Source organism: Streptomyces tirandamycinicus (genome assembly GCF_003097515.1).
Lineage (GTDB): Bacteria > Actinomycetota > Actinomycetes > Streptomycetales > Streptomycetaceae > Streptomyces > Streptomyces tirandamycinicus.
In genome coordinates this window covers 1718946-1832896 of the sequence record NZ_CP029188.1, presented here as the reverse complement: position 1 = coordinate 1832896, position 113951 = coordinate 1718946, and the positions used below count along the sequence as shown (strand labels likewise).

At 73.4% G+C, this 113951-nt stretch carries 101 protein-coding genes, 2 tRNA genes, 2 pseudogenes and 1 riboswitch (2 of these 106 cut by a window edge); of the genes and pseudogenes, 69 read left to right on the top strand and 36 right to left on the bottom strand.

Annotated features, from left to right (window positions below):
- The 3 genes from DDW44_RS08185 to DDW44_RS08175 form a co-directional block, all read left to right on the top strand.
- Positions 1 to 489: the 3' portion of a histidine phosphatase family protein gene (locus DDW44_RS08185; RefSeq protein ID WP_026164825.1), read on the top strand. The gene continues 171 nt to the left of window position 1, outside the view; only the last 489 of its 660 coding nucleotides appear in the window; its start codon lies off the left edge, out of view; its stop codon occupies positions 487 to 489.
- 337 nt (positions 490 to 826) lie between these two features.
- A tRNA-Ala gene (locus DDW44_RS08180) sits at positions 827 to 899 on the top strand.
- A 395-nt stretch (positions 900 to 1294) separates the two neighbouring features.
- Positions 1295 to 1528: a hypothetical protein gene (locus DDW44_RS08175; protein ID WP_017944939.1), complete on the top strand. Its 234-nt coding sequence runs from the start codon at positions 1295 to 1297 to the stop codon at positions 1526 to 1528.
- Here DDW44_RS08175 and DDW44_RS31610 read toward each other — a convergent pair.
- Entirely contained in the window at positions 1507 to 1761 is a 255-nt protein-coding gene (locus DDW44_RS31610; RefSeq protein WP_146207000.1) for a hypothetical protein, read from the bottom strand. The two genes, DDW44_RS08175 and DDW44_RS31610, sit on opposite strands and share 22 nt — an antisense overlap.
- 302 nt (positions 1762 to 2063) lie before the next feature.
- Here DDW44_RS31610 and DDW44_RS08165 point away from each other — a divergent pair.
- A tRNA-Ala gene (locus tag DDW44_RS08165) sits at positions 2064 to 2136 on the top strand.
- Positions 2137 to 2194: 58 nt separating this feature from the next.
- Here the strand turns inward: DDW44_RS08165 and DDW44_RS08160 are convergent.
- On the bottom strand, positions 2195 to 3781 hold the full coding sequence (locus DDW44_RS08160) for an NADH-quinone oxidoreductase subunit NuoF family protein (RefSeq protein WP_017944940.1): 1587 nt from the start codon (positions 3779 to 3781) through the stop codon (positions 2195 to 2197).
- Positions 3778 to 5382, bottom strand: coding sequence for a ferric reductase-like transmembrane domain-containing protein (locus tag DDW44_RS08155; RefSeq protein WP_108906009.1), 1605 nt, complete (start codon positions 5380 to 5382; stop codon positions 3778 to 3780). The genes DDW44_RS08160 and DDW44_RS08155 overlap by 4 nt, the downstream gene beginning before the upstream one ends.
- A gap of 600 nt (positions 5383 to 5982) precedes the next feature.
- Between DDW44_RS08155 and leuS the strand changes: the two genes are divergently transcribed.
- From leuS to DDW44_RS08130, 5 genes are all read left to right on the top strand, one after another.
- The gene (gene leuS / locus DDW44_RS08150) at positions 5983 to 8874 is read left to right on the top strand and encodes a leucine--tRNA ligase (RefSeq protein WP_108906008.1); all 2892 of its coding nucleotides are present in this window, start codon (positions 5983 to 5985) and stop codon (positions 8872 to 8874) included.
- A gap of 154 nt (positions 8875 to 9028) precedes the next feature.
- Positions 9029 to 9814: a hypothetical protein gene (locus tag DDW44_RS08145; RefSeq protein ID WP_017944943.1), complete on the top strand. Its 786-nt coding sequence runs from the start codon at positions 9029 to 9031 to the stop codon at positions 9812 to 9814.
- A 233-nt stretch (positions 9815 to 10047) separates the two neighbouring features.
- Positions 10048 to 10893: a DegV family protein gene (locus DDW44_RS08140; RefSeq protein WP_108906007.1), complete on the top strand. Its 846-nt coding sequence runs from the start codon at positions 10048 to 10050 to the stop codon at positions 10891 to 10893.
- An 843-nt stretch (positions 10894 to 11736) separates the two neighbouring features.
- Positions 11737 to 12393 carry a ComEA family DNA-binding protein gene (locus DDW44_RS33325; protein ID WP_108906006.1) on the top strand — a complete coding sequence of 219 codons (657 nt, stop codon included), beginning with the start codon at positions 11737 to 11739 and terminating at the stop codon, positions 12391 to 12393.
- Positions 12390 to 14897 carry a ComEC/Rec2 family competence protein gene (locus tag DDW44_RS08130; protein ID WP_108906005.1) on the top strand — a complete coding sequence of 836 codons (2508 nt, stop codon included), beginning with the start codon at positions 12390 to 12392 and terminating at the stop codon, positions 14895 to 14897. Before DDW44_RS33325 ends, DDW44_RS08130 begins: the two co-directional genes overlap by 4 nt.
- 214 nt (positions 14898 to 15111) lie before the next feature.
- Here DDW44_RS08130 and DDW44_RS08125 read toward each other — a convergent pair whose 3' ends face one another.
- Positions 15112 to 15567: a pyridoxamine 5'-phosphate oxidase family protein gene (locus DDW44_RS08125; RefSeq protein ID WP_108906004.1), complete on the bottom strand. Its 456-nt coding sequence runs from the start codon at positions 15565 to 15567 to the stop codon at positions 15112 to 15114.
- Between the two features lie 125 nt (positions 15568 to 15692).
- On the opposite strand from DDW44_RS08125, the gene DDW44_RS08120 reads away from it, so the two are divergent.
- The 3 genes from DDW44_RS08120 to holA all read left to right on the top strand — a co-directional run bounded on the left by DDW44_RS08120 (position 15693) and on the right by holA (position 17915).
- Complete coding sequence (locus DDW44_RS08120) at positions 15693 to 16529, top strand: arylamine N-acetyltransferase family protein (RefSeq protein ID WP_108906003.1); 837 nt, start codon at positions 15693 to 15695, stop codon at positions 16527 to 16529.
- On the top strand, positions 16522 to 16767 hold the full coding sequence (locus DDW44_RS08115) for a hypothetical protein (protein WP_108908761.1): 246 nt from the start codon (positions 16522 to 16524) through the stop codon (positions 16765 to 16767). Before DDW44_RS08120 ends, DDW44_RS08115 begins: the two co-directional genes overlap by 8 nt.
- Before the next feature lie 161 nt (positions 16768 to 16928).
- Positions 16929 to 17915 (top strand): DNA polymerase III subunit delta, encoded by a 987-nt coding sequence (holA, locus tag DDW44_RS08110; protein ID WP_108906002.1) that lies wholly within the window; start codon positions 16929 to 16931, stop codon positions 17913 to 17915.
- A 546-nt stretch (positions 17916 to 18461) separates the two neighbouring features.
- Here holA and rpsT read toward each other — a convergent pair.
- Positions 18462 to 18728 carry a 30S ribosomal protein S20 gene (rpsT, locus tag DDW44_RS08105; RefSeq protein ID WP_017944951.1) on the bottom strand — a complete coding sequence of 89 codons (267 nt, stop codon included), beginning with the start codon at positions 18726 to 18728 and terminating at the stop codon, positions 18462 to 18464.
- Positions 18729 to 19008: 280 nt separating this feature from the next.
- Between rpsT and lepA the strand changes: the two genes are divergently transcribed.
- The 5 genes from lepA (at position 19009) to DDW44_RS08080 (ending at position 27564) form a co-directional block, all read left to right on the top strand.
- A complete protein-coding gene (gene lepA / locus DDW44_RS08100; protein WP_026164827.1) occupies positions 19009 to 20880 on the top strand; it encodes a translation elongation factor 4 in 1872 nt (623 codons plus the stop codon).
- A gap of 237 nt (positions 20881 to 21117) precedes the next feature.
- Complete coding sequence (locus DDW44_RS08095) at positions 21118 to 23007, top strand: AMP-dependent synthetase/ligase (RefSeq protein ID WP_166802723.1); 1890 nt, start codon at positions 21118 to 21120, stop codon at positions 23005 to 23007.
- A gap of 446 nt (positions 23008 to 23453) precedes the next feature.
- Positions 23454 to 25385 carry a SpoIIE family protein phosphatase gene (locus DDW44_RS08090; RefSeq protein WP_108906000.1) on the top strand — a complete coding sequence of 644 codons (1932 nt, stop codon included), beginning with the start codon at positions 23454 to 23456 and terminating at the stop codon, positions 25383 to 25385.
- A gap of 120 nt (positions 25386 to 25505) precedes the next feature.
- On the top strand, positions 25506 to 26738 hold the full coding sequence (gene hemW / locus DDW44_RS08085) for a radical SAM family heme chaperone HemW (protein ID WP_108905999.1): 1233 nt from the start codon (positions 25506 to 25508) through the stop codon (positions 26736 to 26738).
- A 319-nt stretch (positions 26739 to 27057) separates the two neighbouring features.
- A complete protein-coding gene (locus DDW44_RS08080) occupies positions 27058 to 27564 on the top strand; it encodes a DinB family protein (RefSeq protein WP_108905998.1) in 507 nt (168 codons plus the stop codon).
- A gap of 283 nt (positions 27565 to 27847) precedes the next feature.
- Here the strand turns inward: DDW44_RS08080 and DDW44_RS08075 are convergent, their stop codons facing one another.
- Both DDW44_RS08075 and DDW44_RS08070 read right to left on the bottom strand, forming a co-directional pair.
- Positions 27848 to 28648: a DUF3097 domain-containing protein gene (locus DDW44_RS08075; RefSeq protein ID WP_108905997.1), complete on the bottom strand. Its 801-nt coding sequence runs from the start codon at positions 28646 to 28648 to the stop codon at positions 27848 to 27850.
- Positions 28649 to 28658: 10 nt separating this feature from the next.
- The gene (locus DDW44_RS08070) at positions 28659 to 29381 is read right to left on the bottom strand and encodes an MBL fold metallo-hydrolase (protein WP_108905996.1); all 723 of its coding nucleotides are present in this window, start codon (positions 29379 to 29381) and stop codon (positions 28659 to 28661) included.
- 199 nt (positions 29382 to 29580) lie between these two features.
- On the opposite strand from DDW44_RS08070, the gene hrcA reads away from it, so the two are divergent.
- The 8 genes from hrcA to DDW44_RS08030 all read left to right on the top strand — a co-directional run bounded on the left by hrcA (position 29581) and on the right by DDW44_RS08030 (position 37484).
- Positions 29581 to 30597, top strand: coding sequence for a heat-inducible transcriptional repressor HrcA (gene hrcA / locus DDW44_RS08065; RefSeq protein WP_017944959.1), 1017 nt, complete (start codon positions 29581 to 29583; stop codon positions 30595 to 30597).
- Positions 30598 to 31734, top strand: a complete 1137-nt coding sequence (gene dnaJ / locus DDW44_RS08060) for a molecular chaperone DnaJ (RefSeq protein ID WP_017944960.1) — start codon at positions 30598 to 30600, stop codon at positions 31732 to 31734.
- Positions 31735 to 32121: 387 nt separating this feature from the next.
- Positions 32122 to 33195: a nitronate monooxygenase gene (locus tag DDW44_RS08055; protein ID WP_108905995.1), complete on the top strand. Its 1074-nt coding sequence runs from the start codon at positions 32122 to 32124 to the stop codon at positions 33193 to 33195.
- Positions 33192 to 33923 carry a 16S rRNA (uracil(1498)-N(3))-methyltransferase gene (locus tag DDW44_RS08050; protein WP_108905994.1) on the top strand — a complete coding sequence of 244 codons (732 nt, stop codon included), beginning with the start codon at positions 33192 to 33194 and terminating at the stop codon, positions 33921 to 33923. Before DDW44_RS08055 ends, DDW44_RS08050 begins: the two co-directional genes overlap by 4 nt.
- 563 nt (positions 33924 to 34486) lie before the next feature.
- Positions 34487 to 34981 carry a hypothetical protein gene (locus tag DDW44_RS08045; RefSeq protein ID WP_108905993.1) on the top strand — a complete coding sequence of 165 codons (495 nt, stop codon included), beginning with the start codon at positions 34487 to 34489 and terminating at the stop codon, positions 34979 to 34981.
- Positions 34982 to 35157: 176 nt separating this feature from the next.
- A complete protein-coding gene (locus DDW44_RS08040; protein WP_017944964.1) occupies positions 35158 to 35517 on the top strand; it encodes a histidine triad nucleotide-binding protein in 360 nt (119 codons plus the stop codon).
- Positions 35518 to 35544: 27 nt separating this feature from the next.
- Entirely contained in the window at positions 35545 to 36453 is a 909-nt protein-coding gene (locus DDW44_RS08035) for a ribonuclease Z (protein WP_108905992.1), read from the top strand.
- 29 nt (positions 36454 to 36482) lie between these two features.
- Entirely contained in the window at positions 36483 to 37484 is a 1002-nt protein-coding gene (locus DDW44_RS08030) for an adenosine deaminase (protein WP_108905991.1), read from the top strand.
- Positions 37485 to 37599: 115 nt separating this feature from the next.
- Here the strand turns inward: DDW44_RS08030 and DDW44_RS08025 are convergent, their stop codons facing one another.
- Entirely contained in the window at positions 37600 to 38895 is a 1296-nt protein-coding gene (locus tag DDW44_RS08025; protein WP_108905990.1) for an MFS transporter, read from the bottom strand.
- Between the two features lie 445 nt (positions 38896 to 39340).
- On the opposite strand from DDW44_RS08025, the gene DDW44_RS08020 reads away from it, so the two are divergent.
- The 9 genes from DDW44_RS08020 to era all read left to right on the top strand — a co-directional run bounded on the left by DDW44_RS08020 (position 39341) and on the right by era (position 48820).
- Entirely contained in the window at positions 39341 to 40450 is a 1110-nt protein-coding gene (locus tag DDW44_RS08020; protein ID WP_108905989.1) for a carbohydrate kinase family protein, read from the top strand.
- 338 nt (positions 40451 to 40788) lie between these two features.
- On the top strand, positions 40789 to 41811 hold the full coding sequence (locus tag DDW44_RS08010) for a PhoH family protein (RefSeq protein ID WP_026164830.1): 1023 nt from the start codon (positions 40789 to 40791) through the stop codon (positions 41809 to 41811).
- Positions 41812 to 41824: 13 nt separating this feature from the next.
- Complete coding sequence (gene ybeY, locus DDW44_RS08005; RefSeq protein ID WP_017944970.1) at positions 41825 to 42322, top strand: rRNA maturation RNase YbeY; 498 nt, start codon at positions 41825 to 41827, stop codon at positions 42320 to 42322.
- Positions 42319 to 43587 carry a hemolysin family protein gene (locus DDW44_RS08000; RefSeq protein WP_018889977.1) on the top strand — a complete coding sequence of 423 codons (1269 nt, stop codon included), beginning with the start codon at positions 42319 to 42321 and terminating at the stop codon, positions 43585 to 43587. Before ybeY ends, DDW44_RS08000 begins: the two co-directional genes overlap by 4 nt.
- An 8-nt stretch (positions 43588 to 43595) precedes the next feature.
- Entirely contained in the window at positions 43596 to 43949 is a 354-nt protein-coding gene (locus DDW44_RS07995; RefSeq protein WP_026164831.1) for an MmcQ/YjbR family DNA-binding protein, read from the top strand.
- A 97-nt stretch (positions 43950 to 44046) separates the two neighbouring features.
- Positions 44047 to 44400 (top strand): cytidine/deoxycytidylate deaminase family protein, encoded by a 354-nt coding sequence (locus DDW44_RS07990; protein ID WP_017944973.1) that lies wholly within the window; start codon positions 44047 to 44049, stop codon positions 44398 to 44400.
- A 918-nt stretch (positions 44401 to 45318) separates the two neighbouring features.
- Positions 45319 to 46656, top strand: coding sequence for a WxL domain-containing protein (locus DDW44_RS07985; RefSeq protein WP_208647943.1), 1338 nt, complete (start codon positions 45319 to 45321; stop codon positions 46654 to 46656).
- Between the two features lie 61 nt (positions 46657 to 46717).
- Positions 46718 to 47698, top strand: coding sequence for a COG1470 family protein (locus tag DDW44_RS07980; RefSeq protein ID WP_108905986.1), 981 nt, complete (start codon positions 46718 to 46720; stop codon positions 47696 to 47698).
- A 174-nt stretch (positions 47699 to 47872) separates the two neighbouring features.
- Entirely contained in the window at positions 47873 to 48820 is a 948-nt protein-coding gene (era, locus tag DDW44_RS07975; RefSeq protein ID WP_027731236.1) for a GTPase Era, read from the top strand.
- Positions 48821 to 48987: 167 nt separating this feature from the next.
- Here era and DDW44_RS07970 read toward each other — a convergent pair whose 3' ends face one another.
- Positions 48988 to 49254, bottom strand: coding sequence for a protealysin inhibitor emfourin (locus DDW44_RS07970; RefSeq protein ID WP_017944977.1), 267 nt, complete (start codon positions 49252 to 49254; stop codon positions 48988 to 48990).
- A 25-nt stretch (positions 49255 to 49279) separates the two neighbouring features.
- Positions 49280 to 50332, bottom strand: coding sequence for a M4 family metallopeptidase (locus DDW44_RS07965; protein ID WP_018889972.1), 1053 nt, complete (start codon positions 50330 to 50332; stop codon positions 49280 to 49282).
- Positions 50333 to 50654: 322 nt separating this feature from the next.
- Between DDW44_RS07965 and leuA the strand changes: the two genes are divergently transcribed.
- From leuA to DDW44_RS07930, 7 genes are all read left to right on the top strand, one after another.
- Positions 50655 to 52424, top strand: coding sequence for a 2-isopropylmalate synthase (leuA, locus tag DDW44_RS07960; RefSeq protein WP_108905985.1), 1770 nt, complete (start codon positions 50655 to 50657; stop codon positions 52422 to 52424).
- Positions 52425 to 52583: 159 nt separating this feature from the next.
- Complete coding sequence (locus DDW44_RS07955; RefSeq protein WP_027731232.1) at positions 52584 to 53303, top strand: TerB family tellurite resistance protein; 720 nt, start codon at positions 52584 to 52586, stop codon at positions 53301 to 53303.
- Positions 53304 to 53606: 303 nt separating this feature from the next.
- Entirely contained in the window at positions 53607 to 55895 is a 2289-nt protein-coding gene (locus tag DDW44_RS33165) for a tetratricopeptide repeat protein (protein ID WP_108905984.1), read from the top strand.
- A gap of 181 nt (positions 55896 to 56076) precedes the next feature.
- Positions 56077 to 56451 (top strand): hypothetical protein, encoded by a 375-nt coding sequence (locus DDW44_RS07945; protein WP_017944982.1) that lies wholly within the window; start codon positions 56077 to 56079, stop codon positions 56449 to 56451.
- Positions 56452 to 56598: 147 nt separating this feature from the next.
- Positions 56599 to 56931 (top strand): ArsR/SmtB family transcription factor, encoded by a 333-nt coding sequence (locus tag DDW44_RS07940; protein WP_017944983.1) that lies wholly within the window; start codon positions 56599 to 56601, stop codon positions 56929 to 56931.
- A gap of 72 nt (positions 56932 to 57003) precedes the next feature.
- A complete protein-coding gene (gene recO, locus DDW44_RS07935; RefSeq protein ID WP_108905983.1) occupies positions 57004 to 57789 on the top strand; it encodes a DNA repair protein RecO in 786 nt (261 codons plus the stop codon).
- An 11-nt stretch (positions 57790 to 57800) separates the two neighbouring features.
- Complete coding sequence (locus DDW44_RS07930) at positions 57801 to 58640, top strand: isoprenyl transferase (protein ID WP_018889968.1); 840 nt, start codon at positions 57801 to 57803, stop codon at positions 58638 to 58640.
- Between the two features lie 271 nt (positions 58641 to 58911).
- Here the strand turns inward: DDW44_RS07930 and DDW44_RS07925 are convergent, their stop codons facing one another.
- The 4 genes from DDW44_RS07925 to DDW44_RS07910 form a co-directional block, all read right to left on the bottom strand.
- Complete coding sequence (locus DDW44_RS07925) at positions 58912 to 59322, bottom strand: Fur family transcriptional regulator (protein ID WP_026164835.1); 411 nt, start codon at positions 59320 to 59322, stop codon at positions 58912 to 58914.
- A gap of 64 nt (positions 59323 to 59386) precedes the next feature.
- Complete coding sequence (locus DDW44_RS07920) at positions 59387 to 60295, bottom strand: metal ABC transporter permease (protein WP_026281684.1); 909 nt, start codon at positions 60293 to 60295, stop codon at positions 59387 to 59389.
- Positions 60292 to 61062, bottom strand: coding sequence for a metal ABC transporter ATP-binding protein (locus DDW44_RS07915; RefSeq protein ID WP_017944988.1), 771 nt, complete (start codon positions 61060 to 61062; stop codon positions 60292 to 60294). Before DDW44_RS07915 ends, DDW44_RS07920 begins: the two co-directional genes overlap by 4 nt.
- A 50-nt stretch (positions 61063 to 61112) precedes the next feature.
- Positions 61113 to 62141, bottom strand: a complete 1029-nt coding sequence (locus tag DDW44_RS07910; RefSeq protein WP_108905982.1) for a metal ABC transporter substrate-binding protein — start codon at positions 62139 to 62141, stop codon at positions 61113 to 61115.
- A gap of 418 nt (positions 62142 to 62559) precedes the next feature.
- Here DDW44_RS07910 and DDW44_RS07905 point away from each other — a divergent pair, with 418 nt between their 5' ends.
- Both DDW44_RS07905 and DDW44_RS07900 read left to right on the top strand, forming a co-directional pair.
- Positions 62560 to 63942, top strand: a complete 1383-nt coding sequence (locus DDW44_RS07905) for a glycine--tRNA ligase (RefSeq protein ID WP_017944990.1) — start codon at positions 62560 to 62562, stop codon at positions 63940 to 63942.
- A gap of 105 nt (positions 63943 to 64047) precedes the next feature.
- On the top strand, positions 64048 to 64263 hold the full coding sequence (locus DDW44_RS07900; protein ID WP_017944991.1) for a hypothetical protein: 216 nt from the start codon (positions 64048 to 64050) through the stop codon (positions 64261 to 64263).
- A gap of 222 nt (positions 64264 to 64485) precedes the next feature.
- On the opposite strand, the gene DDW44_RS07895 is transcribed toward DDW44_RS07900, so the two are convergent.
- Complete coding sequence (locus tag DDW44_RS07895) at positions 64486 to 65073, bottom strand: TetR/AcrR family transcriptional regulator (RefSeq protein WP_026281683.1); 588 nt, start codon at positions 65071 to 65073, stop codon at positions 64486 to 64488.
- Positions 65074 to 65317: 244 nt separating this feature from the next.
- Positions 65318 to 66286: an aldo/keto reductase gene (locus DDW44_RS07890; protein WP_279634801.1), complete on the bottom strand. Its 969-nt coding sequence runs from the start codon at positions 66284 to 66286 to the stop codon at positions 65318 to 65320.
- A gap of 501 nt (positions 66287 to 66787) precedes the next feature.
- Here DDW44_RS07890 and DDW44_RS07880 point away from each other — a divergent pair.
- From DDW44_RS07880 to DDW44_RS07860, 5 genes are all read left to right on the top strand, one after another.
- On the top strand, positions 66788 to 67033 hold the full coding sequence (locus DDW44_RS07880; RefSeq protein WP_108905979.1) for a DUF6243 family protein: 246 nt from the start codon (positions 66788 to 66790) through the stop codon (positions 67031 to 67033).
- Positions 67034 to 67148: 115 nt separating this feature from the next.
- The gene (locus DDW44_RS07875; protein WP_017944996.1) at positions 67149 to 67394 is read left to right on the top strand and encodes a DUF6158 family protein; all 246 of its coding nucleotides are present in this window, start codon (positions 67149 to 67151) and stop codon (positions 67392 to 67394) included.
- Between the two features lie 85 nt (positions 67395 to 67479).
- Positions 67480 to 68625 (top strand): tRNA dihydrouridine synthase DusB, encoded by a 1146-nt coding sequence (dusB, locus tag DDW44_RS07870; protein ID WP_018889962.1) that lies wholly within the window; start codon positions 67480 to 67482, stop codon positions 68623 to 68625.
- A gap of 425 nt (positions 68626 to 69050) precedes the next feature.
- On the top strand, positions 69051 to 71759 hold the full coding sequence (ppdK, locus tag DDW44_RS07865; protein ID WP_017944998.1) for a pyruvate, phosphate dikinase: 2709 nt from the start codon (positions 69051 to 69053) through the stop codon (positions 71757 to 71759).
- Positions 71760 to 72297: 538 nt separating this feature from the next.
- Positions 72298 to 73341, top strand: coding sequence for an ArsR/SmtB family transcription factor (locus DDW44_RS07860; RefSeq protein WP_240800412.1), 1044 nt, complete (start codon positions 72298 to 72300; stop codon positions 73339 to 73341).
- Here the strand turns inward: DDW44_RS07860 and DDW44_RS07855 are convergent.
- Positions 73307 to 74467, bottom strand: a complete 1161-nt coding sequence (locus DDW44_RS07855) for a PhoX family protein (RefSeq protein ID WP_108905978.1) — start codon at positions 74465 to 74467, stop codon at positions 73307 to 73309. The two genes, DDW44_RS07860 and DDW44_RS07855, sit on opposite strands and share 35 nt — an antisense overlap.
- Positions 74468 to 75053: 586 nt before the next feature.
- Between DDW44_RS07855 and DDW44_RS07850 the strand changes: the two genes are divergently transcribed.
- Positions 75054 to 75461: a VOC family protein gene (locus DDW44_RS07850; protein ID WP_108905977.1), complete on the top strand. Its 408-nt coding sequence runs from the start codon at positions 75054 to 75056 to the stop codon at positions 75459 to 75461.
- 41 nt (positions 75462 to 75502) lie between these two features.
- Here the strand turns inward: DDW44_RS07850 and DDW44_RS07845 are convergent, their stop codons facing one another.
- The 5 genes from DDW44_RS07845 to DDW44_RS07825 form a co-directional block, all read right to left on the bottom strand.
- Positions 75503 to 76438: an oxidoreductase gene (locus DDW44_RS07845; RefSeq protein ID WP_108905976.1), complete on the bottom strand. Its 936-nt coding sequence runs from the start codon at positions 76436 to 76438 to the stop codon at positions 75503 to 75505.
- A gap of 256 nt (positions 76439 to 76694) precedes the next feature.
- A complete protein-coding gene (locus DDW44_RS07840; protein ID WP_017945003.1) occupies positions 76695 to 77207 on the bottom strand; it encodes a DinB family protein in 513 nt (170 codons plus the stop codon).
- A 211-nt stretch (positions 77208 to 77418) separates the two neighbouring features.
- Complete coding sequence (gene nirD, locus DDW44_RS07835) at positions 77419 to 77766, bottom strand: nitrite reductase small subunit NirD (RefSeq protein WP_017945004.1); 348 nt, start codon at positions 77764 to 77766, stop codon at positions 77419 to 77421.
- Positions 77763 to 80273 carry a nitrite reductase large subunit NirB gene (nirB, locus tag DDW44_RS07830; RefSeq protein ID WP_018889958.1) on the bottom strand — a complete coding sequence of 837 codons (2511 nt, stop codon included), beginning with the start codon at positions 80271 to 80273 and terminating at the stop codon, positions 77763 to 77765. Before nirB ends, nirD begins: the two co-directional genes overlap by 4 nt.
- Before the next feature lies 1 nt (position 80274).
- Positions 80275 to 81501: an NAD(P)/FAD-dependent oxidoreductase gene (locus DDW44_RS07825; protein ID WP_108905975.1), complete on the bottom strand. Its 1227-nt coding sequence runs from the start codon at positions 81499 to 81501 to the stop codon at positions 80275 to 80277.
- 253 nt (positions 81502 to 81754) lie between these two features.
- On the opposite strand from DDW44_RS07825, the gene DDW44_RS07820 reads away from it, so the two are divergent.
- Positions 81755 to 82534, top strand: coding sequence for a sulfite exporter TauE/SafE family protein (locus DDW44_RS07820; RefSeq protein ID WP_108905974.1), 780 nt, complete (start codon positions 81755 to 81757; stop codon positions 82532 to 82534).
- A gap of 208 nt (positions 82535 to 82742) precedes the next feature.
- Here the strand turns inward: DDW44_RS07820 and DDW44_RS07815 are convergent, their stop codons facing one another.
- From DDW44_RS07815 to soxR, 4 genes are all read right to left on the bottom strand, one after another.
- Entirely contained in the window at positions 82743 to 83363 is a 621-nt protein-coding gene (locus DDW44_RS07815) for a class F sortase (protein ID WP_108905973.1), read from the bottom strand.
- Positions 83364 to 83506: 143 nt separating this feature from the next.
- Positions 83507 to 84016: a hypothetical protein gene (locus DDW44_RS07810; RefSeq protein ID WP_108905972.1), complete on the bottom strand. Its 510-nt coding sequence runs from the start codon at positions 84014 to 84016 to the stop codon at positions 83507 to 83509.
- A gap of 265 nt (positions 84017 to 84281) precedes the next feature.
- Positions 84282 to 85067, bottom strand: coding sequence for an aminotransferase class IV (locus tag DDW44_RS07805; protein ID WP_108905971.1), 786 nt, complete (start codon positions 85065 to 85067; stop codon positions 84282 to 84284).
- 193 nt (positions 85068 to 85260) lie between these two features.
- The gene (gene soxR, locus DDW44_RS07800) at positions 85261 to 85716 is read right to left on the bottom strand and encodes a redox-sensitive transcriptional activator SoxR (RefSeq protein ID WP_108905970.1); all 456 of its coding nucleotides are present in this window, start codon (positions 85714 to 85716) and stop codon (positions 85261 to 85263) included.
- Positions 85717 to 85770: 54 nt separating this feature from the next.
- Here soxR and DDW44_RS07795 point away from each other — a divergent pair, with 54 nt between their 5' ends.
- From DDW44_RS07795 to DDW44_RS07785, 3 genes are all read left to right on the top strand, one after another.
- The gene (locus tag DDW44_RS07795) at positions 85771 to 86445 is read left to right on the top strand and encodes an NADPH-dependent FMN reductase (protein WP_244223983.1); all 675 of its coding nucleotides are present in this window, start codon (positions 85771 to 85773) and stop codon (positions 86443 to 86445) included.
- Positions 86446 to 86646: 201 nt separating this feature from the next.
- Positions 86647 to 86979 carry a divalent-cation tolerance protein CutA gene (gene cutA, locus DDW44_RS07790; protein WP_018889949.1) on the top strand — a complete coding sequence of 111 codons (333 nt, stop codon included), beginning with the start codon at positions 86647 to 86649 and terminating at the stop codon, positions 86977 to 86979.
- Positions 86976 to 87404 (top strand): gamma-glutamylcyclotransferase family protein, encoded by a 429-nt coding sequence (locus DDW44_RS07785; RefSeq protein WP_108905968.1) that lies wholly within the window; start codon positions 86976 to 86978, stop codon positions 87402 to 87404. Before cutA ends, DDW44_RS07785 begins: the two co-directional genes overlap by 4 nt.
- A 60-nt stretch (positions 87405 to 87464) precedes the next feature.
- On the opposite strand, the gene DDW44_RS07780 is transcribed toward DDW44_RS07785, so the two are convergent.
- Together DDW44_RS07780 and DDW44_RS07775 are read right to left on the bottom strand one after the other, a co-directional pair.
- Positions 87465 to 89729 carry a molybdopterin oxidoreductase family protein gene (locus DDW44_RS07780; RefSeq protein ID WP_108905967.1) on the bottom strand — a complete coding sequence of 755 codons (2265 nt, stop codon included), beginning with the start codon at positions 89727 to 89729 and terminating at the stop codon, positions 87465 to 87467.
- A 99-nt stretch (positions 89730 to 89828) separates the two neighbouring features.
- Positions 89829 to 90698, bottom strand: coding sequence for a SanA/YdcF family protein (locus tag DDW44_RS07775; RefSeq protein WP_108905966.1), 870 nt, complete (start codon positions 90696 to 90698; stop codon positions 89829 to 89831).
- Between the two features lie 211 nt (positions 90699 to 90909).
- Between DDW44_RS07775 and DDW44_RS07770 the strand changes: the two genes are divergently transcribed.
- The 6 genes from DDW44_RS07770 to DDW44_RS07745 all read left to right on the top strand — a co-directional run bounded on the left by DDW44_RS07770 (position 90910) and on the right by DDW44_RS07745 (position 99352).
- Positions 90910 to 91611 carry a hypothetical protein gene (locus tag DDW44_RS07770; RefSeq protein WP_108905965.1) on the top strand — a complete coding sequence of 234 codons (702 nt, stop codon included), beginning with the start codon at positions 90910 to 90912 and terminating at the stop codon, positions 91609 to 91611.
- Between the two features lie 118 nt (positions 91612 to 91729).
- A complete protein-coding gene (locus DDW44_RS07765) occupies positions 91730 to 92731 on the top strand; it encodes a sirohydrochlorin chelatase (RefSeq protein ID WP_108905964.1) in 1002 nt (333 codons plus the stop codon).
- Between the two features lie 38 nt (positions 92732 to 92769).
- The gene (locus DDW44_RS07760; protein ID WP_108905963.1) at positions 92770 to 94110 is read left to right on the top strand and encodes a deoxyguanosinetriphosphate triphosphohydrolase; all 1341 of its coding nucleotides are present in this window, start codon (positions 92770 to 92772) and stop codon (positions 94108 to 94110) included.
- A 390-nt stretch (positions 94111 to 94500) separates the two neighbouring features.
- Positions 94501 to 95769 carry an NAD(P)/FAD-dependent oxidoreductase gene (locus DDW44_RS07755; RefSeq protein WP_017945021.1) on the top strand — a complete coding sequence of 423 codons (1269 nt, stop codon included), beginning with the start codon at positions 94501 to 94503 and terminating at the stop codon, positions 95767 to 95769.
- A 9-nt stretch (positions 95770 to 95778) separates the two neighbouring features.
- Positions 95779 to 97686, top strand: a complete 1908-nt coding sequence (gene dnaG / locus DDW44_RS07750; protein WP_108905962.1) for a DNA primase — start codon at positions 95779 to 95781, stop codon at positions 97684 to 97686.
- 265 nt (positions 97687 to 97951) lie between these two features.
- A complete protein-coding gene (locus DDW44_RS07745) occupies positions 97952 to 99352 on the top strand; it encodes an RNA polymerase sigma factor (RefSeq protein WP_108905961.1) in 1401 nt (466 codons plus the stop codon).
- Positions 99353 to 99468: 116 nt separating this feature from the next.
- Here DDW44_RS07745 and DDW44_RS07740 read toward each other — a convergent pair whose 3' ends face one another.
- From DDW44_RS07740 to DDW44_RS07720, 5 genes and pseudogenes are all read right to left on the bottom strand, one after another.
- Positions 99469 to 99609 (bottom strand): hypothetical protein, encoded by a 141-nt coding sequence (locus tag DDW44_RS07740; RefSeq protein WP_244223982.1) that lies wholly within the window; start codon positions 99607 to 99609, stop codon positions 99469 to 99471.
- Between the two features lie 4 nt (positions 99610 to 99613).
- Positions 99614 to 99727: pseudogene (locus DDW44_RS07735) on the bottom strand (ABC transporter permease); the annotation flags it as partial.
- Positions 99721 to 99975 (bottom strand): annotated as a pseudogene (locus DDW44_RS07730) (cobalamin biosynthesis protein); the annotation flags it as partial. The pseudogenes DDW44_RS07735 and DDW44_RS07730, both read right to left, overlap by 7 nt.
- 31 nt (positions 99976 to 100006) lie before the next feature.
- Positions 100007 to 100165, bottom strand: a riboswitch (cobalamin riboswitch).
- Between the two features lie 133 nt (positions 100166 to 100298).
- Positions 100299 to 100520: a hypothetical protein gene (locus DDW44_RS07725; RefSeq protein WP_017948852.1), complete on the bottom strand. Its 222-nt coding sequence runs from the start codon at positions 100518 to 100520 to the stop codon at positions 100299 to 100301.
- Positions 100521 to 100532: 12 nt separating this feature from the next.
- Positions 100533 to 101852 (bottom strand): inorganic phosphate transporter, encoded by a 1320-nt coding sequence (locus DDW44_RS07720; RefSeq protein WP_018890209.1) that lies wholly within the window; start codon positions 101850 to 101852, stop codon positions 100533 to 100535.
- Between the two features lie 476 nt (positions 101853 to 102328).
- On the opposite strand from DDW44_RS07720, the gene DDW44_RS07715 reads away from it, so the two are divergent.
- From DDW44_RS07715 to DDW44_RS07705, 3 genes are all read left to right on the top strand, one after another.
- A complete protein-coding gene (locus DDW44_RS07715) occupies positions 102329 to 103000 on the top strand; it encodes a class II aldolase/adducin family protein (RefSeq protein ID WP_108905960.1) in 672 nt (223 codons plus the stop codon).
- A gap of 59 nt (positions 103001 to 103059) precedes the next feature.
- A complete protein-coding gene (locus DDW44_RS07710; protein WP_018890207.1) occupies positions 103060 to 104184 on the top strand; it encodes an alpha/beta hydrolase in 1125 nt (374 codons plus the stop codon).
- Positions 104185 to 104399: 215 nt separating this feature from the next.
- Positions 104400 to 105851 carry a hypothetical protein gene (locus tag DDW44_RS07705; RefSeq protein WP_108905959.1) on the top strand — a complete coding sequence of 484 codons (1452 nt, stop codon included), beginning with the start codon at positions 104400 to 104402 and terminating at the stop codon, positions 105849 to 105851.
- A 115-nt stretch (positions 105852 to 105966) separates the two neighbouring features.
- On the opposite strand, the gene DDW44_RS07700 is transcribed toward DDW44_RS07705, so the two are convergent.
- Complete coding sequence (locus tag DDW44_RS07700) at positions 105967 to 106371, bottom strand: VOC family protein (RefSeq protein WP_026165439.1); 405 nt, start codon at positions 106369 to 106371, stop codon at positions 105967 to 105969.
- Between the two features lie 194 nt (positions 106372 to 106565).
- On the bottom strand, positions 106566 to 107456 hold the full coding sequence (gene ypfJ, locus DDW44_RS07695; protein WP_017948858.1) for a KPN_02809 family neutral zinc metallopeptidase: 891 nt from the start codon (positions 107454 to 107456) through the stop codon (positions 106566 to 106568).
- A gap of 389 nt (positions 107457 to 107845) precedes the next feature.
- Here ypfJ and DDW44_RS07690 point away from each other — a divergent pair, with 389 nt between their 5' ends.
- From DDW44_RS07690 to DDW44_RS07680, 3 genes are all read left to right on the top strand, one after another.
- Positions 107846 to 109444: an ABC-F family ATP-binding cassette domain-containing protein gene (locus DDW44_RS07690; protein ID WP_017948859.1), complete on the top strand. Its 1599-nt coding sequence runs from the start codon at positions 107846 to 107848 to the stop codon at positions 109442 to 109444.
- Positions 109445 to 110011: 567 nt separating this feature from the next.
- Positions 110012 to 110233, top strand: coding sequence for a helix-turn-helix domain-containing protein (locus DDW44_RS07685; RefSeq protein ID WP_017948860.1), 222 nt, complete (start codon positions 110012 to 110014; stop codon positions 110231 to 110233).
- Between the two features lie 139 nt (positions 110234 to 110372).
- Positions 110373 to 111164, top strand: coding sequence for an enoyl-CoA hydratase/isomerase family protein (locus tag DDW44_RS07680; protein ID WP_108905958.1), 792 nt, complete (start codon positions 110373 to 110375; stop codon positions 111162 to 111164).
- A gap of 185 nt (positions 111165 to 111349) precedes the next feature.
- Here the strand turns inward: DDW44_RS07680 and DDW44_RS07675 are convergent, their stop codons facing one another.
- Positions 111350 to 112267 carry a hypothetical protein gene (locus DDW44_RS07675; protein ID WP_108905957.1) on the bottom strand — a complete coding sequence of 306 codons (918 nt, stop codon included), beginning with the start codon at positions 112265 to 112267 and terminating at the stop codon, positions 111350 to 111352.
- A gap of 107 nt (positions 112268 to 112374) precedes the next feature.
- On the opposite strand from DDW44_RS07675, the gene DDW44_RS07670 reads away from it, so the two are divergent.
- The 4 genes in view from DDW44_RS07670 to DDW44_RS07655 are tightly spaced (at most 24 nt apart) and all read left to right on the top strand, a layout consistent with a single transcriptional unit that may run on beyond the window.
- Complete coding sequence (locus DDW44_RS07670) at positions 112375 to 112833, top strand: Asp23/Gls24 family envelope stress response protein (protein ID WP_017948863.1); 459 nt, start codon at positions 112375 to 112377, stop codon at positions 112831 to 112833.
- Positions 112834 to 112857: 24 nt separating this feature from the next.
- Complete coding sequence (locus DDW44_RS07665) at positions 112858 to 113049, top strand: hypothetical protein (protein ID WP_017948864.1); 192 nt, start codon at positions 112858 to 112860, stop codon at positions 113047 to 113049.
- Between the two features lie 6 nt (positions 113050 to 113055).
- Complete coding sequence (locus tag DDW44_RS07660) at positions 113056 to 113475, top strand: Asp23/Gls24 family envelope stress response protein (RefSeq protein WP_018890202.1); 420 nt, start codon at positions 113056 to 113058, stop codon at positions 113473 to 113475.
- Positions 113472 to 113951, top strand: partial view of a DUF6286 domain-containing protein gene (locus tag DDW44_RS07655; RefSeq protein ID WP_108905956.1) — the 5' portion only. The gene runs 237 nt beyond the window's last position; the window shows 480 of its 717 coding nt (coding positions 1-480); the start codon lies at positions 113472 to 113474; its stop codon lies off the right edge, out of view. Before DDW44_RS07660 ends, DDW44_RS07655 begins: the two co-directional genes overlap by 4 nt.

The following is a 113951-nucleotide window of genomic DNA, read 5'->3' as shown; positions in this document are numbered from 1 at the left end:
CCGGACGCGATCATCAGCTCGGACCTCAGGCGGGCGGCGAAGACGGCCGACGAGCTCGCCTCGATCACCGGCCATCCGGTGACCCGTGACTCCGCACTGCGCGAGACGTACGCGGGCGTGTGGCAGGGGCTGACCCATGAGGAGATCGTCGAGCGGCACGGCGACGAGTACGCCGCCTGGAAGCGCGGTGAGCCCGTGCGCCGCGGCGGCGGTGAGCTGGAGACCGAGGTCGCCGACCGGGCCGCACCCGTCGTGCTGCGCCACGCCGACAAGCTGCCCGACGGCGGCACGCTGGTCGTGGTGAGCCACGGCGGCACCATCCGCACGACGATCGGCAGGCTGCTGGGTCTCGAGGCCCGGCACTGGGAGAGCCTGGGCGGCCTCGCCAACTGCTCCTGGTCCGTCCTGGGAGAGGGTGCCAGGGGCTGGCGCCTGCTGGAGCACAACGCGGGCACGCTCCCGGAGCCGGTGCTCGGCGACGACGACTGACCGTGCCGCGGGGCGGGGCCCGGGGCACCGCGCTCCCGCAGGGGTGCCCGGAGCCCTTCGGGCCGGGGCCGGGCTCCACCGTCCGCGGACGCACCGGGGCCGTCCGCAGGTGCACGGGGGGCCTCCGCGCCGGCGCGCCGGGACCTTCCGCAGACGCACGCGGGACCTCTGCCGCGGCGTACCGCCGGCCCCCGGTCCCGGAGCGGCCCGGCAGGCGCGGGTGGCGGCCCGGATCCGCCGGGGGCGGGCGGACGGCCCGGGACCGGCCGATTTCACTTTCCGGCTGGTCACAGGCTAAGGTTCTTCTTGTTCGCAGCGCGGAGCGCGAAGAACGCAAGGGGCTATAGCTCAGTTGGTAGAGCGCTTGCATGGCATGCAAGAGGTCAGGAGTTCAATTCTCCTTAGCTCCACAAGCATCATCATCGGCTTCACAGGCATCATCGCCGTCATGAAAATCCCGTCCCCACAGGGGGGCGGGATTTCGTGTTTCCGGGCCTCGCCGGGTGCCCTCGCCCGACGGCCGCGGCGATCTCCGGAACGACGGCGGCACGGGTTCGCCGACGCCGATGACCCCCTCGCCCCGCCATGGCAGAATCGGGACGGCTGAAGGGGGATGAAGCCTGGACGGGAGGGAGAGGCGATGCCCGGAGGCGGCGACGAGGACGACGACCGGCTCCTCGCTGCCGAAGCCCGTGCTCACCTCAGCTGCCCCTCCTGTGGTTCGTCCCACGTTGCCCAAGTCCTCGGCGACAATGGAGGTATCTCGTACGTGTGCACCGCCTGCGGCCACAGCTGGAGCTGAATGATGGGTGCACACCGGAGGAAGTGCGACTGGTGCGGCAGCGGCACGCCGATCGTCCGGGACATGGACCCGGTCAACCCCGAGTACCAGTACTGGTGCGAGGAGTGCGCGCGTGCGCTGATCATAAAAGGCGACCCCATCGAGACCTACCGTGAGCTCGAGGGGGAGCCGATCTACGGACGGCTGCTCGACGAGCACTGCACGCTGAAACGCTTCTACTCCTTCGCGAGGGCCTGACGCTCCCGCTGCTCCGTCACGAGGGCCCGGCGCTCCCGCGCACGGGGCCCGCCTGCCGCGGTCCCGGCCGGTACGCCGACGGCGAGCAGCGCGTGCGGGGCGTGCGGGGCGTGCGGCGTCATCTCGCCCGGGAGCGGGGCGGGTTCGGGCCGTCCCGGCCGTGGGCTCCACCGCAGCGCGTACCAGTGGAAGACCGGCCCGGCACCGCGGGCCGCGACCGGTCCCCGGCGCACGGCGACCGTTCCCCGGCGGACCGTGACCGTGCGGGCCGCCGCCGGCAGGTCCGGATACCGGCGCGAGCGGGGTGGGCAGCGCGGGTGTGGGTGTGATCGCGGCGGCGAGACCGAGGCCGGCACGGGCACGGCCGCCATCACGATCACGGCCGCCGGCACCGTCACAGCCACAGTCACCACGTCGGACGTCGCCGCCTGTACCGAGGTGGACCGGAAAGGATTTGGTGGACCACCGGGGGGACCGTGTAATGTTCTCCGTGTCGCCGCGGGGGAGACCCCGGGAACGAAGCGGCGGACAGCAAGGGGCTATAGCTCAGTTGGTAGAGCGCTTGCATGGCATGCAAGAGGTCAGGAGTTCAATTCTCCTTAGCTCCACAGCAGCTCGTCAGAGCACACCTGAGGGCCATCCGATCGGATGGCCCTCCTTCGTGTGTCAACCCCGGCCGCTGCCCAGCGCCTTGCGGTCACCGCCCGGCGGCAGGGCCGGCTTCCCGCCGCGTGCGGCCGGTGCCTGCTCGATGCGCAGCGCCAGCGCGGGACAACGGCGCACGGCCCGCTGCGCGCGACCCTGCAGGTGGATCGGAACCGCCGCCTCCGCCACGGAGGGGTAGCCGTCGGCGCCCATGCGGATCAGCTCCGGCACGATCTCCGCGCAGATCCCGTGGCCCTGGCACAGGGTCCAGTCCACCGCGAGCTTCTCACCGCTCGGGATGGACTCCTGCGCCTCCTGGCCGACGGGACCGGGCAGCGGCAGCACACCGACCGTCTCCCGGCCGCAGCCGCCGTGCAGGACGTGCGCGGCCAGGTCGTCCGTGAACGCCGACAGGGTCGAGGAGAAGAACCGGGCGGAGCCGTCGGGGTGCTTGCACGCCCCGCGGCCCTTGACCGCCTGCGTCACCTCGCGCAGCGCTTCCAGGGCGGCCGGCCCGCCGCCGTTGATCACGTCCGACAGGCCGCCGGCCGCCGCGGGCAGACCGAGCTTGCACGGACCGCACTGGCCCGCGGTCTCGGCCGCGAGCCAGTTGGCCACGCGCTGCGCCTCACCCAGCGGGCAGGTCTCCTGACCGATCGGGAGGATCGCGCCGGCGCCGAGCGCCCCGCCCACATTGGCCAGCGACTCCCGGGAGATCACGGCCTCGTGGGTGGCGGCGGCGTCGATCCAGTTGCCGTGGTAGCCGCCGGTCAGCACGCCCTGGGGAACCGGCGGGGCCCCGGCGAGCTGCAGCACGTACCGCATCGGCACTCCGGTCGGCACCTCGATCACCATGGGACGCGCCACCGCCCCGGAGACCGTCAGCATCACCGTGCCCGGCTCGTTCTCCAGGCCCGTGTGGCCGTACCGGCGGGCCCCGATCCTGGCGGCCACGGCGAGCTGCGCGAAGGTCTCCGCGTTGGACAGCAGCGTCGGCGCCCCCGCCACACCGGACTCGGCGGCACGCTCACGGCGCCCGGGAGGCAGCGCGGGGCCGCCGTTGATGGCCCTGATGATCGCCGACGCCTCGCCGGAAACCATGCGCTCGGGGTTGCGCTGCACCCGCGCGCGCAGCTGCTGCCCCCGCCGGTCGGACAGGCCGCGCTCGGCCAGCGCCGCCCGGATGGAGACCTCCGTGGAGTTGCGGGTCACCGCGACGATCAGGGTCCGCGCGCCCAGCGCCTCGGCGGCGAGCAGCGCGCCGTCCAGGATCAGGTGGGGCGCCCGGTTGACCATCACCGTGTCCTTGCGGCAGGCGGGCTCGTCCTCACTGGCGTTGATCACCACCACGGGCCGCACGCCGCGCCGGATGGCGGCCTTCGCCACGGCCCGCAGCTTCTGGGCGAACGGGAAGCCCGCGCCGCCGCGGCCGCGCAGCGAGATGTTCTCGGCCAGCTGGGCCAGCCGCTCGCCGCTCATGGGCTCGAGCGGGCCGTGCACCTTCAGGTGCATGGCCAGGTCGAGGCGCTCGACCAGGTCGAATCCCTGCGTGAGCTGGGGCAGGCCGACGACGCGGACCTCGGGGACATCGGGTAGCGGGGCGTTCACGGTCGTTCTCCTGCGGGTGCGTTCCAGGGTTCCCCTGCCGTCGGCGGATACAGCGGTCCGGGCGGCGGCAGGGTGTCGCCGAACGAGTCCTGGAAGGGCTCGGCGGGCGGGGGGCCGTCGTAGTGGTCCGGGGCGCCGGAGGCACCGAACGGGGACGCGGGGTCGTAGCCGGTGCCGGACGGCGCCGCGTAGGGCTCGCCGTACGCGGGGGCCGCTGTGGTGCCGTAGGGCGCGTAGGGGCCGAAGGGGTCGTTGGAGCCGTTGAGGCCGTTGAGGCTGTTGAGGCCGTGGGGGGTGTCGGGGTCGCTGAGGCCGTGGGTGGTGTCGGGGCCGTTGGGAGAGGCCGCGGGCGGCTGCGGGAAGGCCTGGGCCGGCGGTGGCGGCGAGGGCGTCGGCCAGCTCGCCGGTCGGGGTGCGGGGTCGTCGGGGACGACCGGCAGCTCCTCGGTCATCGGGATGCGCTCGGCGTACGGCACGTCGTCCCGGGATCGGCCGTGCGGCGCGGTGGGCGCTCCGGAACGCGGGCCGGCGTCGCCCGCCCGGGAGACCGCGCGGTAGGCGGCGGAGATCCCCGTACCGGGCCCGTCGCCGGACAGCGGCCCGCCCGCCGCCGGGACGGCGCCGGGGAACGCCCCCGCGGCCGGCTCGGACAGCAGGTCCGATGCCGTGCTGCCGAGCTGCTGGGTGGCCTCGTACAGCTGGGGGGACGGCGCCGCGAGCCTGCGCGGCTCGCCGCGCTGCTGACCCAGCGGTGCGCCGAGCGGCGAGCCCAGCGGGGTTCCCAGGGGCGGGCCCGTCGGCCGCCCCGGCGGGTCGCCGAGGTCGGCGCCGCCGCGCGGGAACTCGCGCTCGAAGCGGCCCTGGGGCTGCGGGGGGATGCCGGACGCGCCGGGGAGGGGCGACGACGTCATGTCGCGCACGTTCTGCTCGGAGGCTCCGGGGACGTCGCGGGCCGCTCCGGTCAGGTTCATGATCCGCTCGACGATCTGCCGCTTCACCGGGCGCGGCAGCAGCCGCAGCGACACGGCGGCGGCGACCCCGGTCAGCGCCAGGCTGTACATGACGATCACCCAGCCGGCGGCGGGGCGACCCGCGTAGAGCCCGTGCACGAGAGCGAAGCACCAGGCCGGGTACGCGAGCATGTGCAGCGCCCGCCAGCGTCCCGCGAAGCGGCCGTTGCCCGCGAGTGCGCTGCGCGCGGCGCCGGTCGAGCCGGCCACCACCATCAGCAGGCCGGCGAGCGAGCCGAAGCCGATGAGCCCGGACGTGCCGGTGATGCCGAGGCCGAACGGCACCAGGGCGCCGAGCAGTTCGACGTGGCCGAGCGACACCTTGACCGTGGCGTGCAGCAGCAGGAAACCGAGTGAGGCGACGGCGGTGCTTCTGTGGACGGCCTGGGCCAGCAGGCGGTGGCGCGTGGAGAGGAACACGCGGTCGGTGGCGATGAGGCCCCAGGCGACCGATGCGGTCAGGGAGACCAGGGACAGCACGCCGGTGGTGAAGTCCAGTGCGGTTCGGAAGGCATCGTTGCCGGCGATGGCGAGCAGCGGTATGAGCACGAGTGCGGCGGCGATCAGTCCGCCCTGCGCCTGGCGGCTCATGCCCGGTTCACCGGGTGACGAACGGATCTTGCGACGAGGGTTCATGGGGGCTCCGAATGGTGCGGGAAAGCGGTCCCGTCGTCGCACTCTAAGTGGCGTCATACCAATGGGTACGAGTTTTCGAGGTTTAGTGGTCAGCCTGGCCGACAACTGACTCTGGGGTTGCCCCGGATAGGGGTGATACGCCGAGTAACTCGGGCTGTCCGAAACGGTTCTGCATGCCCGTGGGCGACGTTCTCCGCGCACCGGGCGGTCCTCCGGGGCCTTCCGGAGGCCGTTCCGCGGGAGCGGCGGACGCCTGGCGAACCGCACATCCGGGGCCTCGGGGTCCGGTTCCGCACCCGGTCGCCGGGCGGCGTTTCCGCCGGTCCTCCGCCGTCCCCCGGCCGTGCCCGGAAGGCGGACACTCTGTGCGGCGGCGAGGTGGCCTGCGGTACCCTGGCGCCATGCGTGCCGTACGCCTTCTGCTTAGCGAGCCGCGCTGATCAGTCCCGACCGGTGATCACCCGGTCGGAATCGGCGCGGCGTCCCCTCCTGTGCGAGGGGATTTTTCGTTTCAGGCAATCGCAGGCAGAGACGATCGATGGAGCTTTAAGGATCATGAGCGAGAAGAATTCCTCCCCCGTGGCCTCCGGCACGGATGGAGCCCCCTCCGCCGAGGCGGCCGCATCCCACCGCTACACGGCGGCCATGGCCGCCGACATCGAGGCACGCTGGCAGGACTTCTGGGAGGCCGACGGCACGTACGAGGCGCCCAATCCGAGCGGTGATCTGGCCGGCGACGCCGACGTCGTGGCGCGGCCCAAGAAGTTCATCATGGACATGTTCCCGTACCCCTCGGGCGCGGGCCTGCACGTCGGCCACCCCCTGGGCTACATCGCCACCGACGTCTACGCCCGGTACCAGCGGATGACCGGCCACAACGTGCTGCACACCCTGGGCTTCGACGCCTTCGGCCTGCCCGCCGAGCAGTACGCGGTGCAGACGGGCACGCACCCGCGCGTGTCCACCGAGGCCAACATCGAGAACATGAAGACCCAGCTGCGCCGGCTGGGGCTCGGCCACGACAGGCGCCGGTCGTTCGCGACGATCGACCCGGACTACTACAAGTGGACCCAGTGGATCTTCCTGCAGATCTTCAACTCCTGGTACGACGAGGACGCGGGCAGGGCCCGGCCGATCGAGGACCTGGTCGCCCGGTTCGAGAGCGGCGAGCGCGCCACCCCCTCCGGGCGCCCCTGGAGTGAGCTGAGCGCCGTCGAGCGCGCCGACGTCCTGGGCGGCCACCGCCTGGCGTACGCCTCGGACGCGCCGGTCAACTGGTGTCCCGGACTGGGCACCGTGCTGGCCAACGAGGAGGTCACCGCCGAGGGCCGTTCCGAGCGCGGCAACTTCCCCGTCTTCAAGGCCAACCTGCGCCAGTGGAACATGCGGATCACCGCCTACGCCGACCGGCTGCTGGACGACCTGGACGCGCTGGACTGGCCCGAGGCCATCAAGCTGCAGCAGCGCAACTGGATCGGCCGCAGCGAGGGCGCACGCATCGACTTCACCGTCGACGGCCACGACGGCGCCCGCGTCACCGTCTTCACCACCCGTCCGGACACCGTGTTCGGCGCCACCTACATGGTGCTGGCGCCCGAGCACGACCTGATCGACTCGGTCCTGCCCGCCGAATGGCCGGAGGAGGCCCGGGGCAAGGACGCCTGGACCGGCGGCGCGGCCACCCCCGCCGAGGCCGTCGCCGAGTACCGCAAGCAGGCCCAGACCAAGAGCGACGTCGAGCGCCAGACCGAGCACAAGGACAAGACCGGCGTCTTCACCGGCGCCTACGCCGTGAACCCGGTCACCGGGGCCCGTATCCCGGTCTTCGTGGCCGACTACGTGCTGATGGGCTACGGCACCGGCGCGATCATGGCCGTCCCCGGCCAGGACGAGCGCGACTGGGAGTTCGCCGAGGCGTTCGGCCTCCCGATCGTCCGCACCGTGCGGCCCCCGGAGGGCTGGGAGGGCGAGGCGTTCACCGGCCAGGGCCCGGCGATCAACTCCTCCAACGACGAGATCTCCCTGGACGGCCTGGAGGTGGCCGAGGCCAAGGCGAAGATCACCGAGTGGCTGGTGGCCAAGGGCATCGGCGAGGCGACCGTCAACTTCCGGCTGCGTGACTGGCTGTTCAGCCGGCAGCGCTACTGGGGCGAGCCGTTCCCGATCGTCTACGACGAGGACGGCGTGGCCCACGCGCTACCCGAGTCGATGCTGCCGCTGGAACTGCCGGAGGTCGACGACTACTCGCCGCGCACCTTCGACCCGGACGACGCCGACACCCGGCCCGAGACCCCGCTGTCGCGCAACGCGGAGTGGGTCGACGTCGAGCTGGACCTGGGCGACGGGGTCAAGCGGTACCGCCGCGAGACCAACACCATGCCGAACTGGGCCGGTTCCTGCTGGTACGAGCTGCGCTACCTGGACCCGCACAACGCAGACCGGCTGGTCGACCCGGCCATCGAGCGGTACTGGATGGGCCCCCGCGAGGGGCAGCCGCACGGCGGCGTGGACCTGTACGTGGGCGGCGCCGAGCACGCCGTGCTGCACCTGCTGTACGCCCGCTTCTGGTCCAAGGTGCTGTACGACCTGGGGCACGTCTCGTCCGCCGAGCCGTTCCACAAGCTCTACAACCAGGGCATGATCCAGGCGCATGTCTACCGGGACGCCCGCGGCTTCCCGGTGCCCGCCGCCGAGGTCGAGGAGCGCGACGGCGGGTACGTGTACGCCGGCGAGCCCGTCAAGCGCGAGCTGGGCAAGATGGGCAAGTCCCTGAAGAACGCGGTCACCCCGGACGAGATCGCCGCCGAGTACGGTGCCGACACCCTGCGCCTCTACGAGATGGCGATGGGCCCCCTGGACGTCTCCCGCCCCTGGGACACGCGCGCCGTCGTCGGCCAGTACCGGCTGCTGCAGCGACTGTGGCGCAACATCGTCGACGAGACGACCGGCGAGGTCACCGTCGTGGACGCGGAGCCGGACGAGGCGACCCTGCGCGCCCTGCACAAGACCATCGACGGCGTCGCCCAGGACATGGAGGCGATGCGCTTCAACACCGCCATCGCCAAGATCACCGAACTGAACAACCACCTGACCAAGACCGGCGGCCCGGTCGCCCGCTCGGTGGCGGAGCGCCTGGTGCTGCTGGTCGCCCCGCTGGCGCCGCACATCGGCGAGGAACTGTGGCGCCGGCTGGGCCACTCCGGCTCGGTCGTGCACCAGGGCTTCCCGGTGGCGGACCCCGCCTACGTCGTGGACGAGACCGTGACGTGCGTCGTGCAGGTCAAGGGCAAGGTCAAGGCCCGTCTGGAGGTCTCCCCGTCGATCGGTGACGCGGAACTGGAGGCGCTGGCCGTGGGCGACCCCGCCGTCGTCGCCGCGCTGGGCGGCGCCGGCGTGCGCAAGGTGATCGTGCGGGCGCCGAAGCTGGTGAACATCGTCCCGGCGTAGCAGCCGGCCCCGCTCACGGGCCGGGGCCCGGCAGCAGCCGGCCCCCGGCCCTGATCTTTCCCCTACGGGCAGGTTGGGGGTTCCTCCGGAACCCCCAACCTGCCCGCTCCGTTTACGGTGGGAGGACACACCGACACCATCCGGAGGGGCGCCCATGGAAGCCGTCATCCTCATCCTGGCGCTGCTCTTCGCCGCCTTCGTGGCGCTCGGGGTGTATGCGGGCGTCAAGGCGGTCGGCGCGGCCAAGCGCGGGGTGGACCGCACGATCAGCCAGGCGCGGCGCACCGTCGAGGACACGACCCTGCGGGCGAAGAGCTTCGGGCAGGTCGGCGTGGCCGGCGAGCTCGCCCAGCTGAGACTCCGTCTGCGCACGTCGATGAAGGCCACGCAGGACGCCCTGCACGCCGGCGCGGCCGAGGACGCGTCGCTGCGGGAGTCGATCGGCCTCTTCGAGCGGCTCAGCGTGCACGGGCGGGAGCTGGACGAGGAGCTCCGGCGGCTGGAGCGGGAGCCGGACCGCGACAGGACCACGGAGCGGCTGCCGCAGCTGCGCGAGCGCGTCGAGCGGATCACCCACTCCGCGGAGTCCCTGCGCTGGGCGGCCCGGGACCGGGCACGCACGTTCGCCGAGGACGACCTGGAGTCCCTGACCACCCAGATCGACGTGGAGGCGGGAGCGCTGCGCGACTGGTCGCGCAGCCGGCCGGTGTGGCCCGAGCCTGCGGCGGAGCCCACTCGGCCGACCGCGGCACCGGGGTCCTGGACGCCCTCGTCCCCGGCACCGCGGCCTTCGGCGGCCGCGGGGGGCCCGGAGCGGGCACCGGATGATGCGGCGCCGGGGACGGGTGACCCGCAGCCGCGGGCCATCCCGCCGCGGGACCCGCGCCGTTCGATGACGTACTCGTGGGACAAGACCGCCCGCCCGGAGACCACGAACTAGCGCCGCGTCAGGCCCCCGGCCAGGCCTCGCCGGCTTCCGTCGGGCCCGGCCGGCTTCCGTCGGGCACCGTCGGGCACCGTCGGCTCCCCTCGGCTCCCCTCGGGGCCCGTCGGAGACGCCCGGCGGGCGGTTGTCCGGGACCGGAACCGCTGTTCGAGTTCCGCGGTACGGAAGTGAATGGTGGGGCGGGGTCGGGCTCCCGTGCGGCGACCGCTGCGGGTAACCTCCCGCTCATGTCCCGCCATGTCGCGATCGTCACCGATTCCACGGCCTACCTGCCGCCGCAGACGATGGAGTCGCATGGAATCACCGCGGTACCCCTGACCGTTGTGCTCGGGAACCAGGCGCTCGAGGAGGGTACCGAGATCTCGGCCCGGTCCCTCGCCCAGGCGCTGCAGAAGCGCCGCGCCGTGACCACGTCCCGGCCGAGCCCGGAGACCTTCGCCGCCGCCTACCGGGCCGTAGCGGAGGCCGGAGCGACCGGAATCGTCTCGCTGCATCTGTCCTCGGAGTTCTCCGGCACCTACGACGCGGCGGTGCTGGCCTCCCGCGGGGCACCCGTTCCGGTCCGTGTGGTGGACACCGGCATGGTGGCGATGGCGCTGGGGTTCTGCGCCCTCGCCGCGGCGGAGGCGGTGGACGTCGGCGGCTCCGTCGACGAGGCGGTGGCGGCGGCCGAGAAGCGGGCCGCGGGCACGTCCGCCTTCTTCTACGTCGACACCCTCGACTACCTGCGCCGGGGCGGCCGTATCGGCGCCGCCCAGGCGTTGTTCGGGTCCGCGCTCGCGGTGAAGCCGCTGCTGCAGCTGGAAGGCGGCCGGATCGAGCTCAAGGAGAAGGTGCGCACGGCCTCCAGGGCGATCGCCCGGCTCGAGGAGCTCGCCCTGGAGCGCGCCGGCACGGGCCGGGTGGACATCGCGGTGCACCATCTCGCCGCGCCGGACGGTGCGTCCGCGCTGGCTGAGCGGCTGCGGCTACGGGTGCCGAACCTGGGTGAGCTGCACGTCAGCGAGGTGGGTGCGGTGATCGGCGCGCACACGGGCCCCGGGCTGCTGGGGACCGTGGTCTCGGCGAGGTGAGCACGCGGTCGCGGCGTGGCGGGGACCGGGGCCGGGGCCCTGGTGGAGGAGGACCGGCGCGCGGTGGCCCGGGCCGCGGCGGCATCGCGGGCCGCATCCCGGCCGGTGGCCGTACGGCTCCTGCCGCCGCGGGGCTCCTGGTGTGAGTCTCCTGCTGTGAGTTCCCTGCTGTGAGTTTCCTGCGGGGTCCCTGCCGTGCGGCGGTGGGAGGCTCCCTGCGCCGCACGAGGACGGGACCCGGTGCCCGCTCGTGTGCGGGCTGGTCCCGCCGAGCCGTGGTTTCGATCCGATGAGCACCCCGATCACTCCGAAGGGTGACGAAGTTTTCCCCAACGGTCGCGTTGTCCACCGGAATCAAGGCTGCTCAGCGAGGTTGTGCGGCGTTGCCTACCGTCTGGTGTCATGACTCAGCGATCACACTCTGCGACGAGCGGCCCCGGTCGCGCTCCCGCCTCGGACGGCCGGGCTCGTCACCGCAGGCAGCGGCTGCGGACGGGGAACCGTCCGGTATCGGCAGCGTCCGCGGCCGCTCCGGCTCCGGACACGGCACCGTCCACGGCGTTGCGGTTACGCGCCCACGCCCTCTTCCCGGCGCCGGGCGCACCCCGGACGGGGACGGGCCCGCCACCCGCGCGCTCAGAGGAACCGGCAGCCGGTCAGGCACCGGCGCAGGGCCGGACGGCCCCCGGGTCGGGCGAGCCGGCGGAGTCCGCCGCTCCTCCGGAACGGGGGCGTCGCCGGGCCGGGCCGCCGCCCGGCTCGAGTGACCGGTCACGATCAGGGCGACCGACCGGCGCCGGGCTGTCGCTCCGTGAGCGGACACGGCTGGCCCTGGGGGAGCGGATGCCGTCCTGGGTCCGGCTGCGCTGCGGGCTGGCGCCGAGGACGCTGGCCGCCCTGGCCGTGGTCCTGGCCCTCGGGGTGGTCTTGGCCGTGCAGCACTTCTGGACCGGGCGGCCGGAGCCGGTGCGCGCGCCGCAACTGGTCGGGAGCGCACCTCTCATTCCGGAGGCGACCCCGCCCGGGCCTTCGCCCGGCCCGCCGCCCGCACAGGAGGCCACCGGGCGCATCGTCGTCGATGTGAGCGGCAAGGTGCTGCGGCCGGGCGTCCTCCGGCTCCCGGCAGGGGCCCGGGTCGCCGACGCGCTCCGGGCCGCGGGCGGGGTCGAGGCCGGCACCGATCTCACAGGCCTCAACCGGGCGCGGGTGCTCATGGACGGCGAGCAGGTCGTGGTGGGCCTCCCGCAGCCTCCCGGCGGGCAGCCTCCGGGCACGCAGGGCCCGACGGGCGGGGGAGCTCCGGGCGGAGGGCCGCTCAGTCTCAGCACCGCCACGGTCGAGCAGCTCGACACCCTGCCGGGTGTGGGCCCGGTGCTCGCCCAGCACATCGTGGACTATCGGTCAGAGCACGGCGGCTTCCGCTCGGTCGACGAACTCCGCGAGGTGAAGGGGATCGGTGACCGCCGGTACGAGGACCTGCAACCGCTGGTGCGGCCATGACCGGGACGGCGGCGGGCTCCCCTGAGGCGGAGTCCCGGCCGGAGGCGGCCGACGCCCCCGAGGAGCACCCGGCCGATCTGCGTCTGGTACTGCCCGCGCTCGCCGCCTGGGGCGCGGCGGCGGTCGGTCTGACGGCCCGGCCGCCCTGGCCGGGCCTGACGGTGCTGGGCTGCCTCGCGGCGGCGGGGACCCTTCTGCTGTCCCTGACCGTCCGGGTGGCGCGCCGGCGTTCCTGGCACGGCGCCGGAAACAGGGTCGCCGCCGCCGCCGTTCTGCTGTGCACGGCCGCAGGGACGGCCGCCGGCGCACTGCGCGGCGCGGACCTGTACCGAGGGCCGGTGCCCGAGGCGGCGGGCAAGTACGGCCCGATCACGGCCGAGTTGACCGTCGTCACGGATCCGCGCACGACGCGGCCGCGGATATGGGGTGAGCGTGCGGCGCAGCCGGCCGTTCTGCTCGAGGCGCAGGTCGTCCGCGTCACCGACGCCCACGGGGAGCCGGTGGCCACCAGGGCGCCGGTGCTGGTGATCGTCCGGCCGGGGGCGGCGGCCGGGGCCTGGCTGAGGCTGCTGCCGTCGACACGGCTCACGCTCACCGCCCGCGCGGAGCCACCGGCGGACGACGAAGGCAGGTTCGCGGCCGTACTGCGGGCCCGAGGCACAGGGCCACCCCGGATCACCGGGCCGCCGACCACGGTGCAGCGCGTGGCGGGGGACCTGCGTGCGGGGCTGCGGCGGGCGACCGACGGACTGCCTGCGGACGCACGAGCCCTGCTTCCGGGGCTCGTCGTCGGCGACACCTCCCGCATCGGCACCGAACTGCACGAGGCGTTCAAGGCGACGGACCTCACGCACCTGCTCGCTGTCTCCGGAAGCAATCTCGCCGTCGTCCTCTTCCTGCTCATCGGCCCACCGGGACGGGCACTGAGGGCGGAACGGGGCGGCCTGGCCCCCCGGTTGGGCATCTCGCTACGTGCGACCGCGCTGTTCGGCGGCGCGCTCACCCTGGGGTTCGTGGTGGTGTGCCGGCCGGAACCGAGCGTGCTGCGCGCCGCGGCATGCGGGGCGATCACCCTGCTGGCCATCGGCACCGGCCGGAGCAGATCGCTGCTCCCGGCCCTGGCGGCGGCCGTGCTGCTGCTGGTTCTCTGGGACCCCTGGTCGGCCCGCACCTACGGGTTCCTGCTCTCCGTACTGGCCACGGGCTCGCTCCTCACCCTGGCCCCGCGCTGGAGCGCAGCGCTGCGGCAGCGCGGGGTGCCGGCGCGATGCGCGGGGGCCCTTGCCGCCGCCGCGGCGGCGCAGGCGGTGTGCGCGCCCGTCGTGGTCGTGTTCGCCGAGCGGGTCAGTCTCGTGGCGATCCCCTGCAGTCTCCTCGCCGAGCCGGCCGTGGCGCCCGCCACGGTCCTGGGGTTCACGGCACTCGCCGCCGCACCCCTCTCGATGCCGGTCGCCGAACTGCTGGCACGCTGCGCCGGCTGGCCGGTCGAGTGGATCGCCGGAGTCGCCCGCACCGGTGCCGGTCTCCCCGGTGCACAGGCCGAGTGGCCCGGTGGCTGGCGGGGCGCCCTGCTGCTGTCGGCGGTCACCGCCGCGGCGATGCTGGTGGCGCGCAGGCTGGTCCGGAGTCCCTGGCCCGTCGTGGGATGCGTGCTGCTGCTCGTCCTCGTCGTGCTGCGACCGCCTCAGCTGACCAGGATCGTCTCCGGATGGCCGCCGCCCGGCTGGTCGTTCGCCGTGTGCGACGTCGGCCAGGGCGACGCCACGGTACTGGCCGCCGGTGAAGGGACGGCCGTGGTGGTGGACGCCGGGCCTGACCCGGCACTCACCGACCGGTGCCTGCACGAACTGGGTGTCAGGAGCGTGCCCCTGCTCTTGCTCACCCACTTCCACGCGGATCATGTGGCCGGGCTGCCCGGCGCCCTGCGGGGCAGAACCGTCGGCGCGATCCAGACGACCACCCTCGAAGAGCCACGCGACCAGGCCGAGTTCGTGCGCCGGACCGCCATGGCCGCCGGTGTGCCGCTGATCCGTCCCGGACCGGGCGAGCGACGGCGTACCGGAGGTCTCACCTGGCAGGTGCTCTGGCCCGCGCAGGGGTCCGGCACAAAGCCGGGAGAGCCGAACGACGCGAGCGTCACGCTGCTCGCGCGGACCGGCACGGGTGTGTCGCTGCTGCTACTCGGGGATCTTGAACCCCCCGCGCAGCAGGGCCTGATGCGGGCCCACCCGGCCCTCCCACAGGTCGACGTCCTCAAGGTCGCGCACCACGGGTCCGCGTTCCAGCATTCCGCCCTGCTCGCGGCGGCCCGGCCGAGGCTGGCGCTCATCTCCTGTGGCCTTGGGAACCCCTACGGGCATCCGTCGCCCCGGACCGTCGCCGCTCTGCGATCCCAGGGCGCGCTGGTGATGCGTACCGACACGGACGGAGCGATCGCGGTCATGGGCTCCGGAGGAGGCCTGCGTGCCGTAGCCCGCGGTCCCCGGCACCCGAGGGCCCCCTGAGCGCCTCGCCGCGGACGGCACGGCCTTGACGGGGCGTACCGGGCGGGCCGCGGGGATCCCGGTCGCGGGGACGCCCGGTGCGGCGGTCTGCCCGGTGTCGTGAGGTCCCGGTTCGGCGGTCTGCCCGGTGCCCTGAGGTCCCGGTTCGGCGGTCTGCCCGGTGCCCTGAGTTCCGCCGTCCCGGTCTCCCCGTCTCGGTCTCCGGTCCGTCCGATCAGTCCAGCCATCGGCCGTCGCGCATCAGCAGACGGCCCGGCTGCTCGTTCTCCTCCCGCCAGGCCTTGACCGTGTGCGGGGTGATCCGGAGGAAGACCCGCTGGGTTCCGCCGCGCGGGTCCCAACCGAGCTTCGCGGAGAACGCGTCGGCGGAGTCGGGTGCCAAGGCGTCGCACTCCACGGTCTCGGCCGTGCCGGACAGATGAACCACGTCCGTGGCCGGGCCGACGGTGACGACGGCTTCGCCGCGCGGGGTGGGATTGCGGGCGGTCACGGTGCCGCGCCCGGTGCACATCAGCAGTGTGCCCCGGTCCCACAGGAACCACAGGGGTACGAGTGCGGGTGTGCCGTGCGCTGATGCCGTGGCCACCCAGGCGTCGCGGTCCCGCGCCAGCCGGCCGAGGACATCCTTCCTGCGTTGCGCCCGGCTCCGGGGCGGCTCGGGGTTCGCCATGGTCCGGAACGGTACGCCGCGGGCGCGCCGTGACGCGTCGGGCAGCGGACCGATGTGCCTCCGCCCGGCGTCCTAGGCCTCCTGGCGCATGGCGGGCCGTCCGGCTTTGGGCACAGACTGCACTCATGGACACCGCATCGCAGCCCCTCCGGGAAGAGACCGTCGACGCGTATCTCCGCCGCATCGGGGCTGATCGCCCCCTCCGGGCCGACTCGGAGTCGCTGCGCGGGCTTCAGCAGCGGCATCTGCGGTCCGTGCCGTTCGAGAACCTCTCGATCCACCTGGGCGAGCCCCTCGTCCTGGAGGACAAGCCGCTGCTCGACAAGATCGTCGGGGCGCGCAGGGGCGGGTTCTGCTACGAACTCAACGGTGCGTTCGCGGCGTTGCTGCGCAGCCTCGGTTTCGGAGTCGCCCTGCTCCAGGCCAGGGTCTTCACGGGGGACGGACAGCTCGGCATCCCGTACGACCATCTCGCCCTGCGGGTGGAGACCGACGACGGCATCGGGCCGTGGCTCGCCGACGTGGGATTCGGTGATCACTGCCACCACCCGCTTCTCCTGCGGGAGCGGGGTGATCAGAGCGACCCTGCCGGTGTGTTCCGCATCGTCGAGGCACCGGACGGCGACCTTGATGTGCTGAGGGACGGGAAGCCTCAGTTCCGGCTCGATCCGAGGCCGCGGACGCTGGGGGACTTCGAGGCCGGTGCCTGGTACCACCGCACATCCCCCGCCTCCCACTTCACCCGGAACCTGGTCTGCTCGCGGCTCACGGACGAAGGAAGGATCACCCTGTCCGGACGCCGACTCGTCACCACGGTGCACGGCGAGCGCGCCGAGCGGGAGCTCCGCGACGACGCCGAGGTCCTCACCGCATACCGGGAGCGGTTCGGGCTGGAACTGGACCGGGTGCCGGAGGTCCGGAAGGGTCTCTCCGGGAGCACGGCACAATATGGCGGTGAGTGATGTGAGACATGTGCTCGTCCTGCCGGACCGCGACGCCGCGGAAGAGGTCATCGAGGCGATCGGGGACCACTTCGCTGTGGACGACGAACCCCGCCTGGTGCGGGACGCCCTGGCGGGGGAGGACGACGCCGAGGACGCACAGTGGCTCGTCGTCGTCGAGGACCCGGAAGGCAGGCTGAGCCCCGTCGAGCTGGACGATTTCGTGGCCGACTGGGACGGCTGGCGGGAGGAACCCTAGGCCCGCAGAGCACTCCCCGGCGACTGCCCCCGAACCGGATTCCCGGGCGAGAGGATCAGACCCCGCGCCGAGCTCCCCAGTCCGCGAACCCGCGAACCCGTGAACCCGCGAGCCCGTGAGCCCGCAGTCGATGTCGGTGGCCCGTGGGATGCTGGACCGCGATGGCCACCAGGAAGAACACGAACGACGACCCCCTCACCCCCGTCACGATCGCGGTGGGCCAGGAGGATCTGCTGCTGGACCGCGCCGTGCAGCAGGTGGTGGCGGCCGCCCGGGCCGCCGACCCCGATACGGACGTCCGCGATCTCGCCTCCGACCAACTTCAGCCAGGCACGCTCGCCGAGCTGACGAGCCCCTCGCTCTTCGCCGAGCGCAAGGTCGTCGTCGTGCGGAACGCGCAGGACCTCTCCGCCGACACGATCAAGGACATCAAGGCCTACCTCACCGCACCGGTCGAGGAGATCACGCTGGTTCTGCTGCACGCCGGCGGTGCGAAGGGGAAGGGGCTGCTCGACGCGGCACGCAAGGCGGGCGCACGTGAGGTGGCCTGCCCCAAGACGACCAAGCCGGCGGAGCGACTGACGTTCGTGCGCTCGGAGTTCCGCGCACTGGGGCGGTCCGCGACCCCCGAGGCCTGCCAGACCCTCGTCGACGCCATCGGCAGCGACCTCCGGGAGCTGGCGAGCGCGGTCTCGCAGCTGGTCGCCGATGTCGAGGGCACGATCGACGAGGCCGTCGTCGGCCGCTACTACACCGGGCGTGCCGAGGCGTCCAGCTTCACCGTGGCCGACCGAGCGGTCGAGGGACGCGCGGCCGAGGCGCTGGAGGCGCTGCGCTGGTCGCTCTCCACCGGTGTCGCGCCCGTCCTGATCACCAGCGCGCTGGCCCAGGGGGTAAGGGCGATCGGCAAGTTGTCGTCGGCGCGGGGCGGCCGCCCGGCGGATCTCGCACGCGAGCTCGGCATGCCGCCGTGGAAGATCGACCGCGTCCGGCAGCAGATGCGCGGCTGGACGCCGGACGGGGTGGCCCTCGCCCTGCGCGCCGTGGCGGAGGCGGACGCCGGGGTGAAGGGCGGCGGTGACGACCCGGAGTACGCGCTCGAGAAGGCGGTGGTGACGGTCGCCCGCGCCGCGCGCCTGCGCCGCTGACGTCCCCGGGGCCCGGCTTGCTCCCGGTGCCCGCCGTCCTTCCTGCGTCTTCGCCGCTGTCGCATGACCGGTGGCGCTCGGCGGCCCCGGGCTCGGCCCCTGGCCCTCCGCCGCCCCTCTCCTGTTGTCCCGTCACGGCCGTTCCCCGGGAGCAACCGCCCGCCCCGGCCCTCGTGCGCCGGAGCCCGGCGGTCCGCCCGCCCCGGCCTTCCTGCGTCGGAGCCCGGCGGTCCGCCCGCCCCGGCCCTCCTGCGCCGGAGCCCGGCCGCCCGCCCTGCCCGGGACCTGCGGTCGGGCGCCCAAGCGAAAACCCCGCTCTCCCGAACCGGGGAAGAACGGGGAAGCGGGGTCTTCGGTTCCGGCCGGGGCCGGGAAGTCGGTGGATTCGCACCCGCGTGGCGAACGCAGGCCGCGTGCGAACCCGGGGTGCCGGTCCGGGGACGGATGAGAGAGGGCCCGTCTGGTCCGGTCCGGCGATCAAGTCGTCCGGCGGATCACCCCGAGAGGGCGGCTGCCGGAGGTCCCGGGGTCACCCGGGGCGAAAGCTCAGCCCTGGAGGGAGGCAACCTTGGACGCCAGCGCCGACTTCTTGTTGGCGGCGGCGTTCTTGTGGATGACACCCTTGGAGACGGCCTTGTCGAGCTTGCGGGACGCCTCGCGAGCGGCCACGGTGGCCTTCTCGACGTCGCCGGCCGCGACAGCCTCACGGGCCTTGCGGATCGCGGTCTTGAGCGAGGACTTGACGGCCTTGTTGCGCAGGCGCGCCTTCTCGTTCGTCTTGTTCCGCTTGATCTGGGACTTGATGTTCGCCACGAAAGAGCCTTTTCAGGATTGATGATCTTTGAAGGCGTGTCCCTCACCCGCGACCTTCCGGGGCGGCCTTCCGAGGACACGACTCTTCCGAGCGCATGACCCGTCCGGGCGCGGAGGTGCCTCCGGAGAGGACACACGAGACACAGCTGGCCAGACTACCAGCGCGGCTCCGACCGGCCCAAACCGAGCGCAGCCCCGCAGCCATGGGAGCATGGAGGCTGCGTATCGATCCGACATCGACCCGAGACGAGCGCTCGGCGCTCAAGAATCAGGACCCTGCGTGCCCGCGACCCCTCCCCATGTGCCCGAGCCGAGCCGTACGGACCCGGCGCTGATCCGCAACTTCTGCATCATCGCGCACATCGACCACGGCAAGTCGACGCTTGCCGACCGGATGCTCCAGCTGACCGGCGTGGTCGAGCAGCGGCAGATGCGCGCCCAGTACCTGGACCGCATGGACATCGAGCGTGAGCGCGGTATCACGATCAAGTCCCAGGCCGTGCGTCTGCCCTGGGCGCCCACCACGGGCGACGATCAGGGGCGTACCCATATCCTCAACATGATCGACACCCCGGGCCACGTCGACTTCACCTACGAGGTGTCCCGCTCGCTCGCCGCGTGCGAGGGCACGATCCTGCTGGTGGACGCGGCCCAGGGCATCGAGGCGCAGACCCTCGCCAACCTCTACCTGGCGATGGAGAACGACCTCACCATCGTGCCGGTGCTCAACAAGATCGACTTGCCGGCCGCGCAGCCCGAGAAGTTCTCCGAGGAACTCGCCAACCTCATCGGGTGCGACCCCTCGGACGTCCTGAGGGTCTCGGCCAAGACGGGCATGGGCGTGGAGGCGCTGCTGGACCGGGTGGTGCGGGAGGTACCGGCCCCGGTCGGCGTCAAGGACGCCCCCGCCCGCGCGATGATCTTCGACTCGGTCTACGACTCCTACCGGGGCGTCGTGACCTATGTCCGTGTCGTCGACGGCCAGCTCAACAAGCGCGAGCGCATCCGGATGATGTCCACCGGCGCGACCCACGAGCTGCTGGAGATCGGTACCAACTCCCCGGAGATGCTGGCGGCCGACGGCCTCGGCGTCGGCGAGGTCGGCTACCTGATCACCGGTGTGAAGGACGTCCGCCAGTCGAAGGTGGGTGACACCATCACCCAGCAGACCAAGGGTGCCACCGAGGCGCTCGGCGGCTACAAGGACCCCAAGCCGATGGTGTTCTCGGGCCTCTACCCCCTCGACGGATCGGACTACCCCGAGCTGCGCGACGCACTCGACAAGCTGCAGCTCAACGACGCCGCGCTGGTCTACGAGCCGGAGACGAGCGCCGCCCTGGGCTTCGGCTTCCGGGTCGGCTTCCTCGGGCTGCTCCACCTCGACGTCATCCGCGAGCGCCTGGAGCGCGAGTTCGGTCTCGACCTGATCGCGACCGCCCCGAACGTGGTCTACCGGGTGGTCATGGAGGACGGCACCGAGCACACCGTCACCAACCCGAGCGAGTTCCCCGAGGGCAAGATCGCCGACGTTCACGAGCCGGTCGTGCGGGCGACGATCCTGGCGCCGAGCGAGTTCATCGGCTCGATCATGGAGCTCTGCCAGAACCGCCGCGGCGTGCTGCTCGGCATGGACTACCTCTCCGAGGACCGGGTGGAGATCCGCTACACCCTTCCCCTCGCCGAGATCGTCTTCGACTTCTTCGACCAGCTGAAGTCCAAGACCCGCGGGTACGCCTCCCTGGACTACGAGCCCACCGGCGAGCAGGGCGCCCAGCTGGTGAAGGTGGACATCCTGCTGCACGGCGACAAGGTCGACGCCTTCTCGGCCATCACCCACCGGGACCAGGCGTACGCGTACGGAGTGCGGCTCGTCGCCAAGCTCAAGGAGCTCATCCCGCGCCAGGCCTTCGAGGTGCCGGTCCAGGCCGCCATCGGCTCCCGGGTCATCGCCCGCGAGACCATCCGGGCCATCCGCAAGGACGTCCTCGCCAAGTGCTACGGCGGTGACATCTCCCGTAAGCGGAAGCTGCTGGAGAAGCAGAAGGAGGGCAAGAAGCGGATGAAGATGGTCGGCTCGGTGGAGGTGCCCCAGGAGGCCTTCATCGCCGTGCTGTCCAGTGACGACTCCGGGGGCGGCAAGGCGAAGAAGTAGTGCGGGGGTAACGCGAAAGCACCAGTCGCACCCGTTCGTCCGTGTTGTCCCACAGGCCCGTGTACCCCCGGTACACGGGCCTGTTCGTTATCAAGCGGCAGCCCGCGGCCCCTTACGCGGCGCAGCGCGGCGCTCTACCCTGATCAGGCCCGAGGGTTACTCGCGAGTTAAACAACTGTGACCAGTGGGGCAACCAGCCAGTCATGCAGCAACGCCGCAGCAGGCCCGGAGGATGTCGTGAGCGACACACAGAATCTGATCGAGAACCGACCGCCCTCCGTGGCGACGCTCTTCGTCCAGCGCGTGGCGGCCACTCCCGACGCGGAGGCCTATCGCCATCCGGTCCCCGCCGCCTCCGGGCAGGGGCCTGACGAGTGGAAGTCGCTGAGCTGGCAGGAGGCGGCCGATCGGGTCTACGCCATCGCGGCCGGACTGATCGAACTGGGTGTCCGCCCCGAGGAGCGGGTGGCGCTCGCCTCCGCGACCCGGGTCGAGTGGATCCTCGCGGACCTCGGCATCCTCTGTGCGGGCGCGGCCACGACCACGGTGTACCCGCAGACGAACGCGGAGGAGTCCGCGTACATCCTGGCCGACTCCGAGAGCAGGGTGCTGATCGCCGAGGACGCCACCCAGCTGGCCAAGGCCCGCGAGCGGCGCGCCGAGCTGCCGCACCTGAAGCATGTGGTCGTGATCGACGAAGCAGGTGCGCAGCCGGCCGAGGGAGACCCCGAGGGGTGGGTCCTCTCGCTCGCCGAGCTGGAGGCGCGGGGTGCCGCCCACCTCACCGACAACCCCGGTGCGGTCAAGGAGCGGGTCGAGGCGATCACCGCCGGCCAGCTCGCCACCCTCATCTACACCTCGGGCACCACGGGCCGCCCCAAGGGCGTCCGGCTGCCGCACGACAACTGGTCCTACATGGCCAAGGCGATCGCCTCGACCGGCCTGGTCACCAAGGACGACGTCCAGTACCTCTGGCTGCCGCTGGCGCACGTCTTCGGCAAGGTGCTGACCTCCGGCCAGATCGAGGTCGGCCACGTCACCGCCGTCGACGGCCGGGTCGACAAGATCATCGAGAACCTGCCGGTGGTCCAGCCGACGTACATGGCGGCCGTGCCGCGCATCTTCGAGAAGGTCTACAACGGCGTCGCCGCCAAGGCGCGGGCCGGCGGAGCCGCCAAGTACAAGATCTTCCAGTGGGCGGCCGGCGTCGCGCGCGCCTACGCCAAGGAGTCCCAGGACAACTACCGCCGCACCGGCACCGCCTCGGCGTCCCTCGGCCTCACCATGAAGCACAAGGTCGCCGACGCGCTCGTCTACTCCAAGCTCCGCGAGGCCTTCGGCGGCCGCCTGCGCGCCGCCGTCTCCGGCTCCGCCGCCCTCTCGCCCGAGATCGGCTTCTTCTTCGCCGGCGCCGGTATCCACATCCTGGAGGGCTACGGGCTCACCGAGTCGAGTGCCGCCTCCTTCGTCAACCCCGGCGAGGCGTACCGCACCGGCACGGTCGGCAAGCCGCTGCCCGGCTGCGAGGTGCGCATCGCGGACGACGGCGAGATCCTGCTGCGCGGCCCGGGGATCATGGAGGGCTACCACGGGCTGCCGGAGAAGACGGCCGAGGTCCTGGAGTCCGACGGCTGGTTCCACACCGGCGACATCGGCGAGCTCTCCCCCGACGGCTACCTCAAGATCACGGACCGCAAGAAGGACCTGATCAAGACCTCCGGCGGCAAGTACATCGCGCCCGCCGAGGTCGAGGGCCAGTTCAAGGCGGTGTGCCCGTTCGTGTCGAACATCCTGGTGCACGGCGCGGACCGCAACTACTGCACGGCGCTCATCGCGCTCGACGAGGCCGCCATCCTGGGCTGGGCCAAGGAGAACGGCCTGGAGGGCAGGCCGTACGCGGAGGTCGTCGCCGCCCCGCAGACCGAGCGGCTCATCGAGGGCTATGTGCAGCGGCTCAACGGGACGCTCCAGCGCTGGCAGACCATCAAGAAGTTCCGCCTGCTGCCGCGCGACCTCGACGTCGAGCACGGCGAACTGACGCCCAGCCTGAAGCTGAAGCGCCCGGTGGTCGAGCGTGAGTACAAGGACCTCATCGAAGGCATGTACGAGGGCGCCCGCGAGGCGTGACAGCACCGCCCGCGAGGCAAGGCCCGGCGTCCGCGAGGCGTGACGCCACTGCCCGCGAGGCGTGACAGCACCGCTCGGCGGCCCGTCGCCCGGCTCTCGCCGCGACGGGCCGCCGAGCCGTTTCCGGCGTCCGGGCATGCTCCCGGCGTCCTCCCTCCTCCTTCTCCCTGCCTTCTCCCCGCCTGCCCGCGGCGTCCTCCCCGACCTGTCCCCGGCCTGGTCCCTGCCTCTCCCCGGCCCGCTCCCCGCCTCTCCCCGGCCCGCTCGCGGCCGCGCCCGCCTACCCCGTACAGCCTCACTTCGATGACTCCGTGCTTATGGGCGCGCTCGTTCTGTCACTCTGTCCGTGTCGTCATTGCCCCACGGGCAATACGGCAGGGAAGCAGAGCGCACAGACCCGGCCGCCAGACAGACCGGACAGGAGCCGCCGCGTGGGGTCCGTTCCGATGCAGCAGGAGACCACTCATCGTTCGGTGCACCTGCTCCCGCCGTACGGCGACGCACGCCCGGTCGCCCGCACCAGCCTGCCCGCAAGCCCGCACACCGCCTCCGCTGCCCGCCGCTTCGTCCGGGCCGCACTCGCCGACTGGACGCGGCTCGGGCTGGTCACCACACGGGGCACCGACCGGCTCGCCGACGAGGCCGATCTCGTCGTCAGCGAACTCGCCACCAACGCCGTCGTCCACGCGGGCACCGGCGTCGAGGTACTCGCCCGGCTCGACCCGGCCATCGGCGACGACCCGGCCGCCCTGGTGGTCGAGGTCTCCGACCGCCATCCGGCGCGCGCGGTGCGCGGCGACGGCCCCGAGCCGGAGAGCACCGCCCCGGAGGAACCCGAGTACGGACGCGGGCTTCATCTCGTCGCCACGCTCGCCGCGTCCTGGGGGATCACCTACCGGCCGGGCCTCAAGACGGTCTGGGCGCGCCTTCCGCTCGACGGCTTCGCCTGCCTGCCCCCGGCAGCGGACTGCGCGGCGCCCCGGCAGCGCGGGGCACGGACCGCCGACAGCCTCGCCCCCTCACCGCGCGGAGGCGTTCGCGACGAGCGCGGCGCGGAGTGCGCCCGAGGCGAGCGCGGCGACGAGCGCACACGGGACGAGCGCACATGGGTCGGCCGAGGCGCGCTGTCCTTCCTCGCCGAGGCGTCCGACCTGCTCGCCGGTCAGCTCGACGAGGACATGGTCACCGCGCTCGCCGGGCAGCTGCTAGTGCCCAGGCTCGCCGACTGGTGCGCGATCTGGCTGGACGGCGAGGCGGGCCCGGCGCCCCGGCCCGCCCGGGTCTGGCACGCCGACGAGTCCGCCATCGAGGCCCTCCGGGAAGCCCTGGCGGGGGACCCGCCGCGGCTGCCGGACGAGCCGCGCGGGACCGCCGTACCGGTCCGGTCCCCCTGGCCGCCCGCCGGCAGGGGCAGCGCCGTCGCGTTCCGCCTGACCGTCGGAGCCCGGCCGCTGGGGACGCTGCTGCTCGGCCGGGAGGCGCCGCCCGGCGTCCCCGACGAGGCGGCAGCCCTGCTGGAGGACTTCGCCCGCCGTGTCGGCCTCGCGATCGGCGCCGCCCGCCAGTACACCCGGCAGGCCACGATCAGCCGCGTTCTGCAGCGCGGCCTGCTGCCCGCCCAGGTCGCCCGCATCCCCGGAGTCGACAGTTCGCTGGTGTACGAGCCGAGCGACGAGGGCCTCGCGGGGGGCGACTTCTACGACATCTTCCCGGCGGGCAGCGGCGGCCGCTGGTGCTTCATGCTCGGCGACGTCCAGGGCAGCGGTCCCGAGGCCGCCGTGGTCACCGGCCTCGCCCGGCCCTGGCTGAGACTGCTCGCTCGCGAGGGCTACCAGGTCGCCGGGGTGCTCGACCGGCTGAACGGACTCCTCCTCGACGACGCACTGGAGGCCGCCGAGGCGGCGGCACTGATGGCGGTGGGCCACCCCGCCGCCGGTGCCGCGGCCGCCCACGAGGGACCTCAGTCCCGGTTCCTGTCGCTGCTCTACGGCGAACTGGCACCGCTGCCGGAGGGCGGTGTCCGCTGCACCCTCGCCTGCGCCGGACATCCGCTTCCCCTGCTCCTCCGCCCCGACGGCACCGTCCGCCCCGCCGCCGCCTCCCAGCTGCTCCTCGGTGTCGTCGGGGACGTCGCGTACGAGAGCCAGACCTTCGAGCTCACGCCCGGCGACACTCTGCTCTGCGTCACCGACGGGGTCACCGAGCGCCGCTCCGGGCACCGGATGTTCGACGACGAGGACGGGCTCGCCCGGGCACTCGCCGACTGCGCCGGACTCACCGCGGAGGGCGTGGCGGACCGGATACGCCGGGCGGTGCACGCGTTCGCCGAGACCCCGCCGGACGACGACCTGGCGCTGCTGGTGCTGCAGACCCGCTGACCCGCGGCCGCGACCGGCCCGGGCGACAGGGCACCGGCCGTGTCACCCCGGCCGTGTCACCCCGGCGGGGGAGTGGTGGCCCCGGCCGGGTCACCCCGCGCGTACCGGACAATGGGATGCATGCCTTCCGCACTCCCTGACGGTGAGCCCGTGCCCGACGACGGGGCGCTGCCCCCGCACGCCCTCGCGGGCGCGGGCGACCGGCCCCTCGGGTTCTATCTGCACGTCCCCTACTGCGCCACGCGCTGCGGCTACTGCGACTTCAACACGTACACGGCGAGCGAGCTGCGCGGCACCGGCGGCGTCCTGGCCTCCCGGGACAACTACGCGGACACCCTCGTCGAGGAGATCCGGCTCGCGCGCAAGGTCCTCGGAGACGACCCGAGGCAGGTCAGGACGGTCTTCGTGGGCGGCGGCACGCCGACCCTGCTCCCCGCCGCCGACCTGGTGCGGATGCTGGGCGCCGTCCGCGACGAGTTCGGCCTCGCCGACGGGGCGGAGATCACCACGGAGGCGAACCCGGAGTCCGTGGACCCGGCCTACCTGGCCGAGCTGCGGGCCGGGGGCTTCAACCGGGTGTCCTTCGGCATGCAGAGCGCCCGGCAGCACGTGCTGCGGGTGCTCGACCGCACCCACACCCCGGGCCGCCCCGAGGCCTGTGTCGCGGAGGCCCGGGCGGCGGGCTTCGAGCATGTGAACCTCGACCTCATCTACGGCACGCCGGGCGAGAGCGACGACGACTGGCGCGCCTCGCTCGACGCGGCGATCGGCGCGGGCCCGGACCATGTGAGCGCCTACGCCCTGATCGTGGAGGAAGGCACCGGGCTGGCCCGCCGGATCCGCCGCGGCGAGGTGCCGATGACGGACGACGACGTCCACGCCGACCGCTATCTGATCGCGGACGAGGTGCTCGCCGCGGCGGGTTTCGACTGGTACGAGGTCTCCAACTGGGCCGCTTCGGGCGGCGGGCGCTGCCTGCACAACGAGCTGTACTGGCGCGGCGCCGACTGGTGGGGGGCGGGGCCGGGCGCCCACAGCCACGTCGGAGGGGTGCGGTGGTGGAACGTGAAGCACCCCGGCGCCTACGCGGCGGCCCTGGCCGACGGCCGCTCGCCCGGCGCCGGGCGCGAGGTCCTGCCGGAGGAGGACCGGCGGGTGGAGCGGGTGCTGCTCGAACTCCGCCTGCGCGAGGGCTGCCCGCTGGACCTGCTGCGGCCGGCCGGCCTCGCCGCCTCCCGCCGCGCCCTGGAGGACGGCTTGCTGGAGCCCGGGCCGTACGAGGCGGGCCGGGCGGTGCTGACGCTACGCGGCCGGCTCCTGGCGGACGCGGTGGTCCGGGACCTGGTGGACTGACCGGCCGCGCGCCCGGCGACCCACCCGGGCCGTCCCCGCGGACGGCGGGCCGTGGTACGGGCCGCGCCCCGAGGCCTGCCTGTGCCCGAGCCTGTGCCCGTGCCTGTGCCTGTGCCCGGGCCCGGGACGTTCGGCCGGGTCGCTGACGCCCCGGTCAAGCCCGGTCAGGGCAGGATCGTGCCGGGCGGCCCGCCGGGCGCTGAATCGCCGAAGCGGCCGGATCGAACGGGAGCCGGGTCGAGAGGGAGCCGGGCGGAGCAGCGCGGGCCCTTCCAAAACCCGTCGACACCGGTCGCGATGATCGGGGACGCTGAGCGCGATGACAAGAATCAGCGACCTGCCGCCCGCCTGGGACGAACGTACCCAGCTCACCACGTTCCTCGACTACGCACGCGACACCGCCCGCGCCAAGTGTGCGGGCGTCTCCGCGGAGAACGCCCGCAAGGCCCTCCTGCCGGGCTCACCGCTGATGACCATGAGCGGACTGATCAACCATCTCCGCTGGGTCGAGTACTACTGGTTCCAGGTGGTCTTCCTCGGCGAGGAGGACCGGGGCCCCTGGACCGAGGAGGACCCGGACCGCGAGATGCGTGTCGCCGTCGACTTCCCGCTGGAGCAGCTGCTCGACGAGTACGCCGAGCAGAGCGCCCGCTACCGCGACCTGGTCGCCGGGAACGACCTGGACAGCCGGGCCGAGCGCGCCGGTGGCGACGGCCGCCATGTCGACCTGCGCTGGATTCTCCTCCACCTCACCGAGGAGACGGCCCGCCACAACGGCCATCTGGACATCCTGCGCGAGATGCTCGACGGCACGACCGGGGACTAGATCCGGCCGGCTTCATCCGGCCACCCGGTAGTGGATCAGGTGGAGAACACGGCCCGTGGCCCGTCGTGTCGAAGCCCGCGGAGTCGGCCGCCCTCCCGGCCGCCCTCCCGGCCCCCGCGCCGGGGCCGGCCCGCCGGACCTGCGGTCGAGGACGGTGCGCCTGATCCGAGGCCGTCGCAGGTGGCGGAGGATCGCGACGGGGGGAGCGGGCCCGCCGCCGCCGAGGCGGCCGGGTCGCGTCCGCGACGGACCGCCGCCCTGCGGGCCGCGAGCCGGCCCCGGTTCAGGCCGTGACGAAGTCGATCAGTTCCTCGACCCGGCCCAGCAGCGCCGGCTCCAGGTCCTTGTAGCTGTGCACCCGGGACAGGATGTGCCGCCAGGCGGCCCCCGTGTTCGGCGGCCACCCGAGCGCCCGGCAGACGCCCGTCTTCCAGTCCTGTCCGTGCGGGACCGACGGCCAGGCGGAGATGCCCAGGGACGACGGCTTCACGGCCTCCCACACGTCGATATACGGGTGACCGGCCACCAGGACGTGCGGGTCGGTCACCGACTCCGCGATGCGCGCCTCCTTGGAGCCCGGCACCAGATGGTCCACGAGGACGCCCAGCCGCGCGTCGGCGGCCGGCGCGAACTCGGCGACGACGGCGGGCAGGTCGTCGACGCCCTCCAGGTACTCGACCACCACACCCTCGACGCGCAGGTCGTCGCCCCAGACCTTCTCCACCAGCTCCGCGTCGTGGCGGCCCTCCACGTAGATGCGGCCGGCGCGGGCGACCCTGGCGCGCGCTCCGGGCACCGCGACCGATCCGGAGGCCGTGCGGGCGGGCCCGGCGGGCGCGCCGGACGAAGGCCGGACCAGGGTGACGGGCTTCCCCTCCAGCAGGAATCCCCGCGGCTCCAGCGGGAACACCCGGTGCTTGCCGAAGCGGTCCTCCAGCGTCACCGTCCCCGCCTCGCACCGGATCACCGCACCGCAGAAGCCCGTGGAGACCTCCTCGACCACCAGGCCGGGCTCGGCGGGCACCTCCGGCACGGCAGCGGGCCGCTTCCACGGGGGCGTCAGATCGGGGCTGTAGCTGCGCATCGGTCAGACGCTACGGCACCCCGAACCGCCGGGCCAGTTCATCGCGTTGGGCGCGCACGAACGCGGCGTCCACCGCCGCCCCGTGCCCCGGCACGTACACCGCGTCCTCCCCGCCCAGGGCGAGCAGCCGGTCCAGCGCCGCCGGCCAGCGGGACGGGATGGCGTCCGGGCCGGCCTGCGGGTCGCCCGACTCCTCCACCAGGTCCCCGCAGAAGACGACCTCGCGGTCGCCGGGCACCAGCAGCACCAGGTCGTGGCGGCTGTGGCCCGGGCCGACGTTGGCCAGCATCACCCGGCGGCCGCCGAGGTCGAGGGTCCACTCGCCGGAGACGGTGTGCCGCGGGACGACCAGGGCGTCGGCGGCCATCGCCGCGTCCTGCGGCGGCACCCCGTGGCGGATCGCGTCGTCGCGCAGCGCGGCCCGGTCCCGCAGCAGGACGCCGTCGACGCCGACGGCGCCGTACACCTCGGTCTCCGGGAACGCCGCCGTGCCGAGCACATGGTCGAAGTGGGGGTGACTGAGCGCGATGTGCGTCACACTCCGGCCGCCGAGAAGCGCCTCGGCCTGCTCCCGCAGCTCCGCCCCCTCGCGGAGCGTCGAGCCCGTGTCGAACAGGAGCACCGCCGTGTCACCGGCGACCAGCCCCGCCGTGGCGTCCCAGACGGGCAGCCTGCGCCGCCCCACGCCGCCGGCGAGCCGTTCCCAGCCGAAGTCTTCCCAACGGACGTCCATACGGCGACGCTATCCCGGAGCGACCAGCGGCGTCATGGCTCGTCGCGACGGGACGGGGTGTCCGGCCGCCCTTGCTAGGGACGTACCTCCCGGCCGTACACTGGGCCGGGGAAAGCTGGCACTCAGTGAGGCCGAGTGCCAGACCAGGGCCGAAGGGCCGCCTAGGGACCGCCGAGGACCACAGCTGGAGGTGTGCGCCATGCTCAGCGAACGCAGACTCGAGGTGCTGCGCGCCATCGTCCAGGACTATGTGGGCACCGAGGAGCCCGTCGGTTCCAAGGCCCTCACCGAGCGGCACAGCCTCGGCGTGTCGCCGGCGACCGTGCGCAACGACATGGCGGTGCTGGAGGACGAGGGCTACATCGCCCAGCCCCACACCAGCGCCGGCCGCATCCCCACGGACAAGGGCTACCGCCTGTTCGTGGACCGGCTCGCGGGGGTCAAGCCGCTGTCGTCGCCCGAGCGCCGGGCGATCCAGAACTTCCTCGAAAGCGCCGTCGACCTCGACGACGTCGTCGCCCGCACGGTGCGGCTGCTCGCGCAGCTGACCCGGCAGGTCGCCGTCGTCCAGTACCCCTCGCTCACCCGCTCCACCGTGCGGCACGTGGAGCTGCTGGCGCTCGCACCGGCCCGGCTGATGCTGGTGCTGATCACGGACACCGGACGGGTCGAGCAGCGGCACGTCGACTGCCCCGCGCCGTTCTCCGACACCTCGCTCGCCGACCTGCGGGCCCGGCTCAACAGCCGCGTGGTCGGACGGCGGTTCACCGACGTGCCGCAACTGGTCCAGGACCTCCCGGAGTCCTTCGACCTGGAGGACCGCGGCACCGTCTCGACGGTGCTCTCGACCCTCCTGGAGACGCTGGTCGAGGACACCGAGGAACGGTTGATGATCGGCGGCACCGCCAATCTGACGCGCTTCGCCCACGACTTCCCCCTCACCATCCGGCCCGTGCTGGAGGCGCTGGAGGAGCAGGTCGTGCTGCTGAAGCTGCTCGGAGAGGCCAAGGACCCGGGCATGACCGTACGGATCGGGCACGAGAACCTCCACGAGGGGCTCACTTCCACGTCCGTCGTCGCGGTCGGCTACGGTTCGGGCGACGAGGCAGTCGCCAAACTCGGCGTGGTCGGACCGACCCGCATGGACTACCCCGGAACGATGGGAGCGGTACGCGCAGTGGCACGTTACGTCGGACAGATCCTGGCGGAGTCGTAAGTGGCCACGGACTACTACGCCGTACTGGGCGTACGCCGCGACGCATCGCAGGACGAGATCAAGAAGGCCTTCCGGCGGCTCGCGCGGGAGCTCCATCCGGACGTGAATCCGGATCCGAAGACGCAGGAGCGCTTCAAGGAGATCAACGCCGCGTACGAGGTGCTGTCGGACCCGCAGAAGAAGCAGGTCTACGACCTCGGCGGCGACCCGCTGTCCGCGGCCGGCGGCGGCGGCGCGGGCGGCTTCGGCGCCGGTGGCTTCGGCAATTTCTCCGACATCATGGACGCGTTCTTCGGGACCGCGTCCCAGCGCGGGCCGCGGTCGCGGACGCGGCGCGGCCAGGACGCCATGATCCGGCTGGAGGTCGAACTCAACGAGGCCGCGTTCGGCACCACGAAGGACATCCAGGTCGACACCGCCGTCGTGTGCACGACCTGCTCGGGCGAGGGCGCCGCGCCCGGCACCTCGGCCCAGACCTGTGACATGTGCCGCGGCCGCGGCGAGGTGTCGCAGGTCACCCGGTCCTTCCTGGGCCAGGTCATGACCTCGCGGCCGTGCCCCCAGTGCCAGGGCTTCGGGACCGTCGTCCCGACCCCGTGCCCGGAGTGCGCGGGCGACGGCCGGGTCCGGTCGCGCCGCACCCTGACCGTGAAGATCCCGGCCGGCGTCGACAACGGCACCCGCATCCAGCTCGCCGGCGAGGGCGAGGTGGGCCCGGGCGGCGGTCCCGCCGGTGACCTGTACGTCGAGATCCACGAACTGCCGCACGCGGTGTTCCAGCGCCGCGGCGACGATCTGCACTGCACGGTGACCATTCCCATGACGGCGGGCGCCCTGGGCACGAAGGTGCCGCTGGAGACGCTCGACGGCATCGAGGAGATCGACATCCGCCCCGGCACCCAGTCCGGCCAGTCGATCCCGCTGCACGGCCGGGGCGTCACCCACCTGCGCGGCGGGGGACGCGGCGACCTGATCGTGCACGTCGAGGTGCAGACGCCCTCGAAGCTCGATCCGGAGCAGGAACGCCTGCTGCGGGAGCTGGCGAAGCTCCGCGGCGAGGAGCGGCCCATGGGCCAGTTCCAGCCGGGACAGCAGGGACTGTTCTCCCGCCTCAAGGACGCGTTCAACGGCAGGTGACCCCGGCGCCTGCCTGCCCGACCCCCGCCGGGGCCGGGTCCGGCCGCGAGGCCGGGCGGCGTCCGTGGGGTGAGGTGGCGTCCGCGAGGCCCGGGTGACGTGCGTGGGGTGAGGTGGCGTGCGCAGGGCCGGGGGGCGTCCGTGAAGTGGCGTGCGTAGAGCCGGGGGGCGTCCGTGACGTGAAGTGGCCTCCGCAGGGCCGGGGGCGTCCGTGAGGCCGAGGTGGTGTCCGCACCCGGAGGTGGGGCCGCGGTCCCACCCGCCCTTCCCAGTGGCCCTGGGCCCCGGGGCGGCCCCCGTCGCCCTTGGCGGCCGCGCTCCGGGCCGCCCGCGGGGTACCGGAGGCCGGGATTCGGACGTGGGGGCAGGACATGGCACCATGCGGGCATGTCCTCCGCGCTGACCGATCTCTGCCGTTACCCGATCGTGCAGGCCCCCATGGCGGGTGGCGCTTCCTGTCCGGAACTCGCCGCCGCCGTGTCCGAGGCCGGGGGGCTCGGGTTCCTCGCCGCCGGCTACAAGACCGCGGACGGGATGTACCAGGAGATCAAACAGCTCCGCCGTCTCACCGGGCGCCCGTTCGGGGTGAACCTGTTCATGCCGCAGCCCGCCTACGCCGACGCCGCGGCCGTCGACGTCTACCGGCACCAGCTCGCCGGCGAGGCCAGCTGGTACGACACACCGCTCGGGGACCCCGACTCCGGCCGGGACGACGGCTACGAGGCCAAGTTGGCCGTCCTGCGCGACGACCCCGTGCCGCTGGTGTCGTTCACCTTCGGCTGTCCCACCGCCGCGGCCGTCGCCCGGCTGAAGCGCGCCGGGACGCTCACGGTCGTCACCGTCACCACGGCCGACGAGGCGCTGGCCGCCCAGAACACGGGCGCCGACGCGGTCTGCGTGCAGGGCGTCGAGGCCGGCGGCCACCAGGGCACCCACCGCGACGACCCCGCCAACGACGGCGCCGGCGTCGGCCTGCTCGCGCTGATCGCGCAGATCCGCGAGGCCGTACCGCTGCCGATCGTCGCGGCCGGCGGCATCATGCGCGGCGCCCAGATCGCCGCCGTCCTGGCCGCCGGAGCCGAGGCCGCCCAGCTCGGCACCGCCTTCCTGGTGTGCCCGGAGTCCGGCGCCAACGTGCTGCACAAGCAGGCCATGACCAGCCCGCTGTTCGGCAGGACCGAGTTGACCCGGGCGTTCTCCGGCCGCCCCGCCCGCGGACTGGTCAACCGGTTCATGAGCGAGCACGGGCCGTACGCGCCCGCCGCCTACCCCGAGGTGCACCACCTCACCTCCGGCCTGCGCAAGGCCGCGGCCAAGGCCGGTGACCCGCAGGCCATGGCGCTCTGGGCCGGCCAGGGGCACCGCCTGGCCCGCGATCTTCCCGCCGGCCGGCTCGTCGAGGTCCTCGCCGCCGAGACGGCCGCGGCGAGCTCCGCCCTCGCGCTGCGGAACCCGGCGTGACCGCCCCCGTCTTCCTGGTCGGCGACGTCCACACCGGCACCGTCACCCTGGACGGGCCCGAAGGGCGGCACGCCGTCTCCGTGCGCCGGCTGCGCGTGGGCGAGGAGATCGTCCTCACGGACGGCCGGGGCACCGGCGGCTACGGCACCGTCGCCGCCGTCGAGGGCAAGGACCGCCTCGACGTCTCCGTCACGGAACTGCGCGAGGAGCCGGAACCCGCGCCCCGGATCACGGTCGTACAGGCCCTGCCCAAGGGGGACCGCGGCGAGCTCGCCGTCGAGACGATGACCGAGACCGGCGTCGACGTGATCGTGCCGTGGGCGGCCGCCCGCTGCATCACGCAGTGGAAGGGCGACCGCGGCGCCAAGTCCCTCGCCAAGTGGCGCTCCACGGCCCGTGAGGCGGGCAAGCAGTCACGCCGGCTCCGCTTCCCCGAAGTCGCCGAGGCGGCCACGACCGGGCAGGTGGCCCGGCTCCTCGCCGGGGCGGACCTCGCGGTCGTGCTGCACGAGGAGGGCGCGGAACCGCTCGCGACCGCGCACCTCCCGTCCTCCGGGGACATCGTGCTGGTCGTCGGACCCGAAGGGGGCGTCTCCCCGGAGGAGCTGGCCGCGTTCGCCGAGGCGGGTGCCAGGCCCTGCCGCCTGGGCAGCAGCGTGCTGCGGACCTCCACCGCGGGGACGGCGGCGTCCGCCCTGCTGCTCGGCCGCTCCGGCCGCTGGTCCTGAACCGGTACCGGTAGGCCGTACGCCGCGGCCGCAGGCGCCCGTTCCCCCGCACGGCAGCGGCGAGGGCACCGGGACAGGACCGGCACCGGCACCGGTCCCGGCGAGGGCGCCGCTCGGCGAGCTGCCTCCCGCGGGGTGGTGTCCACGCCGCAGCGCCCCCTGGGAGGGTGCCGGGCAGGCCCCTCCCCGGCCCCGGGCACCGCTCCGACTCCCCCCGAGCCCGCTCCGACTCCCCGGATCCCGGCTGCGGCCCCCGACTCCCGGGCGCCGCCCCGCCCGAGCCACCCCGCCCCCGCCCGAGCCCGCCCCCCGGCAGGAGCCGGGCAGCGGCGGTGCCGCGCCGGGTGACGGCGAACCCGCGCGCGTCACCCATGCGGCTCACCGGAAGGGGCCGTTGGCCGCAAACGGTCTACCGCGCCCTTCCCGCCCCTGGCACTCTGCCGCCCATGACGGCCCCTCTCCGCCCTCTCCTTCCGTTCCACTCCCTTCGCCCTCTCCGCCCTCTCCGCCTTCTCCGTTCTCTCCGTCCTCTCCGTCCTCTCCGTTCTCTTCGCCCGCTCCGCGTGCTGGCCGTACCCGTCTGCGCGGCCCTGACCGCTTCCGGTCTCATGGCGTGCGACCCCGGGACGTCCGGCGGTCTGAGCGCCATGGCGGTGTCGTACACGACGGACCGGGCCGGCACCCGGGCCTTCGAGGAGGAGGGCGTCCGCGTCCACTGGCTCAGCTGCGCGGCGCGGCTCGCCACCGGCGCCTCCCCCTCGGTTCGCGCGGCGGCCGGTGTCGACTGCGAGGGCGAGACCGCCGACGGCGCGAGAATCACCATCACCGGCACGGTCACCCAGGAGATCGGCGGCCGGTGCGTGCACGGCGACCTCACGGCGAAGTCCGACGGCCGCCGGGTCTTCCGCGCCTACGTCCTTGGCGACTGCAACGCCCCGCTGCCCACCCCCACCAGGACCCCGGCGCCGCCTCCTCCCGCCCCCGGCGACGGCGGAGCGGCGCGCCCCACGGTCACCGTGACCATCACCGTCACCGAGACCCGCACCTCCGCCGGGTAGACGGTGGGATGCCCTGGCTGCCCGGCCGGGCCGGGCAGCCGCCCGGGACCGGCCGCGAGAGGTCCCGCACCCCGCCGGGCCGCGGGCCCGAGCCGCACGGCACCCGGCGGAGCGGTACCCCGGCACCGATAGCATGCAGTTCCACTGATCGTCGGAGTCGTGAAGGGGCCGGGACCATGGCGGGAGAACCGCAGGCCGACTGCCTGTTCTGCAAGATCGTGTCGGGGGAGGTGCCGGCCACCGTCGTCCGCGAGACGGAGACCACCCTCGCCTTCCGGGACATCAACCCGCAGGCGCCGACACATGTGCTGGTGATCCCCAAGGTCCACTACCCGGACGCCGCCACCCTCGCCGGGGCCGAGCCGGGCATCGCCGCCGACATACTGCGCGAGGCCGCCGAAGTCGCCGCGATGGACAAGGTCGACGCCTCCGGCTTCCGCATCGTCTTCAACACCGGCGCCGGTGCCGGCCAGACCGTGTTCCACACGCATGCCCACGTCCTCGGCGGGCGCGGGCTCGAATGGCCGCCCGGATAGAGCGCGCCGACCGACACGGAGCCCCTGTTGTCCGTACGCGAACTGGTCGTCCTCGGCACGGCCAGCCAGGTCCCCACCCGGCACCGCAACCACAACGGCTACCTGCTGCGCTGGGACGGGGAGGGCATCCTCTTCGACCCCGGTGAGGGCACCCAGCGGCAGATGCTGAGGGCCGGGGTCGCCGCCCACGACATCAACCGGATCTGCGTCACCCACTTCCACGGCGACCACTCCCTCGGTCTCGCGGGGGTGATCCAGCGCATCAACCTCGACCAGGTGCCGCACCCGGTCACCGCCCACTACCCGGCGAGCGGCCGGAGGTTCTTCGAACGGCTCCGGTACGCGACGGCCTACCGCGAGACGGTGCGGCTCACGCAGGCCCCGATCGCGGACGGCGGGGTCCTGGCCGACACGCCCTCCTACACCCTGGAGGCGCGCCGCCTCGACCACCCCGTCGAGTCGTTCGGCTACCGGCTGACCGAGCCCGACGGCCGCCGTATGCTGCCCGCGCGCCTGGCCGCGCACGGCATCAAGGGGCCCGACGTGGGCCGTATCCAGCGGGAGGGCGCCCTCGGCGGGGTCGCCCTGGAGGACGTCAGCGAAGTGCGGCGCGGGCAGCGCTTCGCGTTCGTGATGGACACCCGGCTCTGCGACGGGGCGTACGAGCTGGCCGAGGGCTGCGACATGCTGGTGATCGAGTCGACCTTCCTCGACGAGGACGTCGCGCTGGCCACCGACCACGGTCATCTCACGGCGGGACAGGCGGCCCGGGTGGCGCGCGCTGCGGGCGTACGGCACCTTGTGCTGACACACTTCTCCCAGCGCTACAGCGAACCCGACGAGTTCGCGCGGCAGGCCCGTGCCGCCGGCTTCGAGGGCGAACTGTCCGTGGCCCAGGACCTCGTACGGGTCCCGGTCCCCAGACGCGAAGCCTGATCCACCCGCCGACGCCCGAGCGAGCACCGATGTCACTCATCCCCAAGGCCGAACTGCATCTGCACATCGAGGGCACCCTCGAACCCGAGCTCGCCTTCACCCTGGCCGAACGCAACGGCGTAGAACTGCCGTACGCCGGCACCGAAGACCTGCGCAGGGCCTACCTCTTCAGCGATCTGCAGTCCTTCCTGGACCTCTACTACGGACTGATGGCCGTCCTGCACACCGCGGACGACTTCACGGAACTCGCCGACGCGTATCTGGCGCGTGCCGCGGCCCAGGGGGTGCGGCACGCCGAGATCTTCTTCGACCCGCAGGCCCACACGGAACGCGGCGTCCCGGTCGGCACGGTCGTCGAGGGCCTCGCGCACGCGCTGGACCGCGCCGAGGAGAGGCACGGCGTGTCCACCCGGCTCATCATGTGCTTCCTGCGCGACCGGTCGGCCGAGTCCGCGATGGCGACGCTCGAGGCCGCGAAGCCCTATCTGCACCACATCACCGGGGTCGGCCTCGACTCGGCCGAAGTGGGTCACCCGCCGTCGAAGTTCCGCGAGGTGTACGCGGCGGCCGAGTCCCTCGGCCTGCGGAAGGTCGCCCACGCCGGGGAGGAGGGGCCGCCCGGGTACGTCCGCGAGGCGCTGGACGTCCTCGGCGTCGAACGGATCGACCACGGACTGCGGTCCATGGAGGATCCCGAGCTGGTCGAACGGCTGGTCCGCGAGCAGGTCCCGCTCACCCTCTGCCCGCTCTCGAACGTCCGCCTGCGGGCCGTCGACACCCTGGAGGAGCACCCGCTGCGGGCCATGATGGGCGCCGGCCTGCTGGTCACCGTGAACTCCGACGACCCCGCCTACTTCGGGGGCTACGTCGGCGACACCTTCCACGCGGTGCGCGAGGCGCTCGGGCTGACCCAGGAGCAACTGCGCGAACTGGCCCGCAACTCCTTCCGCGCGGCCTTCCTGGACCAGGACGAGGCACGCCGCGAGCGCTGTCTGGCGGAGGTCGCCGGCTACGACTTCGACCGGGAGTGACCGGACCGGGCTGCCGAGCGCGCCAACCGGCCCGGCCGTACGGAGCGGGCCCGCTCCGGCGTACCCGGGCCGGGGGCGGCGGCGCGTACCCCCGAGGCCGCGCCGCCGCCCGGTCTCAGGAGGCCAGGACCTTCGCCGTACCCGCCGAACCCGCCGGGGCGGTCTCCGCCACCGGGACCGGGATCTCCGCGAGTACCGCGGGGGCCACCGCGGTGCTGCGCCGGATCGGGGCGGGCACCGGCAGGGGCACCGGCACCGGACGCCGGCCCGAGGTGTGCACGGCGACCGCGGTCATCGGCACCGCCACGACCAGCAGGGCCGCGCACAGCACCAGCCCCATGCCCGGGTACCCGGTGTGCGCCGACAGCAGGCTGCCCGCCATCGGCCCGCACGCCACGCCCAGCGACGACGCCGAGCCGACGAGGACGGCCCAGCGCCCGCGGCTGTCGAGCGAGGCGGCGAGACCGATCAGGTAGGAGAGCACCACCGGGTAGAAGGTGTTCCAGAGGACCTCGCCGACGGCGAAGGCAGCCAGGCCGCGCGCGGACGAACTGACCGCGACGCAGAGGGCGATGAGCACCGTGCCCGCACCGATCGGTACCGCCCGTCCGAACCGTGCGCCCACCGTCCCGGCGACCACGACGCCGCAGAGCCCGGCGCCCAGCGCCACCGCGAAGACCGCGCCGACCGTGACCTCGCTCAGCCCGGCCTGGGTGGTGCCTATCCGGCCGCTCACGCCCCAGAGGGCGTTCTGGGCCATCGCCCAGCAGAGCATCGCGGCCGCGAGCACCGCGCCCGAGCGGCGGTGGGGGAGCGGGGGACGTGAGGCGCGCGGACCCGGCAGGCCCTGGACGCCCGGCACGCTGACCCGGGCCCCGGGGGAGTCCAGCCTGCGTGTCGCGGGCCATGCCGCGAGCGCCGCCACCGCGAGCGCGGCGAACGGCAGCGTGTGGCCGCCGCCGAGCCGGGGGATCGTCAGGTACAGGGCCCCGGCGGTCGCCGACACCGAGAGCAGGCCGAGTGCGGACACCCGGTGCGGATCGCGCTGGGCGGCGATGCCCGCCGCGGCGACCGCGGTCGCCGTGCCGGAGCCGAGGCCGCCCACCGTGACGCCCATGACGACCACGGGCACCGCGGACGTGACGGCCGCCGCACCGTAGCCCGCGAAGGCGAGGACCAGGCCCGTCCGGGCGAGCCGGCGCGGCCCGAACCGCTCGACCCGGGACGCCAGCGCGAAGCCGGCGGCCGAGGACGCCAACAGCAGGACGGAGCCGACCAGTCCGGCCTGGGCGGGAGCCAGGCCGAGTCCGGCGGAGAGCCGGCCGACGACGGTGGGGAGAAGGTAGGAGGCGAGGTAGCCGACGGCGAAGACGGCGACGAGCGGCCACGCGGCGCGCAGGCGCGAGGACATGGGCGTTCCCGGGAGCAAGGGGCTGAAGGCATGGGGATCCACCGCGCCGCTCGGGCGAGGAGGAGGGAGGAGCGCCCGGTGTCTGCTGCACGGGAACGCGCGCCAATTTGTATCAAGCACTCCCGGCGCCGGAGAAGCCGGAAAGCTGTGATGCGGGACACATGTGGTTTGCGGTGTGAGTGATCGGGTAGCAGAGTGCGTTTTCCCTGGTCGAAGTCCGCTCCCGGTCGACCCCGACCCCGGCCCTGAACGCTCTCCGCGAGTCCTGCACAAGGGCTGCGCGAGTCCTGCGCACGTGCCGCGTGAAGGCTGCGCGAGTCCTGCGCGCGTGCCGCGTGAGGGCTGCGGGCGTGCTGCGCAGGGGCTGCCCACGGGCGCGGATCAGGCACACTGTCATGATTCGGACCGCTCTTTGCACGCAGCGCACGGCAATCCGGGAGCCACCGTGATCACGACCGACGGAGAGCAGCAGCAACACACCGCGCACATCGACCCGTTGGCCGCCGTGCGCACCGGAGGGGACCCGGCGTACGACGTGTTCCTCACCGGCACCGTCTTCCTCGACATCGTCTTCACCGGGCTCGACACCGCTCCGGTGCGCGGGACCGAGACCTGGGCACGCGGGATGGGCCAGAGCCCGGGCGGCGTCGCCAACATGGCCACCGCACTGGCGCGGCTGGGTCTGCGCACCTCCCTCGCCGCGGCCTTCGGTGACGACTTCTACGGCGACTACTGCTGGGACGCCCTGGAGCAGGGCGAGGGCATCGATCTGTCCCAGTCGCGGACCGTGCCCGGCTGGCACTCCCCGGTGACGGTCTCCATGGCGTACGAGGGCGAGCGCACGATGGTGTCGCACGGCCACGAGGCCCCCCTGCGCGAGACCGCCCCGGCGGCGGCTCCCCGGGCTCGCGCCGCCGTGGCCTCCCTCGCGCCGGGCCGCCTCGAGCCCTGGATCGCGGAGGCGGCCGGCCGGGGCGCCCGGATCTTCGCCGACGTCGGCTGGGACGAGTCCGGCCGCTGGGACCTGCGCGCCCTGCACGACCTGGAGCTGTGCGAGGCGTTCCTGCCCAACGCCGAGGAGGCGATGCGCTACACCCGCACCGACTGCCCGCGCGCCGCCGCCCGGGCGCTGGCCGAGAAGGTGCCGCTCGCGGTCGTCACGCTCGGCGCCGACGGCGCCTACGCCGTGGACGGCGGCTCCGGCGAGGCGGCCGAGGTCCCGGCGATCGGGGTCGAGGTGCTGGATCCCACGGGAGCCGGAGACGTCTTCATGGCGGGCTTCGTCACCGGCACCCTCGCCGGCTGGCCGCTCGCGGACCGGCTCGCCTTCGCCGGACTGACCGCCGCGCTGTCCGTGCAGGAGTTCGGCGGCTCGCTGTCGGCGCCCGGCTGGACCGAGGTGGCGGCGTGGTGGCAGTACGTGCAGGGCTGTGAGGACCAGGACCCCGAGGCGCTCGCCCGCTACTCCTTCCTGGCCGGGCTGGTTCCCGCGCCCGACCGCCCCTGGCCGCTGCGCCGCGCGCTCCCGACGATCGGCTTCCGGCGGCCGGTCTGACGGCGCCGGAGCCCCGGCCCGAACTTCCCGCCGGTCCCGCCCACCTCGCCCGTCTCGTCGGTCCCGCCCGTCCTGCCCGTCCCGGCCGTCTCGCCGGTCCCGTCCGTACCGTCCGTACCGTCCGTCCTGACCGTCCCGTCCCGCACTGCTCCGCTCGCTCCGCTCCCCCTGCTCCCCCTGCCCGCCCCCGGTCCCCTGGGAGAACGGGACGCGGTTCTCCGGCGGTGCGGAAAAGCACTTAGGGACTGTCCGTGCGGGGTCGTACGCTGGTATCCCAGAGGTTGTCGAGCAGCGAGAACCCTGAAACGGGAGGTACGCGCAGGCCAGAGGGCCGGCCCATGACTCAGACACCCACAGACCAGACCCTCGCGCCGGGGCAGGCACGAGCCCACTTCACCGTCCCCGCGAAGCACCCGATGGTGACCGTGCTCGGTTCAGGTGACTCCCTGCTGCGCGTGATCGAGAAGGCGTTCCCGGCCGTGGACATCCATGTCCGCGGCAATGTGATCAGTGCGGTCGGCGACGAGCGGCACGTCGCACTGGTCCAGCGCCTCTTCGACGAGATGATGCTGGTGCTCCGCACCGGGCAGCCGATGACGGAGGACGCCGTGGAACGCTCGATCGCCATGCTTCGCGAGGAAGACGGAGGCACGGCGCCCGAGACCCCTTCCGAGGTCCTCACCCAGAACATCCTGTCCAGCCGGGGCCGCACGATCCGTCCCAAGACGCTCAACCAGAAGCGCTACGTCGACGCCATCGACAAGCACACGGTCGTGTTCGGCATCGGCCCGGCCGGTACCGGCAAGACGTACCTGGCGATGGCCAAGGCCGTGCAGGCGCTGCAGTCCAAGCAGGTCAACCGGATCATCCTCACCCGGCCCGCGGTCGAGGCGGGCGAGCGCCTGGGCTTCCTGCCCGGCACGCTCTACGAGAAGATCGACCCGTATCTGCGGCCGCTGTACGACGCCCTGCACGACATGATCGACCCGGATTCGATCCCGCGTCTGATGGCCGCGGGCACGATCGAGGTGGCGCCGCTGGCGTACATGCGCGGCCGTACGCTCAACGACGCGTTCATCATCCTCGACGAGGCGCAGAACACGAACCCCGAGCAGATGAAGATGTTCCTGACGCGCCTCGGCTTCGACTCGAAGATCGTGATCACCGGTGACGTCACCCAGGTCGACCTGCCCGGCGGGACCAAGAGCGGTCTGCGCCAGGTCCGGGAGATCCTGGACGGCGTCCCGGACGTGCACTTCTCCCTGCTGACATCGCGGGATGTCGTCCGGCACAAGCTCGTGGGCCGTATCGTCGACGCCTACGAGCAGTACGACAGCCGCAACGGCAGCAACGGGAAGTGAACCGGTCAGCACCATGTCGATCGACGTCAACAACGAGTCCGGCATCGAGGTCGACGAGCAGGCGATCCTCGACATCGCCCGCTACGCCCTCGCGCGGATGCGCATCCACCCGCTCTCCGAACTCTCGGTGATCGTTGTGGACGCCGAGGCCATGGAGCAGCTGCACATCCAGTGGATGGACCTGCCGGGCCCCACGGATGTCATGTCCTTTCCCATGGACGAACTGCGTCCGCCCGTCAAGGACGACGAGGAGCCCCCCCAGGGGCTCCTCGGCGACATCGTGCTCTGCCCCGAGGTGGCGAAGAAGCAGGGCGAGGAGGCGCCGACCCGGCACTCCATGGACGAGGAGCTCCGGCTGCTCACCGTCCACGGGGTCCTGCACCTGCTCGGGTACGACCACGAGGAGGCCGACGAGCGCGCCGAGATGTTCGGGCTGCAGGCGGCGATCGTCGACGGCTGGAGGGCGGAGAAGGGCCTGACCGGTCCGTCCCCGGCGCCGACCGTCTCATGAGCGTCCAGCTCGTCGTCGGCGCCGTCGCCCTCGTCGTCGTCGCCTGGCTCGCCGCCTGCGCCGAGGCCGGCATCGCCCGGGTCTCCGGCTTCCGCGCCGCCGAGGCGCTGCGCTCCGGGCGGCGCGGCGCCGCCCGGCTCGTCCAGGTCGCCTCCGACCCGACCCGCTACCTCAACGTCGCCCTGCTCGTGCGCGTCGCCTGCGAGATGGCCGCCGGGGCGCTGGTCACCTACGCCTGCCTGCAGGAGTTCGCCAAGACCTGGCAGGCGCTGACCGTCGCCATCGGTGTGATGGTCCTCGTCTCCTACGTCGCCGTCGGCGTCTCCCCGCGCACCATCGGCCGCCAGCACCCGCTCAACACGGCGACGGCGGCCGCGTACGTCCTGCTCCCGCTGGCCCGGATCATGGGCCCGATCCCGCAGCTGCTCATCCTCATCGGCAACGCGCTGACCCCGGGCAAGGGCTTCCGCAAGGGCCCCTTCGCCAGTGAGGCCGAGCTGCGCGCGATGGTCGACCTCGCCGAGCAGGAGTCGCTGATCGAGGCCGAGGAGCGGAAGATGGTGCACTCCGTCTTCGAGCTCGGCGACACCCTGGTCCGGGAGGTGATGGTCCCGCGGACGGACCTCGTCGCCATCGAGCGGTACAAGACCATCCGCCAGGCGCTCACCCTCGCCCTGCGCTCCGGCTTCTCCCGCATCCCGGTCACCGGGGAGAACGAGGACGACGTCGTCGGGATCGTGTATCTGAAGGACCTGGTCCGCAAGACGCACATCAACCGGGACGCGGAGACCGAGCTGATCTCCACGGCGATGCGCCCGGCGGCCTTCGTACCCGACACCAAGAACGCGGGCGATCTGCTGCGCGAGATGCAGCAGGAGCGCAACCACGTCGCCGTGGTCATCGACGAGTACGGCGGCACGGCCGGGATCGTCACGATCGAGGACATCCTCGAGGAGATCGTCGGCGAGATCACCGACGAGTACGACCGGGAACTGCCGCCCGTGCAGGAGCTCGGCGACTCGCGCTACCGCGTCACCGCCCGGCTCGACATCGGGGACCTCGGCGAGCTGTTCGGCCTCGACGCCTACGACGACGAGGACGTGGAGACCGTCGGCGGACTGCTGGCCAAGTCCCTCGGCCGGGTACCGATCGCCGGTGCCAGCGTCCAGGTCGAGCTCCCGGACGGCCGCGCCCTGCGGCTGACCGCCGAGTCCCCCGCCGGCCGCCGGAACAAGATCGTCACCGTTCTGGTGGAGCCGGCGTGAGCGGCCCGCTGACGCCCCGCCGGCTGAGGGAGTTCTGCCTGGAGCAGAACGCCGCGGTGGAGGACTTCCCCTTCGGCCCCGAGGTCTCGGTCTTCAAGGTCGCCGGGAAGATGTTCGCCCTGTCCGACCTGGCGGCCACCCCGCTGACGGTGTCGCTGAAGTGCGACCCGGACGAAGCCGTCCGGCTGCGTGCGGAGCACCCGGCGGTCGTCCCCGGCTACCACCTCAACAAGCGCCACTGGAACACCGTCACGGTGGGGGAGCTCCCGGCCCGCATGGTCCGGGAGCTCATCGAGGACTCCTACGACCTCGTCGTCGCCGGCCTGCCGAAGGCGCAGCGGCTCCGCCTCGACCGCCCCTGACGGCCGCACGCCCGGCCCGGCACCGCTGTACCCGGCACGATGCGCCCGGGGGCCGGCGCCCGCCGGGCGGGCCCGTGCCGCGAACTATGCTCGTGCCATGACTGACAGCTCCGGACTCGATCCCGAAGACCGCAAGATCATCACGCTGGCGCGCAGCGCCCGAGCGCGCAACGGCGTTCCCGAGGGCGCGGCGGTGCGGGACGAGACGGGCCGTACGTACGTCGCGGGCACGGTGGCGCTGGAGTCGCTGCGGCTGACCGCCCTTCAGACGGCCGTCGCGATGGCCGTGGCCAGCGGCGCCAAGTCCCTGGAGGCCGCGGCGGTCGTCACCGACGCCGACACGGTCGCCGACGCCGACCGCGCCGCAGTCCGGGACCTCGGCGGCCCCGGCACACCGGTGCTGCTCGCCGGCCCCGACGGCCTGCTCCGGGCGACCGAGCCGGCGGGCTGACGCGCCCCCGCGGGCACCTGGGGCCGGAACGTCGCGCAACGGCCGACCGGCCGCATCCCGCTCAACGGGTCAGTGGGCCGGTGTGGCAGCGGCTCCGTGGGGCAGCGAGCCAGTAGTGGGCCAGTGGGCCAGTGGGCCAGTGGGCCAGCGAGCCAGTCGTGGGCCAGTGGGCCAGTGGGTCTACGGGCCAGCGGGTCTACGGGGCAGCGGGTCTACGGGGCAGCGGGCCAGCGGGTCTACGGGGCAGCCGGGCGGTCACCGGCCGGGCGGTCACCGGCCCGGCAGCCCGGTCCGGTGTGTTTCCCGCTCCTCCAGGCCGCCGCAGCCCGTTCGGCCGGGCGGCGGCTCGCACCGCCGCGCGCTGCGCGGGCGCGGCGGCACCCCTGCCGATCGTCTGCCTCGCCGTCGGCGTCCCCATGGCGGCCGGTCCGGCCGCGGGCCGCCCGCGGCCGGATGCGACGCTCGCCCCCTCCGCTTCCCCACCCCGCTCCACGCCGTGACCGGAGCGCGCGCCGGGCAACCGCGAACCCCGGCGGCGCGCGGCCGCCCTGCTCACCCGCCGCCGCGCGAACGGCCCGGGGCCGGCCTGGCGACGGAGCCACCGGCACCTCGCCGCGCACGGATTGCGCGCAGCGGGGCCGCGCGCGCAGGACCCGCCGCGCGCCGCAGGCCCCGCCGCGTACCGCGGCCGCCCGTGCCGGCCGGGCCGGGTGCCGGGCCGCCGGGCTCCCCGCGCGCCGCAGTTCCCGGCCACGAGACGCGCAGACCCGCCGGCTGCCGGTCCCCGGGCCGCGGCGTCCCCGACCCTGACACGAACTGATGGGCCATCAGTCGATGTGTCCTGATTCCCTTGACTTCTCCTCCCCCCACCCCGTCAATGACGGCCACCCAGTTGAGGCAGAGCGAAGGGGGAAGCGCATGGCATCCCTGCCATCCACACCACGAAGACGCCGCTGGGCGGCGCTGCTGGGGGTGAGCGCGCTCGTGGCCGCCGGCGGCGGGCTCCTCACGCCCTCCGCCGCGGCCCAGATGGGAACGGCCCAGGCGGTCGACTTCCCGACGCGCTGCGTCCCTCCGCCCATCTCCGGCATCCCGCCCATCAACGGCACGACCACGGGCGAGATCACCGTCGACAACGCCGCACCCAGGGTGGGCGACACGGTCACCGTCACCTACACGGTCACCAAGCCCGCCGCGGGAAACCCGGTCGACCTCGCGCTGCCCGCCGACATCATGACCCCGACCGGCAAGGTGACCCTCGGCGGCGCCCAGCCCGGCAGCGTCACCGTCGCCGGGCCGAAGAAGAACCCGCCCGTCCCCGGCAAGGCACCCTTCCCGGCGTTCTCCATGACCGGCACCTTCACGGTCACCGCGCCCGGCTCGATCACCCTCTCCCCGGGCGACTACAACATCCACACCAGCTACATCATGGAGCTGGACACCCCCTGCACGGTGACGAACCCGCCCGCGCCCGTCTCGCGGACGATCGTCGCCACCGAGCAGCCCGGCGCCAACGAGCGGTCCATCCAACTCGGCACGGCCTCCGGCGGACCGGGCGACACGGTGGCCGTCACCGGCGCCAAGTTCACCCCGCTCGCCGACATCACCGTCGCCGGCCGCGCCGGCGCGGCCGAGACCGCGGACAGGGTCACCGTCAAGGCGAGCGCGACGGGCACCTTCTCCGCACAGCTGACGGTCGCCGACAAGGCCACCACCGGAGTCGTCGCCTACGAGGGCACCGCCTGGAGCGACGACAAGGGTGCGGGCCCCGCGGCGTACACCGTCGTCGACGACAGCCCCGTCCCCGCGAACAGCCAGAAGCTCACCACCGCGATCGCGGCCGGCACCCTGTCCATGACCCAGGCCGGTGACACCGTCCAGCTGACGTCCGTCGACTTCGGCAAGGGCGGCGCCGCCACCGGCGACCTCCACACGGTGACCGTCAAGGACTTCCGCGGCGGGCCCGCGGGCTGGTCCCTGACCGGCAAGGTCACCGACTTCACCGGCCCCGGCGGGAAGATCGATGCCGGACGGCTGAGCTGGACCCCAGCCTGCACCACCAAGGCAGGCAGCCCCAGCACCTGCGCGGCGGGCTCCGCGGGAGCCGTCGGCACCGCCGGAGCCACCCTGGCGTCCACCCCGAACGCGGCCCTCACCGGCGGCGAGTTCACCGCGGGGGCGAAGGTGTCGCTGGACGTGCCGGCGTTCACCGCCCCCGGCGCCTACTCCGGCGTACTGACCCTCACCCTCACCTGACACGCACGGCGGGCCGGGCGCGCACCCGGTCGGCCCGCCCCGATCCGGGGGAACCGCCTCAGTGCGAAGACTGCCCGCGCACCTCCCGCTGCCCGCGCCCCTCCTCCCGCTGCTCGCGGCTCTCCTCGCGCTGGCCGCGTCCCTGTACGCCGTCCCGGCCGCGTACGCCGCCGACAACGGCGAGTGGTCCGTCGAGCCCACGGCCTCCGGACCCGGCCGCCGCCCGTACTTCTACCTCTCCGCCGACCCCGGCACCACGCTCAACGACAGCGTCACCGTGACCAACAAGACCACCGTGCCGATGACGTTCCTGCTGTACGCGGCGGACGCCCACAACACCCCCAGGGACGGGGGTTTCGCCGTCCGCACCCGCGAGGAGAGGCAGCGCGGTGTCGGCGCCTGGGCGGAGCCGGACCGCACCCGGGTGACCGTGCCCGCCCGCTCCTCGGTCACCGTCCCGTACACCCTGACCGTCCCCGAGGACGCCGAGCCCGGTGACCACCCGGGTGCGCTGGTCGCCCTCGACGAACGCGTCGCCCCCGGGGCCGGGGGAGCCGTGGGCGTCGGCATCCGGCGGGCCGTCGGCGCCCGGGTCCATCTCCGGGTGAACGGCCCGGCCGTACCCGCGCTCGCCGTCGAGGACGTCCGCTACAGCCCGGACACACCCCTGGTGCCCGGTACCGGAGACAGCAGCGCCCTGATCTCCTACACGCTGCACAACCGCGGCAACGTCACCCTCAACCCGAAGGTCGCCCTGCGCGCAGAGGGCCTCTTCGGCCGCACGCTGCTGGCCCGGGACCTGACCGGCGTCCCCGGCGAACTGCTGCCCCGGCAGAAGATCCGGCTCACCGCGAGCTGGGCCGGAGCCCCCCAGCTCGACTGGGGCGAGGTGACCCTCACGGCGAGTGCGGGCGACGCCCGCGGATCCGGCGCGGTGTCCTTCCTCGCCGTGCCCTGGCTGGTCACGGCCGTCCTGGCCGCGGCCGGTGCCGGGGCGCTGCTGTGGCTCCGGGCCCGGCGCCGGGCCGCGCGGGAAGGCTGACGCCCGGCTGCCTCCCCGCCCCGCCTGCCGTCGCCGCCGGCACGGCCGCGGGGCCGGGCCCCCGGGTCGCCCGTCCCACCGGGCCCCGGGGCGCTCCCTGCCGGCGGACGTCCGGGCCCGCCCTGCCGGGCACGTGGTACGTGGCCGCCCCGCGGATCGGGGAGAATGGCCCGCATGAGCGTTCACACCCCCGGATCCGAGGCCCCGCACCGCGCCGGCTTCGCCTGCTTCGTCGGCCGCCCCAACGCGGGCAAGTCCACCCTCACGAACGCTCTGGTGGGCCAGAAGGTGGCCATCACCTCCAACCGGCCCCAGACCACCCGCCACACCGTCCGCGGCATCGTCCACCGGCCCGACCTGAACGCCCAGCTCGTCCTCGTGGACACCCCCGGTCTGCACAAGCCGCGCACCCTGCTCGGCGAGCGGCTGAACGACGTCGTGCGCACCACCTGGGCCGAGGTCGACGTGATCGGCTTCTGCCTGCCCGCCGACCAGAAGATCGGCCCCGGCGACCGCTTCATCGCCAAGGAGCTGGCCGGGATCAAGAAGACCCCCAAGGTCGCGATCGTCACCAAGACCGACCTGGTCGACTCCAAGACCCTGGCCGAGCAGCTCATCGCCGTCGACCGCCTCGGCAGCGAGCTCGGCATCGAGTGGGCGGAGATCGTGCCGGTGTCGGCCGTGGGCGGCAGGCAGGTCGCTCTCCTCGGCGACCTCCTCGTCCCGCTGCTCCCCGAGAGCCCCCCGCTCTACCCGGAGGGCGACCTCACGGACGAGCCGGAGCAGGTCATGGTCGCCGAGCTGATCCGCGAGGCGGCGCTGGAGGGCGTACGGGACGAGCTGCCGCACTCGATCGCGGTCGTGGTCGAGGAGATGCTGCCGCGCGAGGGACGCCCGGCGGACCGGCCGCTCCTCGACATCCACGCCAACGTCTACATCGAGCGCCCCAGCCAGAAGGGCATCGTCATCGGCCCGAAGGGAAGCCGCCTCAAGGAGGTCGGCACCAAGTCCCGCAAGCACATCGAGGCGCTGCTGGGCACGCCGGTCTTCCTCGATCTTCACGTCAAGGTCGCCAAGGACTGGCAGCGGGACCCGAAGCAGCTGCGCAGGCTGGGCTTCTGACCGGAGCGCCGCCGGCGCCCCAGTACGGGGGGCCGCCGGGCCCCCGCCGGTCCGGCCCCGCCCCGGCGCCGGGGCCGCCCCCACCGGTCCGGCCCGCCCCGGCCCCCGTCGGCTCCTGCCCCGGCGCCGGGTCCGCCCCCCGCCGGGCCGCGGTTCCACCTTCGTCCTCAGGCGCCTTCCTTCAGCAGCCGGGTGATCAGCTTCCGCTGCGCCTCGGACAGCCGCGGATCCGCGCAGTACACCGTCGTGCCGTCGACCGTGAGCCGGTACTGGAAGCCGTCCGGCACCCCCACCGGCGGGGTGCCGCTGCCGTCGCGCACCGCCTGCTCGGCCAGGGTGTGCCACTCCCGGGCGTCGGGCAGCCCCGAGGTGTCGACCTCGCGGACCCGCTCGATGCCGGCGAACCCGCCCGTACGTCGTACCTGGATGCGCATGACCCCTGTCTAGTACGGACCGGGGTCAGTTGGCAGCCACACCGACCTGGGACCACGCCTTCAGCACCGCCTCGCGCTCCTCGCCCCTCCCGTAGCGCGCCGTGGCCGCCGCGACCGTCTCCCCGGCGAAGTCGGAGAACGACGCGTCGACCGGCAGCCGCCCCGAGGTCAGCGTGTCGTACCAGATCCGGCCGGCCCGCTCCCACGCCTTCCCGCCCAGCCGGACGGCGAGCAGGTGGAAGGCGTGGTTGGGGATGCCCGAGTTGATGTGGACGCCGCCGTTGTCCCGGCCCGTGCGGACGTAGCCGGCCATCGTCGCGGGCTGGGGGTCCTTGCCGAGGACGTCGTCGTCGTACGCCGTGCCCGGCGCCTTCATCGACCGCAGCGCCACCCCGCCGACCCCGGGGGCCAGCAGCCCGGCCCCGATGAGCCAGTCGGCCCGGTCCGCGCTCTGGCCGAGCGTGTACTGCTTCACCAGGGAGCCGAAGACGTCCGACACCGACTCGTTCAGGGCGCCGGGCTGGCCGAAGTAGCTGAGGTTCGCCGAGTACTGGGTGAAGCCGTGCGCCAGTTCGTGGGCGATCACGTCGACCGGCCCGGTGAAGTCGAGGAAGATCTCGCCGTCACCGTCGCCGAACACCATCTGCTCGCCGTTCCAGAACGCGTTGCCGTAGTCCTCGCCGTAGTGCACGGTCGCGTCGAGCGGCAGCCCCGCGCCGTCGATCGAGTCGTGGCCGTACGCCGTCAACAGCAGCTCGAACGTCGCGCCGAGGCCGGCGTACGCGCGGTTGACGGTGGCGTCCCGGACGGGCTCGTCGCCCTCGGAGCGCACCCGCGTGCCGGGCAGCACGGTCCCGTTCCCGGCGTCGTACAGGGTGCGCTGCGGGCCGGGGACGACTGCCCGGGCCGGGGGAGGGGCGCCGGTGACGGTGGTGAGGCGGCGGCCGGTGCGGTGCGCGGCGTCCGCCACCAGGGTGCGGCGGGCCGCGGCGGCGACGGCCGGGTCGCCGGCCCGGGCGAGCCTGTCGAGCAGGTGGGGCGGCACGATGCCGCAGAAGACCGGTGTGGAGGAGTCCATGTCCGGCAATGTGGCACTGTGCCGCCTGGTTGTCGCTGAATGCAACGATGATGAGTGAATTAGAGTGATCTATCACATATGACCGTTACTCGTCGGTCGTCCCGCATACTGAAACGGGACCGGCGCCCGCGCCGAAGCTCCGCTAGGCTCGTCCGCATCATGCGTTTCGGGCTGCTTCTTCTTAGCTGCCGCGGCGAGGGCCTGTAGTCGTAGGCCGACCCCCTCCCCGCGGAGTCTGGTGCTGCGTTGACAGTCGGCCTCCCCCACCGCCCCCAGGGCGTCGGGGGACCCCAGCCCGCAGGACCCCGAGGAGCCCGACGCCATGTCACAGTCGCAGTGGAACGGCCGTCCCACGCCGATCACCAACGCCACGCACACCCAGAAGCCGTCCGGCATGCCGATCCACAAGTACGGCCCGTACGAGGCCGTGGACATCCCGGACCGCACCTGGCCCGACCGGCGGATCACCAAGGCCCCGCGGTGGCTCTCCACCGACCTGCGGGACGGCAACCAGGCCCTGATCGACCCGATGTCGCCGGCCCGCAAGCGCGAGATGTTCGACCTGCTCGTCCGGCTCGGCTACAAGGAGATCGAGGTCGGCTTCCCCTCCTCCGGCGAGATGGACTTCGCCTTCGTGCGCTCGATCATCGAGGAGGGCGCGATCCCGGACGACGTGACGATCTCCGTGCTGACCCAGGCCCGTGAGGACCTGATCGAGCGCACCGTCGAGTCGATCGTCGGCGCCAAGCGCGCCACCGTCCACCTGTACAACGCGACCGCGCCGACGTTCCGCCGCGTCGTCTTCCGGGGCTCCAAGGACGACATCAAGCGGATCGCCGTCGACGGCACCCGGCTGGTGATGGAGTACGCCGACAAGCTGCTGGGCGACGAGACCGTCTTCGGCTACCAGTACAGCCCGGAGATCTTCACCGACACCGAGCTGGACTTCGCCCTGGAGGTCTGCGAGGCCGTCTGCGACGTATGGCAGCCCGGCCCCGGCCGGGAGATCATCCTGAACCTGCCCGCCACCGTGGAGCGTTCGACTCCCTCCACCCACGCGGACCGCTTCGAGTGGATGTCCCGCGAGCTGACCCGCCGCGAGTACGTCTGCCTCTCCGTGCACCCGCACAACGACCGCGGCACCGCCGTGGCCGCGGCCGAACTGGCGATCATGGCGGGGGCGGACCGTATCGAGGGCTGCCTGTTCGGCCAGGGCGAGCGCACCGGCAACGTCGACCTGGTCACCCTGGGCATGAACCTGTTCTCCCAGGGCGTCGACCCGCAGATCGACTTCTCGCAGATCGACGAGATCCGCCGCACCAGCGAGTACTGCAACCAGATGGAGGTGCACCCGCGCCACCCCTACGCGGGCGACCTCGTCTACACCGCCTTCTCCGGCTCCCACCAGGACGCCATCAAGAAGGGCTTCGACGCCATGGAGGCCGACGCGGCCGCCCAGGGCCCGGGCGTGACGACCGACGACATCCCGTGGGCCGTCCCGTACCTGCCGATCGACCCCAAGGACGTGGGCCGCTCCTACGAGGCGGTCATCCGGGTCAACTCGCAGTCCGGCAAGGGCGGTATCGCCTATGTGCTGAAGAACGACCACAAGCTGGACCTGCCGCGCCGGATGCAGATCGAGTTCTCCCGCATCATTCAAGCCAAGACCGACGCCGAGGGCGGCGAGGTCACCCCGAAGGACATCTGGTCCGTCTTCCAGGACGAGTACCTGCCCAACCCGGTCGACCCGTGGGGCCGTGTCCAGCTGCGTTCCGGCCAGTCCACCTCGCACGGCGACGGCACCGACACCCTCACCGTCGGTGCGGTCGTGGACGGCCGGGACACGGTGCTGACCGGCAGCGGCAACGGCCCCATCTCCGCGTTCGTCGACGCTCTGAGCGGGATCGGAGTGGACGCACGCGTCCTGGACTACCAGGAGCACACGATGAGCGAGGGCGCCTCCGCCCAGGCGGCCTCCTACATCGAATGCGCCATCGACGGAAAGGTCCTGTGGGGTATCGGCATCGACGCCAACACCACCCGCGCCTCGCTGAAGGCGGTCGTCTCGGCCGTCAACCGCGCCTCCCGCTGACGCCCACCGCCACCCGCGGCCGCCGAACCCCGCACCCGGACAGGGGCGGGGTTCGGCCATGTCCGGGTGATGTGGCGCCCGGGTGCTGACGCCACCTCCGCGATGTGGCTAACATCACGTCAGAGCGGCAATGTTGCCGGAGGGTCACGGAGGTGCGACGTGCTGCCAGCCCGCGGACAGAGCGGCCGAAAACCGCGCATCCACGGCCATCGTGGACTTCGTGTCTTCGGGACGCGCACCTCGTGGACCACCGTCGGCGACGGCGAGTTCTTCTGCCCGGAGTGCGGAGGCGACCGCAACTACCGCCGCCGCACCGGCCGCCGCCGCTTCACCGTCCTCGGTGTCCCCGTCCTCCCGCGCGGCCTGGCCGGGCCGGTCGTCGAATGCGCCGCCTGCCACAGCCACTTCGGCACCGACGCCCTGGACCACCCCACCACCGGCCGCTTCTCCGCGATGCTCCGCGACGCCGTGCACACCGTCGCACTCGCCGTCCTGGCCGCCGGGGGGACCTCCGCCCGCCCGGTCCGGCGGACCGCGGTCGCCGCGGTCCGCGCCGCCGGGATCAGCGACTGCACCGAGGACCAGCTGACCGCCCTGGTGGAGGCGCTCGCCGCCGACACCGGCCGCTTCATCACCGACGCGGGACCCTGCGGCGCGGCCCTCGCCATCGAGCTCCACGAGGCGCTGGAACCGCTCACCCCGCATCTGGCCCCGGCCGGACGCGAATCGATCCTGCTGCAGGGCGCCGGCATCGCCCTCGCCGACGGGCCCTACACCCCGGCGGAGCGGGAGGTGCTGACCACGGTCGGCAACGCGCTTCAGCTGTGCGCCGACGACACGGCACGCCTGCTCGCCGCAGCGCGCACACCGTCCCCGTAGACGCACGGGCGCCGGGGCCCCCACCGCCTCACATCGCCGGAACCTGCTCCCGGCGGCCCCGGCTCCCGGGCTCGTCCCCCGCGGCGCGCTCTCCCGCCCGGACCGGCAACGGCTGACCGGTCGCGGACGAGTTCGGCGACCCCCCGCGCGGCCGCCTTCCCGCGAACCGATCCCCGAAATCCCCGTCCCGGTCAGGCGCAGCGGGCGCCGAGGGGGCCAGAATGTGAGGAACGCGTACGGCGCGGGCACGGACCAGGGCGCCGGACGGACGGGACAGGGGACCGGGACCGGGACGGGGGGACCGTGCTGCGCACTCGTGCGACTGCCGGGCTGGTCGCGGCATCGGCGCTGCTGTCGGTTCCGCTCGCCGCGGCACTCCACGCGTCCACCTGCGGCACCCCCACTCCGCTCCTCGCCCCGCTCGTGCCCCTCGCCCCCTTCGTCTGGCCGCTCGTGGCAGCCGCGGCGGCAGGTGCCGCGTACACCGCCGTCCGCCGGGCGCGAACCCGGCGGCGCCCGGCCGGCCCGCCGCCCCGGGCCGCCACCTCCGCCCCGCCGGACCCGGCCGAACTCCCGTCCCCCGTGGACCACTTCACCGGCCGCGCCACCGAGACCGGCGCCGTCCTGGGCCTCGTCCGCGCCGGCCACCGCGCCATCGCCCTGACCGGCCCGCCGGGCACCGGCAAGTCCGCGCTCGCCGTCCGCCTCGCCCATGAACTCGGGCCGCTGTTCCCCGACGGGCGGCTGTACGCCGAGCTCGGCGGCGGACGCGGCGAACCGTCGGCCCCCGCCGCCGTGCTGGCGGGGCTCCTCGCCGCCCTCGGCGCCCCCGCCGAGGAACAGTCGGGCACCAGCGACGCGCTGTCCGCCCGCTTCCGCGGCCGCACCGCTGGCCGGCGGATCCTGCTGCTCCTCGACGACGCCGCGGACGCCTGCCAGGCCCGCGCCCTGCTGCCGGCGGGCGAGCACTGCCTGACTCTCCTCACCAGCCGTGACGCGCTCCGGAACCTGCCCGAGGCCGCGCCCGTTCCGCTCACCCCGCTCACCGAACCCGACGCGCTCGCCCTCCTCGCCGCCGTCGCCGGGCCCGGCCGCCCCGCCGCCGGACCCGACCACGCGCGGACCGCCGTCCACGCCTGCGGACGCCTCCCGCTCGCCGTCCGCGCCGCGGCCGGCGTGTCCCGCTCCATGCCCACCGGGCAGATGCCGGCGCTCGCCGGCCGCCTCGCCGCCGAACGCGACCGCCTCCACCAGCTGCGCATGGACGACCTCGCCGTCCGGGCCGCCTTCGAAACCGCCTACGCCGCACTCGGCGCCCCCGACCGGGCACTGCTGCGCGCCCTCGGCGCCTGCCCGGCGGGCCGCGTCACCGTACGGATCGCCGCGGCCGCGGCGGACCTCGACCCCGCCGCAACCCGCGGCGGCTTCCGGCGCCTCACCGACGCCCAACTCGCCCGGCCCGAGGGCCCCGGCGGGTACCGGCTGCACGACCTGGTCCGCCGGCTCGCCGCGGAACGCCTCGACCACGAAACGGCCCCCGCCGAACGCCGGGCGTCACTCGAACGGATCGTGACCGCCTGCACCGAGGACGCCACCGACCCGGGCAGCCGCGCCTGGGGCGCCACGGAGCAGTACGCCGTCCCCCACCTCGTCCGGGCCGCCGTACGCGAGGGGCTGCTCAACCACGCCCACGCGCTCGCCCTCGCCGCCGACCCCTGGCTGGAGGGGCGCCCCGGTCAGAGCGCGCGCGTCGCCATGTGGGCCGCCGTCCTCGACGCGGCCCGCCGCTCCGGAGAGCAGGGCTGGACGGCGCACGCCATGCGCGGCCTCGGCGCCGCGTACGCGCACGAAGGGCGGCTCGACCGGGCCGTGGACCATCTGCGTATGGCGGTCGCCCTCGGGCGGCACCTCGCCGGCCGCACCGAACAGACCGCCACCCGGCGGCTGTTGGGCGCCGCCCTGCGCGGCGCCGGACGGTACGAGGAGGCCCTGCGGGAGCTGCGCACCGCGTGGGAGGACTGCCGGGAGGCGGGCGACACCGCGGGCGAGGCGGAGGTGCTGCGCGCCCTCGGTGCCCTCCACCTGGACCGCCGCCGCCCCGACGAGGCGATCGACTGCCTGGAGCGGGCACTGCCCCTACTCGCCCGGCACGCCGGTGACGCGGCCGCACTCGCCCGGCACGCCGGTGACGCGGCCGTACTTGCCGACACCCGGCGCCGACTCGGTACGGCCTACGCCCAGACCGGCGGCTTCGTGCCCGCCGAGCGCCATCTGCACGGCGCCCTCGCCCTCTACCGCCGGGGCGGCCTCACGGCGGGGGAGGGCTGGACGCTGACCGAGCTGGGGCACCTGGAGGAGCGGCGCGGCGCGTACGGCGCGGGAGTGGAACTGCACCGCGCCGCGCTGGCCGCCTTCGAACGCGCCGGGCTCGGCGCCGGGATCGCGGCGTCCGCCGAGGCGGTGGGCGACAACCTGCTCGTGCAGGGCGACCCGCTGGGCGCCGACGAGGAGTACCGCAGGGCCGCCGACGCCCACCGGCGGCTGGGCGACCACGCCCGCGAAGCCGAGGTCCGGCGCAAACTCGGCGCCTGAGCACGGTGGTTGCGATCCGGGGGTCCGTTTTCGGCCTGTTGGTGGCATGTTCCGCCAACAACCCTCCACGACCCCTTCACCGTGGGTAGCGTCCTCGTCACCTGCCGGCCGCGCGGTCAGTCCGTCCGCGCCGGAGCGGGCAGCCGACCGTAGTACGCACTGATGAGGAGTGAGCGCAGCGATGGCCAACGTGGAGACTTCCCTGAAAGAGTCCATGACGTCGATCGAGGGGGCGCTGGGGGTGGCGCTCGTGGACTACACCAGCGGGATGGCTCTGGGAACCCTGGGCGGCGGCAAGGATCTCGACCTGTCGGTGGCCGCGGCCGGCAACACGGACGTGATCCGTGCCAAGACCCGCACCATGGAGCACCTCGGGCTCACCGACGACATCGACGACATCCTGATCACCCTCGGCACCCAGTACCACCTCATAAGGCTGCTGAAGGGCCGTGGAGGCAACGGCCTCTTCCTCTACCTCGTCCTCGACAAGGGCAACGCCAACCTGGCCATGGCCCGCCACCAGCTGAAGCGCATCGAGGCGGACCTCGAGCTGTAGCGCCCGGACGGTCTCCTCGTCTCCGGCTGCCCACGAATTGAAGAAATCTGCAATTCGCGAGATCCCGATGGGCTGAACCCCCTGGGAGGGGGACACCCGGAGGCGGGAGGATCGGCCCGTAATCGTCGAGTCACCAGGAGCGATCACATGCAGGTACCGCTGTACCAGGCCAAGGCGGAGTTCTTCCGCATGCTCGGGCACCCCGTCCGCATCCGGGTGCTGGAGCTCCTGCAGAACGGTCCGGTGCCGGTGCGCGACCTGCTCACGGCGATCGAGGTCGAACCGTCCAACCTGTCCCAGCAACTGGCCGTGCTGCGCCGCGCCGGCATCGTGGTGTCGATACGCGACGGCTCCACCGTCAGTTACGCCCTCGCCGGCGGCGACGTCGCGGAACTGCTGCGGGCCGCCCGCCGCATCCTCACCGAACTCCTCGTCGGCCAGAACGAACTCCTGGAGGAGCTCCGCCAGGCCGACGTGTGAGGCGGGCCGGCCCGGTCAGCGGCCCACCGGACCCGCCCCGGTGCCGCCCGGCCGGTACGAGAGAATGACCCCATGACCCTGTTCCGCGACGACGGCATCGTGCTGCGCACCCAGAAGCTGGGCGAGGCGGACCGCATCATCACGATCCTCACCCGCGGACACGGACGGGTCCGCGCCGTCGCCCGCGGAGTACGCCGCACCAAATCGAAGTTCGGCGCCCGCCTCGAACCGTTCTCGCACGTCGACGTGCAGTTCTTCGCCCGCGGCAGCGACCTCGTCGGCCGCGGCCTGCCGCTGTGCACCCAGAGCGAGACGATCGCCCCGTACGGCAGCGGCATCGTCACCGACTACGCCCGCTACACCTCCGGCACCGCCATGCTGGAGACCGCGGAGAGGTTCACCGACCACGAGGGCGAGCCGTCCGTACAGCAGTACCTGCTGCTGGTCGGCGGGCTCCGCACCCTCGCCCGCGGGGAGCACCCGCCGCACCTCGTGCTCGACGCGTTCCTGCTGCGCTCCCTCGCCGTCAACGGCTACGCGCCGTCGTTCTCCGACTGCGCGCGATGCGGCATGCCCGGGCCGAACCGGTTCTTCTCCGCCGCCGCCGGCGGGGTCGTATGCGGCGACTGCCGCGTCCCCGGCTGCGTCGTACCCTCTGCTGAGGCGCTCGGCCTGCTCGGCGCGCTGCTGACCGGCGACTGGGACACGGCGGAGGCGTGCGAGGAACGCCATGTCAGGGAAGGCAGCGGACTGGTCTCCGCCTATCTGTACTGGCACCTGGAGCGCGGCCTGCGCTCGCTGCGGTACGTCGAGAAGCACGCCCAGAAGCACCCAGAGAAGCACCCCGAGAAGAAGTGAGTGTGACCCCCATGGCACGAAGCGGAATCCTGGGACGATCCCGCCGCGAGTACCAGGTCCCCGAGCCGCACCCGTCCGGGGCGCTCCCGCCGAGGATCCCCGCCGACCTCGTGCCGAACCACGTCGCCGTCGTCATGGACGGCAACGGGCGCTGGGCCAAGGAACGCGGCCTGCCGCGCACCGAGGGCCACAAGGTCGGCGAGGGAGTCGTCCTCGACGTGCTCAAGGGCTGCCTGGAGATGGGCGTCAAGAACCTCTCCCTGTACGCCTTCTCCACCGAGAACTGGAAGCGCTCCCCGGAGGAAGTGCGCTTCCTGATGAACTTCAACCGCGACGTCATCCGCCGCCGCCGCGACGAGATGAACGCACTCGGCATCCGCATCCGCTGGGTCGGCCGCATGCCCAAGATGTGGAAGTCCGTCGTCCAGGAACTCCAGGTCGCCCAGGAGCAGACCAGGACCAACGACGCCATGACGCTGTACTTCTGCGTCAACTACGGCGGGCGCGCCGAGATCGCCGACGCCGCGAAGAAGATCGCCGCAGACGTCGCCGCCGGCCGGCTGGACCCCTCCAAGGTCAACGAGAAGACGTTCCAGAAGTACCTGTACTACCCGGACATGCCGGACGTCGATCTTTTCCTCCGCCCCAGCGGCGAGCAGCGTACCTCCAACTACCTCATCTGGCAGAGCAGTTACGCCGAGATGGTCTTCCAGGACGTGCTCTGGCCCGACTTCGACCGGCGCGACCTGTGGCGGGCATGCCTGGAGTACGCCCAGCGCGACCGCCGCTTCGGAGGCGCCATCCCCAACGAGGAACTCGCCCGCATCGAGAAGCAACTCGACAAGGGGTAGCCCCCGCACCCACCCGGCGAGAGGACCGAGCGGACACCGCCGACCGCACGGACCCCGTACCCGGGCACCAGCACACCTCCATCACCGCATGGACACCGGCGCACGGCACGGCACACCCCACGGCACGCCCCAGGGCACGCCTCCGCGGACGGCAGAGGGCCCGCACCGGCCGGCGATTCCTCGGAACCGCCGGCCGGTGCGGGCCCCCGCACACGGCACCCCGGGCACCCGGGGACCCCGGGGCACCGGCTGATGTCTTCAGGTCACGGGCTCACTTCTTCGCGCACTCCGCGCAGGTGCCGAAGATCTCCACCGTGTGTGCCACGTTCACATAGCCGTGCTGCGCCGCAATGGTCTCCGCCCACTGCTCCACCGCCGGGCCCTCGACCTCGACTGCCTTGCCGCACATCCGGCACACCAGATGGTGGTGGTGCTCGCCCGACGCGCAACGCCGGTACACCGACTCGCCGTCGCTGGTGCGCAGCACGTCGACCTCGCCGGCGTCGGCGAGCGACTGCAGCGTCCGGTAGACCGTCGTCAGGCCGACCGAATCGCCGCGGTGCTTGAGCATGTCGTGCAGCTCCTGCGCACTGCGGAACTCGTCCACCTCGTCCAGCGCCGCCGCCACCGCGGCCCGCTGCCGGGTCGACCGGCCGCGCACGGGGGGTCCAGCCGTCGCCACAGGTACCTCCTTACGTTCCGCCGCTCCTCGACGGCCATTCTGCCAGGCCCACCCACGAGCCCGGTCAGACCGCGGCGTCACCCACCGGACGGCGGGTCGCCGCGACGTCCACGTCGCACTCGGCCCCCGCGGCGCCGCCGGCCGCGGCCGCCCTCGACCGCCGCCGCGCCAGCGGCGCCGCCAGCGCGGTGAACAGCACGAACACCGCGATCGCCAGCAGCACGATCGTCGCACCCGGCGGCACGTCGCGGTAGTACGAGGTCACCGTGCCCGTCAGCGTCACCGCCACCCCGGTCGCCACCGCCACCACGAACGTCACCGCGAACGAGCGGGTCACCTGCTGCGCCGCCGCCACCGGCACCACCATCAGCGCGCTCACCAGCAGCAGCCCGACGACCCGCATCGCGACCGTCACCGTCACCGCGGCGGTCACCGCCACCAGCAGATTCAGCGCCCGCACCGGCAGGCCCGTGACCCGGGCGAACTCCTCGTCCTGGCTGATCGCGAACAGCTGGCGCCGCAACCCCACCGTTACCAGCAGCACGAACCCCGCCAGCAGGCAGATCGCGACCACGTCCTCGTCCGAGACGGTGGACAGCGAACCGAACAGGTACGACGTCAGATTGGCGTTGGATCCGGTGGCGCTGAGATTCATCAGCATCACACCGCCCGCCATACCGCCGTAGAACAGCATGGCCAGCGCGATGTCGCCGCGGGTCCGCCCGTACGCCCGGATCAGCTCCATCGCCACCGAACCGGCCACCGCGACCAGCGCCGCCATCCACACCGGGTTCGTGGACAGCAGGAAACCGAGACCGACACCGGTCAGCGCGACATGGCCGATGCCGTCGCCCATCAGCGCCTGCCGGCGCTGCACCAGATGGATGCCCACGGCCGGTGCCGTGACACCGACCAGCAGCGCGGCCAGCAGCGCCCGCTGCATGAAGGGGTCCTGGAGGAATTCCATGATCAGGTCAGCAGTCCCGTGCGGAGCGGCTCGTCGGCCGCGTGCGGATGTACGTGGTCGTGACCGGGCAGCGCATGCTGCCCCACGGCACGCGGCGGCGGTCCGTCATGGACGACGCAGCCGTCCCGCAGCACCACCGCCCGGTCGATCAGCGGCTCCAGCGGACCCAGCTCATGGAGCACCAGCAGCACCGTCGTCCCCGCCGCCACCTGCTCCCGCAGCGTCCCGGCGAGAACCCCCTGACTGGTGAGGTCCACACCCGCCATCGGCTCGTCCATGATGAGCAGTTCGGGCTCCGCGGCCAGCGCACGGGCGATCAGCACCCGCTGGTGCTGCCCTCCGGAGAGCGCGCTCACCGAGTCCTTCGCCCGGTCGGCGAGCCCGACGACCTCGATCGCCCGCCGCACCGCCGCACGGTCTCGCTTCGACGGCAGCCCCAGCCTCGAGTGCGACAGCCGGCCGGACGCCACCACCTCCCGGACCGTCGCAGGCACCCCGCTCGTCGCGGTCGTGCGCTGCGGCACATAGCCCACGCGCGACCACGCACGGAAACGGCGCAGCTCCGTACCGAACAAGGACACCGAACCGCCCGTGAGCGGCACCTGGCCGATCATCGACCGCACGGCCGTCGACTTGCCCGAGCCGTTCGCACCGAGCAGCGCGACCACCTCGCCGCGCTCCACGGTGAGGTCGACACCGCGCAGCACGGGCCGGGACCCCAGTGTCGCCCGGGCCCCGCGGACGGATATGACGGGCTCTGCGGCGGACTCCATGGGTTGTGCCTCCGATGCTGATCGTTCCGGTACGGCCGCGGCCGCTGGTGTCACTGCGCGCCGAGCGCCTTCTGCAGCGCGGCGAGGTTGGACTCCATCACCGCGAGGTAGTCCTCACCCTTGGACCTGTCCGTGATGCCCTCCAGCGGGTCGAGGACGTCCGTCCGCAGGCCCGCGTCCTTGGCGAGCGCCTTCGCCGTGCGGTCGCTGGCCAGGGTCTCGAAGAAGACCGTGGACACCTTCTCCTGCTTGGCGACCGTCTGCAGCTCCTTGATCCGGGCCGGGCTCGGTTCCGACTCCGGACCGATCCCGGCGATGCCGTGCTGGTCCAGACCGTACCGCTCGGCGAGGTAGCCGAACGCGGAGTGGGCGGTGATGAAGGTCCTGGTGGTGCTGTTCCGCAGGCCGTCGGCGAACCTGGCGTCCAGCGCCTTCAGCTTGGCGACCAGCGTCTCGGTGTTCTTCCGGTAGTCCGCGGCACGGGCCGGGTCGGCCTTCGCCAGGGAGTCCCCGACGCCCCGGGCGACCTCGGCGTACTTCACCGGGTCCAGCCATATGTGCGGATCGCCTCCGGCTTCGGCACCGTGCTCCCCGCCCGCGTGCTCCTCGCCCTCGTGGCCGACTTCGTGCTCCCCGCCCTCGTGGCCGCCGTCGTGCTCCACGCCCTCGTGGCCGTGGTCGTGACCGACGTCGGTACCGTGATCCTCCAGTTTCGTCAGGGTCGCGGCATCGACGGTGTGCTCGACCCCGGACTGCGCGATCGCCTCGTCGACGGCGGGCTGTACGCCCTTCAGATAGAGGATGTAGTCGGCCTGGCGGAGCTCCGACGCCTGCCGCGGCTTCAGCTCCAGGTCGTGCGGCTCCACACCCGGCTTCGTCAGCGTGGTGACCTTGACGTGGTCCCCGCCGATCTGCTCGGCCAGATACTGCATCGGGTAGAACGAGGCCACCACGTCGAGCCTGCCGTCGTCCCCGTCGCCGCCCGCCGAGGACGTGCCCGAGCAGGCCGAGAGCGTGACAAGGCCCAACGCGGTCGTTGCGGCGAGAGCGGCGGCGGATATATGGCGACGTACGTTCATGACAGTCATTTTCAACAAATGTGGAAACGATTGTCAATTGAATCATCGGCCGCGATCATACGGTGACCCCCGCACAAGCCTCCCCCGGCGCGGCCCGCCCACGCACCTCACCCGCGGCGGCGACCGAGGGTGCACCCCCTGTCACTGCTCCCCGGCGCCCGCCATCCGCCACCGCCACCCGTCGCCGGGAACAGGGGCCGGGAACAGGGGCCGGGACCGCCACGGCCCCCTCGTCCCCCTTCGTCCCCTCTCGTCCCCTCTCGTCCCCTCTCGTCCCCCCACGTCCCCCACAGGTCCGGCGGCATGCCCCGAGCCGCTCCCCGTCCGCGGACGAGGAGGCGAACCGATTTGATACAGGGGGTACGGGCGCCGGTAATCTGAAGCATTCGCACTTCGTCGTCGTAATGAAGAGAGCACCGTGGCCGCCGACAAGATCGACACGATCGTCAACCTGAGCAAGCGCCGTGGGTTCGTCTACCCCAGCAGCGAGATCTACGGTGGCCAGCGCGCCGCCTGGGACTACGGACCGCTGGGCACCGAACTCAAGGAGAACATCAAGCGCCAGTGGTGGCGCTACATGGTCACCTCGCGCGAGGACGTCGTCGGAATCGACTCGTCGGTGATCCTGGCGACCGAGGTCTGGGAGGCCTCCGGCCACGTCGCCACCTTCACCGACCCGCTCACCGAGTGCACCTCCTGCCACAAGCGCTTCCGCGCCGACCACCTCGAAGAGGCCTACGAGGAGAAGCACGGACGCACCCCCGCGGGCGGCCTGACCGACATCAACTGCCCCCACTGCGGCACCAAGGGCCAGTTCACCGAGCCAAAGCAGTTCTCCGGCCTCCTCTCCACCCACCTCGGCCCCACCCAGGACTCCGGCTCCGTCGCCTACCTGCGCCCCGAGACCGCCCAGGGCATCTTCACCAACTTCGCCCAGGTCCAGCAGACCTCCCGCCGCAAGCCGCCCTTCGGCATCGCCCAGGTCGGCAAGTCCTTCCGCAACGAGATCACCCCGGGCAACTTCATCTTCCGCACCCGCGAGTTCGAGCAGATGGAGATGGAGTTCTTCGTCAAGCCCGGCGAGGACGAGAAGTGGCACGAGTACTGGATGGAGCAGCGCTGGAACTGGTACACCGGCCTCGGACTCCGTGAGGAGAACATGCGCTGGTACGAGCACCCCAAGGAGAAGCTCTCCCACTACTCCAAGCGCACCGCCGACATCGAGTACCGCTTCCAGTTCGGCGGCAGCGAGTGGGGCGAGCTCGAAGGCGTAGCCAACCGCACGGACTACGACCTCGGCGCCCACTCCAAGGCCTCCGGCACCGACCTGTCGTACTTCGACCAGGAAGCCGGCGAGCGCTGGACGCCGTACGTCATCGAGCCCGCCGCCGGCGTCGGCCGCACCATGCTCGCCTTCCTCCTCGACGGCTACAACGAGGACGAAGCCCCCAACGCCAAGGGCGTCATGGAGAAGCGCACCGTGCTGCGCCTCGACCACCGCCTCGCCCCGGTGAAGGTCGCGGTCCTGCCGCTGTCCCGCAACCCCCAGCTCTCCCCGAAGGCCAAGGGCCTCGCCGCCGACCTCCGGCAGAACTGGAACATCGAGTTCGACGACGCCGGCGCCATCGGCCGCCGCTACCGCCGCCAGGACGAGATCGGCACCCCGTACTGCGTCACCGTCGACTTCGACACCCTCGACGACAACGCCGTCACCGTCCGCGAGCGCGACACCATGAAGCAGGAGCGCGTCTCCCTGGACCAGATCCAGGGCTACCTCGCCACCCGCCTCCTCGGCTGCTGACGTTCACCGTCACGACGGCGGCAAGGCCCCCGGTTCCGGGTACGGAACCGGGGGCCTTCGTGCACACTGGGCCCACTCGTCGACCGCCGGCAGAGGAGGCGCACCATGCCGCCCACCACCAGCAGCAAGGTCAGCAGATGGGACCGGCACGGACGGGAACACACCGTCCGCGTACGGAAAGCAGGCGTGCAGAAGGCACTCGTCTGCGACACCTGCGGCTGGCGCAAAGGCGCCCAGTTCCTGCCCTGGCTCAAGGCCGAGGAACACCTTGCCGACGCGCACCAGGCGACCGTCGACCCCGGCCGCCCCAGGAACGGCTGACCGCGGCCCGGGCCCGCCCGCGTGGACACACCGCATCCCCGGGCGCACCGCACGGGCGGACGCACCGCATCCCCGGGCGCACCGTATGTCCGGGCGCACCGCATGCCCGGACCGCCTCGCACCCGGCGTGGAGGGACCACCGGCCGATCGGCGCACGGGCCGATCACCCCACGGGCCGATCACCCCACGGGCCGATCGGCCCCGTCGCGGTCGACCGATCGGTCAGGCCCGCAGGCCCCGCAGCAGCAACTCGCACACCGCGCGGAACTCGTCGTCGATCGCCGGCCTCCGCCACTCCGGCGCGAACACCGGATCGTGGAAGCGGGCCGTCGCGTCGAACACCGCCTGCGCCACCGTCACCGGAGCCGCGGCCTCGAACTCCCCGCCGCGCACACCCTGTTCGATGATCCGCGTCAGCTGGCCGACCAGGACCACCAGATGCTCGTCCACCACATCGCTGGCCTCCGTGATCAGCACCGCGTAGGTGGCGAACAGCTCCGGATCGTCACCCGCCTTGTGGCGCTTCGCCTCGAACAGACACGACAACCACGACCGCAGCTTCTCCTCCGCCGAACCGGCAGGCCCCTCCGTGATCCCCGACAGCAACTCCTCGGTACGGCCCAGCCAGCGAGCCGTCACGGCCTCACGCAGCGCCGCCTTCGTGCGGAAATGCCGGTACACACTGCCGTGACTCACCCCGAGGGCGCGCGCCACATCGACGACCGTCGCCTTGGACGGGCCGAAACGGCGCAGCACCTCCTCGGTCGCCTCGAGGATGCGGTCGGCGGTCAGGGTCTCCGTGGTGGACATGGCACCGACGTTACCCTCCCCCACCGACACGACCGGGGCGGCCGCCGGGAACACCCCGGCCCGCACGGGCAGTGCAGGCGGGCGGCCGGGGGCGGCACGACCGGTGTCCGGTCCGCGGCACGACCGATGTTCGGTCGGCGGCACGACCGATGTGCCGGTACTGCCGGTACTGCCGGGGGTCCGCCGAGGGCGACCCGGCAGGCCGGTCACCGCGGTACCCGGCTACGGAGTTCCGCCCCGCACGTCAGTGCTCGCTGTCGAGATGCGCCATCTGCGCCGCCGGGTAGCGCTCACCCGCGGCCGACCCGGGCGGAACGGCCCGCTCGATCGCCGCGAGTTCGTCCCCGCCGAACGTCACGTCCAGGGCACCCAGCGCCTCCGCCAGCCGGTCCGGGTGCCGTGCACCCACCAGCGGAACGACGTCCTCGCCACGCGACAGCACCCAGGCGATCGCCAACTGGGCGACCGACACCCCCTTCTGCCCGGCGATCTCGCGCAGCCGCTCCACGAGTTCGAGGTTGTGGCGCAGATTGCCGCCCTGGAAGCGAGGGCTCATCCCCCGGAAGTCGTCGGCCGCCAGCTTCCGGTCGCCGCCGAAGTGCCCGGAGAGCAGACCGCGGGACAGCACCCCGTACGCCGTGACGCCGATGCCCAGCTCCCGCGCCGTGGGCAGGATCGCGTCCTCGATACCGCGGGAGATCAGCGAGTACTCGATCTGCAGATCGCTGATGGGGGCGACCGCCGCCGCGCGGCGGAGCGTGCCGGCACCGACCTCGGAGAGGCCGATGTGCCGGACATGGCCCGCCTCGACCAGTTCGGCGATCGCGCCGACGGTCTCCTCGATCGGTACATCGGGGTCGACACGGGCGATCCGGTAGACGTCGATGTGGTCGGTGCCCAGCCGTTGGAGCGAGTACGCCGCGAAGTTCCGCACCGCGGCCGGGCGGCCGTCGTAGCCGGACCAGCCGCCGTCCGGGTCACGTAGGGCCCCGAACTTCACGCTGATCAGCGCCTTCTCGCGGCTGCCCGCCGAAGCGGTGCCAAGTGCCTCGCGGATCAGCATCTCGTTGTGGCCCATGCCGTAGAAGTCGCCCGTGTCGATCAGCGTGACACCGGCGTCGAGGGCGGCGTGGATGGTCGCGATCGACTCCGAGCGATCGGCGTCACCGTAGAGCGCCGACATGCCCATGGCGCCCAGGCCTATCGCGGACACGCGGGGGCCGGTGGCACCGAGGGATCTGGTGGGGAGGGGACGGGGCGCCGGGGAGGTCGATGGGGCCGGAGAGGTCGATGAGGCCGGAGAAGTCGATGAGGGGGGAGTCGGGGCAGCGGAAGTGCTGGCGGAGGAGGGAGTGGAGGCAGCGGAGGTGCTGGCGGAGACGGGGGAGGTGACGGAGGTAGGGGAGGTAGGCGAAGTAGGCGAAGTAGGCGAAGTAGGGGAGGGCATGAGAGGGGCTCCTCGGTGAGGTGAGGTCTCTGGCGATGACAACTATGGCATGACGGATGACAGATTTCAAAATCTGTCAGTCGTCATCTGTCGATGCGAAGCGCAGCGCGCCTGACCAGGCCGGAAAACCGGGTGCTCGACCAGGCCTGGCCCGGTACCGTCGCCGCATGTCCTCCTTCGCCCAGATCTACGAGTGAGAGTGCGGCGGGCACACCCCGCCCCCACCAGTGACATCCACACCACTTCTCACCACGATGGGAGAACCCCGTGGCCAAAGGCCGCAACAACCTCCTCGGCGTAGGCGGGCAGCGCAGAAAGCTGTCCCGCGCCGACCAGCGGGGCGACGGCCCGGCGGGCCAGGCGGACCGCCGGGCGGCCGCCGACCAGAAGCAGGAGCTGCTGCGCAGGATGCGCGAGCGGGCCCATCCTGCAGGCGGCGCCCATGCCGACGACGCCCATGCCGACGACGCCCAGGGCGAGGCGTCCCAGGGCGAGAGCGGTGCGCAGGGCTGACACCCGCTTGTCCCGAAGTGCCCGGACCACCTGGTGGTCCGGGCACTTCCGTCCTCGGATGCGGTCGCCCGATCCGGGGCCATGATGGAAGGGGTGTACCTACCGGAGGTGTGACATGGCGGAGCAGGACCGCGGAGTGCCGCCGGAGCGGCTGGAGGACGGGCAGCTGCTGAAGGAGCTGGAGGCCATCCACCGCACTCGTCACGAGACCCTGCTGTACGGCTCCGACGACGCCCTGGAGACGCACACCTCCCGGATGGGCGCTCTCGAGGGGGAGTACCTCCGCCGCCACCCCCGGCGCGCCACGTCGAGGGGCCGGACCAGGGAGGGCGCGCGGGCCCGGACGTGCCACGACGCCTGAGGCCGGTTCTCCCCTGTTTCCCCGGCTTCCCCTGCCTGGATAGTGCGTCTAACTAATTGACTCGGCAGTGCGCGACAATGGTCGAATGACCACGCTCGCTCAGACCCCGACGCTGTCCATCGGCCCGCATGCCGTGCAGCCCCCGGTGGTGCTCGCGCCCATGGCCGGTATCACCAACGCGCCGTTCCGCACCCTCTGCCGGGAGTTCAGCGGGGGCAAGGGGCTGTTCGTCAGCGAGATGATCACGACCCGGGCGCTGGTCGAGCGCAACGAGAAGACCATGCAGCTCATCCACTTCGACGCGTCGGAGCGGCCGCGTTCGATCCAGTTGTACGGCGTGGACCCGGTCACGGTCGGCAAGGCCGTCCGCATGATCGTGGACGAGGACCTGGCGGATCACATCGATCTGAACTTCGGCTGCCCGGTGCCCAAGGTGACGCGCAAGGGGGGCGGCTCGGCGCTCCCGTACAAGCGGAATCTGCTGCGGGCGATCCTGGGCGAGGCGGTCGGCAACGCCGGGGATCTGCCGGTCACGATGAAGATGCGCAAGGGCATCGACGACGACCACCTCACCTATCTCGACGCGGGGCGGATCGCGGTCGAGGAGGGTGTCACGGCGATCGCCCTGCACGGGCGCACGGCTGCCCAGCACTACGGCGGTACGGCGGACTGGGACGCGATCGCCCGGCTGAAGGACCATGTGCCGGAGATCCCGGTGCTCGGGAACGGGGACATCTGGTCGGCCGGCGACGCGCTGCGGATGATGCGGGAGACGGGCTGCGACGGGGTGGTCGTGGGGCGCGGCTGCCTGGGGCGGCCGTGGCTGTTCGGCGATCTGGTCGGTGCCTTCGAGGGGTCGGGAGCGTGGGCGCGGCCGTCGCTGCGGGAGGTCGCGGAGGTGATGGTGCGCCATGCCCGGCTGCTGGGGGAGTGGATCGGGGACGAGTCCCGTGGCGTGATCGACTTCCGTAAGCATGTGGCGTGGTACCTGAAGGGGTTCGCGGTCGGGTCGGAGATGCGCAAGCGGCTGGCGGTGACGTCGTCGCTGGAGGAGCTGCGCGCTCAGCTGAGCACGCTGGACCTGGAGCAGCCGTGGCCGTCGGGTGCGGACGGCCCGCGCGGGCGTACGTCGGGGAACAACCGGGTGGTGCTGCCGGACGGCTGGCTGAAGGATCCGTACGACTGTGCAGGTGTGAGCGAGGATGCGGAGCTGGACACGTCCGGGGGCTGACCGGGCGGCGGGTCGGGAGGCCGGTCCGGATCCGGGTGCGAGCGGGTCCGGATGGTGGGATCCGGTCGTTCCCGGCGGCGTGATTCTCGCCACCCCTGATAGGGGTTGCGCTCAGATGAGCGCTCTTGGGGTGGCTGTGACTTCGGAAGGGGTGGCACTGCGTGCCACCCCTTCCGTGTTCAAAAAGTGAACTCAGATGCCTGGAAGGATGCTCATCTGAGCGGCGATGTTCCGCTTTGGGTCAAGCGTCCTTCGAGGGGTGAAGAGGTGCGGCGCTACCGCTTTACGTATCGGAAACCTGCGATCTGCTGGCGGACGGGTGGTTACGGCCGAATGACGGACAAGTGGACGTACCCACGTGCCTTCGATCTGGGTATGTTCCTCGCCGTCAGGGCAGCCACCGAGTCCTCGAGGAGTCGAGACCCGTGTCGGAAATCAAAGATCAGAAGTTCGTCTACGACTTCACCGAGGGCAACAAGGACCTCAAGGACCTCCTCGGCGGCAAGGGTGCGAACCTCGCCGAGATGACCAACCTCGGTCTGCCCGTCCCTCCGGGCTTCACCATCACCACCGAGGCCTGCAAGGTCTACCTCGACAGCGGCGAGGAGCCCGCGGCACTGCGTGACGAGGTGAGTGCGCACCTCGACGCGCTGGAGCAGCGGATGGGCAAGAAGCTCGGCCAGTCCGAGGACCCGCTGCTGGTGTCCGTGCGTTCCGGCGCCAAGTTCTCCATGCCGGGGATGATGGACACCGTCCTGAACATCGGCCTGTCCGACACGTCGGTGGAGGGCCTCGCCCGGCAGGCCGGTGACGAGCGCTTCGCGTGGGACTCCTACCGCCGGCTCATCCAGATGTTCGGCAAGACGGTCCTCGGGGTCGAAGGCGAGCTGTTCGAGGACGCCCTGGACGCGGCCAAGGAGGCCAAGAAGGTCACGGTCGACACCGACCTCGACGCCGCCGATCTGAAGAAGCTGGTCAAGCAGTTCAAGAAGATCGTCAAGTCGGAGACCGGCCGCGACTTCCCGCAGGACCCGCGCGAGCAGATGGACCTGGCCATCAAGGCCGTCTTCGACTCCTGGAACGGGGACCGGGCGAAGCTCTACCGCCGCCAGGAGCGCATCCCGCACGACCTCGGCACCGCGGTCAACGTCTGCTCCATGGTCTTCGGCAACCTCGGCCCGGACTCCGGCACCGGTGTCGCCTTCACCCGCGACCCCGCCTCCGGCCACCAGGGCGTCTACGGCGACTACCTGCAGAACGCGCAGGGCGAGGACGTCGTGGCCGGTATCCGCAACACCGTGCCGCTGGCGGACCTGGAGTCGATCGACAAGAAGTCGTACGACCAGCTGATGCAGATCATGGAGACGCTCGAGACGCACTACAAGGACCTGTGCGACATCGAGTTCACCATCGAGCGCGGCCGGCTGTGGATGCTGCAGACCCGGGTCGGCAAGCGCACCGCGGGTGCCGCCTTCCGGATCGCCACCCAGCTCGTGGACCAGGGCCTGATCGACGAGGCCGAGGCGCTGCAGCGCGTCACCGGCGCCCAGCTCGCGCAGCTGATGTTCCCGCGCTTCGACGAGACCGCACGGGTCGAGAAGCTCGGCCGCGGCATCGCCGCCTCCCCCGGTGCGGCGGTCGGCAAGGCCGTCTTCGACTCCTACACGGCGGTCAAGTGGTCGCGCTCCGGCGAGAAGGTCATCCTGATCCGCCGTGAGACCAACCCGGACGACCTCGACGGCATGATCGCGGCCGAGGGCATCCTGACCTCCCGCGGCGGGAAGACCTCGCACGCCGCCGTCGTCGCCCGCGGCATGGGCAAGACCTGTGTCTGCGGCGCCGAGGAGCTGGAGGTCGACACCAAGCGCCGCCGGATGACGGTGAACGGCACGGTGGTGGAGGAGGGCGACGTCGTCTCCATCGACGGCTCCACCGGCAAGGTGTACCTGGGTGAGGTCCCGGTCGTGCCGTCCCCGGTGGTGGAGTACTTCGAGGGCCGGATGCACGCGGGCGCCGACGACGCCGACGAACTGGTCCAGGCCGTGCACCGGATCATGGCCTACGCGGACCGGGTGCGCCGGCTGCGGGTACGGGCCAACGCCGACAACGCCGAGGACGCGCTGCGTGCCCGCCGCTTCGGTGCCCAGGGGATCGGGCTGTGCCGCACCGAGCACATGTTCCTCGGCGAGCGCCGCGAGATGGTCGAGAAGCTGATCCTCGCCGACACCGACGACGAGCGCGAGGACGCGCTGAAGGCGCTGCTGCCGCTGCAGAAGAAGGACTTCGTCGAGCTGTTCGAGGCGATGGACGGGCTGCCGGTGACGGTGCGGCTGCTGGACCCGCCGCTGCACGAGTTCCTGCCGGACATCACCGAGCTGTCGGTGCGCGTCGCGCTCGCCGAGGCCCGCAAGGACGCCAACGAGAACGACCTGCGCCTGCTGCAGGCGGTGCACCGGCTGCACGAGCAGAACCCGATGCTGGGCCTGCGCGGAGTCCGTCTCGGCCTGGTCATCCCGGGGCTGTTCACCATGCAGGTGCGGGCCATCGCGGAGGCCGCGGCGGAGCGCCGCAACGCCAAGGGCGACCCGCGCGCCGAGATCATGATCCCGCTCGTGGGTACCGTGCAGGAGCTGGAGATCGTGCGCGAGGAGGCCGAGCAGGTGATCGCCGAGGTCGAGGCGGCCACGGGCGTGGACCTGCGGCTGGCCCTCGGCACGATGATCGAGCTGCCCCGCGCGGCCCTGACGGCCGGCCAGATCGCCGAGGCCGCGGAGTTCTTCTCCTTCGGTACCAACGACCTCACCCAGACCGTGTGGGGCTTCAGCCGGGACGACGTGGAGGCCTCGTTCTTCACCGCCTACCTGGAGAAGGGCATCTTCGGCGTCAGCCCGTTCGAGACGATCGACAAGGACGGCGTCGGCTCGCTGGTGCGCAACGCGGTGGCGGCCGGCCGGGCCACCCGGCCGGACCTGAAGCTCGGTGTGTGCGGCGAGCACGGCGGTGACCCGGAGTCGGTGCACTTCTTCCACGAGGTGGGCCTGGACTACGTCTCCTGCTCGCCGTTCCGGATCCCCGTGGCGCGTCTGGAGGCGGGCCGCGCGGCGGCGCAGTCCTCCGGCAGCGACAGCCGCTGATCCGCCCGGCCGCACCCGCGGCCGGCCCCCGGCCCCGGGGCCGTCGGTGGTCCCCGACCCTCACCGACCGGCCGGCGGTCCCGGTGCACCACGAGACGAGCGGGACGGGCACCTTGTGCGGAGGTGTCTGTCCCGCTCGTTTCCTATACCGGTGCCGCGGCGGGGTCTGCCGCCCACGCGTGCTGTTGAACAGCGGACCAGTAGTGGGTTTTAACGGTTGCTTGATTTTCGCCATTCGTTGAGCAAAGAACAGGCGGAGCGCGGTCGACGGATCCCCACCCGCCGGCCGCGCTCCATTCCCGATGCCGGACACGGAGCCGCAACCTTCGCCGACCGCCGCCAGGCGCGGAAAGCCCCCCACGGTCTTTGCCTCGCCCCTCGGTACCCGAAGGTTTCGTGCCCGACGTCGTACAGCTTTTCGGTTCGCCGCCCTGTTACGCGATGCGTTTCAACTGTGGCTGAAACACCGTGGTAACGTCCTGTGATTGCGTGCATACTCAGTGACGGGGGCGATTGCGGATGCAACAGTGGGGGTTCCGTGCTGCGAATCCACTTCACCGGTGAAGACCTCGCCAGGGTGCGGATGGCGGCCAGACCGGATGTTTTGTGGGAAACGATTCTGAGTTTCCACCGTTTACGGGACCGGCGCGGAGCCACCGTCTTCGGCGAATGGCGGACGGAAACCCGAGCCCGGCTCAACGGTGAAACACGGCTCCTCGCGGCGCTCGTCCCGCAACGCGGCTATTTCCCGGACTTCCTGACCCCGCCCGAGGCTCTGGAGGGCCTGGACGAGGGCCTGGAGGCGGTGCGGGCCACCCCGGCGCGCAGGCTCGGGGCCGAGCTGGCGCTGCTCGCCGCGGAGCGGCCGCACGCCGTGCTCACGGGCCGCCTCGCCGGGCTCGCCGACGGCGCGGACGGGCCGATGGACCGGCTCGTCGGGGTGCTCCGCAGCTACCACCGGTCGGCGATCGAGCCGTACTGGCCGCACATCCAGGCGGCGGTGGAGGCCGATCGGGCCGTGCGCGGCCGGGCCCTGCTCGACGGGGGCGCGGACGAGCTGCTGGCCTCGCTGCCGCCGATGCTGCGCTGGCGCGCGCCGGTACTGGAGGCCGACTACCCGGTGGACCGCGAGCTGCGGCTGGAGGGGCGCGGGCTGCTGCTGCAGCCGTCGTACTTCTGCCGCGGCACGCCCGTGGTCCGCCGGGACCCGGAGCTGCCGCCGGTACTGGTCTACCCGCTGACGCACAGCGGGTCGCCGATGACCTGGGAGCGGGACGGGATGTCGCTGGGCCGGCTCGTGGGGCACACCCGCTCGGCGGTGCTGCAGTCCATCGGCAGCGGCTGCACCACGAGCGAACTCGCCCGCCGGGCGGGGGTGTCGCTCGCCTCCGCCAGCCAGCACGCCTGCGTGCTGCGGGAGGCCGGGCTCGTGGTCACGCTGCGGAACGGGAACGCGGTGCTGCACACGATGACGCCGCTGGGCACGGCCCTGCTGAGGGGCCGCGCCCAGCGCGATCCGGAGCCGCCGGGGGTGCTCGCGCCCGGACTTACGCCCGGAACGGTCCCGTCACCTCGTAGGTGATGCCGCCGGACGAGCTGCCGCTGGTCCCCCGCTGGCTGGAGAAGTACAGCCGCCGCCCGTCCGGCGAGAAGGCGGGTCCGGTGATCTCCGAGCCGGACTGGCCGTCTATCCGCAGGAACGGAGCGACGACGTCGTCCGGGGTGATCAGGCAGATCTCCATGTTGCCGCCGTCCTCCGCGACGAACAGGTCGCCCGAGGACGAGCCGGTGACGTTGTCCACGCCGGTGAGCGGGGCCAAGCCGCCCGTCACCAGGGAGTCGTCGTAGGCGAGTTCATAGGTGCCGCTGGTGAGGTTGAGCTGCCAGAGGCGGTTGTCGCCCTTGGTGGTGAACCAGACGGTGTCGTTGGCGTAGTGGCAGCCCTCGCCGCCGTTGAACCTCTTCGCGCCGGACACCTGGCTGCGGGTCGCGGTGGGGGAGCCGTCCGGGTCGGGCACGTTCGCCCAGCCGAACGTGCCCGAGGTGGCGGTTCCGGCGACCAGCACCTGCAGCGTTCCGGAGGACAGGTCGCCCCAGGTCGTCGGGATGAAGCGGTAGAGGCAGCCGTTGCTCTCGTCCTCGGTCAGGTACACGACCTTGCGGACCGGGTCGGCCGCCGCCGCCTCGTGCTTGAACCGGCCCATGGCGTCCCGGCGGACGGCGGCGTTCACCCCCCAGGGGTCGGTCTCGTAGACGTAGCCGAGGCTGACCTCCTCGCACGACAGCCAGGTGTTCCACGGGGTCTTGCCGCCCGCGCAGTTGGTGCGGGTGCCCGACAGGATCCGGTAGGCCCCGGTGATCGCGCCCGCCGAGGAGAACCGGACCGCGCTGGCCCCGCCGGACGGGTTGATCTCGGAGTTGGACACATAGATCCAGCCGGAGCCGTCGGCGAAGCAGGCGCCGCCGTCGGGGGCGTTGTGCCAGGTGTACGAGGTGGAGGCGACCTTCTGCCCGGAACGGGCGATCACCCTGCTGGTGAACCCGGCCGGCAGCCGGATGCCGTTGGCGTCGGCCGCGCCGAGCGCCCCGTACGGTCCCGGGCCGGGCTGTGCGGGGGCCGCGGAGGCGGCGCCCTGCCACAGCGTGCCGCCGAAGGCGGCCGCGGACGTGCCGATGACCGCTCCACGCAGGAAGCTGCGTCGTTCCACTGTCACTCCAGGGGGTCGTGACTGCCCTTCCCCCCGCCGGGCGGCGGGGCGGGGTCGCGCGCCAACGGACCCTAGAAGCGTGGAATTGACTTTGCGTCAACGAGGGGTGACGTGAAGACGTCCCCTGCGGGACGGGGCGACCGGCCGTTCCCGGCCAGGCGCGCATCTCCCGCCCGGCTCCGCGGGCCCCGGCTCCGGGCCCCGGCTCCGGGCCCCGGCTGTACGGCCCCGGCTGTACGGGCCCGGCTGTACGGGCCCGTACAGCCGGCCCTCGGCCGTGCGACCTATCGCTCCCGGCCTCCGGCTCCCGGGCGGGCCCGGGAGCGACCCGGTGCCGCTCGCCGGTGCCGCCCGCCGGTGCCGGCACGCCCGCTCGGCTCTCCGGCCGTGCCCGAGGTCCGCCGCGGCTCCGTCGAGAGCGCCCCGGTGGGCGGCCGGCCTCACCCGCTCCGGGAGGCCGCCGCGCTCGTTCCGGAAAATGCCCCCGCCGCGAGCGATGAGTCCGGCCCGCCCCGGGGGTCTCTACCCACGACAAGCGACGCCACAAGGCGCGACGACGAGCAAGACCACCAGAGAGGCACCCGCCATGTCCCAGATGATCTTCGTGAACCTGCCGGTGAAGGACCTCGACGCGTCGAAGGCGTTCTGGGAGGCCGTCGGCTACACCTTCAACCCCCGGTTCACCGACGAGACCGCCGCCTGCATGGTCGTCAGCGACACGATCTTCGCGATGCTGCTGACCGAGGCCAAGTTCAAGGACTTCACCAAGAAGGCCGTCGCGGACGCCGCCACCAGCACCGAGGTGATCGTCGCGCTGAGCGCCGAGAGCCGCGAGAAGGTCGACGAGCTGGCCGACGCGGCCCTGGCGGCCGGGGGCTCACCCGCGAACGAGCCGATGGACCACGGCTTCATGTACGGCCGCTCCTTCCAGGACCCGGACCACCACATCTGGGAGATCGTCTGGATGGACCCGAAGGCCGTCGAGGGCCAGTAGTCCAGCCCGGGGCCCGGACCGGCCCGCCGACCCGGCCCGGGTCAGCGCTTGAGGTCGTCGTATGTCACGCCGGTGAGCTGCTCGGAGGCGACCCAGAGCCGCTCACCGGCGGCGTCGTTCAGCGTCCACCCGGCACGCCGGGACGGCGCGGGCGCGCCTCGCATCCCCATCAGGCGCGGGCCGGTGAACGAGTCGGGGCGCACACCGGGTGCGGTCGCCGCGTACAGCGTGGGCAGCGCCCCCGCCTCCGCGGACTGGGCGAAGACCCGGTTGCCGAGCTCGGCGAGCCGTTCCGCGGTACGGCGGCCCTCCATCCTCGCCCCGGCGGTCTGAAGGTTGGTCGCCGCGTAGCCGGGGTGCGCGGCCGCCGCGACGACGTCCGCACCCGCCTCCCGTAGCCGCCGCGCCAGTTCGTGCGTGAAGAGCAGATTGGCCGTCTTGGAGCGGGCGTAGGCCACCCAGCGGTGGTAGCGGCGCTCGCTGTTCAGGTCGCCCATGTCGACGTTGGCCAGCGCGTGCATCCCGCTGGACACGGTCACCACGCGGGCGCCGGGGGTGTGCAGCAGCTTCCCGGCGAGCAGTCCGGTCAGGGCGAAGTGCCCCAGGTGGTTGATCCCGAACTGGGTCTCGAAGCCGTCGGCCGTGCGGCCGTACGGCAGGGCCATCACGCCCGCGTTGTTGACGAGCAGGTCGAGCGTCCCGGGCGTGTACGACTCCGCGAACGCTCGCACGGACGACAGGTCGGCCAGGTCCAGCGGCCTGAACTCCACGTCGGCGCCGGGCACCTGGCGCCGGATGCGCTCGACGGCCTGCCTGCCGCGTGCCCCGCTGCGGCAGGCGAGCAGCACCCGCGCCCCGCGCCGGGCCAGTTCCCCGGCCGTGACCAGCCCGATGCCGCTGTTGGCTCCGGTGACCACGGCGGTGCGTCCGCTCTGGTCGGGGATGTCGTGCCTGGTCCAGCCGGTCGTCGACGGCATGCGGTACTCCTCCGCTACTCGGTCACCCGGCGGTCTCGCCGGCGCGACCCCCCTGCCCCGTGGTGCCCGCTCGGTAGTCCCGGGTGTGGCGGGGGCGGCGGGCCGTGCCGCAAGAGTACGGCCGGCCGCACGGCCTGGTAAGGAGACGGTCTGAGTACCCGTCAGGCGCCTGGGCGTCCGGGCGTCCGGGCCGGTCGTGGCCCCGCCGGAACGGCCCTTCGCAGCTCCCGGGCGGCGCGGGCAGCCGGGTGCCGTGTCAGTAGTAGCCCTTCTGCCCGTCGAGCAGTTCCCGGACGGCGTCCAGGTGACCGGCGTGCCGGGCGGTCTCCTCCACCATGTGGATCAGCATCCAGCGCAGGGTCGCCGCGGACGACGTGTAGTCGGGGTGGCGGCCGGTCTCGTCGAGCGCGTGGGCCGCGATGATCTCGTTCGAGATCGCGCACTGCCGCCGGTACTCCTCCAGCAGGCGTGCCAGCGGGACGCCCTCGACGCGCATGTCGGCGTCCTCGGGCGCCTCGGCGAACTGCGGTCCGTCGGCGGGCCGGCCGAGGAAGAGCACCTCGAACCAGGAGTTCTCGGTCCAGCGCAGATGGGAGACGATGCCCGCCACCGTCATCAGGGGCGAGGCCGGCAGGACCGGCCGGTGGGCGTCCGCCTCCGCGAGCCCCTCGCACTTGTAGTGGACGATCGCGCGCTGCATGTCGAGCCAGCCGACGAGCTGGGTGCGCTCGTCTGCCACGAAGGGGGGACGTACCCGGGGAAGCGTCATGGGCGGCGACAGTAGCGGAGGCCCTCTCCGGACCGCACCCGGTTTACCGCACGGACCATACGCCCGGCCCGGCCCGGCATCGCTCCGGAGTTCCGCCGCCCCCGCGCGTCCGGCAGTTCCACGCGTCCGGGCCGGCCGCACGTGCCTCGCCGCAGCGCCGCATCGCCGGGCGGGCCGCATCGCCGGGCCGCCGGGGCCCGCCCGTTTCCCGTCAGGCCCGGCGTACCGGGTACACGCCCACCGACACCTCGTCGTCGTCCAGGCAGCGGCCCGTCGCCAGGTCGAACCGCTGCTTCAGCAGCGGGGAGGCGACGAACGGCCGCCCGTCGGCGGAGCCCAGCAGGCCGCGGGACAGGACCTGGGCGCCGGTGAACGGGTCGCGGTTGTCGATCGCGTACGGAGTCCCCGCGCGGTCCAGGAAGACCGCGGCCTGCCGGCCGTCGGGGAGCAGCGCGGCCATCCCGCGGCCCGGGGTGAGCCGGGTGATCTCGCAGACGGGCAGCCAGGCGCCGGACAGTTCGATCTGGAGTGTGACCGCGGGCGCGTCCTGGATCGTCATCGGGTGAGCGTCCTTTCCAGCGTGAGAACGGTGAGGTCCGGCTTGATCTGGTCCCGCTCGGGGACGAACTTCACGGAGGGGTCCGGTGCGCCCGGGGCGTTCACGAACGACACGAAGCGGCGCAGCCGGTCCGGGTCGTCGAGGGTCGCGGCCCATTCGTCGCGGTAGCCCGCCACGTGCCGGGCCATCATGGCCTCGAGTTCGCCGCACAGCCCGAGGGAGTCGTGCACCACGACGTCCCGCAGGTGGTCGAGTCCGCCCTCCAGGCGCTCCAGCCAGACCGAGGTGCGCTCCAGGCGGTCCGCGGTGCGGATGTAGAACATCAGGAACCGGTCGATGAGCCGGACGAGTTCGGCGTCGGACAGGTCTTGGGCGAGCAGGTCCGCGTGGCGCGGGGTGGCCCCGCCGTTGCCGCCGACGTACAGGTTCCAGCCGTTGGCGGTGGCGATCACGCCGAAGTCCTTGGACTGCGCCTCCGCGCACTCGCGGGCGCAGCCGGAGACCGCCGACTTCAGCTTGTGGGGTGCGCGCAGGCCGCGGTAGCGCAGTTCGAGGTCGATCGCCATGCGCACGCTGTCCTGGACCCCGTAGCGGCACCAGGTCTGCCCCACGCACGACTTGACCGTGCGCAGCGACTTCCCGTAGGCGTGGCCCGACTCGAAGCCGGCGTCCACCAGCCGCGTCCAGATCGCGGGCAGCTGGTCCACGCGGGCGCCGAACATGTCGATGCGCTGACCGCCGGTGATCTTGGTGTAGAGGCCGAAGTCCCGGGCCACCTCGCCGATCACGATGAGCTTCTCGGGGGTGATCTCGCCACCGGGGATGCGCGGCACGATCGAGTAGGAGCCGTTGCGCTGCAGATTGGCGAGGAAGTGGTCGTTGGTGTCCTGGAGGGCCCCCTGCTCGCCGTCGAGGATGTAGCCGCCGCCGAGGCTGGCCAGGATCGAGCCGACGGCGGGCTTGCAGATCTCGCAGCCGTCGCCGCCGCGGGCCTCCTGCCGCCCGTGCGAGTCGAGCAGTTCGGCGTAAGAGGCGAGGCCGAGGGTGCGGACGATCTCGTACAGCTCACTGCGGGTGTAGGAGAAGCAGCCGCACAGGCCCTGGTCGGCGGCCTGCGGCAGCAGCTGGCCGATGACCTTGACGCAGCTTCCGCAGCCGGTGCCCGCCTTGGTGCACTTCTTCACCTCGGGCAGGGTGGTGTGGGCGCAGATCTCGCCCTTGGTGACGTTGTGGCAGGAGCAGATCACGGCCTCGTCGGGCAGCGCGGACGGGCCGAGGGCGACGGGCGCCCCGGCACCGGCGGGCAGTACCAGCTGCTCGGGCGGCACGGGCGGTACGGAGCCGGTGAGGGGGCGGAGCATGCCGTACGAGTCGGCGTCGCCGACGAGGACGCCGCCGAGCAGGGCGCCGTCCGCGGCGACGACCAGCTTCTTGTAGACCCCGGAGCGGGAGTCGGAGTAGACGACGTCGAGGCAGCCGTCGGCCGTGCCGTGCGCGTCGCCGAAGGAGGCCACGTCCACGCCGAGGAGCTTCAGCTTGGTGGAGGTGTCGGCGCCGGTGAAGGTGGTGTCGGAGGTCCGGTCGGCGAGGACGTCCGCGACGGTCTTCGCCATCTCGTAGCCGGGCGCGACGAGACCGTAGACCCGCCCGTCCGAGGCGAGGGCGCACTCGCCGATCGCGTACACGTCGGGGTCGGAGGTGCGGCAGTGCTCGTCGACGGCGATGCCGCCGCGTTCGCCGACGGCGAGACCGGTGTCGCGGGCCAGCTGGTCGCGGGGGCGCACGCCCGCGGAGAAGACCACCAGGTCGGTGGCGAGCGACGAGCCGTCGGAGAGGTTCATGCCGGTGACGGCGGGGCCGTCGGCGACGATCTCCTGGGTGCCGACGCCGGTGTGGACGGTCAGGCCCATGCCCTCGATGGTGCGCAGCAGCGCGGCGCCGCCGCCGTCGTCGACCTGCACCGGCATCAGCCGGGGCGCGAACTCCACGATGTGGGTGTCCAGGCCCAGGCCCTTGAGCGCGCCGGCCGCCTCCAGACCGAGGAGTCCGCCGCCGACGACCACTCCGGTGCGGGAGGTCTTGGCGTACTCCTCGATCGCGAGGAGGTCCTCGATGGTGCGGTAGACGAAGCAGCCCTCGGCGTCGCGGCCCGGGACGGGCGGCACGAACGGGTAGGAGCCGGTGGCCAGGACGAGCGAGTCGTACGGGAACGTCCGCCCGCTGCGGGAGGTGACCGTGCGGGCGGTGCGGTCGATGCGCTCCGCCGGGTCGTCCAGGTGGAGTTCGATGCCGTGCCGCGCCATGAACCCGTCCTCGACGAGGGACAGCTCGTCGGGTGTGCGGCCGGAGAAGTACGAGGTGAGCTGGACCCGGTCGTAGGCGGGGCGCGGCTCCTCGCACAGCACGACGACCCGAGCGCGACCGGTGACTCCCCGCTCCGCGAGGGCCTCCAGGAAGTGCTGGCCGACCATCCCGTGGCCGACGAGCACGATCGTGGGGGTGGTCATCTCAGAGTCCTCCATCGGTGGTGAGCAGGTGGAGCAGGGGTGCGTCCGGGAGCGGCTCGTCGCCCTCCCAGGTCCGGGCGAGCGCGCCGACGGAGGCGAGGTCGCCGAGGAGTACGCCGCCGACGAGCCGGTTGCCGCGGACGACGACCTTCCGGTAGGCGCCGCGGGTGGCGTCGGCGAGGCGCACGACGTCGTCCCCGGGCCGCGGCGAGGGCTCCCCGAACGCGGCGATGTCGAAGGCGCCGGCGGATCCGAGGGTGAGTCGGGTGAGGGACCGGGTGCCGGTGTAGCGCGGGCCTCCCGTCTCCCGGCCCGGTGCGGGTTCGGCCGTCAGGACCGCCGCGAGCACGTCGGCCTGCTCCAGGGCGGGGGCCGCCAGCCCGTACACGGTGCCCGCGTGTTCGGCGCAGTCGCCGATGGCGTGGACGCGCGCGTCGGAGGTGGTCAGGGTGTCGTCGACGACGACGCCCTGGCGGACCGTGAGGCCCGCGTCCGCCGCGAGGCCGACGCGAGGCCGGACGCCGCAGGCGAGGACCACGTGGTCGGCGTCGAGGACGAAGCCGTTGGCGAGTTCGACACCGGTGACGGCCCCGTCGCGGTGGCGCAGCCCGCGGACGTGGCACTCGGTGTGGACCTCCGCGCCGAGGCCCTCCAGATGGCGGCGCACCAGCCCGCCGCCCTCCGGGTCGAGATGGCGGTCCATCAGGGTGGGGCCCTGGTGGGCGACGACCACGTCCGTGCCGCGTTCCGCCAGCGCCCGCGCGGCGGAGACGCCGAGCAGCCCGCCGCCGACGACGACCGCGCGGCTGCCGGGCCGGGCCACGGCCGCCAGCGCCAGGCAGTCGTCGAGGGTGCGGAAGGGGTGGACGCCGCCGGGCAGTCCGCCGTCGAGCCCGCGCAGCGGCGGCAGCACCGGGTTCGAGCCGGTCGCCAGCACCAGGCGGTCGTACACCACCGCCGAGCCGTCCGCGCAGTGCACGGTCCGCGTCCCGCGGTCGATCCGTACCGCCCGCACTCCGCGCCGCACCTCGGCCCCGTCGGCCGGGACCGGGGGCAGCGCGATCACCTCGGGTCCGTACCGGCCTGCCAGGACGTCGGCCAGCAGCACCCTGTTGTAGGGGGCGTGCGACTCCTCGCCGAGCAGCGTGACGTCGTACGCCGGGGCGAGTTGCCGCGCCAGCCGCGCTCCCGCCATCCCGGCGCCGATCACCACGATCCTCGAATCCATGTACGCAGACTGAAGGGCGGGTGTTACCCGTCGGCATCCCGGTTGTTTCCCGTGCGGAACACTGCGCTCAGCGCTCGCCGGCCCGGTGTGTGAGGGGGCCCCGGTGCGCGGCCGGGTGCGCTGCCGGACCGGGGAACCCCGTGGGGAGGGCCGGTACGCGGAACCCCGGAGCCGGCCCGGGGAACCTCAGAGGTAGCTCAAGACTCAGGGGTTCGATGGACGGCGCACGCATCTTCTCCGTAGGGTCGCGGCCATGCCTGACATACCGCTGACCACGCTCGTCCTCCTGTGTGTCGCAGCGATGGCGGCCGGCTGGATCGACGCGGTGGTCGGCGGCGGCGGCCTGCTGCTCCTTCCGGCGCTGCTGCTCGGCATGCCGCAGGTGCCCGCCGCGCAGATCCTCGGCACCAACAAGGCGGTCGCCATCGTCGGCACCACCGGCGCGGCGGTCACCTATGTCCGCAAGGCCCCGGTCCAGGTGGGGACGGCCGTACGCATCGGACTCGCGGCGCTCGCCGGCTCCATGGGCGGGGCGTTCTTCGCGGCGGGCATCAGCAGCGACGTGCTCCGGCCGGTGATCATGGTGGTGCTGCTGGGTGTCGCGGCGTTCGTCATGCTGCGCCCGTCCTTCGGAGCCCACGTGGACCGCGGACCCGTCACCCGCGCCCGGATCGCCACCGCGGTCGTCCTCGTCGGCGGCGGCATCGGCTTCTACGACGGCCTGTTCGGGCCCGGAACCGGCACCTTCCTGGTGCTCGCCCTGACCGCCGTGCTCCATCTGGACCTGGTCACGGCCTCCGCCACCGCCAAGATCGTCAACGTGTGCACCAACGCCGGCGCCCTCGCGATGTTCGCCTACCAGGGGACGGTGCTGTGGCGGCTGGCCGCGCTGATGGCGGTGTTCAACCTGGCGGGCGGCATGTTCGGGGCGTGGACGGCCCTCCGCAGAGGCGCGGAGTTCGTGCGCGGGGTGCTGCTCGTGGTCGTGTTCTCGCTGGTGGCGAAGCTGGCGTTCGACCAGTGGTCGGGGTAGTCGGCGGGGAGTGCGGGCCGGCGGCGGGGAGTGCGGGCCGGCGGCGGGGAGTGCGGGCCGGCGGCGGGGAGTGCGGGCGGCAGTCGCCGGATCGCGCGATCGCCGGATCGCCGGACGTCGGAGGGCGGGCGGGCCGGACCGCCGGATCGCCGGATGGCCGGGCGCTCCGTCCCCGCAGGCGCGGCGCGCCCGCATACGTGGTGCGCCCTCAGGACCGGACCGGTCCGCGCACCCCGACCAGGTGCGCGAAGGCCACCACGTTGCCCCGGTAGCCCGTCCGCGGGTCGAACGGGCCGCCGCAGGTGATCACCCGCAGCTCGGCCCGGCGCGAGGCCCCGTACACCTTCCGGTCGGGGAAGGCGTCGTTCTCGTACACCTCCACCGCGTCGACCGTGAAGACCGCCGTGCGGCCGTCCTCGCGGAGCACCTCGATGCGGTTGCCCCTCCTCAGCGTGCCCAGCTTGTAGAAGACGGCGGGCCCGTCGGCGTCGTCGACATGGCCGGCGACGATCGCGGTGCCCCGGGCACCCGGAGTGGTGCCGCCGCCGTACCAGCCGGCCACCCCGCCCCGGTCGGCGGGAGGGACCTCCAGGCTGTTGTCGGCGGCCAGTCCGAGGCGGGTCAGGGGGGTGTCCACGGCGATCCGCGGGATGCGCAGCCGCACCGGCGGCGACGGCGGCAGCGGGGGTGCGGCGGCATCCGTGTGCCGGCCGGTGGCGAAGGCCTCGGCGGCGGAGGGGGCGGGCGGGGTGACGGGCCGAGCCCCGTTCTGCACCAGCCACACCCCGGCGCAGACGGCCAGGGCCAGCAGCCACCCGTTCGACTTCATGGGCTCCTCCGAGAGCCTCCGGGAGTCCCCGGGTGCCCGGTCCGGGAGGGGGGAACTCCCCGCCCCCGTCAGCCGGACGAAGCGTGACGGGGGCGGGGACGGCGGTACGAGGGACGGTGGAGGCCGAGCGCGAACGCTCTCCGTCAGCCCTGCGCGCCGCTCGCCCGACGGCGCAGGAGCCAGGTCCCGCCGACGGCGGCCGCGGCCAGGACGGCCGCCCCCGCCGCGATCTGGGTGATGTCGGGGCCGACGCTGCCGCCGACTCCCGTCTTCACATGGCCGCTCGGTTCGTGCCCGTGGGCCCGCACCACGAGATCTCCGAAGGCCTTCTTGCCGTTGTCGCAGAGCACGGAGACCGTGTACGTCCCCGGCTCGGTGTCCTCGGGCACCGTGAACCTGCCGACCGCCGCGCCCTCCCCGGCGCCGGGTGCCAGGTCGAACCCGTCCGCGCCGAGCGACTCGGCATCGCCCGTGCCGTGACCGCGCTTGCCGCACGCGGTGGTACTCGCGGTCACGGAGGCACCGGCGGTGGTGCTGGAAGGGGACAGGGTCAGCATCCCGGGGTCGGCCGCCCGGGCGGCGGGCGCGGCCGCCGCACCGACGCAGGCGGCCGCGAGCGCGGGTCCGGCCAGCAGGCGGGCGGTGGTGCGCATGACGTCCTCCGGGGCGTTGGCCGTGCCGCCGGACCGTGGTGCCGGAGGCCGTTCCTACACCTCAAGAGGTAAGGGGCAGTCCGCCACCCACGCCTGCTGATGGGCGATCAGATTCGCTCGCGCCGTACGGCGTGTCGTGTTGATCCCGGGGTGTCGCAGCAGGTCACAGCGGTGTGATTGCGCCATTGGCCGGGCGGTGCGAACGACCGCGCCGAACGAGTGACACGCCGGGTGGCGCGTTGCGCCCGGGTACGGCGGGGTGCCGTCAGATCCCGTCCCAGGGGACCGCCGCGTACGCCTCGGTCAGCCGGCGTATCAGCTCCTCGTCCACTGCGAGCTCCGTCGTGCCGATCCGGTGGACGGGCGCGATGCCCTGCGAGTTCATCAGCACCGCCGCCGGGTAGGAGCCGAGGTCCGCGAGCAGCACCTCCCGGTGCACGGACGGCAGCAGCCGCTCCAGCAGCGCCATGGTGACCCCGCGCAGCGCCGGTGCCTCGGGCCAGACCAGCGAGGTGCCGTTCCAGAGGGCGACGTTGGCGACATGGCCTTCCGCGATCTCCCCGCCGGGGCCGGTCAGCAGCGCGTCGTCGAAGCCCGCCAGGGCGGCGGCACGCCCGTAGTACGGCTGGCCGACCCCGCCCGCGTGCTTGACGTGCGGGACCGGACGCAGGAACGGCACCGGCATCATGCTCCGCGGCCGCGGAGGCATGGTCCGCGCCTCCCGCACGGTCACCACCACCGTCGGCGCACCGCCTTCGGCGGCCGCCCCGTACACGTACACCCGCACACCCGCGTCGCTCCGGCCGCCCCGGTCGAGCGCGTGGCGCACCAGTGTCCGTACGCGGTCCCCGTCGAGGCCCGTGCCGAACAGCTCCCGTGTCGCACGGTCCAGCCGTTCCAGGTGCAGCGCCAGTCCCCGGGTCCGGCCGTCGCGCACCTGCATCGCGGTGAAGTGGCCGTAGGCACCCTGGAGCAGCGGCACCACGGCGGGATCCAGCCCGGTCGCCGGCCGGCCGTCGATCTCGATGTGCACGTCCGGCCGGTTCGTCATCCGCCCACCCTAAGGTCTGCCCCGGTTCCGGGCGGCCCCGGCAGTCGCGGGCGGTCCCGGGCGGTCCCGGGCGGTCCCGGGCGATCCAGGCAGTCCCCGGCGGCGCTGGTCCCGGCCGACCCGGTTCCGCCGGGCGCGCCCGTCCCCGGTCCCGGCCGATCCGGTTTCGCCGGGCGGGCCCGTCCCCGGGCGCTCAGTCCTCGATCAGACGGCGGGGCCCGGGGCCGTGCGCGGCCAGTTCGTCGCCGGGGTTGGACAGCACGCACCGGTCCAGCGACAGGCAGCCGCAGCCGATGCACTCCGTGAGGTTGTCCCGGAGCCGCTGGAGCGTGCGGATCCGGGCGTCCAGGTCCTCGCGCCAGCACTCGGAGATCCGGGCCCAGTCCTCCCGGGTGGGTGTGCGGTCGTCCGGCAGCAGCCCCAGCACCTCGCGGATGGCGGCCAGCGGGATGCCCAGCCGCTGCGAGGTCCGGATGAACGCGACCCGGCGCAGCGTGTCCCTGCTGTAGCGCCGCTGGTTGCCGGAGGTGCGGCGGCTGCTGATCAGCCCTTCGCGCTCGTAGAAGCGCAGTGCCGAGGGGGCTGCACCGCTGCGGTGCGCCAGCTCACCGACCGTGACTTCCCTGGCCTCCCGGGCGAGATGCGACATGGAACCAGCCTATCGATTGACTTCAACGAAGGTTTAAGTATCACGCTGATCCGCATGAATCACACCCCGCAGGCATCCTCCGCCCCGTCCGTATCCATCGCCCCGTCCACGACCGGGGCCGCGGCCCCGTCCGCCACCGTGACCGGGGCCGCCGGACCCCTGAGGCTCGCCCTCGTCGTGGGCAGCAACCGGGAGGGCCGCTTCGCGCCGGTCGTCGCCGACTGGTTCCTCGACCGGGCCCGCGCCCGCGAGGACTTCGCGGTCGATGTCGTCGACCTCGCCGAGGTGCAGCTCCCCACCGTGCTCTCCGGCAGTCCCGGCGCGGCCGTGCGTGCCGAACTCGCCAAGGTCTCGCCCCGGCTCGCGGACGCCGACGCGTTCGTCGTCCTCACCCCCGAGTACAACCACTCGTTCCCCGCCGCGCTGAAGAACCTCGTCGACTGGCACTTCACCGAGTGGCAGGCCAAGCCCGTCGGGTTCCTCTCCTACGGTGGCGTCTCCGGCGGGCTGCGCGCCGTGGAGCAGCTGCGCCAGGTCTTCGCCGAGATGCACGCCGTCACCGTCCGGGACACCGTCTCCTTCGCGAACGCCGGGCGGCAGTTCGACACCGAGGGGCGGCACCGGGATCCGGCCGCGCCCGAGGCCGCCGTCAAGACCATGCTCGACCAGCTCGCCTGGTGGGGCGCCGCGCTGCGGGAGGCCAAGGCCCGTCGGCCGTACGGGGGCTGACGGGGGCTGACGGGGGCTGAGGGGAACTGGCGGGAACTGGCGGGAGCGGACTGGGGCGGACGGGCACTGGATCACCAGGCCGGGCCGGGGCGGACGGGGCACTGGATCACCGGGCCGGGTCGGTGGTAGACGTACGGCCGTGGGCCCGGCCCCTGCCGGGGCCGAAGCCGCGTGGACGTGCCGGTCCGCGCCGAACGAGGAGTGTTCGTGACCCGGGCCCTGACCGTTGTGACCACCACCGACAGCGCCGCCAAGGCCGAGGAGCTGGCCCGCGGCGCGGTGGAGGCGAGGCTGGCCGCCTGCGCGCAGATCTCGGCGCCTGTCACCTCCGTGTACCACTGGCGGAACGCCATCGAGACCGGTGAGGAGTGGCAGGTCCTGCTGAAGACCACCGAGGAACGCTATGACGCCCTGGAGGCGCATCTGCTCGCCCACCACGACTACGACACCCCCGAGATCATCGCGACACCGGTCCTCCGGGGCAGCGCGGAGTACCTGGCGTGGATCGCGGCGGAGACCGCGGAGCGGGCGTGACGGGCCGGCACGGGGAGCCCCGGCTGCCGTTCTTCGTCTACGGCACCCTCCGCGCGGGCCGGCACAACCACGACCTCTACCTGCGCGGGAGCACCGCGGCCGAGGAACCCGCCCGGTTGCGCGGCGCGCTGCTGTACGAGGGGCCGGGCTACCCGTACGCCGTCGAGGGCGACGGTGTCGTCACCGGCGAACTCGTCACCGCGGCGCCGGAGCGGTACGGCGGGCTCGTGGCCGTACTCGACCGCCTGGAGGAGTACTTCGGCCCCGGCGACCCGCGCAACCTCTTTGTGCGGGTCGAGCGCACCGTCCACACGGCGTCGGGCGGGGTACCGGCCTGGGTGTACCTGGCGGCGGGACCGGTGGCACGAGAACTGCGTGCGAAGGGCACCCCGATCCCCGGCGGCGACTGGTCCGCGCGGGGCTGACGCCACGGCCGGCGCCACGGCCGGCGCGGCGCGTCACCGCTGCCCGGCCGCGCGCCCCCGTCAGTCCTGCGACCGCTCCAGGCGCACCGCGCAGACCTTGAACTCCGGCATCCGCGACGTCGGGTCGAGAGCCGGGTTGGTCAGCGTGTTGGCGCGGCCCGCCCCCGGCCAGTGGAAGGGCATGAACACCGTGTCGGGGCGGATCGCCTCGCTCACCCGGGCCGGTGCGACCGCCCGGCCGCGGCGCGAGACCACCGCGACCGGCTCGCCGTCCGCGACCCCCACCCGCGCCGCGAGCTGCGGATGCAGTTGGACGAACGGGCCGGGGGCGGCCGCGTTCAGCTCGTCCACCCGGCGGGTCTGAGCCCCCGACTGGTACTGGGCCACGACCCGTCCGGTGGTCAGCACGACGGGGTACTCGGCGTCGGTGGGCTCGGCGGCCTCCCGGTGCACCACGGGCACGAACCTCGCCCGCCCGTCCGGTGTCGCGAACCGGTCGAGGAACAGCCGCGGCGTCCCCGGGTGGGGCTCCCCGGCCGGTCCGCCGGTCTGCCCGGCCTCCATGGCCGGTTCGCGTGCGGGTCCGCCGGTCTGTCCGGCCCCCGTGCCCGGTTCGCGTGCGGGCCCGCCGGTCTCCCCGGCCTCCAACCTCGGCCCCGATCCGGGCATGCCCGCCCCCTGTCCGGGCACGCCCGGCTCCGGGCAGGGCCAGAACACGCCCTGCTCCTCCTCCAGCCGCCGGTAGCTGATGCCCGCGTAGTCCGCGGGGCCGCCGGACGAGGCGCGCCGCAGCTCCCCGAAGACCTCTTCCGGGTCCGTGGGGAAGCCCTTCTCGTGCCCCAGCAGCCCGGCGAGTCCGTGGATGACCTCCAGATCGCTGCGCACCCCCGGCGGCGGTGTCAGCGCCCGGCGGCGCAGCAGCACCCTGCCCTCCAGGTTGGTCGTCGTCCCCGTCTCCTCCGCCCACTGGGTCACCGGCAGGACGACGTCCGCCAGTTCCGCCGTCTCCGACAGGACCACGTCGGCGACGGCGAGGAAGTCCAGGGAGCGCAGCCGTTCCTCCACGTGCGCGGCCCGGGGTGCGGACACCACCGGGTTCGAACCCATCAGCAGCAGCGACCGTACGTCCCGGCCCAGCGCGTCGAGCAGTTCGTACGCGCTCCGGCCGGGGCCGGGCAGCGAGTCGGGGTCGACCCCCCACACCCCGGCCACATGCGCACGTGCGGCCGGGTCGTCGAGCTTGCGGTACCCGGGGAGCTGGTCGGCCTTCTGGCCGTGCTCCCGGCCGCCCTGCCCGTTGCCCTGGCCGGTGAGGCAGCCGTAGCCGGCCAGCGGCCGGCCCGCGTTGCCGGTGGCGAGGGCGAGGTTGATCCAGGCACCGACCGTGTCCGTGCCCTTGGACTGCTGTTCCGGCCCGCGGGCGGTGAGCACCATCGCGTTCGGGGCGTCGCAGAACAGGGCCGCGGCCTCCCGCAGCCGGGGAACGCCCACCCCGGTGATCCGTTCGACCAGCTCGGGCCAGTGCGCCATGGCGGCCGCCCTGGCCTCCTCCCACCCGGTCGTGCGCTCCCGGATGAACTCCCGGTCGGTGCGGCCCTGCGCCACCACCAGGTGCAGCAGCCCGAGCGCGAGCGCGAGATCGGTGCCCGGGCGCGGCGCGAGGTGCAGGTCGGCCTGCTCCGCGGTCTTCGTACGGCGCGGGTCGACGACGATCAGCGTGCCGCCGTTGTCCTTCAGCTCGGTGAGGTACCGCAGCGCGGGCGGCATGGTCTCGGCGAGGTTGGAGCCGACGAGGAGGACGCAGCCGGTGCGCGGGATGTCCTCCAGCGGGAAGGGCAGCCCCCGGTCCAGCCCGAACGCCTTGTTGTGCGCGGCCGCCGCCGAGGACATGCAGAAGCGCCCGTTGTAGTCGATCTGGGAGGTGCCGAGCACCACCCGTGCGAACTTGCCCAGCGCGTACGCCTTCTCGTTGGTGAGGCCCCCGCCGCCGAACACGCCGACGGCGTCCGCCCCGTGCCGTGCGCGGGTGCGCCGCAGTCCGTCGGCGGTGACGCGGAGAGCCTCCTCCCAGGTGGCCGGTTCGAGCCTGCCTGTGGCGGGGCGTCGGACCAGGGGCCCGGTCAGCCTGACCCGGGAGGAGAGCACCGCGGGTGCCGTGCGTCCCTTGCCGCACAGAGCACCCCGGTTGACCGGGAAGTCGTCCCGCTCCACGACCTCGACCGTCTCCCCGGACCCGCGCAGGTTCATCCCGCACTGCAGGGCGCAGTAGGGGCAGTGGGTCGGGACGAGGGCGGGGGCGGGCGCCGGGGCCGGTGCGTGGGACATGCGCTCCAGCGTGCGTCGTCCGTGTTACGGCGGCCCGCTTTCCGCATTACGGCCTCGGTACGCGGCGCTCCCCGGGCCGGGTATGGCGCGGTGAGCGGCTCAGGGCGCGGTGGCCGCCGCGGCCAGGGCCTCGGTGACGCCCGGCTCGCGGGGCCCCAGGAAGCGCGGGTCCGGCCGCAGCGCGACGTCCAGTGCCGCCTTGCCGGCCGCGAACAGCTCGCGCACGCCGCCGTAGTACCAGACCCGGTCGTGGGGCTCGGCGACGCCGACGCCGTACGACTCGATCCCCGCGGCGTCGCACAGCGCCAGCGCGCGCCTGATGTGGAAGCCCTGGGTCACCAGCACGGCCCGGTCGACCCCGAAGATCCTCTTGGCGCGGACGCAGGAGTCCCAGGTGTCGAAGCCCGCGTGGTCGCTGACGATCCGGTCGTCCGGCACACCGCGCCGGACGAGGTACGTCCGCATCGCGTCCGGCTCGTCGTAGTCGGCCCGGCTGTTGTCCCCGGTGACGAGGACGACCCTGACCTTCCCGGCGCGGTACAGCTCCGCCGCGGTGTCGAGCCGGTGGGCCAGATACGGGGTCGGCCGGCCCTCGCGCAGCCCGGCGCCGAACACCACGGCCACATCGCGCTCGGGGGAGCCGGCGACGGTGCCGGTGCGTTCGCCGGCCACGGCGTGCAGCCAGGTCGCCGGGGCGAGCGCGCAGACCGCCGCGAGCATCAGCGCCTGCACGGTGCGCCGCCTGCCCCGCGTGGTCCGGGGCACCAGCCGGCGCCGCAGCAGCGGGCCGGGTACGAGCGGGCGCCGCACGGCCGCGCCCGGTACGCGCCCGCCCCGCGTGGTCCCCGGCCCGAGGAGGCGCCGCAGGAGCCCGCCGGGCCCGAGGAGTCGCCGCACCGGTCCGCCGGGCCCGCCCCGGCGCCCCACCGGTCCGCCCGGCACCCGCCGGCCCGTCGGGAACTTCCGCATCGATGACCCCCCTGTTTCGTCTGCCCGTCTCCTCCGACGTTCGGCGGGGCGCGATGGTTCGCCGCGTCCGGGCGATGTGAGCGGGGGCACCGGCGGGCTCACCACTTCGGTGGGCGCTCGCCACCCGCAGACGCCGTAAACGGGGGCGGAACTGCGGTCTCCGCTCCGGGACACCGGCCCGGTGCGGCGGACGGTACGGCATGATCGGGCCATGCTCGCAGTCTCCGCCCGGAACAACGCCGAATGGTGCCACGCGATGTGCCGTGCGCACGGGATACCCGGGGTGTTCGGCGACCGCGCCTGGACCAGCGAGCGGCGGACCCCGCCGCTGTACCCGGACGCCGTCACCCTCGCCCCCGACGCCACGCCGCGCGAGGTGCTGGGGCAGGTGGACCGTACAGCGGCTGGCTGTTCGGTCAAGGACAGCTTCGGACGGCTGGACCTCTCGGCCGACGGGTTCGAGGTGGCCTTCCAGGCGCGCTGGATCCACCGGCCCGCCGTGCTCGCCGCGCCGGTCGCGCCCGGCGACGTCGTCTGGCGCCCGGTGCGGACCGCTCCGGACCTCGACCGCTGGGAGGCAGCCTGGTCGGGGGGAGACGCGGCCCTGGCCGGGCTCTTCCGCCCTCGGCTGCTGTCCGACCGCAGCGTCACCGTCCTCGCCGGCACGGCCGACGACGGGAGCCGCACGGTCGCCGGCGCCGTGCTCATCCGCAGCGAGTACGTCGTCGGCCTCTCGAACGTCTTCGCCGCGGACGGCGATCTCGACCGTGCCTGGTCCGGCTGCCTCGCCACCGTCGCCCGCCTCTGGCCGGGCATGCCCGTCGTCGGCTACGAGCACGGGGAGGACCTGTCGGCGGCGGTCAGACAGGGCTGCGTACCCGGTCCCGAACTGCGGGTGTGGCTGGCGGGCTGACGCGGCACCCGGAGCCGTCCGACCGCTGACATCGCTTCCACCGCCCCGGTGAGGCGGTGGTAAACACCCGTCATCGCGGCGCAACGGCGTGGCAACCTGCGCCCGCCAGTATCGGTTCATGACGGAGCCGGCACACCCCCGCGAGTCACCGCTTCCGAACCCGCTGCCCCTCGACAGCTCCGCCCAGCTGCTCATCCGCATCACCGCGCAGCTCGGGGCACAGCTCAGTCATGTCCAGCTCAACGGAGTGCGCAGACCCATGACTTCTCCCAGCCTCCCGCCCGCCGCCGCGGGCGGCCCGTTCACGGCCCGGGCGGCCGCCGCGCATGGCGCAGCCGAGCAGAGTGGCGCCGTGCAGGGCGCCACCGAGCAGGGCGCCCCCGCACCCGTCCTCGTCGCCGTCGCCCACGGCAGCCGGGACCCCCGCGCCCTGCGGACCGTCAACCGCCTGCTGGACCGGGTACGGGAGCTGCGCCCCGGTGCCGACGTGCGGCTCGGGCACATCGAGCTCGACGCCCCGCTGCTCCCCGACACCCTCGCCGGCCTGCGGGGCCGCGAGGCCGTGCTGGTGCCGCTGCTGCTGGGACGCGGCTTCCACGTCAGGCACGACATCCCCGCAGCCGTGGCCGCCGCCGGGGTGCGCGCCCGGCTCGCGCCGCCGCTCGGACCGCACCCGCTGCTCGTCGAGGCGCTCCACGACCGGCTGGTGGAAGCCGGCTGGCGGGACGAGGAGTCGCGCGCCCGCGGCGCCGGGGTGGTCCTCGCCGCCGCCGGGTCGCGCGACCCGGCGTCCGCCGCCGACGCCCGGCGGACCGCCGCCCTGCTCACCGAGCGCCTCGGCGGTGTCCCCGTCGTCCCGGCCTACGCCTCCGCCACCTCGCCCACCGTCCCCGAGGCGCTGCGGGCGCTGGCCGCGCGCGGCCGGCACCGGGTCGCGCTCGCCTCGTACTTCACCGCGCCCGGCCGGTTCGCCTCGGCGGCCCGCAGCGCGGCGCCGTGGGTCGCGGCCGCGCCGCTCGGCGACCACCCCGCGCTCGCCCGGCTCGTCCTCCACCGCTACGACGCGGCCCGGGACGCCCCGTACCCGACGGCCGCCCCGCGCCCGCTGGTCATTGCCTGAGTCACGCCCCCGAGGCGGCCCGCGTTACCGTCAGGGGCATGGAAGGCACCACGAGCACGTCCCCCGGCCCCGGCGAGACCTGCGACTACGACGACGCGGCCACCGCGCGCTGGGCCCCCGAACCGGACAAGCGCCCCGGCCGCACGGCCTTCCAGCGCGACCGCGCGCGGGTGCTGCACTCCGCCGCGCTGCGCCGGCTCGCGGGCAAGACGCAGGTGGTCACGCCCGGTTCGCGGAGCGCCGCCTGGGACCCGAGCCCCCGCACCCGGCTGACGCACTCCCTGGAGTGCGCCCAGGTCGGCAGGGAGCTGGGCGCGGCCCTCGGCTGCGACCCCGATCTGGTGGAGGCCGCCTGCCTCGCCCACGACCTGGGCCATCCGCCCTTCGGGCACAACGGCGAGCAGGCCCTCAACGAGGTCGCCGCGGACTGCGGAGGCTTCGAGGGCAACGCCCAGTCGCTGCGGCTGCTCACCCGGATCGAGCCGAAGGCGTTCGTCCGCTCCGGAGCGGTCACCTCCACCGCCTGTGCGGCGGGCGGTGAACTGATCAGCGTCGGGCTGAACCTCACCCGCGCGGCGCTCGACGCGGCCACCAAGTACCCCTGGAGCCGAGGCGGCCACCCCACCGACCCCGGCTCGCCCAAGTTCGGGGTGTACGAGGACGACCTGCCGGTCTTCGCCTGGGTGCGGGAGGGCGCCCCGGCGTACCGCAAGTGCTTCGAGGCCCAGGTCATGGACTGGGCCGACGACGTGGCGTACTCCGTGCACGACTTCGAGGACGGTCTGCACGCGGGCCACATCGACCCGAACGTGCTGCTGTCCGAGACCGAGCGCGACGCCATCTGGAAGGTCGCTGTCGGCCGCTATGTGCCCGGGGACACCGATCCGCAGGCCCTCGCCGACGCCCTCGACCGCCTCGTCGACCAGGAGTGGTGGCCGCACGGCTACGACGGCTCGGCCGTCGCCCAGGCCCGGCTCAAGGACGCCACCAGCCAGCTCATCGGCCGCTTCTGCCTGGCCGCCGAGAGCGCCACCCGGCGGGCGTACGGCACCGGCAGGCTCACCCGGTACGCCGCCGAGCTGGTCGTCCCGGAGCGGACCCGGCTGGAGTGCGCGGTGCTCAAGGCGGTCGCGGACCGCTATGTGATGCAGCGCGCCGAGCAGGAGGCCCTGCGCGCGGACCAGCGCGTCGTCGTCGCCGAACTGGCCGAGGCCCTGACCGCCCGGGCGCCCGAGGGGCTGGACCCGCAGTTCCGGGCGATGTTCGACAGCGCCCCGGACGAGCGGGCCCGCAAGCGGGTGATCGTCGACCAGATCGCCTCCCTCACCGACGCCTCCGCCCGTGCCCTGCACACCGGGCTGCGCCCGCACGCCCGGTGATCCGTCCGGGACCGCGACGGTGACCTCACCCGGGGCGCGCCCGCAGGCCGGGGGCACCCGCACGCCCGGTGATCCGTCCCGCCGGCGGCCCGGAGGCGGTCGTCCGGCCGCGTCCCGCCCGCCCGGGACCCCGCCCGCCCGGGACCTCCGCCTCCCGCGCGCCCGCACGGCGCATCCGTGCCGCCTCGCGCCCCCGCCCCCGCCTCGCGCCGGGGCACGCGCCCCCAGGCGATCACCACGGCCGGAATCAGCCGTTCCGGTACACCCGCCGGGGCGCCCCCCTTCCGCCATCACGCTCCGTGCGGGACGCTCGCAGAAAGGCGGCGTAGCGTGCTGTGTCATCCCGGAGGACACCTCCGGGACCTCCGGCCGTGAACAGGGAGGCATCAAGTGGTCGACGCACATCGGACTTTCGTCATCGTGGGTGGGGGACTCGCCGGGGCCAAGGCGGCGGAGACCCTCCGTGCCGAGGGATTCACCGGCCGGGTGATCATCATTGGTGACGAACGCGACCACCCGTACGAACGGCCCCCGCTCTCCAAGGGGTACCTGACCGGCAAGGAGGAGCGGGACTCCGTCTTCGTCCACGAGCCCGCCTGGTACGCCCGGCACGACGTCGAGCTGCATCTCGGCCAGTCCGTCACCGCCGTCGACCGGGAGGGCCGGTCCGTCCTGCTCGGCGACGGCACCACCGTCCACTACGACAAGCTGCTGCTCGCCACCGGCGCCGAGCCCCGCCGGCTCGAGGTGCCGGGCACCGATCTGGCCGGCGTCCACCATCTGCGCCGGCTCGCCCACGCCGACCGGCTGCGCCAGGTCCTGGCCGCGCTCGGCCGCGACAACGGCCATCTGGTGATCGCCGGGGCGGGCTGGATCGGGCTGGAGGCCGCGGCCGCCGCCCGCGGCTACGGGGCCGAGGTCACCGTCGTCGAGCCCGAGCCCACCCCGCTGCACCAGGTCATCGGCCCCGAGCTGGGGCAGCTCTTCGCCGACCTGCACCGGGAGCGCGGTGTCCGCTTCCACTTCGGCACCCGGCTCTCCGAGATCGTCGGACAGGACGGCATGGTCCTCGCCGCCCGCACCGAGGACGGCGACGAGCACCCCGCCCACAGCGTCCTCGCCGCGATCGGCGCCGCCCCCCGCACCGGCCTCGCCGAGACCGCCGGACTGGCGCTCGTCGACCGCGCACACGGCGGCGGCGTCGCCGTGGACGCCTCCCTGCGCACCTCCGACCCGGACATCTACGCCGCCGGCGACGTCGCGGCCGTGCACCACCCGCTGCTCGGCATCCGGCTGCGCGTCGAGCACTGGGCCAACGCCCTGCACGGCGGCCCCGCCGCCGCCCGCGCCATGCTCGGCCGCGAGGTCTCCTTCGACCGCGTCCCGTACTTCTTCTCCGACCAGTACGACCTGGGCATGGAGTACTCCGGCTGGGCCCCACCCGGCAGCTACGACCAGGTCGTGCTGCGCGGGGACGCGGGCAAGCGGGAGTTCATCGCCTTCTGGCTCAAGGACCGCAAGGTCCTCGCCGGGATGAACGTGAACGTGTGGGACGTCACACAGGACATCCAGCAGCTGATCCGTTCCCGCAGCGCCGTCGACACGGACGCCCTCGCCGATCCGGCCACTCCGCTCGGTGCTGTCACACCCGCCCCGTAAGATTCACCCGTGGCGGGACGGATCAACGACGACGACGTGAAGGCGGTGCGGGACGCGGTCCCCATCGACTCCGTCGTGTCCGAGTACCTCCAGCTGCGCAACGCGGGCGGCGGCAACCTCAAGGGACTGTGCCCCTTCCACGACGAGAAGTCCCCCTCCTTCCAGGTCAGTCCGAGCAAGGGCCTCTTCCACTGCTTCGGCTGCCAGGAGGGCGGGGACACCATCACCTTCGTGATGAAGGTCGACCACCTGTCGTTCTCCGAGGCGGTCGAGCGGCTGGCGGCCCAGGCCGGCATCACCCTGCGCTACGAGGAGGGCGGGTACAACCCGGCCCACCAGCGCGGCGAGCGCATCCGCCTGGTGGAGGCCCACCGGATCGCGGCCCGGTACTACGCCGAGCAGCTCGACGGCGCGGAGGCCGAGATCGGCCGGAAGTTCCTCGCGGAGCGCGGCTTCGACCAGGCCGCCGCGCAGCACTTCGGCGTGGGCTACAGCCCGGCCGGCTGGGACCACCTCACCCGCTTCCTGCGCGGCAAGGGCTTCTCCGACAAGGAGCTGCTGCTCTCCGGTCTCTCCCAGGAGGGCCGCCGCGGCCCCATCGACCGCTTCCGCGGCCGGCTGATGTGGCCGATCCGGGACATCTCCGGCGATGTGGTCGGCTTCGGCGCGCGCAAACTGCGCGACGACGACAACGGGCCGAAGTACCTGAACACCCCGGAGACCGCGATCTACCGCAAGTCGCAGGTGCTCTACGGCATCGACCTGGCGAAGAAGGAGATCGCCAAGTCCAGCCGCGCGGTGGTCGTCGAGGGGTACACGGACGTGATGGCCTGCCACCTCGCGGGGGTCACGACGGCGATCGCGACCTGCGGCACCGCGTTCGGCGGCGACCACATCAAGATCCTCCGCAGGCTGCTGATGGACAACGGCAGCGCCAAGGTGATCTTCACCTTCGACGGTGACGCGGCCGGCCAGAAGGCCGCGCTCCGGGCCTTCGAGGACGACCAGAAGTTCGCCGCGGAGACCTTCATCGCCGTCGCCCCGGACGGCATGGACCCGTGCGATCTGCGGCTCGCCAAGGGCGACGAGGCCGTGCGCGAGCTGGCCGAGCCGCGCAACCAGCTGTTCGAGTTCGCGATCCGGCAGATCGTGAAGACCTACGACCTGGAGACGCCGGTCGGCCGGGCCGCCGCCCTCGACGAGGCGGCGCCCATCGTCGCGCGGATCAAGAACAGCGCCTCCCAGCACGAGGTGGCCGTCCAGCTCGCCGGCCTGCTCGGCATCCTCGACACCCAGTTCGTGGTCCGCCGCGTCGCCCAGCTCGCCCGGTGGGCACGGGAGCGGGGGAACGGCGGCGGCCGGGGACCGGCCCCCGCACACCCCTCCCCGCCGTACGGCACCGCACCCCCCGCCGCGCGTCCCGGCGGGCCGGCACTCCATCTGCGCAGCCCCGCCCACCGCACCGAGCGCGAACTGCTGAAGCTCGCGCTCCAGCACCCGGAGCTGGTCTCGCCGGCGTTCGACGCCTACGGCGCGGACGAGTTCACGGCCCCGCCGTACGCCACCGTGCGCCAGGCGATCGCGGACGCGGGCGGCGCGGAGTTCGGCGTCCCCGACCCCCCCGGCTATCTGGCCCGCGTCCGGGAAGCCGCGCCCGACGACTCCGTCCGCGCCATGGTCACCGAACTCGCGGTGGAATCGGTCCACTCCAGGACCGTCGACGAGAGCTACGCCGGCGTCCAGCTCGTCCAGGTCCGGCTGCGCGCCGTCGACCGCCGTATCCGCGAGGTCCAGGGCACCCTCGCCCGTCTCGGCGCCCAGGCCGACGCCCAGCAGCTCGCCGCCGTGCAGAACGAGCTCTGGGTGCTCCAGCAGTACGCCCAGTCGCTCCGCAACCGCGGCGCCGACGCGCTCTGAGGAGCCCTGGCGCCGACGCGCTCTGAGGAGCCCCGGCGCCGGGCGGCCGAGGGCGCGCCCGGCGGCTCTCCGGGCCGGGCGGGGAGCCGGACCGGCCGGGGAACCCACCCCGCCCCCCGCGCCGCCCACGCCACACCACCGGGCGGTCCGCCCACGGCACCCGCACCACCCGGCCCACCGGTAACCGGCCGGTCACGCACCGGACGCAAAAAGTCACCGCACGCCCCTCGTGGCGGTGATGTGTCGTACCCCACACTGGGGGGCGGTGCCTGAGTCCCCGGAGCGCGGCCGGTCCACGGCAGGTGGGCCACTCGATCCCGCGGATCCGCTCATCGTGTACGGGACGGACAGCGGCCCGGCCGCCGTCCCCGTCCCGCTGCTGTCTGCCCCCCGACCGGCAGCACCCACCCTGGAGGTCGCCCCCGTGCAGACCCGCACCCTGACCGAAGCCGAACCGTTCGCGGCGGTCCCGCCGCAGAGCCGGGCAGCGCACCACCCCGAGAACGAGCCCCCTCCGATGCCGGACGCCATGGCGGCGGAGGACGGGCCCGGGGCGGCGGACCCGCCCGAGCCCGCCGAGTCCCGCGAGTCCCGCGAGTCCCGCGAGCCTGCCGGGTCCCCTGAGTCCCCTGGGGCCTTGGGTTCTCCCGAGCCCGCCGAGTCCCCTGAGCCCGCCGAGTCCCCTGAGCCCGCCGGGTCGTTCGAGCTTCTCGAGGCTCCCGTGCCGCCGGCCCGCCGGGACGCGGGCGGCCACGCCCCCTCGTCCGACCTGTTCCGGCAGTACCTGCGGGAGATCGGGCGCATCCCGCTGCTCAGCGCCGCCGAGGAGGTGGAGCTCGCCCGCCGGGTCGAGGCGGGCCTCTTCGCCGAGGAGAAGCTGGGCAGCACCCCCGACCTCGACTCCCAGCTCGCCCTCGACCTCGACCGGCTCGTCGTCATGGGACGGATGGCCAAACGCCGGCTGATCGAGGCCAATCTGCGGCTCGTCGTGTCCGTCGCCAAGCGGTACGTCGGGCGCGGGCTGACCATGCTCGACCTCGTCCAGGAGGGCAACCTCGGGCTGATCCGCGCCGTCGAGAAGTTCGACTACGCCCGCGGCTACAAGTTCTCCACGTATGCGACCTGGTGGATCCGCCAGGCCATGTCGCGGGCCCTCGCCGACCAGGCCCGGACGATCCGCGTGCCCGTCCACGTCGTGGAGCTCATCAACCGCGTCGTGCGGGTCCAGCGGCGTCTGCTGCAGGAACACGGCTACGAGCCCACGGCGGAGGAGGTCGCCGCGCAGCTCGATCTCGCGCCCGAACGCGTCGGCGAGGTGCTGCGGCTCGCCCAGGAACCGGTGTCGCTGCACGCACCGGTCGGCGAGGAGGACGACGTCGCCCTCGGCGACCTCATCGAGGACGGCGACGCCGCGTCCCCCGTGGAGTCCGCCGCCTTCCTGCTGCTGCGGCAGCACCTCGAAGCCGTCCTCTCCACGCTCGGCGAGCGGGAGCGCAAGGTCGTCCAGCTGCGCTACGGACTGGCCGACGGCCGGCCCCGCACCCTGGAGGAGATCGGCCGGATCTTCGGCGTCACCCGGGAACGCATCCGCCAGATCGAGTCCAAGACGCTCGGCAAGCTGCGCGACCACGCCTACGCCGACCAGTTGCGCGGCTATCTGGACTGAGTCCCGCCGGGTCCCGGACGCACGGAACCGCCGGACCCCGGCCGCGCGCCCCCGCCGGCCCGGGATGAACGGACCGCCGGACCCCGGCCGAACGGACCGGCCGGGCCCGGCGGGCGTCACCCGCGAGCGGCGCCGGCGCCCCGCGCCGGGACGGCCTCGACGCCTTCGACCGCCTTGGCCGTCTCGACCGCCTTGGCGGCCTTGCGGCCGCGACCGCCGAAGGTGACGGTGAGTTCGTCCACATCGAGCAGTGGCATGACATCAACCTCGCAGCTTCGGGTCGAGGGCTTCGCGCATGGCCTCGCCGAGCAGGGTGAAGCCCAGGGCGGTGACGATGATGGCGACCGCCGGGTACATCGACATCATCGGCGCGTTGAGGCCGCGGCCAGCGCGCCCGCGGCGACCGCGCCCCCGGCGCACACCGCGGTGTGCAGGGTGCCCCAGCCGCGGTGGTCGTGCCAGAGTCTCCGTTCGACCGCGGCGGCCGCCCGCCCGAAGACCGCGACCGGGTGCCCGCGGCGTGGATCGCCGAGGAGCAGGTCACCGGCCAGTCCGGCGGCGGCGCCGTACGCGAACGTGATGTCCGGGCGCGGCAGAGCCGGCCCCCCGGGTTCGGCAGGCATGTTCGTCCTCACTCAGGGTCCGCGCCCCGGCTCGACGTGACCGGCGGCGAAGAGTTCCTGGCTCCGGGGTGCTCCCTGGTGCTCCTGGGGGAGCGCACCCGTGACAGTGGCGGGACCGCGCCGGATTCGCACCGGCTTCCTCTTCTGCCGCCGTAAGTGGCCCCGGAAGTCCACCACGGGCCCCGAACGCCCGTCAACTCGCCCTTGACCTGCGACGGGACAGGGCGCACGGCCGGCGCGGCGGGGGTGCGGGGCGGGCATGCGGCAGGGGCCGGGCACACCCGGAGGTGCGCCCGGCCCCTGCCGGAGGTCGTGCCGCGGCGTCAGACCACGATCAAGTAGATCCCGAAGGCCACGGCCGCCGCGCAGAGCGCGAAGCAGGCGTACGCGCCGGTGCGGGCGAGGCCGGCCGAGCCTCCCTGCGCGGCCGCGGCCTCCTGCCTGGAGAGACCCGCGATGCCCAGGGTGAACAGGCCCACCAGGGCGACGGTCACGACGAGGCTCACGCCGAAGACGGAGCCCAGAGCTACCCAGTCGATCTTCATGTCGTTCTTTCCTTACACCGTGGCGGCGGGCGCCGGAGCGGACTCGGAGGCCTGGGCCGGGACGGGGGCCGTCAGCGCGTCGGGCTCGGTCGCCGGGGCTGCCGTGGACGCGGCGGACGCGGTAGACGCGGCGTCCGGTGTCCCGGGCTCGGTCGCCGGGGTCGCCGCGACGCCGGCCGGGGGCGGGGAGACGGCCGCGATGGCGGTGGTGACGACGCCGGCGGGCTCGATCTCGTCGTCCGTGACATTGGTGTGGTCGACCGGCTTGCGGCGCGAGACCGTCCAGATGGCCCCGGAGCCCGCGACGAGCAGCACGGCCACGGCGGCGATGCCCCAGGTGCCCTGCTTGGTCAGGAACTCGGCGGCCGCGGCGACCAGGCCGGCGGCGGGCAGGGTCAGGCCCCAGGCGACGAACATCCGGGTCGCGGTGGACCAGCGGACCACACCGCCCTTGCGGCCGAGGCCGGCACCCATCACGGCACCCGAGCAGGACTGGGTGGTGGAGAGCGAGAAGCCGAGGTTCGAGGAGGCCAGGATGACCGTCGCGGCACTGGTCTGCGCGGCGAAGCCCTGCTGCGGCTGGAGGTCGGTCAGCCCCTTGCCCATGGTGCGGATGATGCGCCAGCCGCCGAGGTAGGTGCCGAGCGCGATCGCGACACCGGCGGAGACGATGACCCACATCGGGGGGTTCGAGCCGGGCGCGAGGACGCCTCCGGTGACCAGCGCCAGGGTGATGACGCCCATGGTCTTCTGCGCGTCGTTGGTGCCGTGGGCGAGGGAGACCAGGCCGGCGGAGGCGATCTGCCCGGCGCGGTAGCCCTTGGAGGTGGACCTGTTCTCGGTGGTGCCGCCGATGCGGTACGTCAGCCTGGTGGCGACGAGGGCCGCGAGGCCGGCGACGAGCGGCGCCGCGACGGCCGGGATCAGGACCTTGGTGACGATCGTGCCGCCGTTGACGGCCGAGAACCCGGCGGACATCACGGCGGCGCCGATGAGGCCGCCGAAGAGGGCGTGGGAGGAGCTGGACGGGAGGCCCAGCAGCCAGGTCAGCAGGTTCCAGAGGATCGCGCCGACCAGCGCGGCGAAGATCACCTCTGGCCGGATGCCCTCCTCGTTGATGATGCCGCCCGAGATCGTCTTGGCGACCTCGACCGACAGGAACGCGCCGACCAGGTTCAGCACGGCGGACATCGCCACTGCCGCCTTCGGTCTCATCGCACCCGTCGAGATGGTCGTCGCCATGGCGTTGGCGGTGTCGTGGAAGCCGTTCGTGAAATCGAACACGAGTGCTGTCACGACGACAATCGCGAGCAGCAGGGTGATGTGCTCCATGAACCGGGTACCCAGGCAATCGTTCGGATGGTAGTGGCGCGGGTGAACGTAGGGTTGTCGAGTGAACGGAAGGTGAACTGGGATGGGCTGCGGAGTGTCTCCAAGTGGGTTGCGGTCCCTCCGCTTGTGTCCGCGGCGGCGCACCGGAGCCCCCGGGCCGGGTCCGCGCCGCCCGCCGTCGCCCCGAACTGCGGGCCCGTAGCGGTCGTCGGCGGCCGCACGGCGGCCTCCACACGACCCGGCGGCGTCGCGCGGATGAACGGCGGAAGAGATTCTGGTCACTCCGGACCTCCCGCGGCGAGTCCCGCGGTCAGTTGCGGCCGATCGGCCGGCCGGCGCCGGGCCGCCGGCGGCCTCGCCACCTCCCCGCCGCAGTGCCCGTGGCGGCCTCGCCACCTCCCCGCCGCAGTGCCCGTGGCGGCCTCGCCACCTCCCCGCCGCCGCTGCCGCCCGCCCCGGCTGACAGGATCGCCCCCATGACCGAACAGGAGCACGAAGCGATATCCCGGGCCTGGTCGGACCTCGTGGCCACCGCCCGCAGAACCGTCGCGGACGGCCTCGTCGTAGGGACCTCGGGCAACGTCTCCGTCCGCGTCCCCGCCGCCGACGGCGACATCGTGCTGGTCACCCCCACCGGGGTGCACTACGACCGGCTCACCGCCGCGGACGCCGTCGGTGTCCGCCTCGACGGCCGGCAGGTCCTCGGCGAGCTCACGCCCACCAGCGAGCTCCCGATGCACCTCGCGATCCACCGCACCACCGACGCGGTGGCCGTCGTCCACACCCACGCCGTGCACGCCACCGCCGTCTCCACCCTCGTCGACGAGCTGCCGCCGATCCACTACATGACGGCGGCCCTCGGCGGCCCCGTCCGCGTGGCCTCCTACGCCCTGTACGGGACCGACGAGCTGGCCGCAAACCTGCTCCGCGCCCTGGAGGACCGCACCGGCGCGCTGCTGCGCAACCACGGCACGGTCACCTACGGAGCCTCGCTCGGCCAGGCCTTCGACCGCACCGCCCAGCTCGAGTGGATGTGCCGGCTGTGGCTCGTCGCCCGCTCCGTCCCCGGACACACCCCCACCCTGCTGTCCGAACCGCAGGTCCGCGAGGCCGCCGAGAAGCTCCGCGGCTACGGCCGGCACCGCTGACGTCACTCCCGCCACCCGGTCCACTGGCACCCCGGCTCGGACCTCACCACACTGGAACGGTGCGCCCGGCAACAGCGACGGCAGCGGCCGTCACCACCCTCATCGGTCTCGGCGTGGCCGCGTTCGCCGCCGGCCGGTACGCCAGCGACGCCGCGCTGAAGCCCACCGGACGGCCCCTGCCCGGCGAGGGGCGGCTCACCGTGCACGCCACCGGTCCCGGCCGGGTCACCCTCACCCGCAGCCTCGTCTCCCAGCGGCCCGGCATGTACGGGCTCTGCGGGCACGGTGTGCACGCGGTCGCCGGTCCCGTGCTGGACCAGGTGCCGCACGCGGCCGACACCGTGGTCCGCCGGCTGGAGCGGGTCGAGCTCGGCAGCCTCGGCCCCGGCACCAAGGTGCGGCTCACCCCCCAGCTGCACGTCGGCGACCCGGGCGGCGCACTCGGCATCGACCACGAGGACGTGGACATTCCCGGCGAACTCGGCCCCCTGCCCGGCTGGTTCGTCCCCGGCCCCCGCTCGGTCTGGGTCATCCTGGTGCACGGCCTGGGCACCACGCGCGAACTCACCATGAACCTGATGCCGTTCCTCACCGAACAGCGCCTCCCCGTACTGGCGCCCGCCTACCGTGGCGACCCCGGCGCGCCCGCGCCGCCCGACGGCCTCGGGCACCTCGGCGACTCCGAATGGCGCGACCTCGACGCCGCCGTACGCTTCGCGGTCCGCGGCGGCGCGGAGCGCGTGATCCTGCACGGCTGGTCCACCGGCGCGTCCATGGCCCTGCACGCCGCCGCCAACTCCGCGCTGCGCGAGCGGATCGCCGGACTCGTACTGGACTCCCCGATCCTGGACTGGGAGACCACCCTGCGCTCCCTCGCCGCCGCCCGCCGGATGCCGGCCGCCCTGCTCCCGCTCGCCGTACGCGCCGCCCAGGGGCGCACCGGACTCCACGGCGACCGGCTCAGAGCGGCCGCCGATCCGGACGCCCTGCGCGTACCCACCCTGGTCTTCCACGGCCCGGACGACACCATCGCCCCCTGGGGCCCCTCCCGGGAACTGGCGGCCCGGCGGCCCGATCTGGTCAGCCTGCAGACCGTGGCGCACGCCCCGCACGCGGCGATGTGGAACGCCGACCCGGCCCGCTACGAGGAGGCCCTGCGGCGCTTCCTCACGCCCCTCGTCTGAGGCCCGCCCGACCCCGAGAGCCCGGCCTGAGCCCGATCCCAGCCCGGCCCGTCCCTTCCCGACCCGGGCCCGTCGAAAGGTCCCTCCGCAGCCGCCCGGCAGGCCCCCCCTGACAGCCCCTCGGCAGTTGCCCGGCAGGCCCTCTGACGGCCCCTCGGCCCGGGCTCCCCCGTTCCGATTGGGCTTTCGGGCCGACAGCGGGGAGACTGCTTCCCGTGACGTCCCGTAACCTGCGCGACTCCAGGCTCCGTCTTGTCCGCCCACGGCCCACCGCCACGGCCCGCCGCGCCGCGACGAACCGGCGCACCCGCCCCGCTCCGCGCCCGCCCGAGGGAACTCCGCCGACCGCGGAGCTGGCCGGCCAGGCGCGCGAGGTCCTCGCCGACGCAGTGCGCATCGCCCGCTGGGCGGCCTCCCATCACGCCGAGGGAAGCGCCGCCGACCGGGACCGGGCCGCCGGGGAACTGCGCCTGACGCCGGGACAGGTCCACGCGGGCTGGGACCGCGCCCGGCTGGCCGGGCTCGTGGAGCTGCACGGAGGCACGGCACGCCCCGGCTGGCGGCTGAACGCCTGGGAGCGGGACGACAGCGCCGTCCTGCGCGGCTGGGTCGCCCTCTTCGACGCCTGGCCCCTGGTGCACCCCGCCCCCGCCGAGGTGGCGCCCGCCGCCGTCGCCGAGGCGGTGGAGGCCGTCCCCCAGGTGCTCTCCCTCCTCCAACTGTCCGCCGGGCCCGTGCTCCTGCCGGCCCTGCTCGATCTGCTCCGGCAGCGGGTGGCGGAACTGCGCGAGGAACGCTGCGAGGTGCCCTACGGGCCGGAGCCCGCCCCCGCCGACGCCGCCCCCGCCGACGCCGCGGCCACCGATGTGGCAGCCACCGACGCCGCGGGCTCCGACGCCGCGGGCTCCGAGGTGGCGGCCGCCGTCCTCGCCGATCCGCCCGAGACCGTGCTCCCCGCCCTGCTCGACTGGGCCCTGGAGGGCCTCGCCGCCGTCGGCGCACTGACCCTCGGCGACGGTCACGCCACCCTCACCCCGCTCGGCAGCTGGGCCGTGTGGGTCAAGCTCGAGCAGATCTGCGTCGCCGCCCAGAGCCCCGCGGGCCACATCGAGCAGTCCGCCGAGGAGATGCTGCGGGGCTGCGCCCGGCTCAGCCCCGGCCCCGCCCGCGCCGAGTACCGGGCCTGGCTCGCCGCCCGTACCGTCTCCAGCGCGGTCAGCGAACTCGTGGCCGCCGCCCGCGGTGAGGACGCCCTGCTCCGCGGCCTGGCGTTCGACGCCCTCCGGGTCGTCGGAGCGGCCGCCGAGGCCGATGTCCGCGCCGCGGCCGAGGAGCCCTCACTGCGCCCCTACGCCCTGCTGTGGCTGGCCGAGTACGAGGGAGCCGATCCCGACGACGCCGCCGAGGTGCTCACCCGTGAGGAGGCGACCTGGCTCTGGGTGGACACCGCCGCGGCCGTCGCCGACCACGGCGAGAGCGCCCTGCTGGTGCGTCATCTGGACTCGGCGGTCCAGGGCACCGTCCCCGCCCTGCTCGACGAGGTCAGGGCCGTGGGCCATCCGCGCACCGTGCAGGTCCTGGTCGCCCTCGCGGCCGCGCACCCCGACCCGGCCCTGGCGAAGGCCGTCAGACGGGCGGCCTTCCAGGTGCACACCGGAGGCTCGTGACCGCGGTGGCCCTTGCGGGCCGTCCCGCCCGCAAGGGGACCACCCACCCGCGCCGAGGGACCACCCCGGCGCATCACCACGGACCGCCCGCGGGGGATCACGACCGCGGGCGGCCTCAGGACTCCCCGGCCCCAGGCCGGTATGTGCCGAAGCTCCAGACGTTCCCCTCCAGATCCCGGGCCGTGTAGTCCCGGGCGCCGTAGTCCTGGTCGGTGGGCGGCATCAGGATCTCCACCCCGTGCGCCACCGCCCGGTCGTGGTGCGCGTCCGCGTCGTCCACATGGACGAAGACGCCGGCCGGACCCGCGGACGCCATGAGCTTGTCGAACTCGCTGCCCGTGCCCTTGCTGCCCAGCATCACCACCCCGTTGCCGTACGCCAGCTCGGCGTGCGCCACCGTGCCGTCCTCGTTCTCGTACACCGCGCTCCGGGTGAAGCCGAAGGCCTCCGTGAGCTGTTCGATCGCGGCCCTGGCGTCCCGGTAGAGCAGTGTGGGGCAGATGCTCGGTGCCTCCGCCATGCTGATCACCCCTTTCACCCCTTCTCCGCGTTCTCGGCGAGTCGTCCGCGTACCGAAAGGCCTGTTCGGCACGCGTGCCGTCCTGTGCGCGCATGGTGCTCCGGGCGCTCCCCCCCCCCGTTCGACGGCGGGATGCGACCCGGGCCCCAGTCTGGCAGGGGGTGCTGACAACGCCCGGCGGCCGCCGCGACGGTTCACCGGAAGGTGTCGCACCGGGCCATGTCACCGGTGCGGTAGCCGTGGTGGAACCACTGCCGGCGCTGGGTACTCGAGCCGTGCGTCCAGGTCTCCGGGGTGACCCGGCCCTGGAGCCGCTCCTGGATCCGGTCGTCGCCCACCGCCGCGGCAGCGTCGAGCCCGTCGCGGATGTCCTCGTCCGTCAGCCGGGTCAGCAGCGGCCGCCCGGTCCTGTCGTCCGGCGTGCTCGTCGCATGCCGTGCCCACACCCCGGCGTAGCAGTCCGCCTGGAGTTCCAGGCGCACCGCGTTGCTGCCCTCGCCCTGCCGCCGGTCCTGCGCCCGGGCGAGGGTGCCCATCTGGTTCTGGACGTGGTGCGCGTACTCGTGCGCCACGACGTACGCCTGTGCGAACGGACCTCCGGTCGCGCCGAACCGGTCGCGCAGCTCGTCGAAGAAGCCGAGGTCCAGATAGACCTTCCGGTCGGCCGGGCAGTAGAAGGGCCCCACGGCGGAGGTCGCCGTTCCGCAGGCCGTGGCGACCCGGCCGGTGAAGAGCACGGTCGAGGCGTCCGCGTAGCGGCCCCCGCGCCTGGCGTACTCGGCCCGCCAGAAGTCCTGCAGGCTGTTGACCACGGCGACCACCCGGCAGTCCTCGCGGGTGTTGGCGTCGGAGCCCTTCCGGCAGGACTCCGCCACCCGGGCGGCGGAGTCGGAGCTCGGCTCGGGGGCGGTGCCGCCCTCGGTGAGCCCGAGCTGGTCGGGGCCGACGCCGAGGAACAGGGCGAGGAGCAGTGCCAGAATCCCGGCGACGCCACCGCCCACGGTCGCCCTCCCGCCGGGGACGCGGCTGCGGCGCGCATCCCGGACCTCCGAGGTGTCCAGGTCGGCGTCGTCGTCGAACTGCATGCCCCGAGTATCGATCAGCACGGCGCTCCCCGCCCCCGGTGGCAGTCTGCCCGGGGCTCCCGCCCGGCCGCCCCCGGGGCCCCGGCCCGAACCCCCGCCGCCCCCACCGGACTTCCCGCCCCGGGAGCGCCGGACTTCCCGCCCCGGGGCGCCGGGGCCGGCCCGGACCCGCCCGCCGGTGGGGGCAGCCGCTGCCCCGGCCGCGTGGGCGCAGGGGCCTCCCGCCCCGCGGGCGCGGGCGTCCCGGCGCCGTGGTCAGCGCCACAGAAATCCGGTTGCCCGGTCCCGGTAGACTGGCCGCATGGCAATTCTCCTCATGGATTAGACGGCGTCGAAGCCTCCGCGCGCCCCGTCGTCCTTCCGCCGTCCATCCGTCCTGGAGTCTTTCCGTGATCACCGCTTCCGGCATCGAGCTGCGTGCCGGCGCCCGCGTCCTCATCGAGTCCGCCACCTTCCGCATCGCCAAGGGCGACCGCATCGGCCTGGTGGGCCGCAACGGAGCGGGCAAGACGACCCTCACCAAGTGCCTCGCCGGCGAGGGCATCCCCGCCGCCGGCCAGATCGCCCGATCGGGCCACGTCGGCTATCTGCCGCAGGACCCGCGCACCGGCGACCTCGAGGTGCTCGCCCGGGACCGCATCCTCTCCGCCCGCGGCCTCGACGTCCTGATCCGCAAGATGCGCGAGAACGAGCACCGCATCGCCACCGGCAAGGGCACCACCCGCGACAAGGCGCTCAAGCAGTACGAGCGCCAGGAGACCGAGTTCCTGACCAAGGGCGGGTACGCGGCCGAGTCCGAGGCGGCCACCATCGCCGCCGCGCTCAACCTGCCGGACCGGGTGCTCGGACAGCCGCTGCACACGCTCTCCGGCGGCCAGCGGCGCCGCGTCGAGCTCGCCCGGATCCTGTTCTCGGACGCCGACACGCTCCTGCTCGACGAGCCCACGAACCACCTCGACGCCGACTCGATCGTCTGGCTGCGCGAGTACCTGAAGACCTACCGCGGCGGCTTCGTGGTCATCTCCCACGACGTCGACCTCGTCGAGACCGTCGTCAACAAGGTCTTCTACCTGGACGCGAACCGCTCCACGATCGACGTCTACAACATGGGCTGGAAGCTCTACCAGCAGCAGCGCGAGGCCGACGAGAAGCGCCGCAGGCGGGAGCGCCAGAACGCGGAGAAGAAGGCCGCGGCGCTCAACGCCCAGGCCGACAAGATGCGGGCCAAGGCCACCAAGACCGTCGCCGCGCAGAACATGGCCCGCCGCGCCGAGCGGCTGCTGGCCGGTCTGGAGGAGGTGCGTCTCTCCGACAAGGTCGCGAAGCTGCGCTTCCCCGAGCCGGCGCCCTGCGGGAAGACCCCGTTGACGGCGGAGGGGCTGTCCAAGTCGTACGGCTCGCTCGAGATCTTCACCGATGTCGACCTGGCCATCGACAAGGGCTCCCGGGTGGTCGTCCTCGGCCTCAACGGCGCCGGCAAGACCACCCTGCTGCGGCTGCTCGGCGGAGTGGAGAAGCCCGACACCGGCGAGGTCCTGGAGGGCCACGGGCTGAAGCTCGGCTACTACGCCCAGGAGCACGAGACGCTCGACCCGGACCGCACGGTCCTGGAGAACATGCGCTCCGCCGCGCCCGACCTCGACCTCGTCGAGGTCCGCAAGGTGCTGGGCTCCTTCCTGTTCTCCGGCGACGACGTCGACAAGCCGGCCGGGGTGCTCTCGGGCGGGGAGAAGACGCGGCTGGCGCTGGCCACCCTGGTGGTCTCCTCGGCGAACGTCCTGCTGCTCGACGAGCCGACGAACAACCTCGACCCGGCCAGCCGCGAGGAGATCCTGGGCGCTCTGCGCACCTACAAGGGAGCGGTCGTCCTGGTGACCCACGACGAGGGCGCCGTCGAGGCCCTGCAACCGGAGCGGATCATCCTGCTGCCGGACGGGGTCGAGGACCTGTGGGGCAAGGACTACGTGGACCTCGTCGCCCTGGCGTAGGGCCTTTCGTCTGGATCTCGCCGGGCTCGCGTGCCCCGGCACCGCGCCTCGCCGCGTTGCCGTCGGTCACCGACGCTCCGCGTCGAGCTCCTTCTCCGCCTGGTGATCCACGGCGCCGGGCCCCGTGCCTGAGACCGGCCGGCCCGGGGAGGGCTGACGGCGTCCGGGCCGTGATCCTCCCGGCCGGTCCGAGCGGTGCCCGGACCGGCCGGGAGGGCCGGGGCCGGGGCCATCCATCCGGACTGATCCACTCCGTATGGATCATTCGGCTCACGCGTGATCCTTCATCTGAGTGAGTGCGTCTCGTACCGCGGCGTGGCGGTCCGCGGCGGCGATCCGTCACCCCCGCGACCCGGTGTCGCGAACGAGGGGGCCCCTGACCTGGAATTTCGGCCTCCGGGCCACTAAGACGCCCCGGTGGCGATCATCGGAACAACGCGTTCCGATCGCGTTCGGGCGTATACCGCGGCCGAAGCTCGTCGCACGGACCTTGTCGAATGGGTGGCCATGAAGCCCGGTAGGGGTGATCATGAGAGTCCAGAGCGCACTTCCCATGAGGAGGCACGGGTGGCCGAGACTCTGAAGAAGGGCAGCCGGGTGACCGGCGCCGCGCGCGACAAGCTCGCGGCAGACCTGAAGAAGAAGTACGACTCCGGTGCGAGCATCCGGGCGTTGGCCGAGGAGACCGGCCGCTCCTACGGATTCGTCCACCGGATGCTCAGCGAGTCCGGGGTCACGCTGCGTGGACGCGGCGGGGCGACGCGGGGCAAGAAGGCCGCTTCGACCTGACGCCCCGGTTCCCGAGCGTGGTCTGAGGCCGACCGGTCTCCGGTGCCGGCCACCCGGCCGATCCCACGGCCGACCGGGTGGTTACTGTGCAGTCACTTGACTCTCGCTGCACTGACCGCACCGGAACCGGAGGCACCTCATGACTTCGCTGGACTCTGTGCTCGACAAGGACGGCGTACGGCTCACCGTCGAAGACGCGGTGGCCACGGTGACCCTCACCAACCCGGCCAAGCGCAATGCCCAATCTCCCGCTCTCTGGCGGGCGTTGGCCGAGGCCGGGCGGTCGCTGCCGGGTACCGTGCGGGTGGTCGTGCTGCGCGGCGAGGGCAAGTCCTTCTCCGCGGGGCTCGACCGGCAGGCCTTCACGCCGGAGGGATTCGACGGCGAGCCGTCGTTCATCGATCTCGCACGCGGCTCGGACGCCGAGCTCGACGCCGTCATCGCCGAGTACCAGGAGGCGTTCACCTGGTGGCGCCGCAACGACATCGTGTCCATCGCGGCGGTCCAGGGGCATGCCATCGGTGCCGGGTTCCAGCTCGCCCTGTCCTGCGACCTGCGGGTCGTGGCGCAGGACGTGCAGTTCGCCATGCGCGAGACCAGTCTGGGCCTGGTCCCCGACCTCACGGGGACCCACCCGCTCGTCTCGCTGGTGGGCTATGCCCGTGCGCTGGAGATCTGCGCCACGGGGCGCTACATCCAGGCCGACGAGGCGGAGCGGATCGGCCTCGCGAACCTCGCCGTGCCCGCGGAGGAGCTCGACGCATCGGTGCGGGACCTGGCCGCCGCGCTGCTCGCCGCGCCGCGTGACGCGGTGATCGAGACCAAGGCGCTGCTGCGCGGTGCCCCGTCGCGTACGTACGAGGACCAGCGCACCGCCGAGCGCGCCGCGCAGGCACGCCGCCTGCGCGACCTGGCGGGCCTCGCGGACTGACCGACGCGGACCGGTCCGGCTCGCGGCCGGTCCTCCCGGGTGGGGGCCGGTCGCGCTCGGCGCCGGCCCGCGCCCGGTGAGGGTCCGGGGCGGGGGGCCGCGGTATGCGGCGACACCAAGGGGGTTCGCCGTCCATGGTCACGGCCGTCGCCGCTGCCCGGCGTACCACGGTGGCCGTAAGGCGTTCATGCGCCGAGACCGACGTCCGTGACGAGGACGGTCACGGGAAGGGGCGACGGCAGGACCGAGGTGACCGCGGCGCGGACCGCGCGGGCCACCTCCACCGGATGATGACCCGGCGCCGTCGCGCATTCGACCCGTACGGACGACTCGTCCGCCCGAACGGCCGCCCCGAGTGTGCCGGTGAGCCGGGCGACGCCCGGAACCGCGGCCGCGGCGGCGGCGATGGCGTCCGGCGGCTCGCCGGCACCCGCTCCGGGAAGCCGGCCACCGGCGCCTTCCACGGCCTGCTGCCCGGCGCCTTCCGGTCCGACGGCGGCCGTGCGCCCCGGTTTCCGCGCGCAGTCCGCGGCACGCGCCCGGTCCGTCTGGGCCGGGTCCGTCTCCGCCCGGTCCGTCTGGGCCGGGTCCGTCTCCGTCCCGTCCGTCTCCACCTCCCGCGGCCCGGCGGCGACCGGCCCGCCGTCCGGGGACGGGTCGGCGGCCACCGGCGTTCGCGTTCCGGCCGGTTCCGGCGGCCCGTCCAGCAGGGCCGTGATCCGGAGGTCCACGGCCGCGACCCGCAGTCCGAGCCGCTCCCCGGCGGCGGTGAACAGCGCCCCGCGCAAGCGCTCGGCCGGCTCGACCAGGGGTACCGCGCCGATGGCCGCGAACTCCGCCTCGATCCGCAGGGGCCCCGGCGGCAGCGCGGCAGGGGGAGGCGGGACGGCCGGCGTTCCGGCCGAGCCGGGGTCGGCGAGCCCGACCCGGATACGGCCCGGCAGCACGCCCGGCACTCTCTCGGCGGCCCGCCGCAGCACCTTCTCGGCGGCCTGTTCGGCCAGCCAGGCGCCGTCCCTGGGAGCGCCGAGCGGTAGCAGTCTGCCCAGTCGCAGCCGGGCCCGTACCGCCCCGGTCCAGCCCTCGGCGCCCGTCATCCGCATTGCCTCGTCATTGCTCCAGCCTGCCGCATTCCCCGGCGCGGGAGCGGGCAAGGGGACTTAGTGTGGTCAGCGTAGTCGGGAGTTCACCACCGCTCGGAAAGGTACGCATGGCGATGACCGACACGGATGTCAGTGTGACCAAGGAATCGGCCGCCGCGGTACGGCGGGGCGGCGGCGACCCGGGCACCCGGGGCCGTACCACCATCGCCGACGGCGTCGTCGAGAAGATCGCCGCACTCGCGGCCCGCGACGTGGTCGGTGTCCATGCGATGGGCAGCGGCCTCTCCCGCACCTTCGGCGCGGTGCGCGACCGGGTGCCCGGCGGCAAACCGCCCGTCACCCGTGGGGTGAAGGCCGAGGTCGGTGAGAAGCAGACCGCGCTCGACCTGGAGATCGTCGTCGACTACGGCGTCGCGATCGCGGACGTGGCCCGCGCCGTGCGGGAGAACGTCGTCGCCGCGGTGGAGCGGATGGCCGGTCTCGAAGTCGTCGAGGTCAACATCGCCGTCGGAGATGTGAAGCTGCCGGACGAGGAAGACGAAGAGACGGAACCGCGGATCCAGTAGCGGAGCTCAGGAGAGGAGCCCGGGATGAGCATGGCGGTTGCCGGTCTGCTGGCCGGGATGGCGCTCGGATTCGCCGGGTACTTCGGCGGGTTCGCGGCGTTCCTGCTGGTGGCGGCATTGGGGGCGGTCGGGTTCGTCGTCGGGCGCATTCTCGACGGCGACCTCGAACCGGGCGACTTCTTCCGGGGCCGCGAACGCGGCGACCGGCGGGGGTGACCGGGGGTGGCCGCCCAGACGCCCCCGCCCCCGGTGCCGCCCGCGGCCGCACCCCCGGACCCCGGAGCGCACACGCGTCCCGAGGCGAAGGGGATTCCCCCGTCCGAGCGCGGGGCGACCACCATCGCCGACCGCGTCGTCGCGAAGATCGCCGCGCAGGCGGCCCGCGAGGCACTCGCGCGTGTGCCGGAGGGCGGTTCCGCCCCCCAGGCGGCGGTCGCCGTGCACCACGGCCACGCCCGGGTGCGGATCGGCCTGGAGCTCGACTACCCGTGCGACATCGGCGGACAGTGCCGGGCCGTGCGTCGGCAGGTCGCCGAGCGGGTAGAGGCGCTGGCGGGAATGGCGGTGCCGGAGGTCGCCGTACGGGTCGAGCGGCTGCACTCCTCCCACACGCGCCGGGCTGCCGAGGGGAGGCTCCGATGAGCGAACCGGTCGAGGGATCCGTACGGGACGGCGAACCGGTCGAGCAATCCGTACGGGACGGCGAACCGGCCGCTCCCGCCGAACGGGAAGCCGAACGGGAACTGGACCAGTCGGCCTCCGGCGCGGCGTACCGGCCGGTGCCCGGGACCGCCGGGGACGACGGCGCCGACGGACGCTTCTGGTCACGGCGGCGGGTCCCCGCCGCGCTGCTCGCACTGCTGGTGGCGGCCGGTGCGGGCCTGCTGCTGTTCGACATCGCCTCGGTACGCGCCGGCCGGCCGGGGATGCGCTGGCGGCGGTCGCTCGCCGGCGAACTGGCGAGCAGACCGCTGGACGACACCTGGGTGCTGGCCGGCGCCGCCGCGGCCGTCCTGGCCGGAGTGTGGCTGGTGGTGCTCGCGGTGACACCGGGGCTGCGGAATCTGCTGCCCATGCGCCGCCGGGCCGGCGACGCGGACGTGCGTGCCGCGCTCGAC

What these genes read in the sequence shown, in the direction of transcription:
- DDW44_RS07760 (WP_108905963.1), top strand. Translation starts at nt 92,770, where the DNA reads ATGGAAGGCACCACGAGCACGTCCCCCGGCCCCGGCGAGACCTGCGAC.
- DDW44_RS07945 (WP_017944982.1), top strand. Translation starts at nt 56,077, where the DNA reads ATGGCCAACGTGGAGACTTCCCTGAAAGAGTCCATGACGTCGATCGAG.
- hemW (WP_108905999.1), top strand. Translation starts at nt 25,506, where the DNA reads ATGCCTTCCGCACTCCCTGACGGTGAGCCCGTGCCCGACGACGGGGCG.
- DDW44_RS08080 (WP_108905998.1), top strand. Translation starts at nt 27,058, where the DNA reads ATGACAAGAATCAGCGACCTGCCGCCCGCCTGGGACGAACGTACCCAG.
- DDW44_RS07910 (WP_108905982.1), bottom strand. Translation starts at nt 62,141, where the DNA reads ATGAACGTACGTCGCCATATATCCGCCGCCGCTCTCGCCGCAACGACC.
- DDW44_RS07670 (WP_017948863.1), top strand. Translation starts at nt 112,375, where the DNA reads ATGGCGATGACCGACACGGATGTCAGTGTGACCAAGGAATCGGCCGCC.
- DDW44_RS07805 (WP_108905971.1), bottom strand. Translation starts at nt 85,067, where the DNA reads ATGACGAACCGGCCGGACGTGCACATCGAGATCGACGGCCGGCCGGCG.
- DDW44_RS07765 (WP_108905964.1), top strand. Translation starts at nt 91,730, where the DNA reads ATGACGGAGCCGGCACACCCCCGCGAGTCACCGCTTCCGAACCCGCTG.
- DDW44_RS07825 (WP_108905975.1), bottom strand. Translation starts at nt 81,501, where the DNA reads ATGGATTCGAGGATCGTGGTGATCGGCGCCGGGATGGCGGGAGCGCGG.
- DDW44_RS07965 (WP_018889972.1), bottom strand. Translation starts at nt 50,332, where the DNA reads ATGGACTCCTCCACACCGGTCTTCTGCGGCATCGTGCCGCCCCACCTG.
- DDW44_RS07940 (WP_017944983.1), top strand. Translation starts at nt 56,599, where the DNA reads ATGCAGGTACCGCTGTACCAGGCCAAGGCGGAGTTCTTCCGCATGCTC.
- DDW44_RS08155 (WP_108906009.1), bottom strand. Translation starts at nt 5,382, where the DNA reads ATGAGCCGCCAGGCGCAGGGCGGACTGATCGCCGCCGCACTCGTGCTC.
- DDW44_RS07845 (WP_108905976.1), bottom strand. Translation starts at nt 76,438, where the DNA reads ATGCCGTCGACGACCGGCTGGACCAGGCACGACATCCCCGACCAGAGC.
- dusB (WP_018889962.1), top strand. Translation starts at nt 67,480, where the DNA reads ATGACCACGCTCGCTCAGACCCCGACGCTGTCCATCGGCCCGCATGCC.
- DDW44_RS07900 (WP_017944991.1), top strand. Translation starts at nt 64,048, where the DNA reads ATGCCGCCCACCACCAGCAGCAAGGTCAGCAGATGGGACCGGCACGGA.
- DDW44_RS07725 (WP_017948852.1), bottom strand. Translation starts at nt 100,520, where the DNA reads ATGAAGATCGACTGGGTAGCTCTGGGCTCCGTCTTCGGCGTGAGCCTC.
- DDW44_RS08025 (WP_108905990.1), bottom strand. Translation starts at nt 38,895, where the DNA reads ATGTCCTCGCGCCTGCGCGCCGCGTGGCCGCTCGTCGCCGTCTTCGCC.
- DDW44_RS07680 (WP_108905958.1), top strand. Translation starts at nt 110,373, where the DNA reads ATGACTTCGCTGGACTCTGTGCTCGACAAGGACGGCGTACGGCTCACC.
- recO (WP_108905983.1), top strand. Translation starts at nt 57,004, where the DNA reads ATGACCCTGTTCCGCGACGACGGCATCGTGCTGCGCACCCAGAAGCTG.
- DDW44_RS07795 (WP_244223983.1), top strand. Translation starts at nt 85,771, where the DNA reads ATGAATCACACCCCGCAGGCATCCTCCGCCCCGTCCGTATCCATCGCC.
- DDW44_RS08010 (WP_026164830.1), top strand. Translation starts at nt 40,789, where the DNA reads ATGACTCAGACACCCACAGACCAGACCCTCGCGCCGGGGCAGGCACGA.
- holA (WP_108906002.1), top strand. Translation starts at nt 16,929, where the DNA reads ATGGCCACCAGGAAGAACACGAACGACGACCCCCTCACCCCCGTCACG.
- DDW44_RS07820 (WP_108905974.1), top strand. Translation starts at nt 81,755, where the DNA reads ATGCCTGACATACCGCTGACCACGCTCGTCCTCCTGTGTGTCGCAGCG.
- DDW44_RS07850 (WP_108905977.1), top strand. Translation starts at nt 75,054, where the DNA reads ATGTCCCAGATGATCTTCGTGAACCTGCCGGTGAAGGACCTCGACGCG.
- DDW44_RS07840 (WP_017945003.1), bottom strand. Translation starts at nt 77,207, where the DNA reads ATGACGCTTCCCCGGGTACGTCCCCCCTTCGTGGCAGACGAGCGCACC.
- DDW44_RS08070 (WP_108905996.1), bottom strand. Translation starts at nt 29,381, where the DNA reads ATGGACGTCCGTTGGGAAGACTTCGGCTGGGAACGGCTCGCCGGCGGC.
- DDW44_RS07875 (WP_017944996.1), top strand. Translation starts at nt 67,149, where the DNA reads ATGGCGGAGCAGGACCGCGGAGTGCCGCCGGAGCGGCTGGAGGACGGG.
- leuA (WP_108905985.1), top strand. Translation starts at nt 50,655, where the DNA reads ATGTCACAGTCGCAGTGGAACGGCCGTCCCACGCCGATCACCAACGCC.
- ypfJ (WP_017948858.1), bottom strand. Translation starts at nt 107,456, where the DNA reads ATGCAGTTCGACGACGACGCCGACCTGGACACCTCGGAGGTCCGGGAT.
- DDW44_RS07740 (WP_244223982.1), bottom strand. Translation starts at nt 99,609, where the DNA reads ATGCCACTGCTCGATGTGGACGAACTCACCGTCACCTTCGGCGGTCGC.
- leuS (WP_108906008.1), top strand. Translation starts at nt 5,983, where the DNA reads ATGAGCGAGAAGAATTCCTCCCCCGTGGCCTCCGGCACGGATGGAGCC.
- DDW44_RS07990 (WP_017944973.1), top strand. Translation starts at nt 44,047, where the DNA reads ATGACTGACAGCTCCGGACTCGATCCCGAAGACCGCAAGATCATCACG.
- DDW44_RS07715 (WP_108905960.1), top strand. Translation starts at nt 102,329, where the DNA reads ATGACCGAACAGGAGCACGAAGCGATATCCCGGGCCTGGTCGGACCTC.
- DDW44_RS08030 (WP_108905991.1), top strand. Translation starts at nt 36,483, where the DNA reads ATGTCACTCATCCCCAAGGCCGAACTGCATCTGCACATCGAGGGCACC.
- DDW44_RS08140 (WP_108906007.1), top strand. Translation starts at nt 10,048, where the DNA reads ATGTCCCGCCATGTCGCGATCGTCACCGATTCCACGGCCTACCTGCCG.
- DDW44_RS08120 (WP_108906003.1), top strand. Translation starts at nt 15,693, where the DNA reads ATGGACACCGCATCGCAGCCCCTCCGGGAAGAGACCGTCGACGCGTAT.
- DDW44_RS07780 (WP_108905967.1), bottom strand. Translation starts at nt 89,729, where the DNA reads ATGTCCCACGCACCGGCCCCGGCGCCCGCCCCCGCCCTCGTCCCGACC.
- DDW44_RS07665 (WP_017948864.1), top strand. Translation starts at nt 112,858, where the DNA reads ATGAGCATGGCGGTTGCCGGTCTGCTGGCCGGGATGGCGCTCGGATTC.
- DDW44_RS07775 (WP_108905966.1), bottom strand. Translation starts at nt 90,698, where the DNA reads ATGCGGAAGTTCCCGACGGGCCGGCGGGTGCCGGGCGGACCGGTGGGG.
- DDW44_RS07770 (WP_108905965.1), top strand. Translation starts at nt 90,910, where the DNA reads ATGCTCGCAGTCTCCGCCCGGAACAACGCCGAATGGTGCCACGCGATG.
- DDW44_RS07915 (WP_017944988.1), bottom strand. Translation starts at nt 61,062, where the DNA reads ATGGAGTCCGCCGCAGAGCCCGTCATATCCGTCCGCGGGGCCCGGGCG.
- DDW44_RS07815 (WP_108905973.1), bottom strand. Translation starts at nt 83,363, where the DNA reads ATGAAGTCGAACGGGTGGCTGCTGGCCCTGGCCGTCTGCGCCGGGGTG.
- DDW44_RS07810 (WP_108905972.1), bottom strand. Translation starts at nt 84,016, where the DNA reads ATGCGCACCACCGCCCGCCTGCTGGCCGGACCCGCGCTCGCGGCCGCC.
- DDW44_RS08040 (WP_017944964.1), top strand. Translation starts at nt 35,158, where the DNA reads ATGGCGGGAGAACCGCAGGCCGACTGCCTGTTCTGCAAGATCGTGTCG.
- nirD (WP_017945004.1), bottom strand. Translation starts at nt 77,766, where the DNA reads ATGACGATCCAGGACGCGCCCGCGGTCACACTCCAGATCGAACTGTCC.
- DDW44_RS07700 (WP_026165439.1), bottom strand. Translation starts at nt 106,371, where the DNA reads ATGGCGGAGGCACCGAGCATCTGCCCCACACTGCTCTACCGGGACGCC.
- DDW44_RS08125 (WP_108906004.1), bottom strand. Translation starts at nt 15,567, where the DNA reads ATGGCGAACCCCGAGCCGCCCCGGAGCCGGGCGCAACGCAGGAAGGAT.
- DDW44_RS08175 (WP_017944939.1), top strand. Translation starts at nt 1,295, where the DNA reads ATGGGTGCACACCGGAGGAAGTGCGACTGGTGCGGCAGCGGCACGCCG.
- DDW44_RS07985 (WP_208647943.1), top strand. Translation starts at nt 45,319, where the DNA reads ATGGCATCCCTGCCATCCACACCACGAAGACGCCGCTGGGCGGCGCTG.
- DDW44_RS08145 (WP_017944943.1), top strand. Translation starts at nt 9,029, where the DNA reads ATGGAAGCCGTCATCCTCATCCTGGCGCTGCTCTTCGCCGCCTTCGTG.
- DDW44_RS07970 (WP_017944977.1), bottom strand. Translation starts at nt 49,254, where the DNA reads ATGCGCATCCAGGTACGACGTACGGGCGGGTTCGCCGGCATCGAGCGG.
- DDW44_RS07930 (WP_018889968.1), top strand. Translation starts at nt 57,801, where the DNA reads ATGGCACGAAGCGGAATCCTGGGACGATCCCGCCGCGAGTACCAGGTC.
- DDW44_RS08055 (WP_108905995.1), top strand. Translation starts at nt 32,122, where the DNA reads ATGTCCTCCGCGCTGACCGATCTCTGCCGTTACCCGATCGTGCAGGCC.
- nirB (WP_018889958.1), bottom strand. Translation starts at nt 80,273, where the DNA reads ATGACCACCCCCACGATCGTGCTCGTCGGCCACGGGATGGTCGGCCAG.
- DDW44_RS07895 (WP_026281683.1), bottom strand. Translation starts at nt 65,073, where the DNA reads ATGTCCACCACGGAGACCCTGACCGCCGACCGCATCCTCGAGGCGACC.
- ybeY (WP_017944970.1), top strand. Translation starts at nt 41,825, where the DNA reads ATGTCGATCGACGTCAACAACGAGTCCGGCATCGAGGTCGACGAGCAG.
- DDW44_RS08130 (WP_108906005.1), top strand. Translation starts at nt 12,390, where the DNA reads ATGACCGGGACGGCGGCGGGCTCCCCTGAGGCGGAGTCCCGGCCGGAG.
- DDW44_RS08000 (WP_018889977.1), top strand. Translation starts at nt 42,319, where the DNA reads ATGAGCGTCCAGCTCGTCGTCGGCGCCGTCGCCCTCGTCGTCGTCGCC.
- DDW44_RS08075 (WP_108905997.1), bottom strand. Translation starts at nt 28,648, where the DNA reads ATGCGCAGCTACAGCCCCGATCTGACGCCCCCGTGGAAGCGGCCCGCT.
- era (WP_027731236.1), top strand. Translation starts at nt 47,873, where the DNA reads ATGAGCGTTCACACCCCCGGATCCGAGGCCCCGCACCGCGCCGGCTTC.
- DDW44_RS08090 (WP_108906000.1), top strand. Translation starts at nt 23,454, where the DNA reads ATGCAGCAGGAGACCACTCATCGTTCGGTGCACCTGCTCCCGCCGTAC.
- soxR (WP_108905970.1), bottom strand. Translation starts at nt 85,716, where the DNA reads ATGTCGCATCTCGCCCGGGAGGCCAGGGAAGTCACGGTCGGTGAGCTG.
- DDW44_RS07675 (WP_108905957.1), bottom strand. Translation starts at nt 112,267, where the DNA reads ATGCGGATGACGGGCGCCGAGGGCTGGACCGGGGCGGTACGGGCCCGG.
- DDW44_RS33325 (WP_108906006.1), top strand. Translation starts at nt 11,737, where the DNA reads ATGCCGTCCTGGGTCCGGCTGCGCTGCGGGCTGGCGCCGAGGACGCTG.
- DDW44_RS07720 (WP_018890209.1), bottom strand. Translation starts at nt 101,852, where the DNA reads ATGGAGCACATCACCCTGCTGCTCGCGATTGTCGTCGTGACAGCACTC.
- hrcA (WP_017944959.1), top strand. Translation starts at nt 29,581, where the DNA reads ATGCTCAGCGAACGCAGACTCGAGGTGCTGCGCGCCATCGTCCAGGAC.